Raw genomic sequence first — 115,343 nt, forward strand, 5'->3', positions numbered from 1 at the left:
TCGACGAAGGCGTCGTGGACCTTTTCGGTCACGATCAGCCTTGAGGAGGCGGTGCACTTCTGCCCGGTGCCGGAGTACGCGCCGTTAAAGGCGGCTTCCACGGCCAGATCGATATCGGCATCGTCAGCCACAATCAGAGCGTTCTTGGAGCCCATTTCGAGCTGGCACTTGACCAGATTGGCGGCGGTGGCACCGGCCACGCGGCGGCCAACGTCGAGCGAGCCGGTGAAGCTCAGCGCGTGGATCTCGGGGTTGGAGATCAGCGCGTCGCCCACCGAACTGCCGGGTCCCATGACCAGGTTAAAGGCGCCGGCGGGAAGACCCTGGCGGGCAATGATATCGGCCAGCGCCCAGGCGCTTGCCGGCACCAGGTTGGCAGGCTTGAAGACCACCGCGTTGCCAAACGCCAGCGCCGGGGCGATCTTCCACACCGCCGTTGCCAGCGGGAAGTTCCAGGGACTGATGATGCCCACCACGCCCACCGGCTCGCGGCGAATATCCACCTCGACGCCGGGGCGTACCGACTCGGCGCGCTCGTCGATCTGGCGCAGCACCTCGGCGGCGTAGTAGTGGAAGAACTGCCCCGAGCGGTGCACTTCGCCCGCGCCTTCGGCCCGCGTCTTGCCTTCCTCGCGGGCGAGCAGCTCGCCCAGCTCGGCCTTGCGTGCGATCAGCTCGTCGCCAATCGCCATCAGCACGCCGTAGCGGTGCTCAAGGCCGGTTTTGGCCCATTCCTTTTGCCCCTGCCTGGCAGCGCTAACGGCCTCGCCCATCTGGCTAACGCTTGCCTGCGCGTAAGTGCCCACCAGCTCGCTGATGTCGGACGGGTTGCGGTTCTCGATCTGGCTTTCGCCCTCGACCCACTGGCCGTTGATGTAAAGCGCATGGACCTGAGAATGAGACTGGGACTGTGCGTGTGTCATAACTACCTCCAAACCTGACGGTGATGACAGGCTAGGGGAGCGACGTGTATAAAGATAATCAATAATAAATACTGCTTGATCAGTTTTTCTTACCGCTCATGTTTCCCCACCCTTTTTACCTTAAACAGCGAGGTACGCGATGCTGCCCGAGCTCAAGATTACCCCGTTGCGCTACGTGCTGGCGGTAGTCGATCAAGGCGGTTTCCACGCCGCTGCCCGCCAGCTGCACCGCACCCAGCCGGCGCTCTCGATGGCCATTCGCGAGCTGGAAAGCCGCCTCGGTGAGGCGCTGTTCGAGCGCGGCGCTCAGGCCACGCTGACCCCTTTCGGGCGCTACTGCGTGCCGCGCTTTCGCGAGCTGATAACCCAGCACGACCGGCTGAGCCGAGAGCTGACGGCACAGGTAGAGCGGCAGGCCGGGCATCTGGATATGGCCGCGGTGCCGTCGGTGGCCAGCCGGCTGATGCCGGGGCTACTGGCGGATTTCGTGGTGCGCTATCCGGGGATCAAGGTCAGCCTGCACGACGGCAACGCCGATTTTGTTCGCGAGCAGGTGCTGGCCGGCGAGGTGGATCTGGGGCTGACCAGCCTGTGGGAAGGCAATGCGGCGCTGAGCTTTACCCCGCTGATGAGTGATGCGCTGGGGGTCGTGTGCCGCGACGATCATCGCCTGGCGGGCCGGAAGGAAGTTCACTGGCAGGAGTTGATGGAGGAAAGTCTGATCGGCAACGGCACCTCGCGCCTGCTTCAGGGCACTGACGCCGCCGCGCTGCGCGAGCACTACGCTTTCTACATCTCAAACATGATTTCACTGACGGCGATGCTGGTGGCGGGGATGGGCGTGACCACGCTGCCCCGGCTGGCATTTCCCGAAGAGTATGAGCGGCTGCGCTTTATCCCGCTGAGCGAGCCGCGGGTCGAGCGCGAAATCGGCCTGCTCCAGCTCGCCGGGCGCAGCCTCTCACCCGGCGCCCGAGCGATGGCTGATTTTGTCGCCCGGGCGCTGGAATAACGCGCACCCGCCAGCGCATCTTTCCCGCTACTGTCATCGCGAGGAGCGCAGCACCCAGAAAACGGGTGTAAACGACGTGGCGATCTCGTACCCGCGGTGGCACCGCACTGCGCTATTGGACGAAGGGTTATCCAACAATTAGCCGAAGGGTTATTCATCAATTGGACGCTACTTTATTGATCAATTAAGCGTTATGATAAGCAGCAATTAGACGCTATCAGAGACGCCAGATGACACCCTCTTATTTCCCGCGACTGATTCGTGATCGAGTCCTTGAATCACTCACCGACACCCCCGTGGTCTGTCTATTGGGGCCACGCCAAGTGGGTAAGACGACGCTCGCTCAACGCATCGACCGAGAGCGCACCTACCTGAACCTGGATGATCCGACACTACGCGAAGCCGCTTTGCTGGACCCGCTCGGTTTCATCGAAAGCCTGCCCGTACGGGTCACCCTGGATGAAGTGCAGCGGGCGCCGGAATTGCTGCTGGCCATCAAATCCGTGGTAGACCGCGATCGCCAGCCGGGGCGTTTTCTGTTGACGGGGTCTGCCAACCTGCTGTTGCTGCCTGATGCGCAGGATTCACTGGCCGGGCGCATGGAAGTTATTTACCTGCACCCGCTGGCCGAGCAGGAAAAGCGCGTTAGCCACACCACCTTGCTGGCTACGCTGATGGAGGGGCAGTTGGCAGCCGACATGGTGTCAGATCATTTGCCCCTCTCACCCACGGCAGAGGTCCTTTGTCAGGGCGGTTATCCCGAACCCAACCGTCGGCCGCCCCGTCGGGCACGCCAGTGGTATCGCCAATACCTCAATGCCATCGTTCAGCGCGACGTACGCGATATTGCCGCCATCCACGATGAAGACAGCATGCTGCGTCTGGTGGAGCTATTGGCTTACCGTACTGCCGGCCTACTCAACGTGAGCAATCTGAGCAAGGAGCTGGGGATAGAGCGGAGTACGGCCACCCATTACATGAGCATTCTGGAGCGCTTGTTTCTGGTGCACCGGCTACCTGCTTGGCATCGTAACCAGGCCAAGCGGTTGATCAAGAGTCCCAAGTTGCATTTGGTGGATACCGGGCTTGCCGCAGCGCTGGGACGTTTGGCACCGGAGCAGTGGCTGACCGAGGCCGAGCGCTTCGGCTCTTTGCTGGAAAGCCACGTGGTTGAGCAGTTGATCGCTCAGGCCTCCTGGCTTGATCCGGAACTACGCTTTTCCCACTACCGGGACAAAGATCAGGTGGAAGTTGATCTTGTCATTGAGCGTGGTCAGGAACTGTGGGGCGTCGAGGTCAAACGCTCCGCCAGCGTACAGCCGCAAAAAGATGCGGCAGGCCTGGCTCGGCTTGCGGCGCAGGCTGGCAAGAGCTTTCGTGGTGGGATGCTGATATATACCGGCCGACATTGCCTTAAACTGCCGGTACCGGGCTGCTTCGCCGTCCCTATCGGCATGCTATGGGGCGAAAAGCCCGGCCAGCCCATTTCCAGCGAAGAGGCGCGCCAGTCGCTGCTTGATCAGCGACACAAACAGGACATGGGCGGCTGACGTCACCAAGCCTCGCTGGCACCTTTCCCGCCATGGCGAGTGGTTGCTCACTTACCAATACAGAAGCTGCCGAAAATTTCGCCGAGCAGGTCGTCGGCGCTGAATTCTCCGGTGATTTCACCCAGCTGCTGCTGGGCGTCGCGCAGGTCTTCGGCGAGCAGTTCGCCGGCGCCGTAGCCGGAAAGCTGCGCGCGGCCGTTATCCAGCGACTCGGCGGCGCGGTCGAGGGCGTCGAGGTGGCGCCTGCGGGCGGAAAAGCGCCCTTCGGTGGTGGCGCTGAAGCCCATGATGTCCTTGAGATGGTCTTTCAAGTTATCCACACCCGCGCCGGTTTTGGCCGATAGCCGTACGGTAGGGTGGTCTGTGGATAAGTCTATTTCCGGCGTTTCTTCGTTGGTGTCGATTTTGTTGCGCACCAGCGTCAGCCGGCTGATATCCGGCAGACGATCGACGAACTCCGGCCAGATGGCGCGGGGGTCGGTTTCGGCGGTGGTGGCGGCGTCGACCAACAGCAGCACGCGGTCGGCGGTTTCGATTTCGGCCCAGGCGCGCGCCACGCCGATTTTTTCCACCGCGTCGGGGGTATCGCGCAGCCCCGCGGTATCGATCACGTGGAGCGGCATGCCGTCGAGGTGAATATGCTCGCGCAGCACGTCCCGGGTGGTGCCGGCAATCTCGGTAACGATGGCGGTATCCTGCTCGGTCAGCGCGTTGAGCAGGCTCGATTTGCCCGCATTGGGCCGCCCGGCAATCACTACGTTCATGCCTTCGCGCATCAGCGCGCCCTGGCCGGCGGCGGCGCGCACCTCAACCAGCTCATCCGTCACGGCGCCGAGCATGGCGGCAACCTTGCCGTCGCCGAGAAAGTCGATTTCTTCTTCGGGAAAATCGATCGCCGCTTCGACGTAAATGCGCAGCTCAATCAACCGCTCGACCAGCCGCGACACGCGCTGGGAAAACTCGCCCTGCAACGAGCGCACGGCGTTTTCTGCTGCCGAGCGCGAGGTCGCGTCGATCAGGTCGGCAATTGCCTCGGCCTGGGCCAGGTCGAGCTTGTCGTTGAGAAACGCCCGCTCGGAGAACTCGCCGGGGCGGGCCAGCCGCGCGCCCAGCGTGATGCAGCGTTCCAGCAGCAGGTCCATGATCACCGGCCCGCCGTGGCCGTGAAGCTCGAGCACGTCTTCGCCGGTGAACGAGTAGGGGCCGTTGAAAAACAGCGCGATGCCTTCGTCGATGATGTCGTTCTTGCCGTGAAAGGCGCCCCCGTAGAAAGGACCATAGTGGGCGTAGCGCGGGGCCGGGCACTGGCCGACGATGTCAGCTGCCATACGACGGCTGTCAGGGCCCGACAGGCGGATGATGCCGACGCCGCCGCGCCCGGGCGGCGTGGCCAGAGCGGCAATGGTATCGGGGGTATAAAGTGCGTTGGCCATGGCGCGCCTCGTGGTATTCATGATTTTAGCCTACCTACCAAACGCCAAACCCCCGCGTTAAGCGAGGGTTTGGGCAGTGCAGATACGGCGTGGTCAGCGGGTTTCTTTACCCTTGCCTATATTGGGATCGTTCTCAATCTGTCGCGTAATAAAGTACTGCTGCGTGATTGAAATACAGTTGTTGACCACCCAGTAGATCACCAGACCGGCCGGGAACCACAGGAAGAAGAAGGTGAAGATGATGGGTAGCATCTTCATGATCTTGGCCTGCATCGGGTCCGGCGGCGTGGGATTCAACTGCTGCTGAACGAACATCGAAATGCCCATCAGGATCGGCAGAATGAAGTACGGATCCTTGATCGACAGATCCTGAATCCAGAACATGAACGGCGAGTGACGCAGCTCCACGGACTCCATCAGCATCCAGTAGAGCGCGATAAAGACCGGCATCTGGACCACGATGGGCAGACAGCCACCCAGAGGATTGATCTTCTCCTTCTGGTAGAACTTCATCATCTCCTGGGACATTTTCTGGCGATCGTCGCCGAAGCGCTCTTTCAGCCGCTTCATTTCCGGACCGAGCTTGCGCATCCGCCCCATCGAGCGGTAGGCCTTGGCCGACAGCGGGAACAACGCGGCTTTTACCAGCACGGTGAGCAATACGATCGACCAGCCCCAGTTGCCAATCACGCTGTGGATTTTGGCGAGCAGCCAGAACAGCGGGTTGGCGATAAACCACAGCCAGCCGTAGTCCACGGTCAGGCGCAGGTTGGGGGCGACTTCTTCCAGATGATCCTGAACCTTGGGGCCCACGTAGAGCGTAGCATTCAGCGTGGACTGATCTTCGGCGCCAATATTCTGCGTGGGGCCGGCAAACGCTGCCACGTTACGACCTTTGGAATCGGTGGTGGCGTAGAACAGGTTCTTCTGGTTTTGCGGCGGTGCCCAGGCGGAAACGAAGTAGTGCTGGAGAATGGCCACCCAGCCGCCTTCCGCTTCGCGGTTGGCTACGTTGCCTTCCTGGATATCCTCGAAGTCGACCTTTTCATAGCGGCTTTCCGGCGTGGAATAGGCCGCCCCGAGGAAAGAGCGCATCCCCATGCCCGAGCCGCTGGTAGGATCAGGGCTGTCATCGCGGACCAGCTGGCCGATAAAACGCGCGCTGACCGGCGCTGCGGTGTTGTTGGCGACCAGATAGCGGACGTTAATCGCATAGTTGTCGCGCTCAAAGCTTAGTCGCTTGGTCACCTCGACACCGTTGATCTCCGCGGTCAGGTCAACGTCAAGTTTGTCCTGACCTTCGCTGAGGTGATATTCGGTGTTTTCCGGCGTGAACGCGATACGGCTGGCTTCGCCGTCAAGCTGCAAGCCGGAGCGTGCCACATAGCTGCGCACGCCATTGTCGGAGAGCATGACGTAGTTGCGGTCGGTCTCCAGGGCTTGCTTGTGCTTTGGCAGGGCGGCGTAGACGATATCGCCGCCGTGTGGATCAATACGCACGTCGAGCACATCGGTGGTCACGGCAACAAAATCGCGGCCTTGGCTATTGCCATCGCCGGCACCGTCGGCCAGACCGCTGTCGTTACCGGCATTGGCTGGAGATGTGCTGCTGGGAACGGAGAGGCTATTACCGTCCGCGTCGGCAGTTGAAGCCGCGCCGCTATCGCGCTGAGTGCTTTCAACGGCAGGGGAGGGCTCAGCCGCTTGCCCGTAATCCTGGTTCCATTGAACCACTAGCAGATACGCCAGTACTGCCAATGGAACCAGTAATATCAGTCGTTTAACGTCCATGAGGGTTCTGCCCGCTGGGTGATGAACATGCAATGGCGCAGTGTCATTTTACTCGACTCATGACACACGAAAGCCTGCCATACGGCAGGCCGGGGTCGAGCGGCGAGGTGTTGGCATCAAGCGTCACGTCGTGTATCGGCCGGGGTGGGGGCGGCTTGGCTGTGCCGTGAGGCATCGCGCTGTAGCCGTTTCCACATCCCGTGTAGCTGGCGCTGTAACGTGGCGTTATCCAGCTCGTGAACGCCGCGCCGGGCAAGTATGACCACATCAACCGTGGGCAGTTGCTCCTGGCGTAACCGAAAAGACTCACGCGCCTGACGCTTGAAGCGATTGCGCTGAACGGCCAGCTTCACGTTTTTTTTACCGACAATCAGTCCGACCCGGGCATGACCACAGGTATTGAAGCGCGCAAGCGCCAGCATACCTTTGGCGTGGATCTTGAGATCAGCCTGTTCGAAGACGTAACGGAAGTCCCCGGCGCTTAGCAGACGTAGCGGCCGGGGAAAGCCTTGATGGGACACACGCAATCTGAAATCAGGCGCTCAGACGCTTGCGGCCTTTTGCACGGCGACGCGTAATGACGGCGCGGCCGCTTTTGGTTGCCATACGAGCACGGAAGCCGTGCGAGCGCTTGCGCTTGAGAACGCTGGGTTGAAAAGTGCGTTTCATAACTCGTTATTCCCACGTGGTTTTAAGACGGAACGTCAATACTAGAAGACCCGTATCGGCAGGTCACCGAACGGGGATATCCAATTCAAGACCCGAAATTGTAGAGCCTTCCTGCGCCAGGTGCAATTTTTCCTTGCCGATATTGTTCAGCCGGCAGCTGCCGTGGCGGAAAAGCGTCCGCTGGATTCAGCCAATATTCACCCGCAATGCCGTGCAATAGTTACTATTATATAAGATAACTAATGCTGTTATTAATGGTGGGGATAATAATTGTGGATAAGCTTATTTTAACAAATTTAATCAAAGGGTTATTGGCATAAAAAATCTGTGTAAAAGCGTTGGAAAAGCAGCGCGAAAACTGTGATGAGGCGGTGAACGGTTCAGGATAAGTCGAGAAATTGCCAAGTTGTCCGCAGTTTATCACCCAGTAGTGTCACGGTTTCCAAGAGACTTGTCCACAGGCCGGAAAGGCCGCATTCGCGTGTGGATAACAGGGGCTTTGGGCGCTACAATGGCCGGCCTTTTTCAACCGATGGTGAAATGAGTGTCGCTCGCGCTTTGGCATCAGTGTCTGGACTATTTGCAAGATGAGCTTAGCTCCCAGCAGTTCAACACCTGGATACGCCCGCTGCAGGCAGAACAGGGCGAGGCCAACGAGCTTTGCCTGCTCGCGCCGAACCGCTTTGTGCGTGACTGGGTGAGCGACAAATATGCCAGGCGAATCAGCGAGCTCATGCGCGAGCTGGCACCCGCCAAACCGCCCAAGGTAAGCCTGAGCGTGGGCAGCCGTCGCACCGCCGCCGCCGCTGCCCCGCAGACGCGTAATCTGGGGCACCCGGTCTCGGCCACACCTGCCGGGCAACGCGCGCCGGCGGTGCATACCTCGCCGCGCGGATCGACCCGGGGTAATCATGGTAATGATCGTGAAATCAATCGCTTAAGCCAGCAAACGGGGCATCGTCAGGGCGAGCGTCAGGTACAGGTGGAAGGTGGTCTTAAACACGGCAGTGGACTTAACCCGAACTTCACCTTTGATACCTTTGTCGAGGGTAAGTCCAACCAGTTGGCACGGGCGGCGTCGCGTCAGGTGTCGGAAAACCCCGGCGGGGCATATAATCCGTTGTTTTTGTACGGCGGTGTGGGGCTGGGTAAAACGCACCTGATGCATGCCGTTGGCAATGCCCTGGCAGAGCGCCGGGAAAATGCGCAGGTGATATATCTGCACTCCGAGCGTTTCGTTGCCGACATGGTCAAGGCCCTGCAGCTCAATGCCATCAACGATTTCAAGCGTTTTTACCGTAGCGTTGATGCGCTGCTGATCGATGATATTCAGTTTTTTGCCGGTAAGGAGCGTTCGCAGGAAGAGTTCTTTCATACGTTCAACGCGCTGCTTGAAGGCGGCCAGCAGATGATCCTGACCTCTGATCGCTACCCCAAGGAAATCAACGGCGTTGAAGAGCGCTTGAAATCGCGTTTTGGCTGGGGGTTAACGGTGGCCATCGAGCCGCCTGAGCTTGAAACTCGGGTAGCTATCTTGATGAAAAAGGCCGATCAGGCCAAAGTAGACCTGCCCCACGACGCGGCCTTTTTCATTGGGCAAAAAATTCGCTCTAACGTGCGCGAGCTTGAGGGTGCACTGAAAAAAGTCATCGCCGACTCACATTTTATGGGTAAACCCATTACCCCGGACTTTATTCGCGAATCACTGAAGGATCTGCTCGCCCTGCAGGATAAGCAGGTGGGCGTGGATAACATCCAGCGTACGGTGGCCGAGTACTATAAAATTAAGGTGTCGGATTTGCTTTCCAAGCGGCGTTCGCGCTCGGTGGCTCGCCCGCGTCAGATGGCCATGGCGTTGGCTAAAGAGCTGACCAACCATAGTCTTCCTGAAATTGGCGATGCCTTTGGCGGGCGCGATCACACTACGGTGCTTCACGCCTGCCGTAAGATAAAATCGCTGCAGGAAGAGAGCGCCGATATCCGCGAAGACTACAAAAATCTGCTGCGCCTGTTGACCAGTTAATTCCTCTTATCGCCCAGGATAAAAACCCTCAAGTCAAAACCGGAGTGTTGATGAAATTTTCCATTTCCCGAGAAGCACTGCTGCGGCCGTTAACGCTGGTAGCCGGCGTGGTAGAGCGCCGCCAGACGCTGCCGGTGCTTGCCAACGTGCTGATTGAAGTTGACGGCGATCAGGTCGCCCTGACCGGCACCGACCTTGAGGTGGAGCTGATTGGCCGCACCGTGGCAAACGCCGTTGAGCAGCAGGGCGCGGCCACCGTGCCGGCGCGCAAGCTGATGGATATCTGCAAGTCGCTGCCCGAGCAGGCCGATATCCAGCTGGCGGTGGAAGAAAGCCGCGTGGTGCTGAAAAGTGGCCGCTCTAGCTTTACGCTGGCGTCGCTGCCGGCAGCCGAATTTCCCAGTATTGAAGACACCGACGCCGGCCAGGAATTGAGCGTACCGAGAGGCACGCTTAAGCGCCTTATCGAAAGCACCGCGTTTGCCATGGCGCAGCAGGACGTGCGCTATTACCTGAACGGCATGCTGCTAGAAATACAGCATAATCTACTGCGTACCGTGGCAACGGATGGGCACCGCCTGGCAATGTGCTCCCGGGATGTGGACATTAACGTAGCGCAGCCGCACAAGCTGATCGTGCCGCGTAAAGGCGTATTAGAGCTTGTCCGCCTGCTCGACGACAGCGACGAGCCGGTGAGCCTGAAGCTGGGCGCTACCCATGTGCGCGCCCACACCGGGGACTTCACCTTCACCTCGAAGCTGATTGACGGCAAATTTCCCGACTACGAGCGCGTGGTGCCGCGTAATGGCGATAAAGTGATGCTGGCCGAGCGCGCCGAGCTGCGTCAGGTGCTGTCGCGCACGGCGATCTTGTCCAACGAAAAGTACCGCGGCGTACGCCTGTATCTAGAGCCCGGGAACCTCAAGGTGATGGCGAATAACCTCGAGCATGAAGAAGCCGAAGCGAGCGTTGCCGTCGAGTATGACGGCCCGGCGATGGAAATGGGCTTCAACGTCGGCTACCTGATTGACGTGATGAGCATACTTGGCGAAGACCGCGTGCAGATGACCCTGGCCGACCCCAACAGCAGTGCGCTACTGGAAGAGCCGGGCGGCGGCGATGCGCTTTACGTGGTTATGCCCATGCGGCTATAAAAGCGCCTCACTGCTGATCGCTGACGGCGTCTCTTTACCGGGGGCGCCGTCTTTGTGTTTTTATCGGACATCCAAAAGCGCCCCAAAATGAGCATTGAACAGCTAAGCTTTCACGGGCTGCGTAATCTACAGCCGTTTACTCTGCACCCCGGCGCGGGTATCAATCTGATTAGCGGTGCTAACGGCAGCGGCAAGACTAGCCTGCTGGAAGGTATTCATATTTTGGGCATGGGGCGCTCTTTTCGCACCCGCCAGATAAAAAACGCGATCCAGCACGATGCCGGCGAGCTGACGCTTTTCGGGCGGCTGGCCGGCGAACACGGCGGTAGTGCCACGACGCTTGGCGTGCGCCGGCTCAGAGACGAGCGTGAGCTGGAGCTGCGCTTGAGGGGCGAGCGGCCTGCGCGCCTTTCCGACATGGTGGAAGCCTTGCCGCTTCAGCTGATTAATCCCGATGCCTTTCGGCTGCTTGAAGGCTCACCGGCAGGACGGCGAGAATTTCTCGACTGGGGAGTGTTTCACGTGAAACATGAGTTTCTTACCGGCTGGAAGCGTACTCGCCGGGCGCTGAAACATCGGAATGCCCTTCTCAGGCGTGGTAGAATAGACGCTAAACAACTGGATGCGTGGGAGCACGAGCTGGCCACCTGGGGCGAGCAGGTTGATCAGTTGCGCCGAGACTGGTTCAGCGCGTTTTTACCGGTGTTTGAGCAGACCCTTAGCGCGCTACTGCCGCTTGAAGGGTTAAGCCTGCACTACGCTCGCGGTTGGGATAAAAAGCGCTCGCTGAGCGAGGTGCTGCGTGCCGCACGCGCGAGCGATGAACACATGGGGTTTACCCAGCAGGGGCCGCAGCGTGCTGACCTGCGCATCCGGGTCAATAAAAAGCCGGCGATCGAGGTTCTTTCCAGAGGCCAGCAGAAGCTGGTAGTCAGTGCACTAAAGCTGGCTCAGGGCCGGTTTCTGGAAAGCACTTTAGAACCTGGCACCGCAGGGCGGCACTGCGTTTATCTTATCGATGACTTGCCCGCAGAGCTTGATGACTACCATCAACAGCGTTTCTGCGAGCTGCTTGAATCGATGCAGTGCCAGGCATTTATTACCAGCGTTGAACCGAACGCCTTGCACAACCGCTGGCTTCCCGACACGCCCGTCACTATGTTTCACGTGAAACATAAAGGCTCAGGGGAGCCGGGTCAGCCGGGATTAAGCCGGCTGGTGGAAGGCTAGGCGGCACGGAACGAGACAGACTTCACGACGGAGTGGTCAATGAGCGAGCAGGCTTACGATTCATCAAGCATCAAGGTGCTCAAGGGGCTGGACGCGGTGCGCAAGCGTCCAGGCATGTACATCGGTGATACCGACGACGGCACCGGGCTGCACCATATGGTTTTCGAGCTGGTGGATAACTCCATCGATGAAGCCCTGGCCGGCCACTGCAGCGAAATCCGTGTCATTATTCATCCTGACGAATCAATCACCGTTAGCGATAACGGCCGCGGTGTTCCCACCGAGATTCACGAGGAAGAGGGCGTTTCTGCCGCCGAAGTCATCATGACCGTGCTGCACGCCGGCGGTAAGTTTGACGACAATTCCTATAAGGTTTCCGGCGGCCTGCACGGCGTCGGGGTGTCGGTGGTCAACGCGCTGTCGGAAGAGCTGCGCCTGACCATCTGGCGTCAGGGCGAGCTGTTTGAGCAGATCTACAACCACGGCGTTCCCAAGGCGCCGCTTGGCGTAGTGGGTACCACCGAAAAAAGCGGTACCCAGGTACATTTTCGCCCGTCGGTGGAAACCTTTACCAGCATCGAGTTCCATTACGATATTTTGGCTAAGCGCCTTCGTGAGCTGTCTTTCCTCAACTCGGGCGTCGCCATTCGGCTGATGGACGAGCGCAGCGGTAAAGAAGAGCTGTTTCACTACGAAGGCGGTTTGAAGGCCTTTGTTGAGTACCTCAACACCAACAAGACGACGCTGAACCCGGTGTTTCACTTCACTTCTGCGCGTGAAGACGGCACCGAGGTTGAAGTGGCCATGCAGTGGTGCGACACCTTTACCGAAAGCATCTTCTGCTATACCAACAATATTCCCCAGCGCGACGGCGGCGCCCACTTGGCGGGCTTTCGCGCATCGCTGACGCGCACGCTCAACCATTACATCGAAACCCAAGGCCTGTTGAAAAAAGCCAAGGTGAGTACCGCCGGTGACGACGCCCGGGAAGGGCTGACGGCAATTGTTTCGGTGAAAGTGCCGGATCCGAAGTTTTCTTCGCAAACCAAGGAAAAGCTGGTTTCAAGCGAGGTCAAGACCGCCGTTGAGCAGGAAATGGGGCGTCTGTTCTCTGATTATTTGATCGAGAAGCCCAACGAGGCCAAGGCGATTGTCGGCAAGATGCTGGACGCGGCCCGCGCGCGGGAAGCGGCGCGTAAGGCGCGCGACATGACGCGACGCAAAGGCGCGCTGGATATCGCCGGGCTGCCCGGCAAGCTTGCCGACTGCCAGGAGAAAGACCCGAGCCTTTCCGAGCTGTACTTGGTGGAGGGTGACTCGGCCGGCGGCAGCGCCAAGCAGGGGCGTGACCGGCGCATTCAGGCCATTCTGCCGCTCAAGGGAAAAATCTTGAACGTCGAAAAAGCGCGCTTTGACAAGATGTTGTCGTCGGCCGAGGTCGGCACGCTGATTACCGCGCTGGGCTGCGGTATCGGGCGTGAAGAGTTCAATCCCGACAAGCTGCGCTATCACTCGATCATCATCATGACCGATGCCGATGTGGACGGTTCGCATATTCGTACGCTGCTGCTGACGTTTTTCTTCCGCCAGATGGTCGAGCTGATCGAGCGCGGCCACGTGTTTATTGCCCAGCCGCCGCTTTACAAGGTCAAGCGCGGCAAGCAGGAGCTGTACCTGAAAGACGAGCAGGCGATGGTGGACTACCTGACCACTACCGCGCTTGACGGCGCGCAGCTTCACGTTAACGCTGATGCGCCGGGCATTAGCGGCTCGCAGCTTGAAGCGCTGGTGACGCAATACCGTGGCGTAATGAACCGTATCGAGCGGTTGTCGCGGATCTACCCGTTTGAAGTGCTGGAGCAGACGGTGCTTACCACGGCGCTGAGCGGTGAGGCGTGCCTCAAAGACCGCGGCACCATGCAGAACTGGATTGACGAGCTACAAAAGCTCATGGATGACAAGATTGCCTACGAAGGCGGGCCGCGCTACCACTTCTATCTGCAAGAAGACGGCGAGCGCGGCCTCAACCTGCCGGCGGTGTCGCTGGTCGCCCACGGGGTGACGACGAGCTATGTGTGGGGGCTGGATTTCTTTGAAAGCGCCGACTACCGCGCCATTACCGCGCTAGGCGAGACGCTGGGTGGCCTGTTGGAAGAGGGCGCCTACATTGCCCGCGGTGAGCGTAAAAAGCCGGTGGCGACCTTTGCTCAGGTGCTTGCCTGGCTGATGCAGGAAGGCCAGCGGGGGCTTTCGGTACAGCGTTACAAGGGGCTGGGTGAGATGAACCCCGACCAGCTGTGGGAAACCACCATGGATCCGGACAGCCGGCGCATGCTGCGCGTTACCATCGAAGACGCCATGGCGGCCGACATGATGTTCAATACCCTAATGGGCGATGAGGTCGAGCCGCGGCGTAACTTTATCGAGTCCAACGCGCTGGTCGCGAACCTGGACGTATAGAGCTGACGCGCTGGGACTGGAAGAATGTTTCACGTGAAACATTAATTCCTCAGTTCGTATAAACAGCCCGCATAAACAGCTTGGGATGAGCCCCGAAGCAAAAGCGCCGCTTTCATAGCGGCGCTTTTTTTATGCCAATAACCAATCGGCAAACGCGGCAAGATCGTCAAACACGGGAGTGTCCTCAGCGTATTGGCGTTTTTCTTCGGTGCGGCTGCCTTTGCCAGTGCGCACTAGCACCGATCGACAGCCGGCGGTTTCGCTGGCCTGAAGGTCGCGTAGGCTATCACCGACCATCCAGCTGCCTGAAAGCGTGGGTAGCGCCAACGCATCCTGTATTTGGTAAAGCAGGCCCGGCAGCGGTTTGCGGCAGTCGCAGCCGTCTTCGGGGCCGTGGGGGCAGTAGGCAATGCCGCTTAGCTGCCCGCCGGCGTTCTCGACCAGTTCAGTTAAGTGTGCGTGCATTTGCTCGAGCGCCGCGTCGTTGAAGTAGCCCCGTGCGATACCCGACTGGTTGGTGGCTATCGCCACGGCGTAGCCGGCGCGCGATAGCCGCGCGATAGCGGCTATCGCGCTGGGGTAGGGGATGAACTCGGCCAGCGATTTCACGTAGGCGTCGGAGTCGTGGTTGATCACGCCGTCGCGGTCGAGAACGATAAGACGGTCGGGGCAGGCTGAAGAGTGGGGCGGTGGAGCGTCAGGATTCTGTGTCATAAAAAGGAAGCATCCAAAAGTGTTTCACGTGAAACATGATGTCGAAAAACAAAAAAGCCCGGCATAACGCCGGGCTTACTGTTGGGTGTGTCGTCAGGCTTTTGCCCGGTGGCAACGACTACTGCGGCAGTTCGGAGATATCGGCGACTTCGAGGAACAGCGCCTGAAGGTTTGCCAGCAGCGCCAGACGGTTGTGGCGTACGGCGTCATCGTCGGCCATCACCATAACCTGATCAAAGAAGTTGTCGACCGGCTCGCGCAGCGTCGCCAGCGCGTCCAGCGCTTCCATATAGTGGCCGCTGGCCAGCAGCGGGGCAACGCTTTCGCGGCGGTTACCCAGCGCCTGATACAGCGTTTTTTCGGCGTCTTCGCCGAGCAGCTCAGCGTTGACCAGAGTCGAGCCATCGTGCTCCTGCTTGGCCAGAATGTTGGACACGCGCTTGTTGGCAGCGGCCAACGCAGCGGCTTCGTCGCGCTGGGCGAATGCCTTGACGGCCTGCAGGCGGCGGGCAAAATCCAGCGGCTTGGTCACTGGGCGTTTGCGCACGGCCAGATACATCTCGGCGCTGATGCCGTCGTCCTGCCCCCAGGAGCGGAAACGGTCGAGCATGTAGGTGAGCACGTCGTCGACCAGCGTATCGGCCTTGGGCAGGTTGCTGTGCTGTTCGGTGGCCAGGGTCAACAGCTCGCGCAGGTCGAGATCCAACTCGCCCTTGACCAGCGTGTTGATCACCGCGATGGACGCACGGCGCAGGGCAAACGGATCCTTGGCGCCGGTGGGGCGCTGGCCGATGCCGAAAATGCCCGTCAGCGTATCCAGCCGGTCGGCCAGTGCCAGCGCTTTGCCGGTGGGCGTTTGCGCAATGGCATCGCTGGCAAAACGTGGCAGGTACTGCTCTTCCAGCGCCACGGCGACGCTTTCCGCCTCGCCGTCCCGGGCGGCGTAGTAGCGGCCCATGATGCCCTGCAGCTCGGCAAACTCCTGCACCATTTCGGTGACCAGGTCGCACTTGGCCAGCTGCGTGGCGCGCTTGGCGTGGGCCACGTCGCCGCCGATTTTCTCAGCGATAAACGAGGCTACCGCTGCGCTGCGGCGTGCCTTATCGGCAAGCGTGCCCAGCTTGTGCTGAAACACCATGTCGTTTAGCGCGGGCAGGCGGCTAGCCAGCGTGCGCTTGCGGTCGGTGTCGAAAAAGAATACCGCATCGGCCAGGCGCGGGCGGATGACTTTCTCGTTGCCGGCAATCACCTGATCGGGATCCTGGCTTTCGATGTTGGCCACGGTAATGAACAGCGGCTCGAGCTTGCCGTTTTCATCAAGCAGGTGGAAGTACTTCTGGTTGGCCTTCATTGAAGAAATCAGGCATTCCGCCGGCACCTCAAGAAAACGCGGATCGAAGCTGCCGGTTAGCGCTACCGGCCACTCGACCAGGCCGCTGACTTCGGTCAAAAGGGCCTCGTCGATCACCGCGGTGGCCTCATTCACTTCGGCCTCGGCCAGCACCTGCTCGCGGATGCGCTCGCGGCGGCGCTGGCGGTCGGCCAGCACGTAGGCGTTTTCAAGCGCGCGCAGATAGTCGTCAGCGTGCTCAAGCGCAATGGCATCGGGGGCGTGAAAACGGTGGCCATAGGTGGTGCGGCCGGCCGTTAGCCCCAGCGCTTGGGCGGGGACAACGTCGCGGCCGTAAAGCGCCACCAGCCAGTGGACGGGGCGAGAAAACTCGATGCGTGAGTCGCCCCAACGCATGTACTTGGGCACCGGCAGCGCGGCGATGGCTTTATCGAGAATCTCGGGCAGCAGCGCATTGATGCTCTCGCCAGTCTGCTGCTCGCGAAAGCCCAGCCAGGTGCCCTTGGCGGTGTCCAGCTCAATCAGCGCCTCGACGCTTACGCCACAGGAGCGGGCGAAGCCTTCGGCGGCTTTGGTCGGCGCGCCGTCCTTGTAAGCGGCGGCGAGGGCCGGGCCGCGGCGCTCAACCTCGCGGTCGGGCTGCTTGGCGGCAAGCTCGGTGACCTGCACTGCCAGCCGGCGCGGTGAAGCCAGCGCAATCACCTCGGCAAAGGGGATGTCGGCGGCTTCCAGGCCGCGTTTGATGCCGTCGGCAAAGGCGTCCGACAGCGCATCAAGGGCGATCGGCGGCAGCTCTTCGGTGCCCAGTTCGAGCAACAGCGTATCAACGGTCATTATACGTCTCCCTGATCGGCCAAGAGTTCGGTGCGCAGCGCCTCGGGCGCCAGCGGGAAGCCCGCGGCGCGGCGCGAGGCTAAATACGCGCTGGCCACGTTGCGGGCCAGGGTGCGCACACGCAGGATGAAGCGCTGGCGTTCGGTGACCGAGATCGCATGGCGGGCATCCAGCAGGTTGAAGGTGTGCGAGGCCTTGAGCACCTGCTCGTAGGCGGGTAGCGGCAGCTCGACCTCGAGCAGCCGGGTGCACTCGCCTTCCTGATGGTCAAAGGCTTTGAACAGGTAGTCGACGTCGGCGTGCTCGAAGTTGTAGGTGGACTGCTCGCGCTCGTTTTGCAGGTAAACGTCGCCGTAGGTCACCTTGCTGCCGTCGGGAGCCACCGCCCAGACCAGGTCGTAGACGCTATCGACGTCCTGCAGGTACATGGCGATGCGCTCAAGGCCGTAGGTCAGCTCGCCGGTCACGGGGTAGCATTCAATCCCGCCTGCCTGCTGAAAGTAGGTAAACTGGGTGACTTCCATGCCGTTGAGCCAGATTTCCCAACCCAGGCCCCAGGCCCCCAGCGTGGGCGATTCCCAGTTGTCTTCGACAAAGCGCACGTCGTGGACCAGCGGGTCGAGCCCCAGGTGCTCCAGCGAGCCCAGGTATAAATCCTGAAAATGGCTGGGTGAAGGCTTCATGACCACCTGAAACTGGTAGTAGTGCTGCAGGCGGTTGGGGTTCTCGCCGTAGCGGCCGTCGGTGGGGCGGCGCGACGGCTGGACGTAGGCGGCATTCCAGCTTTCCGGGCCGATGGAGCGCAGGAAGGTGGCGGGGTGGAAGGTCCCCGCGCCGACTTCCATATCCAGCGGCTGGAGCACGACGCAGCCCTGCTCGGCCCAATATTGCTGCAGGGCAAGGATTAAGCCTTGAAACGTCGACACGTCGGGTGTCGAGCCATTGGTTGAAACACTCATCGAAGCACACCGTTGACCATGAATTAAGAGGGCGTCAAGTATACAATTCATGGCAGAGGGGATATAGGCGCACGGCTTTAATGCCGCTACATAACGAGGAGACCGCATGATTGTCGTCACAGGCGGCGCCGGGTTTATCGGTGCCAATATTGTAAAAGCGCTCAACGCGCGCGGGCGTACCGACATCATGGTGGTGGATGACCTGCGCGACGGCACCAAGTTCGTCAACCTGGCCGACTGCACGCTGGCCGACTACCGCGACAAGGACGACTTTATAAAAAGCGTTGAGGCAGCGCTGCGCGGCGAGCCGCATGATTTGCCGAGCATCGAGGCGGTGTTTCACGAAGGCGCCTGCTCGGATACCACCGAGTGGGACGGGCGCTTCATGCTGCAAAACAACTACGCCTACTCCAAGACGCTGCTGAACTACTGCGACCACCACGGCATTGCCTTTTTGTACGCGTCGTCGGCGGCCACCTACGGCGGCAGCAGCGTGTTCAAGGAGGCCCCCGAATTTGAAAAGCCGCTCAACGTTTACGGCTACTCCAAGCTTTTGTTTGACCAGCACGTGCGCCAGCGCTGGCACGATTTGACCACCCAGGTGGTGGGCTTTCGCTACTTCAACGTCTACGGCCCGCGCGAGCAGCACAAGGACAAGATGGCAAGCGTGGCCTACCACAACCACCGGCAGGTGCGTAACGGCGAAAACCTCAAGCTGTTTGGCGCCTACGACGGCTATGAAGCGGGGATGCAAAGCCGCGATTTCGTCTACGTGGGTGACGTGGTGGACGTCAACCTGTGGTTTCTGGACCACCCCGAGCGCTCGGGCATCTTCAACCTGGGCACCGGCCGGGCCGAGCCGTTCAAGGCCATTGGCGAGGCGGTCACGGACTTTTACGGGCGCGGCCAGATCGACTACATCGACTTCCCCGACGAGCTCAAAGGCCGTTACCAGAGTTACACCCGGGCGGATATCGAACACCTGCGCGAGACGGGCTGCGACGTGGAGTTCAAGACCGTGGCCGAAGGCGTCAAGGCATACCTGGAGTGGCTGAATGGCTGATACGGCAAAGCGCCTGCTGGTGGTTGGCCCCTCCTGGGTGGGCGACATGGTGATGGCACAAAGCCTGTTCATCACGCTGAAAAAGCGTTATCCCGGCGCCACCATTGGGGTGGTGGCGCCGGCGTGGTCAGAGCCCATCCTGGCGCGCATGCCCGAAGTCGACGAAGTGCTGACGCTGGCCGTGGGCCACGGCGAGTTTGGCTGGGGGGAACGGCTCGCGCTGGCGCGGCGCATTAAGGGGCGTTTTGACCGCGCGATTGTGCTGCCGCGCTCGTGGAAGTCCGCACTGGTACCGTTTTTGGCGCGTATCCCTGAACGGGTAGGATTTCTGGGCGAGCAGCGCTACGGTCTTTTAACCGAGCGCCGGACGTTGGATAAAAGCGTGCTCGACCAAACGGTCAAGCGTTTTGTCTCGTTGGGATTGCCCGCGGATGAAGCGGCTAGCGGCGCTTTTGAGCTTCCTACGCCGCGCCTTGAGGTCGGCGGGGATGCTCAGGTCAGTCGTCTTTGCCAACGCTTGGGGCTGTCTGCGCGCCCGGCCATCGGCATGATGCCCGGTGCGGAGTTTGGGCCGGCCAAGCAGTGGCCGCTGAGCTACTTTCACGAGCTGGCCGCGCGGCTGATCGAAGACGGCTTTGAGGTGCGCATCTTCGGCGGGCCCAAGGATCACCCGGCGGGCGAAGAGATTGTTGCAACGCTTACGCACGCGCATAACCTGTGCGGGGCAACCTCGCTTGCCGACGCGGTAGACCTGCTGGCCGACTGCGGCCAGGTGGTGACCAACGACTCCGGCCTGATGCACGTGGCGGCCGCCGTGGGCACCCGGGTGCAGGCGATTTACGGCTCCTCAACGCCGGCCTACACGCCGCCGCTAACCGATAACGCGCACATTCACTATCTGGCGCTTTGGTGCTCGCCGTGCTTCCAGCGCGTCTGCCCGCTGGGGCATACCAACTGCCTGAAGCACTTAAGCGCCGAGCGGGTTTACCGAGCGGTGATCGAGGACGCCGCCAACGAGGCGGTGATAACACCGATAGGCGGTACTGCCGAGTAACGGCTAGTCGCGCAGTGGGGCTTGATTCTCGCGGCGCTGGGGTGCCAGGCCTTCCCACAGCCGGTGCTGCAGCGCGTTGTCTTCAAGCAGCCGGGCGTTGATTTTTTCTTTGCCGTAGCGCTCGAGCAGCGTACTCGTGGAGTTTTCCAGCAGCGACACGCCCAGCCCCGCTTTATGCTGGCGGGGCGGGTAGCCCATGGCGTCAAGAATCGTGGGAAACAGATCAACGATGGACGCGCGACGCGAAATGCGCCGAGGTTCAAGGCCGTTGCCCAGCAGCATCAGGGTGTTTTCCCGGGGCAGGCTGGTAAGCTCATCCCATACCGACACGCGCATGGCAAGATGGTCGCTTGCCACAACGACCAGGGTGTTATCCAACAGCCCGTCGTCCTCCAGCCGTTCGACCAGGTTGCGGGCCAGCCAGGCCGAACATTTCACCGAGTAGAGGATGTCTTTGCCGTCCCATTCGCCCTGGCGCTCGCGGCAGCTCTGGGCAGGAAAACCGGTCGGGGCGTGACCGGCAAGGCTGATGTTGACCACGCCCCAGGGGCCGTCACCTGCGGCCTCCAGGCGCTTGATTTCGTCGGCGGTAAAATCGTAAAGAGCGTCGTCGTAAAGGCCCCAATCGTTAACGTAGTCGGGGTTATCAAGGCGCGGTTTTAGCTTATTCAGACCCAGCACGTTGTCAAAGCCGTGGCCCTCGTAGAAGCGCCCCTTGCCGGCAAACGCCGTGCTGGCGCCGCCCAGGTAGCTTAGCCGGTAACCCTGCTCGGCGAGCAGGTCGCCCAAGCAGTCAACGCCCGGCACTACCTCGGCAAGCGGCTCAAATTGGCGGTCGTGGACCAGCCCGGCCGGCATTAACGGCGTGCCGCACTGGCTGCCGATCATGCCGGCCATGGTCCAGCCGGTGTTGTTGATCTGCTCGACGCCTTCAAACACCACGCCTTTTTTGCCCAGCGCGCGCAAATCGTCGTAGGCATCGCCGAACGTCGGCTCGCCGTAGGTACGCTCCAGACTTTCCAAATACAACACCAGCAGATTCGGCGGATTTTTCTGAGGCTGAATGACGGGCTTTTGGTAGTGGCGGTCAAGCCAGCCGCCGTCATCGGTAACCACGGCGGCGCTGCGCTGGCCAATGCCAAAAATCAACGGGTTGCTGATCAGCAGGGCAACGGCAATTAGCGGCTCAATACGGCGCAGACGGTAGTCGCGGCGCACCAGCCAGGTAAAGGCGTACAATAGCCCCAGCATGGAAAGCGTATAAAGCCCCGCCGCGACGATGCGCTCGCTACCGCCGTGATCTTTAATGCCCGCCTGCAGATGGAAAAACACCGCGCCCAGGTCGACGTTGCCGAAGCTGTCGGCAAGATACACGTAAAGCCCCCAAAGGCAGAGCGGCACCAGCGACCACGGCCACGCCTTGCGGTAGCCGCCAAGTGCCATGCCGCTATGCCTGCGCGCGCCTAGCACCCCGGCTAAGGCGGCAACGCAAAAAAGCGACCACCAGGGCAGGCGCGTCAGGGTTATTAGCGTGTAGCCAAGGCCCAGCCCCAACACCGTTGCGGGTAGCCAGGTGGCCGGCTGTAAGCGGGCAAACATGGATGCAGGTTTCCTGAGGAGTAAGGCGCGGCCGACCGCTAAGCGGTTGCCACGTTAGCCAGATTATTGCGCCCCACGCCGATATAGCGCAAGCCGGCCTGAGCGGCGCTTTCCAAATCATACAGGTTGCGCCCGTCGACGATCAGCTTATCGCTAAGCTCGCCGGCCAGCCACGCCAGATCAACGCTGCGAAAGGCCTTCCACTCGGTACAGATGACCAGCGCGTCGGCGCCTTTCACCGCCTGAACGCGGTCAAAGGTTAGCACCAGGTCGTCGCGCTCGCCGTAGATACGCCGGCATTCGCCCATGGCTTCAGGGTCAAAGGCCTGTACGCGCGCGCCGGCCTGCCACAGGGCTTCCATCAGCTCGCGGCTGGGCGCTTCGCGCATGTCGTCGGTGTCGGGCTTGAACGAAAGCCCCCATACGGCAATGGTTTTGCCGCGAACATCACCCAGTGCGGCGCTAAGTTTGGCAAACAGCGTACGCTTCTGGGCGTAGTTGACCTGTTCTACCGCGCTTAACAGCGCCGCCTGGTAGCCGTGTTCGCGGGCGGTGCGCTCCAGCGCCTGAACATCCTTGGGAAAGCACGACCCGCCGTAGCCGCAGCCGGGGTAGATAAAGTGATAGCCGATGCGCGGGTCGCTGCCGATGCCGCGGCGGACTTCTTCAACATCCACGTCAAGCCGTTCGGCCAGGCCGGCGATTTCATTCATAAAGCTGATCTTGGTAGCCAGCATGGCGTTGGCGGCGTACTTGGTCAGCTCGGCGGCGCGCACGCTCATGAATATCATCTTGTCGTGGTTACGGTTATACGGCGCGTAGCAGGCGCGCATGCGTTCTTCCACGTGGTCGCTGTCGGTACCCACGATAACCCGCGCGCCGCGGGTGAAATCCTCAATCGCCGCACCTTCTTTCAAAAACTCGGGGTTGGAGCAGACGTCAAAGGCAAGGGTCCGGGAGGCAGTGTCGCTGCGCTCGGCGAGTACGCCCGCTATGGTGGCCTTGACCTTATCGGCGGTGCCCACCGGCACGGTCGATTTATCCACGATGAGCTTGTAGTCGTTCATGTGCTCGCCGATGCTTTTGGCCACCGTCAAGACGTGGCGCAAATCGGCGCTGCCGTCTTCGTCCGGCGGCGTGCCCACGGCGATAAACAGCACTTCGCTTTGGGTTACCGCGAAGGCGGTATCGGTGGTGAAGCGCAGCCGGCCGGCGGCCACGTTCTGGCTCACCAGCTCGCTCAGCCCCGGCTCGTAAATGGGAATCTCACCCGCCTTGAGGCGCTCAATCCGCGCGGCATCAACGTCTATGCAAATAACCTGATGGCCCACGTCGGCCAGGCAGGCGCCGGCGACCAGCCCGACGTAGCCGCTACCAAAAACGCTAATGTCCATGTCACAACCTTGTATCATTAAGCAAAGGGCAAAAGCTTACCACGAGCCGCAAAAACGGCACGAACAAAGCGTGCCGGAGTGCCGGTGGTTAGCGGAAAAAGTGGGAAGCCTAGCGCTTGGAAGCGTGGTTGGCCGCCAGCACGTCGGCCTTGATAACGTTTTGCTCGGCGATCAGCTCGGTGACCACGGCGCGGCTTGCCTTGTAGTGCTCGGTGGTCTTGTGCTCGGCAAGCGCCTCCTTGCTGGCGTAGATTTCGTAAAGGTGGAACAGGTCTGGGTTGTCCTGGTCCTCCAGCACGTCGAACACGTAGCAGCCCGGCTCTTCGCGCACCGAGGCTTCAGCGTTGGGCAGCATAGCGCGCAAAAAGGCCTCGCGCTTGCCGGGCTTGAGCTGGGTTTGGACAATAATGCAGTACATGACGGATCCTTGGGTTGACGGTTATACTCGTGGGCAATAGCTTTGTGGAAATATTTTCCACCCGCTCTGACAGCGTCAATTTTCCATCACAACCCGTGTTTGTTTCAACTCACTGTATCAGGAGTTTTTTATGCAACGCCCACCCGCCTTTAACGGCATGCGCCATATCGCCCTGCAGGTTCAGGATCTGGAAGCCAGCGAGCGCTTCTACACCGAGATTCTAGGCATGTCGCTTTTGCGCCGCGCCCACGAGAACCTCGTCTACCTGACGCTGGGCAACGACAACTTCTCGCTGGCCCGCGCCAAAGAAGATACCGGCGGCGACCCGCAGCGTCTGGACCACTTCGGCTTTATTGTCGATAACAAGGAAGACGTCGACGTCTGGTACGACTACCTCGTCGCCCAGGGCATCAAGGTATCCCGTGAGCCCCACGACCACGGCGACGGCGGCCGCAGCTTCTACTGCCTCGACCCCGACGGCAACAGCGTCCAGCCGCTGTACCACCCCAGCGTCTCCGGCCAAACGTTCAGCTAAGACCAAGCACGACACAGGCCACTACGCTCCACGCAGCGCCCACCCGGGCGCTGCGTTTTTTATCGCGAGCGAAGCACCACCGGCAGGCCAAGGCCTGCATCGCCCGGTGAACCGGCCTCCTACGAAAACCTGTGTTGTGCACTCCTTGCCCTTGTAGGAGGGCGGCTTGGCCGCGCGACCGGTTTGGCCACGGAGCCTGAATCGTGTCATAGCGAGCACCCAAAGGGCGGGTGTAAACGAAGCGCGGCCATCTCAGGGTTTGCCTACAGTGCCACCGCGGGTTAGGAGATCGCCACGTCGTTACATTCCTCGCGATGACACCGTGGCGGGCGAGGTGCACAAAACCGGCAGGCCAAGGCCTGCATCGCCCGGTGAACCGGCCTCCTACGAAAACCTGTGTTGTGCACTCCGCCCTTGTAGGAGGGCGGCTTCACCCACAAAACGGGTGCAAGTGCCGCGCGACCGGTTTGGCCACGGAGCCTGAATCGTGTCATAGCGAGCACCCAAAGGGCGGGTGTAAACGAAGCGCAGCTATCTCAGTTTTTCCCTACAGCGCCACCGCAGGCATGAGATCGTCATGCCTTTCGCCCGTTCCTGGAGTCGTGTTAAACGCTTAATGGGAGGCCAGTTCCTTAAAAAGCGCCGGATTATCTCGCAGGGTAGCGAGCACCTTCGCCGCCAGTCCGGTGGGGTTGCGACGCCTGGTTTCCCAGCTTTTGATAGTATCACCGCTGGTTCCCATGGCATGCGCAAATTCGGCTTGTGAGACATGCAGCGTTGCCCGGATTGCCTTCACATCCGCAACCTCGTGGCGAGTGATGCGGGCCGCCGGGCATTGCCTTGTCTGATCTCGACGGCTTCTTGCAGCGATGTCTGGAGTTCGTCAAAAAGGCTCATCGGGAAACCTCCCCCTTTAACCGGTGGGTTAACGTTTTCAGCAAAATCCGCGTGAACCCTCGCCCACCGCGAGCTAGGAGATCGCCACGTCACTACGTTCCTCGCGATGACAGGTAGCAGGAAGCGTGCACCACACCCACTACGTCATAGCGAGCACCCAAAGGGCGGGTGTAAACGAAGCGCGGCCATCTCGGTTTTGCCGGTGTGGGTGCCAATGCAGCTAGTAGACACTCTGCTCCTCGGCTTGCCGCAGCGCTGCCCAACACACCACGCACAGGCCAAGGTAGCCGCTTAGGCCACGCACGTCGCGCAGCATCGACTGGGTCAGGCCGAAGTCGATGAAGGCGATGGGTACCATCATACCGGCCGTCGCCAGCACGCTTACCGTCGGGTCGGCGCCTGAGCCCGCCTGCCGCCGCCAGAACAGCCACAGCGGCACGCCGTAGAGCAGTAGCAGCACGGTCAAGCCCACCAGTCCGCGTCGCGCCGCCGTGTCGATCATGTCACTGTGCAGCTGGTCGTAGCGGCTGATGCCCGGGTGGAGAATCCCCTGCTCGACCAGCGCATCGCGCGCCGCCTCTAGGCGGCCTTCTCCCCAGCCGGTCAGCGGCCGCTCGATAAACAAAATGCCACCGGCTCGCCACATCTCGAGCCTCAGGCCCACCGAGGTCCCGCGCGACTCACCCTGCGAATACTGCTGAAGGCTGTTGGCCGCCTGATTAACCCGCTCCATCACCCCGCTCTGCGGCAACAGAATCATGGCCAGCAGTAGCGCCATGACCCCAGCGGCAATGCCGCGCCGCATGCCAGTGGGTACCAGGCGGCGCGCCGCCCGATACACCAGCAGCAACAACAGCGGCGCTGCGATCCAGCCGCCCCGTGTTCCCGAAAGCAACGACCCCAGCAGACCGGCCAAGGCCCCCAGCGATGCGCAGGCCAATAGGCCGCGATGGCGCGATCTGCTCTGGCTCTGGCTCCACAGCGCCGCCAATAGCGAGAGCGCCCCCAACAGTAGTGCAAGATCACCGAAGGGAATGGCATTCATGCCGTTGCTGGCACGCGCTTGCCCCAGCACCAGCCGCTCGTAAAGCGCAATGCTGCCTGCACCAAGCGCACCGCAGCTTACCGCCCACCACAGCACCCGCGGGCTTGGCGAGTGAAGGCGTAACCCGACCAACAGCGCCGCCGCCAGCAAGGGCCACAGCGGTAGCAGTACGCCCTGGTTGCCTTCGCCCACCGGCCAGTGCCCCGTGCGCCACACATCCAGCAGCCACAGCCCGCCATAGGCCAGCAGCACAAGGCACAGCAGCCCATCGTCGCGGTCGAGCCGCCGCCAGTCTGCCCTACACAATGTCAGGGCCAGGCCCACCAGCAGCGTTGCCGCCGCCAGCAACGGCACCACGGCATAGCTTAAAGGCACCACAATCAGCAGCGCCACAAAGGCGAACACCCAGACGCTGTTTAAACGCGTCAACATGCTTCTGGACCGCATGGCACTACCTCAACAGCGTTGCTAATAAGGAACGTCCTCCTGGAACGTTTTTCACTTTTTGAAGGGTTTGGGATCATATATCGACCATTGATGGCACCCCTTCGTTCAGGGGGGCCATACGCACTATGTCATGGCGAACACCCACTACGTCATGGCGAGCACCCAAAGGGCGGGTGTAAACGAAGCACCGTGTAGCTGGTGTAAACGCGGCCATCTCGGTTTTCTTTACGGCGCCACCGCAAGTACGAGATCGCCACGTCGTTTACACCCGTTTTCTGGGTGTTCCACTCGCAATGACACCGTGGCGGGCGAGGTGCACAAAACCGGCAGGCCAAGGCCTGCATCGCCCGGTGAACCGGCCTCCTACGAAAACCTGTGTTGTGCACTCCGTCCTTGTAGGAGGGCGGCTTGGCCGCGCGACCGGTTTGGCCACGGAGCCTGAATCGTGTGATCACGAGCACCCAAAGGACGGGTGTAAACCTGCGAAGTGATCTCGGGTTTCTCTACGACGCCACCGCAAGTACGAGATCGCCACGTCGTTTACACCCGTTTTCTGGGTGTTCCACTCGCAATGACACCGTGGCGGGCGAGGTGCACAAAACCGGCAGGCCAAGGCCTGCATCGCCCGGTGAACCGGCCTCCTACAACACCCGGCCGGTGCCATCGCCCCCCTAGATGACGCCACGTCTGTACCTGCCTTACCTTTGACGTTAACCGCTTACCAGAGCCAATGGCTCGTTCACCACCAAGCCCGCCTCACGGCCGCCCTGACCGGCACCGTGGGGCAGGGCACCGGCCGGGTCGGTGCTTCTTTTTTTTGGTTTTGATTCCGAACGTAGCAGGGCTATTTCGAAGCTTGGGCGGTTTGGTGATCGTGATCAGAGCGATATTCAAGCGTTGCTGCGGTTGCCTGGCGTCGAGGTCGAGGAGTTTGAGCGCCTGGCACGGGAAGCGATTGACTACTACGTTGGCAACCACCTGCCTATTTGGGGCAACGTGAAAGTGGTGCTGGACTATTACCACAACGGAGGTTAGATATGGCAGCTGTTTCTTCCAATAGTTGGCTGTACCGTGCAGGAAAGCAGCCTTTTGATCGGTCAGTGAGTGATGTGAAGCAGTTGGCGGAAGCCGTATGGTACCGTGGCTATTGCCCCACATCGGAAGACTTGGAAGACCTGTGGCGCACGGTAGATCGCCAGCAGTTTCAACGCATGCTTTGCGTTTTGGAGCTTCTGAGCCAGTATCCCGTGTGTCAGCGCAAGACGGCACGCCATCTACAAATGCTAACCGGACAGTTTCACGAAAGACTATTTGGGCATGTTGAAAAGCCCACACAGGGGCGCTACTCACCGAGCAAGCGGTGGGGCTTGAGTGAAAAAACAGGCGCATTGCGCAAGGCGTTGTTACCGCTTCAGACCCGGACATACGCTGATGCGACAGGGCGTGATCATGGGTTGAGTGCTTAGTTATTTTCTTTCTGGTCGGGTGGTGGCTCCGTTGAATCTTGCGTGAATCAGTAAAGCGCTTTACTGATTCACGTAATGGGGTTGCTACGTAACAAAAAAAGAAACGCATCGCTTGACGTGAGCCCTGCCCCACGGTGCCGCCCAAGCGGTAGTCGAGCAGGCCGACGGCCGGGTAGAGCAGCGCGACGGTGCGCCGCTTTGTTATGCCACACCCGAACAGACGCTCAACCCGCACTTTGTGGTAGGGGGGCGTTAACGCGGCCATCTCGGTTTTCTTTACGGCGCCTCCTACGTCATAGCGAGCGCCCCTTGTGTCATAGCGAACGCAGTGAAGCTATCTCGGGGTTGTCTGTACGGTGCCACCGCAGGCCAGGAGATCGCCACGTCGTTTACACCCGTTTTCTGGGTGTTCCACTCGCAATGACACCGTGGCGGGCGAGGTGCACAAAACCGGCAGGCCAAGGCCTGCATCGCCCGGTGAACCGGCCTCCTACGAAAACCTGTGTTGTGCACTCCGTCCTTGTAGGAGGGCGGCTTCACCCACAAAACGGGTGCAAGTGCCGCGCGACCGGTTTGGCCACGGAGCCTGAATCGTGTGATCACGAGCACCCAAAGGGCGGGTGTAAACGAAGCGCGGCCATCTCGGGGTTTGCTGATGCGGCCACGAGATCGCTGCGTCGTTTACGCGATGATAGTAGCGAGAAGCGTGGGCACGGGACGAAAACCCTGACCCAGAAACAGCGTAACCCGGCATTTTGCCGGGTTACTTTGTTATTGCCGTTGATATGGCATGCCATCACTGGCGCTGGCGTGTCCAGTCGCGCTGAAAGGTGGCGATCTGGATGGCAGCGATGAGCAGCACAATGAACCCCACGGCGCCGGGGTAGTAAAGCGGCATGGCGAGCAGGCAGAACACCAGCACCGTAACGCCGCAGCTGAGGATGCCGAGCCCCCATATGGCGTGCCAATGGCGGTGCAGGCTTGCCCAGACCAGCGCCTTCAGGGGGACCACTACCACCGCAGCGAAACCGAGCAGCCCAATAAGCCCAAGCCCGGTCGCCACGCTGGCCAGCAGCGAGGCGTAATCGCGATACCCGGTCAGTGCGCCGGCCTCGGCGGGCGGCACAAGCTGGCCGCTACCCAGCAGCCAATGTGCCTGGAAGGCCTCCCACGCCTGGTCCCACAGCGTTACCCGCTCGACGATGCCGGGATGCAGCGCCTGGGCCTGGTCGAATTGGCCGTTCAACACCAGCCCAATGGCCTGCAAGGGCTCCACCAGGCGCTGCACCAGCGGCGATGCATTGGGCAGCAGCCAATCGTGGCTGACCACCCCCAGCAGCAACACCGCCAGCAGCGCCCCCACGCCAAGCCGGCCCAGGCGATACCCCTGGGGGCGCCCCAGCACCGTGGACGCCACCACATAGACCGCACCACCCGCCGCTGCGGCCAGCCAGGCCGTGGTATAGCCCGTCCCCATCAGCACGATCATGATGGGCATCGTGAGCATTGCCGCCAGCACTACCTGCGCGGCCGGCCGCCACCCGGCACCCAGCCGCTGCAGGCCCGCCAACAGCACCGCCAGCATCACCACCAGGCCAACGCTGGACATAAAACCGATGTGTGCCGCTTCTCCCCACGCGCCGGGAATACTGAAGCGACCGCGTTCCAACAGACTCCAGTCGGCATCCAGCATGAAGGTGAAGCCGCCGCCCAGCATTGCCGTCAGCACCAGCCAGTTCCAGTGCAGCCGGCACTGTGCCAGCCACCAGGCTAGCGGCAGGCTGGCGAGTCCGCTAATGGCCAGCAGCCCCCACCACAGCGGCGCGTTGTCCAGCGGCTCGAAGTTTCCGCTTGTCACGCCGCGCAGCAGCAGGTAAAGACTCAGCCCCAGGCTCAGCCAGAACAGCTTGAGCCGCAGCACATCGCGCCAAAACAGCGGATAGGCCAGCACGGCGGCGGCCACCACCAACGCACCGCCCGCCAGGGCAAGCCGCGTATTCAGCCCGACACTAAAGGCCATCAGGTAGAGCCCGATCAGCGCCGCCTGGCGGCGGCCACCGCCTACCAGCGGGCGGCTTCGCAGGCGTACGATCTGCGACGAGGCACGCACTGCGCCACCGTCCAGCGTTGCCTTGTGCAGCCGACGCAGCGCCTTGCTGGTGTGCCAGGCGCGCGTCACAAACAGCCCGTGCATCAGGAACACCACCAGCAGGCTCGCCAGCAGCAGTACGTCTGGCACCCCGACTAGCGAGAGCACCACCCCGATGCCGCCCAGCGCCGCCACCAGCAGCATCAGAATCATGCTGGTCTGCCCGGCGGTGAAGCCGGCGCGCAGGAAGATATGGTGCAGGTGGTTGCGGTCGGCCGAGAACGGGCTGCGCCCCTTAAGGATGCGGCGCACCATCAGGCTCAGGGTATCCATCACCGGCAGCGCCACCACCCACAGGTAGGCGACGGGGCTGAGCACCGCCCGCGGGCTCTGCGACAATTCCACCACGAACCAGGCGATGGCAAAGCCCAGCGCCATGCTGCCGGAGTCGCCCATGAACACGCTCGCCTTGCGCCGCCACGGATGGCGCAGATTGAACAGCAAAAAGCCCACCAATGCCGCAGCCAGGGTCACGATCACCGCCAGTAGCATCAGCTGGCTCTGCAGCGCCGCGACGAAGGCCAGCCAGCCCAGCACGCTCAGCGCGCTACCGCCGGCCAGGCCGTCCACCCCATCCATCATGTTGATGGCATTGATCAGCCCCGCCACGGCGACGATCGTCACCGGTACTGCCAGCCAGCCCAGGTGCACGGCGCCGAGCAGCGGAAAGCTTCCCAGGTATTCCAGCGTGCGCTGGCCCCACAGCACCATCAGCGCCGCCACCGCCAGCTGCACGCCGAGCTTCAGCGTGCTGCGCATGTCGCGGGCGTCGTCGAGCACTCCGCAGACCACCAGCGCCAGCACCCCCACGTACAGCGGCAGCAGCTCGCCCACCCCCGCCGGCTGCAGCGGCTGCACCAGCAGAAAGCCGATAAACACCCCCAGGCCACCGGTCAGAGGAACGGTGCCCTGGTGCTGCTTGCGTCCGCCGGGCGCATCGGCCAGCCCCCAGCCGATGGCGGGCTGGCGCAACAGCAGAATGGAGACTGCCGAAAGGCAGAGGGCAAGCAAGGGCAAGAAAGGCGTCACAGTCATTGCGTCAATTTCCAGAAATAGAGGTTGTCTCACCCTTTTTCCTCTCACAGCCTGAGGTCTACCGCCTCCTTGGGCAGCAGGTATTTCAGATCAAAGAGGACATGCTCGGGCTTGCCCCAGGCGCGGATGCCTTCAACGCCCAGCTCGCTGAACTCGCGGTGCGCTACGGCAAGGATGGTGGCATCGTAGGTACCCGCTTCGGGCTGCGCTACCGGACGAACGCCATATTCGGCCTCGGCTTCCCGCGGGTTGACCTGAGGGTCGAATACATCCACCGCCACGTTGTAGTCGGCAAGCTCACTGATGATATCCACCACCCGGGTATTACGCAGGTCCGGGCAGTTTTCCTTAAAGGTCAGCCCCATCACCAGCACCCGGGCCCCCTCGACGTGGATACGCCGCTTGATCATCTGCTTGACCAGCTGACTGACCACATAAGCGCCCATGCCGTCGTTGATACGCCGGCCGGAGAGGATCATCTCGGGGTGGTAGCCCACCTGCTGGGCCTTGTGAGTCAGGTAGTAGGGGTCCACGCCGATGCAGTGACCGCCCACCAGCCCCGGGCGAAACGGCAGGAAGTTCCATTTGGTGCCTGCCGCTTCCAGCACCTCCTCGGTGTCGATCCCCAGGCGGTTGAAGATCACCGCCAGCTCGTTGATCAGCGCAATGTTCACGTCGCGCTGGGTGTTCTCTATCACCTTGGCCGCCTCGGCCACCGCGATGGAGCTGGCTATATGAGTGCCAGCGGTGATCACCCGGCGGTAGAGAGAGTCGACGAACTCGGCCACCTCAGGCGTTGAGCCCGAAGTGACTTTTTTGATGTTGGTGACTCGATGCTGCTTGTCGCCCGGGTTGATGCGCTCCGGGCTGTAGCCGGCAAAAAAATCCTGATTGTAGACCAGCTGCGATACCCGCTCGATCACGGGGATGCAGTCCTCTTCGGTAGCACCGGGATAGACGGTGGATTCATAGATCACTACATCGCCTTTGCTCACCACCTGGCCTAACGTTTCGCTGGCGCGGATCAATGGAGTTAAATCCGGGCGGCGGCTGGCGTCGATGGGCGTGGGCACGGTCACGATATACACGTTGCAGTCGTGCAACGCCTCGACGTCGCTGGTAAAGCTCAGCTGCTGGGCCTCGGCCAGCAGCTCAGGCTCCACTTCCAGGGTATTATCCACGCCGTCGCGCAGTTCACCGATGCGCTTGTCGTTGATATCAAAACCCAGCGTGGGCAACACCTTGCCAAATTCCACCGCCAGCGGCAGGCCCACATAGCCCAGGCCGATTACCCCCAGGCGCACGTCATCCATCTTCATCATTGTTTCGTCCCGTTTATTGCGCATTATTCAAAATTCAAAGCCAGCTTACCCATCGCCTCATACACCGCCCGCTCGGTCTTGCGCAGGTGGCGGGCAGAAGGCACCCAGTCGGACAAGACACCCGGCGAGTCAGCGGCGACAAGATAGTGGGTGGGCGCCGCCACCGGGGCAAGGCCCACCGCCCGAAAATGCGCCATGGCCCGCGGCATATGCGAGGCCGACGTGACCAGCACCAGCGCTGCGTCCTCGCCCAGCGCCTCGCGCACTGCACTGGCCTCCAGGCCGGTATCCGTCGGGGTATCCAGCACCACCAGCCGCTCACCCGGCACTCCCAAGGCAACCGCGGCCTGAGCATAGCCCTGGGCCACGGGGGGCCTCTCCGCCTGGCGGCTGGCCCCCGTCACCACCAGCGGCAGTTCGGGCCGCTGGCGCCACAGCCGCACGCCCTCCATCAGGCGGATAGCGGAGCTATCACTCAGTTTTCCGGTGATCGACCTTGGCGCATCCGGCTGCCAGCCCCCACCCAGCACAACCACCGCCTCAATATCCGCCTCTTTGGTGAGCTGGGGCATTGCGGCATACTCGGCCTCCAGCGGCGCCAGCAGGCGGTCCGCCACTGGCGCAGTGCTGGCCAGCAACAGCAGCACCAGTGCCAGCACGGCAGTGCCAAGGCCGCTGCGCCGCCGCCCCGCCCCAATCAGCAGCAGGCCCACACACAGCAGGCCCAGCAGGAGGGGCAGCGGCATCAGCAGCTGGGCCGCCAGCGTCTTCAATAGGTCATACATATAAGGCACCCGATCAGCGGGTTTTGAGACAGCCCAGCGCGGCGTCTATCACAATCCGCTCGTCAAACTCGGCCTCGATGCGCACCCGCGCCGCGGTGCCCGCCGCCTGTAGCTGCTCGGCCGGCATAGTGATGCAGTCGTCCATGCGCGCCGCCAGCGAATCAACGCTTTTTACCTCGCAGAGCCAGCCGGTCTTGCCGGCCGCCACCGCATGACGGCACCCGGGCACGTCGGAAACGATGGCCGGCCGGCCCATAGCGGCGGCCTCCAGCACGGTGCGCGGCATGCCCTCGCGATAGGAGGGCAGCACCAGCACGTGCGCCTGCTCGATCAACGGCCGCACGTCGCCCTGCTCGCCCAGGTAGTCGATCACTCCAGCCTGCTGCCACTGCGTCACCTCGCGTTCGGTAATGGCGGTGCGGTTGCTGGCCCCGTGCGGGCCAATCAGCAGGAAATGGGTATTAGGGTGCACGGCGCGCACCTGCTCGGCGGCCTGCACGTATTCGCGCACGCCCTTATCGCCCAGCAACCGCGCGATCATCACGAAGGTGAACGGCGCTGGCGGCGGCAGCGTAGAGTAGGTAAAACGCTCAGTATTCATGCCCGAGCCCGGCAGCACCGTGGTCGGGGTGTCGCGCAGCAGGCCGTGGTGCTGGAACAGATCGTGGTCCTCCTGGTTCTGGAAGAACACCCGCTGCGCCCCGCGGTTAGCCAAGCCATATAGCCCGCGCACCCGGCGAAACAGCCAGCTGTCGTGCAGGAAGGCAGTGCCCAGCCCCGACACGTTGTTGGCATAAGGAATGCTCAGCACCCGGCAGGCCAGGCCCGAATAGATATTAGCCTTCACCGTGAAGTTGAACACAAACCCCGGCTTCAGTCGGCGCAGCGTGGCGGCCAGCGCCAGCAGGCTTTTACCCTCGCCCAGCAGCCGGGTACTCTTGCCCTCCATGGGCAGCGGCATATGCTCGATGCCCAGCTCCTCTACCAGCCGCGCGGAGTAGTCATCCTGCGGCGCCAGCGCCACCACCCGGTAGCCGGCCTCGCGCAGCGCTGCGATGGTGCCGCGGCGGAAGTTGTAGAGGTACCAGGAGGTGTTGGAGACCAGTACGACGGGGATGTTTTTTTCTTGCATAAGCGACTCCGAGAACGCTACACCAACCACACCAGCTGATACGGCAGCCAGGCGAAGGAGTGGGCGGCGAAAAACAGCCACACCGCCAGCACGGCGGTGTAATAGACCAGCACCCCCAGCACGATATAGGCGCGCCACAGGGAATCCTGCACCAAGGTGTGCAGCCGCGCGAAGACGAAGATTTGAATGGGGATCAGGTAGAGCGCCACGCGGTCCGTGGCCGTGGAAGAAATCACCACCAGCGGAATACAGACGATGGCCAGCAGCGACATCCACCACCACAACCGGCGCTCGCCCTCCTTCAGCGCCAGATACTTGTGCAGCCCCAGGTAGAGCGCCGCCGGGATGGCATTCATCAGCACCCGGATTAGCCCGCCCTGCGACTGGTAGTCGGCTTCCACATAGTTGGCCCAGAGGGAATCGACCGAATCGAACAGGAACAGGTAGCCGCCGATCAGCGAGGCCGCACCGATCCATGCCAGGGAGAGTAAGCGATTGTGGCTGGCCGCCAGGCCGGCCACCGGCAATATCAGCACCGCCGACTTGTGGAAGGCCGCACCGATCATCACCCAGACCACAAACACACGCAGTCGGCTGTCGCCCAGCGCCACCAGCCCCAGCAGCACGAAGCCCAACGCCACCGCCTGGCGCGAATAGCCCATGCCCACCACGATAATCAGGTAGGGCACCGCCACCAGCAGCGCCAGCCAGGGCAAGGGCTGGCGACGAGCGAAGGCAACTACCCCCGTCATCAGGATGGCGCCACAGGCCAGGTTAACCCAGTAGATGTTGCCGCCGAGCTGGGCCACGACCCAGTTGAGCAGGTAGTAGCCGGGATCGCCGTGCAGCAGCACTTCAATGAGAGACATCCCTGCAGCACGATACAGATAGCCGAGATAGGCGAACCAGTCCCCCCCGACCTCGAAGCGCAGGCCGATGGCCAGGGCAAAGAGCCCGCCCACCAACCACCAGACGGCGGTTTGCGCAGAGGGCGCGAGGCGACGCTGGGCGAGTACCCCTAAAGCGGGAATCAGGAAGAGCATCCAATAAGGCAACATAAGGCACGCTAAAATGAGAAGCGCCGCATGCGCGGCGCTTCAGTCTAAAGAAAGGTCACGGCAGCCCCGGCTTCCAGCGCCGCTGCCAGGCGAGCAGCTGCAGCACCGCCCAGAGCTGCTGGGCGTGGTGGCCCTGGCCCTTGAGGTGGGCCTGCCAGAGCCGGCGTACCTGTCGGGCGTCCAGCATCGGCAGCTCGGCAAGGCTCGCGGAGGATAGCAGATCCTCCGCCCATTCCCTAAGCGGGCCGCGCAGCCAATCGTCAAGCGGTATGGCAAAGCCCATCTTGGGGCGCTCGATCAGCTCGCGGGGCACATGGCGATAGAGCAGCTGGCGCAGCACCCACTTGCCCTGGCCGTCACGCAGTTTGATGCCGGCAGGGATGCGCCAGGCGGTGTGGAACACCTCGGGGTCAAGGAACGGCACGCGTACCTCCAGGCTGCTGGCCATGCTGGCGCGGTCGACCTTGACCAGCACGTCGTCCACCATGAAGTGCAGCGTATCCATCAGCAGCATCCACTCCACGCTATTGAACTGCGCCAGCGCCGGGAACAGTGCCTCCGGCGCCGCGCCTGGCCTTGAGCCTTTCAGCAGCGCGGTTGGCTGGCGATTCATCGAGGCAACCCCGGCGAACAGCGCTCGCTCACTCGAGCTTTCCAGCACCGCGGCTAACTTATGCAGCTTTTCGCCGAAGGTGCGCATCCGCAGGCGGCTAGGCAATACCTTGCCACACAGCTGCATCATGCGATCGAGCGCATGAGGGGGAATCGCCTTGAGCGATAGCGCCAGCGCACGCCGCGCCGGCAGCGGCAGGCGCTTGAGCTTGTGCCAGATACGCGGCACCCAGAGGTGGCGGTTGTAGCCGCCGAACAGCTCGTCGCCGGCATCACCGGAGAGCGCCACGCTGACGTGTTCGCGGGTCAGCTTTGATACCAGCGCGGTGGGCAGCTGGGAGGAATCGGCAAAGGGCTCGTCATATAATTCGGGCAACTGCGGTACCAGGTCGAGCGCCATGGCTGAGGTAGCCTGCAGCGTCATATGTTCGGTGCCCAGATGAGCTGCCACCGCTGCGGCATGCTGCGATTCATCGTAGCGGGCATCGTCGAAGCCCACCGAGAAGGTGCGCACCGGCCGCTCGGCCTGCTGCTGCATCAGCGCTACGATCAGCGAGCTATCGATTCCGCCGGAAAGGAAGGCGCCCAATGGCACATCGGCCAGCATCTGTTCCTTTACCGAATGCGACAGCGCACGTTCCACTTCGCTGACCGCCGCCAGGGGGTCGGAGAGCGGTTCATCAGCCATGGCGGCACGCGCGGCGGCTTCTGCCGACCACCATTGCACCGGCGCCGGCAGCCGGCCAGCCTGCACATCGGCTACAGAAAGCGTCAGCATAGAACCCGGCGGCAGCTTGGCGACGCCCTGGAAGATACTCGCCTCGCCCCCCACACAGCCGAAGCGCAGGTAACCTTCCAACGCTTCCGTAGCCAAGGTGCCCTGCCATTCGGGGTGGGCCATTAGCGCCTTGAGCTCGGAGCCGAACAGCAGCGGCCCACGCCCCATTACCGGTTCACGTTCATCACCGCGCTGACCTTGAGCGATACCACAGCCTTGAGCAAAGCCAACGTAAAGCGGCTTCTCGCCGAAGCGATCCCGCGCCAGCGTCAGGGTGCGGGCTTTGCGATTCCACAGCGCGATGGCAAACATCCCCACTGCGGCCTGCAGGGAGGCCTCGACTCCCCAAGCCGCGAACGCCGCCAGCAGCGTTTCGGTATCCGAATGCCCACGCCAAGCCGGGGCCTGGCCTGCGCGTTCCAAGCGGGTGCGCAGTTCGAGGTGGTTGTAGATCTCGCCATTGAAGGCAATCACATAGCACCCGCAGGCCGAATGCATGGGTTGGTGGCCTGCCGGGGAGAGATCCAGGATCGACAAGCGACGGTGCGCCAGCGCAAGCCCGGCCTGCTCCTCACACCATACGCCCTCATCATCCGGGCCGCGGTGCAAAATCTGTGCAGCCATCTTACTGGCAGTGGCAGCACTGGGAGTTTCTTGCCCCCAGAAGCCGGTAATGCCGCACATCAGCTGTATCCTTGCGGGTTGGCCTGCTGCCAGCGCCAGACGTCCGCCATCATGGCGTCGAGATCTCGCTGGGTCTGCCAGCCGAGTTCCTCGCGGGCCTTGGTTGGGTCTGCCCAGCAACGGGCCACATCCCCTCCACGGCGCGGTGCAAAATGATAAGGCACCTGGCGTCCACTTGCCTGCTCGAAGGCACGCACCATCTCCAGCACCGAGAAGCCCCGCCCGGTGCCCAGGTTCCACACGTTCATCCCCGCGCGTTTTTTCAATGCTTCCATGGCCGCCAGGTGGCCGCCCACCAGATCCACCACGTGCAGATAGTCACGCACTCCGGTGCCGTCCGGTGTGGGGTAATCGTTGCCGAACACTGTCAGCGATTCTCGCCGTCCGCTCGCCACCTGGGCAAGGTAGGGCACCAGGTTATTGGGCGTACCCAGCGGCGATTCACCGATGCGCCCGCTCTCATGGGCCCCCACCGGATTAAAATAGCGCAGCACGCCGATATGCCAGCGCGGATTAGATGTCGCCAGGTCCGCCAGCACCTGCTCGACCATCAGTTTGGAACGCCCATAGGGATTGCTCGGCGTTCCCGTCGGCAGCGCTTCATGCCACGGCAGTGGATGGCCCTCGCCGTACACCGTGGCCGAAGAGCTGAAGACCAGCCGGTACACTCCCGCCGCCGCCATCGCCTGGCACAGGGTGTTGGTCCCGCCCACGTTGTTCTCGAAATACGCCAGCGGCTGCTCGACGCTTTCGCCCACCGCCTTCAGGCCAGCGAAGTGCATCACCGCATCACAGGCGTGCTCGGCAAACAGCTCATCCAACAACACCCGGTCACGCACATCGCCTTCGATAAACGGCACGTTGCCTCCGCCGAGCGCCGCCGCTCGAGTCACCGCCTCGGGTGAGCCGTTGGCCAGGTTGTCCAGCACCACCACCTCGTGCCCTGCCTCCAGCAGCGCCACGATGGCGTGCGAGCCGATATATCCGGCCCCTCCGGTTACCAGTATCTTCATTTAGTTCCTTGCAACTGTTGTTGATCGCTCAGGTCATCATCCCGGTACACGGCCAGGTAACGATCCGCCATGACATCCAACGAAAAGCGCGCCAATACCCGCTCGCGTGCGGCCACTCCGAGGCGTTCGTGTTCGTCATCAGACAGACGCAGGGCGCGCCCCATCGCCTTTGCCAGCGCCTCGGCATTCCGCGGCGGCACCAGGAAGCCCGCATCTCCGACCACCTCCCGCACGCCCCCGCAGTCGGTAGCCACCACCACACGACCGCAGGCCATGGCCTCGGCCACCACTAGGCCGAAGCCTTCCCAGGCGGAGGCGAGCACGAAAACATCACTGGCGGCCATCAGCGCCGGCACGTCATGCCGCACGCCGAGAAAATGCACCCGGTCGGCCACCCCCAGCGACCCGGCCATGGCCTCCAGTTCCCCGCGCAAGGGCCCGTCACCGACGATTGCCAGCTGGGGCGGCACCGGGCCACCTTCCAGCCCGGCAAAGGCGCGCAGCAGATTGGGGTAATCCTTCGGCTCCCACAGCCGCCCCACCGCCAGCAGCAGGGGAGCGGCCTCATCCAGGTTCAGCTCTGTCCGCACCCGCTCCCGGGCGGCAGGGTCAAAGGTGAAGGCCGCAGTATCGATGCCATTGTGGATGGCCACCATACGCCCCGGCCGTAGCGCGCCCTGTTGCTCGAAGGCCCCCACCGCCTCGGCAGAGACATTGGTCGAGATATTCGCCAACCGATCCGTCAGCCGATAGGCCCGCATGCGCCCACGTCCTTCTTCGTTGGTGTTGTGCGCACTGGAGATCAGCCGGGGCATGGGCGTGACCAGGCGCAGCAGCCGGGTGAGGATATTGGCGTGCACCAGGTGGCTATTCACCACGTCCGGTCGGAAGGAGCGCACCAGCCGGCGGAAACGCACCATTGCCGCCAGCACGCCTAGCAGGCTGCGTCGCATCTGCAGATTCTCCAGGCGCACGCGCACATCGGTCGGGCTCAACTCAGCGTCGCCGTGAAAGCGGACCAGCACCACTTCGTGACCTGCCGCAGCGAAATGATCTGCCAGGCCCGTGACCAGGCGCTCGGCACCGCCGACGCCCAGGCTGGTAATCGTCAGTAGGACCTTCATTTACAAAGGCACATAAAAATTGATTTCCTTACGTGGTATTCTTCTTAATAAGAAGACGCATTAACTTCCCAACATAACGATGATACTTGGTCTCACGATCAACCGCTTTATTCACATGAGGAAACACGCTATCGGGTATATCATGCTCAAGAAACTCACATAATTCTTCCCATCCGTCATCATTTGACAAATCCATCTCGAGAAGATCATTCGGCCGATTGGAGAAATACTTTCTTACCGAATCATAGTGTTGTCTGTAAATTTCTAAGTAAGTCTCTTCATTCCCCAGAGGGCACCCAACTCCGTAAATCCATCTACGCATGGGGGTCTCGTTCGCACCGAAATGGGTGAGCTGACTGCGCATCCAGCTCTGCTCATCTCTCAGCGTGAGAATAAATTTGCTGCCGGGGAACATTTCATCCATCTCTCGATAAAAAAGAGGCCATGGGTTATCTTGGAATGCATCATAATCATTCACCAATTGCTTACACATTGACAAAGCATTAAATGCTATATCAGGATCGCGGATACCGTTTGGCCCAGTAACCTTATAGCCGAGTTGTTCCAAAGCTAGCGCTATACTAGTTGTCCCTGTTTTATGAAACCCAATACAAAATATTTTATTATCCATAGAATCGCTAACCACAGTAGATGATGTTTTATTTTTAAATGCTAATCATTAGCTCGTTCAGGATTGCTTCCCATTCTCGCCGTATGCCTTCAGGGCGATACCGCTCGGCGTTCTCCTGCGCTGCCCGTGCCATCTCTGTCCGCTCGTCGGGGTTCATCATCAGTGCCGCCAGCCCTTCGGCCAATGCCTGCGGATCTTCCGGATGCACCAGCCGACCGCTACCCCCGGAAAGCACCTCGCGGGGGCCAGTGGGGCAGTCCGTCGACACACTGGGCAGACCGAAGTGCTGCGCCTCCAGCAGCGTCATGGGCAGCCCCTCCCAGCGCGAGCTCATCACATACAGTGAGGCGGCGCGATACTCGCTGGCCATGTCGCGGACCTGGCCGACGAAGACCACCGATTCGTCGATGCCCAGCTCAGTGGCCAGCGCCTTCAGCGCCGACTTCTCTTCACCGCCCCCAACGATACGTAGCACCCAGCCATTCTGTGCGTCACCCAGGTGCTGCCACGCCCGCAGCAGTACATCAAAGCCCTTCTCTGTCGTCAGGCGGCCAACGGCCAGTGCGATCTTAGGCCCACCCTCCTGTTGCAACCCGATTGTCTCGGCCTCAGGAAAGCGAGGAATCGGATTCCAGATGGCCTGCACCCGGTTGCTGATACGGTATTTCTTCCGCCAAGCTATCGCATCCCGTTCGGTGAGTACCACCACCCGCGCACTCAGTCGGGAGGCCGCCAGACGCGCCAGATCACGCATGCGCGTACCGTGGCTGGTGGTCAGGTTGAAGTGCTCCCAGCAGACGGTCTTTATCGGGGACTTCCACACCCAGGGAACACAGAAGGCGAACAGGATAGAGTCTACCAGCACCATCGCCTGCGCACCGGACTCGCGGGATTCGTTTTTCAGGCAACGCGAGATGGCCGCCGCTCGGCGCAGGCTGCCGCCGGCCGGCTCCAACCCGGCGGACTTCACCCGCACCGCCTCCGGCATGTCGAACCAGGGCTCCGCCGGCCCGAACAGACTCAAGATGGAGACCTCGTGGCCCGCCTCGTCCAGCGTAGCGGCGATTTCCGTTGTTACCCGTTCGGTGCCGCCGGAGGCGGAGATGTCACCAATGACGAAAAGCAGCTTCACGATTCCTCCTCGCCGAGCAGGTGGCCGAATGCGTGGATGTCCGCCCGATAGTGATGGTTGATCTCCTCCACTAGGGCTGGGTTGAGAAGGGAGGCCTTGTCGGGTGTCTGGCCCGTTTCGCGGTAGAGCTCATGCAGTTCCTCGGCGCTCATGCTCCACGCCTTCGGTATTTCCACCGCACCCGAGGTCGAATTCGTACGGCCGGGTAACAACTGCACCAGGCCGACTTCGTTCATCACCTGGTCGAACTGATCCACCCGGGCCACCACGTCGTAGTCCACGGGCAGCAGTTGCTGTTGCTGGGTGTAGATGTGGCGATCACGATGCCGGTTCACCTTACCCCCCCCCGAAGCATAGGCGCAGATAATCGTGGACAAAACGCTCGAACGTCGCCTGTGCCGGGTCCGCCCCCGTAACCTGCTTGAAGTCGGCAAATATCGTCCGATTGCCCTTGCGCTGAATGAACTTGTTCTGAAAGCAGGAAACCACCCGATCCAGCGGGGGGCGCACGAAGACCATGACGTGACGGGCCCGGTCGACCTCTTTTCGACTGCGCACCAGATGGTTCAGGAACAGGAAGCGGAAGATCGACTCGTCAGCTCCGCGTCCCCTTGATGATCCCGCCTCGACGAGTGCGCGGATGGAACTTGATGCGTTCTTGTGAATGGCGCAGAACACGAACCACTCGCCGTTGACCTGCACCTGGAAATGCGGGGCCTCCGTGGGGAGATATAGCGAGCGACCGGCCAGTCGCTTGACACCTCGGAGTCCGGCGGCCAAGCGATTATCGGTCTTTAGAACACTCATTTCGCTTCCCTTTCACTCAGACCCATGGCACCAAGGTACTGGCGCGCCACCGAGGCCGATTCGAACTGTTTCAGGTGATGCGCCAATTCCGTCGGGGTCGGCTCCCGTTCATACGCCCGCGTGATTCCCTTGGCCAGCACCTCGCTGTCTCCTACCGGGACCAATTCACCGAATCGGCCGTCATCGAGAACCTCTCTGGGCCCGCTCGGACAATCCGCGGACACGACCTTGGCACCGCCCGCCAGCGCCTCAATCAGGACGGTCGGCAAACCCTCCCAACGAGAGGAAAGGGCAAAGACGTCCGAGGCGGCGATATAGCGGTACGGGTTGGCGTCGAAACCGGCAAACTTCACCATCGCTCCGATGCCAAGCTCATCGGCAAGCGCTTGCAGTTCCTCCAGCCGTTCGCCCTGGCCCAGTACCATCAGCCGTACCGGGCGTTGGTTGTTCACGTAAGCAATGGCACGCAGGAGGGTATCGTGATCCTTCTGTTCGGTCAGACGACCAGCGGTCACCACCGTCAGCCAGCCCCGGTGCGGCGCGAACCACGGATGATCCACTGGCTCCGCCGCCTTCCGATAGAAATCCTTTGTGAGAATCGGGTTATAGATGGTGTGTACACGTTCCAGCCTCACGCCGGCGACCTGCCGGATGTCCTCGCTGACCCCGCGCGACACGCCGATCACGCCTGCCGCGCGCGGCAGGTACCAACGCGCCGCCAGCGGCATCAGCCAGCGCTCCTTCCAGCGCGGAGCGTGCCGGCAGTGCCGGGAGAAATGGATATGCGAGACGACGTACACTGGGACAGCACCCTTGGCCGCCTGGATAGAGAGCACGCCGGCCCCTTCCATCATCGCCAGCAGTACATCCGGCGATTGCTCTTGAACGTAATCGCGAATGGCGGCTCGCCAGCCGCGGGCACCAACCGTCTGGGCCACCTGCATCTCGGCCGCGGTAGGCACCTCGGCTATCAGTTCGCCCTCGCCGTGCGCCAGCACGAAGTCCACCGCGTGGCCCGCGGCGACGAACTCGTGGGCCAGGTTCACGGAGACCCGCTCCGCTCCTGCACCCGCCAGGGAATAGATTACGATGCCGATACGGGCCATCAATGCCTCCAATGTTCGATACGCCGTCCGAGCAGGCGCTCGGCGGTTTCCACGTCCGGCCGAAAATGCTCACGCAGCTCCGCCTCGAAGATTTCACTGATCTCCGGCTTGCCCCCCGGCTTGCGATTGAAGCGTGTGAGTATGTCCGACGGATGAATCCTCAGCCGCGAGAGTACGGCCTTCAGTCCGCGATACATCGGGCCGTTGCCATCAACCAGCTTCCGATGCGTCTCCACGAGCCAGCGAAACCGGTGACGGCGCGCGCTATTCGTCGCCCCGAACTCGGCGCGGCCATCGTCTTCCAGTCCCAGGAAGCCCAGCACCTGCCGGTAACCCGATCTCGGATCGGCAAAAAACTCCTCGAACACCAGCACCAGGCGCTGATCTGCCGGCACCTTGTCAAAGAACGCCGGCAACTGGTCTCGGTAGCGAAAGATCTGCTCGTACTGCAGAAACCGCGGCTCCCGGCAGGTAGCGGGGATCCGCCTACCTTCTGCCCGGTCCGACTGCAACCGCCAGGCGCGCTCGAAGACCTCTTCGTCCTCGTTGAGGTTGTGCAGCAACTCGCCATGAAAGGATCGAACCGCCGCCACCGGCTCACGCACCAGCACGATGAACTTCGCATCTGGATAACCCGATAAGATGCGGTCCAGTGCCACCTCCGAGTGGATCACCGAGGCCGACGCATCGCCCCGAAGCTGGCCCGGCTCTGCATCCCGATACAGCGCCAGATAATCATCCTCGGTCGTTACCTCCCGCGCACCGGGATAATCCTCGGTGAAGTAGTGCGGCTCCTTAAGCGCAGGCAGGAATACGCCCGGATGACTGTTGAGGTAGCCATACAAAGATGTCGTGCCGGCCTTCGGGTAACCTGTAATAAAGAAATTCATGACCGCTGCAACTCGAAGAAGAAATTTAAAACGTCCAACAGCCTCAAGGGGTCTCGACGCTGGTCTTCCTCGTCGTGTCAGCACCGAAGCCAAGCGCATCCAGATACTCATCGGCAATCCGATCAACGTGAAAATCCATGGCCCGCGTCTTCAAGGTTTCGCTATCCAGCGGGTTATCCAACGTGCGCGCCATTGCAGCAGCCAGCGCTTCGGGATCGCGCATCGGCACCAGCTCACCGTGGCGACCATCTTCGAGGATTTCGCGCGGGCCAGTCGGGCAGTCCGTAGATACAACCGGGCAACAGCAGGCCAGAGCTTCAATCAGGACGGTCGGTAAACCTTCGAAATAAGAAGCCAACACGAATAACTGCGCACGCGCCATCCAAGCGTAAGGATTATCCACTGCACCGGGGAGCCATACATCATCCTCCAGGCCCAGATCGCGCACGCAGGCCTCCAACTCCGGACGCTGCGGCCCTTCACCAAGGATCACCAGGCGAGCGTTACGCTGGGCGCGGAGCGTGGCAAATGCCTCGATCAGATCTAGAAATCCTTTTCCTTTATACAAGCGTCCTACTCCAAGAACGATTGGTGCACCAACTTCTTCAAACATCGATCCAGGCGATAGGCGCGCCTTAATAAATAACCGATCGCTGACTACTGGGTTATGAATCACCCGAATCGAGGCGCGCGGTAGACGAGATACCTTAGCCAAGTTATCTCCCATGACTTTAGAAATCGCAACAATGGCATCGGCGCGGGGATAAACCCAATGACCCAAAAGGGACACCCAACGTCCTTTACGCCATAAACCCGCCTTATTCACCGGGCTGAGACAGAAAAGAAGATGGCGAGCAGTTTCTCTTGTAGAATCAATATGTTCCTAACCGAACTTGACTCAAGAGGACCACTCGCCATGGGTGAAAGCCTATCCCCCTGGACCCCGTCATGCAACGGGTCCATCCGCGTCGAGCTCAGCGGCCATCGCACCACCAGCGACAGCGGTGCTTTGCTGTTGCGTGAAGCCCTCGACAACAGCGGCATGATCGATGCGCTGGACGACCATCTGGTCGATCATCGCGACCCGGATCGCGTCCGCCACTCGTTAGCCAGCCAGCTGCGTACCCTGGTGCTGCAGCGTTCGATGGGCTGGATCGACCTCAGCGATACCGATACGCTTCGCCGTGACCCGCTCTGGCAGCTAGCCTGCAGTGATGCCCGCGGGACAACGCCGTTGGCTCAGGACCGGCCATCTCAAGCGACGCTGTCGCGGCTGCTGACGTGCCTGGGCCGCGACGACAATATCGATACCGTGCATGAGGGCCTGCTGCGGCTGGCGGTCTGGCGACTGACCTCGCTGAACGGCGGCGAACGCCCCGAGCATCTGACGCTGGACATCGACGGCTTGCCGATCGACGTTCACGGCCACCAGGGCGGTTCGGCGTTTCATGGACTTTACGGGGCCAGAATCTACTCGCCTTTGGTGGCCTCGCTGGCAGAGACCGGCGACATGGTGGGCGGCCTGCTGCGTGAAGGTAACGCCGGCCCAGCCGAGAATGCCGATACCTGGATCCCACATCTGGTGCGGCGACTCAACGAGAGCACCGGGGCCAAGGTCAAGGTGCGCATCGACGCCGGCTTCACCGACAACGACACGCTTGAGGCGCTGGAAGATCGCGACATCGAGTATCTGGGCCGGTTGCGCAGTCATACGGGCCTGCAGACACTGGCAGCGCCACATCTGAAGCGGCCACGCGGCCGGCCCCCCGAGCAACCTCGGGAATGGTGCCATGACCTGGCGTACCAAGCCGGTACCTGGCCGGCGCCGCGGCGCGTGGTGCTGGTGGTACAAGAGCGGCCCGATGATCTGCTGCTGCATGCCTTCTTTTTGGTCACCAATCTCGGCAAGTTCGACTGGCCGCCGGAAAAGGTCCTGGCGCTTTATCGCAAGCGCGGCAGCGCCGAAGCCCACATGGGCGAGGTGAAGTCGTCGCTCGATATGCATCTCTCCTCGACTGATCGCGGTGTCTCCACCGTCCAGGACGTCATGGCCCGCAACGAGGTAAACCTGCTGCTGACTCTCTGCGCTTATCAGGTGCTACACGGGCTGCGTTGCCTGTTGGAACGACAGACCCGGCAGGGCTGGAGCCTGAAGCGGATGCGCGAGCAGGTGCTCAAGGTGGCCGCCACGCTGACAGTGCACGCCCGGCGTATCACCGTGCACCTCGGCGATGCCGCCGACAAATGGTGGCCATCCTTACTGAAGGGGTTGCCGCGGCTGACGGCATTGACCTGACACGTCGCATTACTCAGCCTTTTCCAGCAGACAAAACGGCCACTATGGAGGCCGACGACCACGGCTGCGCCGTCACTCGAAACCAATGAACTTCAGTTATAAATATCACGGCATTGATACGATAAAGCTATGTGCTAATCGGCTACTCAGCGACCGTATGACATAAAAGCCGGTCGGTCCCGGTCACCACGGGACGTAAAACGCTCGTTCGGCGTCCTGATGAATAAGGCGGGATAAAGGCTTTGACGCTTCAAGCGTGGGCGGCACATGGAAGCTAATGGAGATTGCTGCTTTAATACGAGATATGCGTAATGCAGTAACCGCGACAAGATTAAGATGCTCTTCTGCCGCAATTACCGCTTCCGGCCGTTCTTTACGAAAATACTCAACCAGTGCTGGCAAAGCGGCAACAACACGCTGCTTATGGAGCTCGACGACCCGCACGTTTAATGGTAAAGCGTCACGCTCATTGGCAGGAAGGGCGCCAGAGAAAAGTACAAAATCTACCGAATAGCCACGCCTTGCGATGCCATGAGCCAGGTTCAACCGGTTACGCGGCACACCAGACACGGAATAGCTCGCCAGCAGGATACTGATCCGCCGGGGGGTATCTGTCATTTCAACGCTCCCACTTTTTCATTTTCAAATCCCGCACATCAACCATCTCTCGGGGCTGATTAGCGAGTCGAATCTGACTTCTCTGCACGCAAAGAGGCTCAAACTCGCAAATAAAAACTGCAATTTTTTTATTTTCGAAATTGGCTCTTCGACGCTTCATGTGAATTGGGCCTGATCCAGCAATGAATCGAACAGTGCTTCGTACTCCCGCGCCGCCCGCTGATCTGTAAACCGCCCCGCGTATTCGAGCAATTTGCCCTGAGGTTTCGGGTGATCGGCAGCTTCCCGGATGGCGCTGGCAAGCTTCTCGGGATCACCACCTTCATAGAGAAAGCCATAGTCGCCATGCCCCAGTACCTCTGGAGGGGCCCATGCCGAGCCGTTCGCCACCACCTGGCAACCGCAAGCCATGCTCTCGATCAGCACATTACCGAAGCCTTCCCACATGGAGGGCAGAATAAAGATCTCAGCCTGGCGGTAATAGGCAAACGGATCATCCACATATCCCATGAACTCGACCCGGTCATTCAAGTCTAGCTCTGTGACCAGAGCTTCGAGACGGGCACGTTCGGGACCATCGCCCAGCACAATCAGATGAAAGTGGTCATCAAGAAGCTGGAGCGCCCGGATCACCTCGTCCACCCTCTTATATCCTGTGAGCCGAGACGACGTTACGATCAGGCCTTGTTCCTTGCACTCGAAGCTGGGGTCGGGAAGTTTAGCCTGGCTGAGAACCGGGTTGTGGATGACGGAACTCCTCTCGAGACGCGGCACGTGCGTGTGCAGGTCTTGCCGTACCGCCTCCGAGACGCAAACCACATGATCCGCGTACGGATAGGTAAGCCTTATGGCGCGGAGAATAATATGCCCTTCTCGGCGACTCCACATATACTGGAGCCTCGGCGTTAGGACATTGTGAGAAGTCAACAACAACTTGCAGGGACGCCGGGCAACCAGACGCGCCACTACTGCCAGCGCGTTCGGATGCTCCATGGCCGAGACCACGACATCCGGCCGGATCTGGCGGATGACCCTGACCAACGGGAAGAAGGCTTTCTTGAGCCCGACTCGACCAAGCTCGATCACCTCCACCGCATCCGACAGATCATCGACCGGCTCCTCAAGGGTGCCGGTTATCACGAGGTAAGGCTCGTACCGTTCTTTATCCAGACCATTGAGCACGTGACGGAAGACTTCCGCGACGCCGTAGCGGAACCGGCCGGTTCCCGAGAAGAAAAAGAGCAGTCGAATTTTCTCATTATCCAGTTTGGTCAACTCGCTCATCCTTTCAGCCAGTATTGCTTAAGCGAGCGCCCCAGGATTCCTTCCAGCCGTTCAACATCCGGGCGGAACTCAATCATCAATTCTTCCCTGAATTCTTCAGATAGCCGAGGGCGAGGCTTGTGCGTAATATTGCCCTTTCTGACGTACTGGTCGATGGTCCGCCCTGGGCGAAGGCCAAATGTATTCGCGATCTTCTTCGCCATACGCATGGCACCGGGGTACCGCCGTGGGATATCTCTGGAGGCCTTCAGGAGCCACAGGCTCTTGACCCGCTTGCTTTCGTTCACCTTTGGGTAGGTGTCGAGCGTGATATTCCTGACACCGAGGAAATCGAGCACCTCCCGGTATCCCCGGTCCGGATCCTCGAAGAATTCTTCCATGATGATGATCTTCACACTCCCACTAGGTGCCACGTCGAGCAAACGATCGATCTGGGGGCTCCATGAGCAGACATCCTTGTAGAGAAGATGCTTGGGCTCCCTGGCGTTCAGTGGAATGTACTCGCCTTGACGACGGGCCGCCTGGAGCCGCCAGGCCTTCTCAAAATCGGGCTCATCCTCCCTGAGGTCGAGAAGCAGTTCACCATGGGTGGCCTGCGCGGTCTTCACAGGATCACGTAACATGGCGATGAACCTTGCTTCAGGGTTGACGGCCAGAATCTCGCGAACCGCCGCTTCCGAGTACAGATACCAGACCGATGCCTCGCCAATTGTCTGCCCTTCCTGAACACCGTCAAAGACTTGCTGATAATCCGAAAACGATTCGAAATTCACGTTGCCGGGGAAATCGGTGCAGAAGTAATGTGCCTCTTTACGGCACATGAAGACGTCCGGGTGCTTGCGCAGGTACGCGTCGAGTGCTGTTGTCCCAGCCTTGGGCGCGCCAACGATAAAAAAATCAGGCACGATATCTTTATTAATTAAATCCATATGTGCCCCGATTTTCAGAAAGAGTAATTGAATGCTTCAATATCATCGGCAAAACTCTCAGCCACTATTTGTCTAGAGCTGGCATCGTAATAATCGCGGTAGTCACGTCTTTTCGTGCTCTTCAGGTGCGGTAACGATGCAGTCAATCCGGTTCGCTTCATCGCCTCATCAAACGAGCCCTCCAGATCCTCGAAATAACCAACGTAATCCACCAGAAAGCCACCTTCAGTCGACCGAACCCACTCAACTTGCGGCATGAACATCTTTTCTTTGTCCCTGAAAGCCGGGTCCTTATACCAATAAGCACGCTCGACCCAGTCACTAAAGCTCATGCTAGAAGCCGAAAGTCCAGTCTGATTTGTCTTAACCCCGCCTTATTCATCAGGACGCCGAACGAGCGTTTTACGTCCCGTGGTGACCGGGACCGACCGGCTTTTATGTCATACGGTCGCTGAGTAGCCGATTAGCACATAGCTTTATCGTATCAATGCCGTGATATTTATAACTGAAGTTCATTGGTTTCGAGTGACGGCGCAGCCGTGGTCGTCGGCCTCCATAGTGGCCGTTTTGTCTGCTGGAAAAGGCTGAGTAATGCGACGTGTCAGGTCAATGCCGTCAGCCGCGGCAACCCCTTCAGTAAGGATGGCCACCATTTGTCGGCGGCATCGCCGAGGTGCACGGTGATACGCCGGGCGTGCACTGTCAGCGTGGCGGCCACCTTGAGCACCTGCTCGCGCATCCGCTTCAGGCTCCAGCCCTGCCGGGTCTGTCGTTCCAACAGGCAACGCAGCCCGTGTAGCACCTGATAAGCGCAGAGAGTCAGCAGCAGGTTTACCTCGTTGCGGGCCATGACGTCCTGGACGGTGGAGACACCGCGATCAGTCGAGGAGAGATGCATATCGAGCGACGACTTCACCTCGCCCATGTGGGCTTCGGCGCTGCCGCGCTTGCGATAAAGCGCCAGGACCTTTTCCGGCGGCCAGTCGAACTTGCCGAGATTGGTGACCAAAAAGAAGGCATGCAGCAGCAGATCATCGGGCCGCTCTTGTACCACCAGCACCACGCGCCGCGGCGCCGGCCAGGTACCGGCTTGGTACGCCAGGTCATGGCACCATTCCCGAGGTTGCTCGGGGGGCCGGCCGCGTGGCCGCTTCAGATGTGGCGCTGCCAGTGTCTGCAGGCCCGTATGACTGCGCAACCGGCCCAGATACTCGATGTCGCGATCTTCCAGCGCCTCAAGCGTGTCGTTGTCGGTGAAGCCGGCGTCGATGCGCACCTTGACCTTGGCCCCGGTGCTCTCGTTGAGTCGCCGCACCAGATGTGGGATCCAGGTATCGGCATTCTCGGCTGGGCCGGCGTTACCTTCACGCAGCAGGCCGCCCACCATGTCGCCGGTCTCTGCCAGCGAGGCCACCAAAGGCGAGTATATTCTGGCCCCGTAAAGTCCATGAAACGCCGAACCGCCCTGGTGGCCGTGAACGTCGATCGGCAAGCCGTCGATGTCCAGCGTCAGATGCTCGGGGCGTTCGCCGCCGTTCAGCGAGGTCAGTCGCCAGACCGCCAGCCGCAGCAGGCCCTCATGCACGGTATCGATATTGTCGTCGCGGCCCAGGCACGTCAGCAGCCGCGACAGCGTCGCTTGAGATGGCCGGTCCTGAGCCAACGGCGTTGTCCCGCGGGCATCACTGCAGGCTAGCTGCCAGAGCGGGTCACGGCGAAGCGTATCGGTATCGCTGAGGTCGATCCAGCCCATCGAACGCTGCAGCACCAGGGTACGCAGCTGGCTGGCTAACGAGTGGCGGACGCGATCCGGGTCGCGGTGATCGACCAGATGGTCGTCCAGCGCATCGATCATGCCGCTGTTGTCGAGGGCTTCACGCAACAGCAAAGCACCGCTGTCGCTGGTGGTGCGATGGCCGCTGAGCTCGACGCGGATGGACCCGTTGCATGACGGGGTCCAGGGGGATAAGCTTTCACCCATGGCGAGTGGTCCTCTTGAATTGTGTTCGTTCAGGAACATCTTGATTCTACAAGAGAAACTGCTCGCCATCTTCTTTTCTGTCTCAGCCCGGTGAATTAGGCGGGTTAACCCGATAACAGTAATGGGAAACAACTTTATCCCATGGATTTCGGACGATCGCAAAAGTGAACCTTCGCCTCCACTTATCTAGGCCCACCTCTGCAATTTTTTCCCGGGCCGTCTTGTGCTCAAATGGGATCTTAAGCGCATTCTCAATGCTGCTGCCGCCCGTCTTGTTGATATGGATAAAATAAAAATTGTCCAGATTCCGATGCCTAAACTTGTTCTTGTAGAACCCTATCTTATCTTTGATAACACTCACAATTTCACCCTTGAGACAAGCCAAACCTAAATCAGGAATGTTCGGCCATGCGTTTGAAGATGGCGTTGCGCTCGGAGAGCTCGCCATAACTGCCGTGATCTACCAAGCGGCTATCAGCCAACAGGTAAATACTGTCGCACTGTTTTACCGTACCCAGGCGGTGGGCGATCATGATGATGGTCTTCTTGCCGGAGAAGTCGTGGATCGCATCCATGATCAGCTTCTCGGTGATGCCGTCCAGTGCGCTGGTGGCTTCGTCGAGAATCAGCACGTCGGCGTCGTGGTAGAGCGCCCGGGCAATGCCGATGCGCTGACGCTGACCGCCGGAGAGCTGCACGCCGCGCTCACCCACCCGCGTTTCCAGGCCATCGGGCAGCTCATTGAGCAGTTCGTCCAGGTGGGCCATGCTGGCGGCCCGGCGCACCTTGCCTTCATCGATGGCCTCAGGCGGCAAGCCGAAGGCGATGTTCTCGCGTATGGAGCTGTCGGCCAGGAAGATGGCCTGGGGCACGAAGCCCAGGCTGTTCTGCCAGGCGCGGCGGTTCTCGTCGGTCAGCGGCTGGCCGTCGATCAGCAGCTGGCCTTGCTGGGGATCAATCAGGCCCAGCAGCAGGTCGATGGCAGTGGACTTGCCGGAGCCTGAGGCCCCCACCAGGCCGATCACCTGATTAGCGGGGATCTCCAGGTTCAGCCCTTTCAGCGCCGGTTCCTGCTTGCCGGGGTAGCTAAAGGTGACATTGGCCAGCTGGATGTTGTGTTTAGGGGCCAGATGCTGTTCCGTTCGCTCCTTCTCGGTGAGCGGTTGTTGGATATGCTCCCGGCTACTGGCATAGAGATCGTCGCGCAGGGCATCGAAGGCCGCCAGGTTGCCGCGGATCTGGGAGAGGCTGGTGTAGACCTGCTGGAAGGCGGGCAGCAGCTTGAAGCCGGCCAGCGCATAGACGGAGAGTACCGGCAGAATCGTTCCCAGGTTGCCCTGGTGGGCAGTCAGCAGATAAAGCACCAGGAAGATCACGCTGCCAAACGCCACCAGCTCCATGGCATAGCGCGGCGCCTGGCCCATGGCCGCGTTCGTGCCCTGCGCCTCGGCGAAGCGGTCGCTCGCGTCATCGAAGCGATCGGTAAATACTTGTTGGCGGCCCAGCAGCAGGGCGTCCTTGATGCCGCCGAAGCCTTCACTCATCAGCTTGAAACGCAGCTTCTGCGCCTCGGAGATGCTCTTGCCATTGCGGACCAACCGCCGACGTACGGTGCGGAAGAGCAGCACGTAAGCCACGGTGAAAATTGCCAGCCCCGCCAGCGCTACCACTGGGTTATAGAGGAAGATCGCGATGGTCATGAATAGCGCCATCACCAGCTTGGCGTTCATCTGCATCAGCGGGTTGATGATGCTTCCCGTGATGCGCTGGCATTCCTGGGCGATCTGGTTGGTCAGCTGGCTGCTGCTGCCGCTGGCGTGAAACAGCCACGGCTGGTGCATATAGTGCTTATAGAGCCGGCTGGCAAGCTGTGCCCCCACCCGCGCGCCATACATGGAAAGCCGCCAGATGGTGAACATCGAGACCAGTGCCGCGCCGGTGAGCACCACCAGCACGCCGATGCCCAGCCAGAACAGGAAGGTGCGCGGCTCGGCAAAGCCGCTGGCACGGTAAAGCTCCGCCATCATGCCCTCGCCCTGCAGCTGACTCATGTCGCCGACCAGCGCCATGAAGGGGCCGATGGAGGCCACCCCGGCGATCTCGGCAAACGACATCAGCACTACCAGAACCTGCAGGCGCAGGAGCTTCTGGCGCTGCTCGGCGGTGAGCAAGGAATAGAGTTCTTTGAGCTGTGCAAACATGTGGGGTGTCAGTTGTCAGGTTCAAGGGGCAAGGGGCAAGGGGCAAGGGGCAAGGGGCAAGGAAAAGCGCCTAGCGCCTAGCGCCTAGCGCCCGGCGGGCAACTGGAGCTGTCCTTGACCTTGTGGGAGGGAGCTTCAGCTCGCGATGCAGCGCGACGCGCTGCCGGTATCAGGCGCCTGGCGGCGCCATCGCCCGGCGGAGCCGGCCTCCCACGAAAACCTGTTCAGTAGTGGCTACCTCCTTCGCTGGAGACGCCGCCCGCCAAGAGATCCGCGGCAGCATCGGCCCGGTTGGAGCCGCCGCCCGCTCTTGGGTCAGACCCCTGGGCCAGTGGCTCGGCGCGGTATCAGTCGGCCGTTTGCGTTGTGCTCTCGGCCGGGGTCTGACCCGCGAGTTCCATTCCTTCTTGCCATCGCTTCGTGATGTATCGCGCGGCAAAGCCGCCCTCCTACAAGGTCAAGGGCAGCGAGCCTTATACCTTGTAGTAGTCGCGGTACCAGGCGACGAAGTTGGCCACGCCTTGCTTCACCGGGGTGGCGGGCTTGTAACCCACGGCGCGCTCGAGCTCGGTGGAGTCGGCGTAGGTGTCGGGTACGTCGCCGGGCTGCAGCGGCAGCAGATCCTTGATTGCTTTTTTACCCAGCGCTTCTTCAACGGCTTCGATGTAGGTGCTGAGCTTGACGGGGTCGTTGTTGCCGATGTTGTAGAGCCTGAACGGGGCGTTGCTGGTCGCCGGGTCCGGGGCATCGCTGCTCCACTCGGGGTCGGGCGTGGCCGGCTGGTCGCTCACGCGGATCACGCCCTCGACGATGTCGTCAATGTAGGTGAAGTCGCGGGTGTGGTTACCGTGGTTGAACACCTTGATGGGTTCGCCGGCAAGCGTGGCCTTGGTGAACAAGAACAGCGCCATGTCCGGGCGGCCCCAGGGGCCGTAAACGGTGAAGAAGCGCAGCCCGGTAGTCGGCAGCCGGTAAAGGTGGCTGTAGCTGTGGGCCATTAGCTCGTTGGCGCGCTTGGTGGCAGCGTAAAACTGTAGCGGGTGATCGACGCCTTCGTGCTCGGAGAACGGCATCTTAGTGTTAGCACCGTAGACGCTGCTGGTGCTGGCGTAGGTTAGATGTTCGACCTTGTGATGCCGGCACGCTTCAAGCAGGTAGGTGAAGGCAATCACGTTGCTTTCTACGTAGGCGTGGGGGTTTTCCAGCGAGTAGCGCACCCCGGCCTGGGCGGCCAGGTTGATAACCCGCTCGATGCGCTGCTCGGTAAAGCAGCGCTTTACGGCCTTGGGGTCGGCCAGGTTTTCGCGGTAGAAAACGTAGCGGCTGCCGGTGCGCTGGGCGGTCTCTTCGAGGATCTCGAGGCGGGCCTGCTTGATGGCCGGGTCGTAGTAGTCGTTGACTATGTCAAACCCCACTACGTTGTCGCCGCGCTCGAGCAGTGTCTTGGCGACGTGAAAACCGATGAAGCCGGCGTTGCCGGTGACCAGAGTTGTCATAACGTTCCTATTTAAATCTGTGCCATCGCTGCGCGATGGATCGCCCAATAAATTGGCCTCTTACAAAAACCTGGCCTGCGGCGGCGCTTAGGCAAACCCTGAGATTGCTTCGCTTCGCTCGCAATGACACAGGGGCGCTCGCAATGACACAGGGGCGCTCGCCATGACGTGTGCTGTCTTATTTATACGAGTAGTTGTAGTAGCCGTAGCTGTAGCTGGCGGCGGCTTTGCGTTCCATGGCGTTGAGGATAGCGCCTTTGATCTCAACGCCCGCCGTTTCCATGCGCCGGTTGGCAATCATTAGCTCTTTCACCGGGTTCATCTGGAAGCGTGCCACCATCAGGCTGGTACCGCACTGCTTGCCGACTATGGCGGCGTCGGTGACGGCGAGTATCGGCGGCGTATCGATGATCACCAGATCAAAGCGCTGGCTGACCTGCTCGAGGAAGGCGCTGAAGTTTGCGTGCATCAGCAGCTCCGAGGGGTTGGGCGGGGCGCTGCCGCGGGCGACGTAGTCTAGCCCGTCGAGCGATGAGTTGCGCAGCACTTCGCTGAGATCTGCCTTGCCGGTGAGCCGCTCTGAAAGCCCGTTTCCGCTTTTGCCGCCAAAGGCGTCATGGACATGGCCTTTGCGCATGTCGGCATCTACCACCAGCACTTTCTGCCCCGTTTGGGCGCATACGGCGGCGAGGTTGATGGAAACGAAGCTCTTGCCGACGCCAGGGCTGGGGCCGGTGATCATCAGGCGGTTGCTGGTCGCTTCCATCATCGCGAAATGCAGGCTGGTGCGCAGGCCGCGCAGCGCCTCGATGGCGGTGTCGGTGGGTTCACGCAGCGCCAGAATGCCGGTCATCACGTTGTGGCCTTGGCGCTCGCGGCGATGCTTCACGCGTTTGATAAGCGTGTTCTGTTCATCGGAGAGCGGCACGCTGGCGTAGACGGGGATGCCGACGTCTTCGATCTGCTCGGGTGATTCCACGCCGCGGTTGAACAGGCCGCGCACCAGCACCAGGCCGACCGCGAGCAGGCCGCCCAGCAGGGTGGCCAGCACCACGATTAGCGGCTTTTTGGGCTCGATGGGCCCCGAGCCGACCAGCGCTTCATCGATAATCCGCACGTTACCCACCGTGCCCGCCCGGGCAAGCTTGAGCTCTTGGGCCTTGTTGAGCACGTTGACGTAGATGGCCTGAGTCACCTCTACGTCGCGGGTCAGCCGCACCACCTCTTGCTGCTCGGCGGGAAGCTGGTTAACCCGCTCATTCAGTTCGGCACGTTCCTGCTGAAGCTGACGCTTCTTGCGCTGCAGCGTTTTGTAGTTAGGGTGGCGGGGGGTGAAGCGCTGAGCCATCTCGGCTTCCTGGAACTCCAGCTCGTTGAGCTGCTGCTCCAGGGCGATGAACTGCTGGATAGTGGCTTGAGACTCGCTGGACAGGTCAACACTGTCCATTGCCACGCGATACTGATTAAGCCGCTCTTCGGCGTCTGCAAGCTGGGCGCGCAATTCGGGGGACTGTTCTTGCAGAAACTCCAGGCTTTGCTGGGCCTCGGCGGACTGGCGTTCCACGTTTTGGGTCAGGAAGGTCTCGGCCACGGCATCCAGAACGCCGCGAATCTCCTCACCCCGCCTTATTCATCAGGACGCCGAACGAGCGTTTTACGTCCCGTGGTGACCGGGACCGACCGGCTTTTATGTCATACGGTCGCTGAGTAGCCGATTAGCACATAGCTTTATCGTATCAATGCCGTGATATTTATAACTGAAGTTTATTGGTTTCGAGTGACGGCGCAGCCGTGGTCGTCGGCCTCCATAGTGGCCGTTTTGTCTGCTGGAAAAGGCTGAGTAATGCGACGTGTCAGGTCAATGCCGTCAGCCGCGGCAACCCCTTCAGTAAGGATGGCCACCATTTGTCGGCGGCATCGCCGAGGTGCACGGTGATACGCCGGGCGTGCACTGTCAGCGTGGCGGCCACCTTGAGCACCTGCTCGCGCATCCGCTTCAGGCTCCAGCCCTGCCGGGTCTGTCGTTCCAACAGGCAACGCAGCCCGTGTAGCACCTGATAAGCGCAGAGAGTCAGCAGCAGGTTTACCTCGTTGCGGGCCATGACGTCCTGGACGGTGGAGACACCGCGATCAGTCGAGGAGAGATGCATATCGAGCGACGACTTCACCTCGCCCATGTGGGCTTCGGCGCTGCCGCGCTTGCGATAAAGCGCCAGGACCTTTTCCGGCGGCCAGTCGAACTTGCCGAGATTGGTGACCAAAAAGAAGGCATGCAGCAGCAGATCATCGGGCCGCTCTTGTACCACCAGCACCACGCGCCGCGGCGCCGGCCAGGTACCGGCTTGGTACGCCAGGTCATGGCACCATTCCCGAGGTTGCTCGGGGGGCCGGCCGCGTGGCCGCTTCAGATGTGGCGCTGCCAGTGTCTGCAGGCCCGTATGACTGCGCAACCGGCCCAGATACTCGATGTCGCGATCTTCCAGCGCCTCAAGCGTGTCGTTGTCGGTGAAGCCGGCGTCGATGCGCACCTTGACCTTGGCCCCGGTGCTCTCGTTGAGTCGCCGCACCAGATGTGGGATCCAGGTATCGGCATTCTCGGCTGGGCCGGCGTTACCTTCACGCAGCAGGCCGCCCACCATGTCGCCGGTCTCTGCCAGCGAGGCCACCAAAGGCGAGTAGATTCTGGCCCCGTAAAGTCCATGAAACGCCGAACCGCCCTGGTGGCCGTGAACGTCGATCGGCAAGCCGTCGATGTCCAGCGTCAGATGCTCGGGGCGTTCGCCGCCGTTCAGCGAGGTCAGTCGCCAGACCGCCAGCCGCAGCAGGCCCTCATGCACGGTATCGATATTGTCGTCGCGGCCCAGGCACGTCAGCAGCCGCGACAGTGTCGCTTGAGATGGCCGGTCCTGAGCCAACGGCGTTGTCCCGCGGGCATCACTGCAGGCTAGCTGCCAGAGCGGGTCACGGCGAAGCGTATCGGTATCGCTGAGGTCGATCCAGCCCATCGAACGCTGCAGCACCAGGGTACGCAGCTGGCTGGCTAACGAGTGGCGGACGCGATCCGGGTCGCGGTGATCGACCAGATGGTCGTCCAGCGCATCGATCATGCCGCTGTTGTCGAGGGCTTCACGCAACAGCAAAGCACCGCTGTCGCTGGTGGTGCGATGGCCGCTGAGCTCGACGCGGATGGACCCGTTGCATGACGGGGTCCAGGGGGATAAGCTTTCACCCATGGCGAGTGGTCCTCTTGAATTGTGTTCGTTCAGGAACATCTTGATTCTACAAGAGAAACTGCTCGCCATCTTCTTTTCTGTCTCAGCCCGGTGAATTAGGCGGGCTCACGGTTCTGCCCGGTCATCTCGAGCTGCAGCATCCCGGTGCTGGCATTACGCCCGCCGCCGATCTCGTTCACGCTTAGGCGCGACTGCAGCGACTTGACCGTGCTCGCCTGTGGGCGCTGGACCAAGGTGAACTCTGCCCCGGGAGCGGCCTTCAGCTCGGCGATCCGCAGCTGAATGTCACCGCCCTCCAGGGTGGCGAGCTTACCGACCTCGCCCTCTCCCAGGCGCTCGCCGTCAAGCCGCAGCGCATAGCGCGCGTTGCCCAAGCTTTCTAACGTTAACGGCTGCCCGCGCAGGTGGTCGGCCACCTTCAGGCGCCCCAACGTCATAGATTCGCCGGCCCATACCTCTGGCTTGCCCTCGCGGAACCCGGGACGCTCTACGCCGCGCCGACGCAGTGCATCGCCGAGGAGTGGCAGGTCACGAGGTGTCACCTGGGCATCCAGCCCTTCTCGATTAACCACCAGGCCCAGCACCATGCGCGAGGTAAGAATCTGCACCTCGGCCGCCGTGCTTGACTCGGATTCCTCCCCAAAGACATCCCCTAGATCCCCTAGCGGGCTCACGCTGGAGCGCCGCTCTACCTGCACCAGGGCGTCACCTCGATAGATCGGTGTGGCCAAGGTGGCGTAGACGATACCGCCCAGGGTGAACAGCAGGGTAATGCCGATGATCCACCATTTGTGGTCAATCAAAAGGCCAAACAGGCGGCCGAGATCGATCTCGTCATCGCCCGCCGGCTGCGAACTTGTTTTAGCGTTATAAGGGTCTGACATGTTGAGTGGATTCTCTGGACGGGGGAGGAGGCAATGGGGGCAAGGGCGCGCGATTACAGCCGCGCTGCCCAAGCGCCGGTGGCGTCCTTCAGCAGCTGGTGTACGTGTTCAAAGGCTTCGGGGCTTTTGCGGTAGGGGTCGGGGATGTCGCGGCCGCCGTCGAGCCAGCGCCCTAAACGCATGGTCTTGCCCATGGCTTCGGGGGCGAGCTCGCCCACGGCGCGGCGCTGGCCTTCGCTCATGACCAGGATCAAGTCGGCGGTGTGCAGCATCTCAACGCTGAGCTGACGCGCCTGGTGGCTGGCCAGGTTGAGCCCTTCGGCCTCACCGAGGGCGCGCGCGCTGGGCTCGACGCCGTGGTCAACCAGCGCGCCCAGCCCGGCGGATTCGATTTGTCGATCCGGCAGAGCGTTGGCCAGCAGGGCAGCCGCTACCGGGCTGCGGCAGATGTTACCGGTGCAAACGACCAGGATGCGTTGAAACATATCAGTTGTTGGCGTCGCTGACGTTATCGACGGTATCGGCGGTGGTGCCCGGCAGGCTGATCGACGGCAGCAACAGGCTGATTACGCGGTTCCAGCGGGCCAGCGGCGCGGTGGTCACATAGATCACGTCCTGAGGCTCCAGGGGAAAGCGACTGCCCATCGAGAAGGCTATGGCGTTGCTCACATCGAGCTGGTAGACGGTCGCCAGCCGATCGCTCTGTTCGCCCTGGGGGCGAATGACAAAGATGCCGGAAGGCTCGGCGCTGCGCTCGTCGATACCCCCGCTGCGCGAGATGGCGTCGGTCAGCGTCAGGCGCTCGTTGCCCACCGGGATGTTGCCGGGGCTAGCCACTTGCCCCATCACGGCCACGGCCTGGTTCTCGGCGGTGGGCACATGCAGCACATCACCGTCGCGCAACAGGCGTTCTTGTCGCCTGTCCCCCTCACGCAGCAGGGCGTAGAGCGAGAGCTGTTCCTCTTTGCCATTGCGGGTCAGGAACACCTTGTGCCAGTTGGCGTCGGCGTCTGCCCCGCCCGCCTGGGAGATGGCCTCGGTGACGGTGAGCGGCACGCTGGTGATCGGCAGGGCGCCCGGCTCGCTCACCGCGCCGCTGATATAGACCTTCTTGGCGCGATAGGCGGCGACCCCTACATCGATCTGGGGCTGCTGGATGTAGTTCGCCAGGCGGCGGGTCAAGAGGCGACGCATTTCCTCCAGCGTCAGCCCAACGACCTCTAACCGCCCTACATACGGATAAAAGATGCTGCCGTCGTTGCGCACCTGGTTACCGGCCTCGGCGGCGCTGCGCTCAGCGCCTGCGGGAATGGTCAGCTCGGGGTGGTCATAGACGGTGATGCTGAGCACATCGCCCTCGCCAATACGGTATTCGTATTCTTCCAGCGCCTGGCTCAACGCCGCAGGCGCTGCGGTAGCCCGGCCTTCTTGCCGGGTCTGGCGATAGGTGGCCAATAGCCCCGGGGTGATGGGCTCGATATCGACGAGATCGTCGATCGGGGCGGCTTCCGAGCGGTGGTCGATGTGCCCTCCGGGTGCCAGGGCGCAGCCGCTCAGCCAGAGAACGCCACCCAGGGTGGCGAGGAATTTGATGGGCGTTGAATGGCGCATGTTGAGGTGCCTGCAGGGTGAAGCGACAAGTGTTTGGGCACGCTACCGCCCCGAGGTGTCATGGCGCATCCCCGAGGCCTGTCGTCGTTTGGTAGCGGGCAAGTTGTTTTGACAGCGGTGAAAAAGTCGGGCTGACCGCTGGTAAAGCGAAGGCATATTACATGACGACGGTATGGTAATACCAGTTGGGACGGCTCCAGCCCTTGTGGCCAGTCACCATACCCTTATGCTGATGATAAAGTCGCTGTGCCGCGTAGCGTCGGGACGGCGTCGTGCAATGCGGAACACAGCGCGAGACACCCGCGGGCTAAGCGTCTATCACCCAGTACTATCACCCACTACTATTACCCAGTACTATACTAAGCACTATACTGTGGCGGGCTTGACGGTGGTGTTGCCCATCGCAGAAGATGCCATAACAACGTTAACCAAGGAGGTTTTCAGGATGAAGAAAGGTATTGCACTGCTGGCCACGGCCGGGATGTTAACCGCGCCGCTGGCTATTGCTCAGAACGATGTGTCCACGGCTCCGAGCGACGACAAGCCGGCCAGTGCCGTTCAGGCAACCACGCCCCAGAGTGGCGGCGCCTCTGGCTTCGCCGAGTCGCTGGGCATCAGCAACACCACCCTGGCCGTGGGCATTGCCGCCGCTCTGGCCGTGGCGGTTGGCGTTGCCGTCAGCTCCGGCGGCTCGTCTTCCGGCACTGGTACCAACTAAGCGGGACACCAGAATGCCGCGAGTCTCGATAAACGGTCAGCAACTCGAAGCCGCCCCAGGGCGGCTCTTTCGTGTGCCTAGACGACGCTCGCGGCTGCCGGCTCTGGCCGTTGGCCTGCTGATGCTCTGGCTGCTGACGGGCTGCGCCAACGGCGGTAATTCGCCCTTGGTCGGACTGTTCAGCGACACCCTAGTGCCGTCAGGCGATCAGGCCGAGCGCGCTGCCGAGATCCCTTTTGCGAGCCTCTCCATCGACACCGGCGAGCGCAGCGGCCTGGTGGTGCTGGGGGCGAGCAGCGAACCCGACACCTTCTGGCCGATGGGCCACCACGGGCTGGTCTCGCTACGCCACGATGGCCTACAGGCCACGGCGGGGCTGGATGAGGACCTGCTCGATACCCGCTACCGGCACGGCGGGCAAGACGCGCTGCCGCCCTGGCAGCAGCAGACCCCCGGTTCTTTTGACCTCACCCGCACCTGGCAAGACACCGAGGGGCTAATGCACAGCCTGCGCGCGGAGGGCCAGCTTTCCTGCGGCCCCGCGGAGCAGCGCGAGCTGCCGCTGGCGACCCTGGCACTGGAGCCCTGCGCGCTGACCCTCGACTGGCAGGACGGCAGTACGACCCAGGGCACCCTGTGGCGCGACCCGGACAGCTTTCACCTCTGGGCGGGCGAAGAACAAGCCTGGCCCGAGGGCCCGACGATTCGCTGGGAGGTCGCGCGGCAATGGTGGTAAACAAGTGGATGGGCGCGCTGGCCATGGCAGCCTGCTTGATGGCGGCGCCGCTGGCCGCGCTGGGTCAGGCGGACTCCGCTAAGCTGTCGGACGGCTGGCTCGACAGCCTGTCGTCCGCCCCGGCGGTGGCCTGGAGCCATGCCTTCGCGCTGCGCCAAGACACCGCGGCGACGCTGGAGGGCAAGCGGCGCCGGCTGGTGGCCGAGCTGGATACGCTGATTATGCGGGCGCGGCTCGGCGGCAACGGCGCGGGACGGGTGTCGGGCCTAACCGCCTGGCGCCAGCGGCTGGCGGAAGGGGAAAGCCTGCCGGCCAGAACGCCGGGGCGCTTTGATCTGCCCTGGCTTGGCGCCCACCTGCGCCAGGATCCGCCGCTGGCCGAAATAGCGCTGTGGGGCAGCTGCGAACCGCCGGCCTGGGTCGAGGTTTGGCACCTGGGCGGAGTCACCCGGCTGCTCTGGCAAGAAGGCCTGGCGCTTGACGGGGCGCTCGAACGCCTCGCCCGAGACGCCGACGGTGAGGTCAGCGCGAGCGTCGATTATGCCTGGCTGATCACGCCGACGGGCGAGCGCCACCGCCGCGGCATTGCCGCCTGGAACACCCAGGCAACGCCGTTGGCCCCCGGTAGCCGGGTGATGCTGGAGCTGCCCGGCCCCCAGGGACTCTCTAGCGCTCTGCCCCTATCCGCCCCTCAGGCGGCGGGCAGACTGATCAATCAACGGCTGCCCGACTATCTCGCCACGCGACTCCCCGGTGACGACTGCACGACATGGAGCAAAGATACGTGACACGCGATACCCCGCAGGCAATAGCCGCAAAAGGACGAGGCGCGAGGCTGCTGGCGGCCTGCGTGCCGCTGTGCATGGCGAGTGCCAACGCACTGGCGGATAGCACGGACAGCAACCTGGGCAGCGGGCAGGGCGACTTCGGCGGCATCGGCCTGATGCAGACCCCTACCGCGCGCATGGCGCCGGTGGGCAGTATGCTGGTGGGCTGGAGCCGCATCGCGCCTTATCGCCGCTACAACGTGTTCTTCCAGCCCACCGAATGGTTGGAAGGGGGCTTTCGCTACTCAGAGATCGAAGACCGGCTCTACGGCGAGGCCATTGCCGGCGACCGCAACCTGCTCGATAAGGGCTTCGATATGAAGCTGCGCCTGCTCGAGGAATCGCGCTACTTGCCGGAGCTGGCGCTGGGCATGCGCGACATGGGCGGCACCACCCTGTTCGGCGCCGAGTATTTGGTCGCCAGCAAGCGCTGGCATGACGTGGATGTCTCCCTGGGGCTGGGCTGGGGCTACCTGGGCCATGCCGCCGACGCCGGCTCCCCGCTGGGCTGGCTTGATAACCGCTTTGACGCGCGCCCCGATGACAGCGGCGGCGACCAGGGCGGCGAGTTCGCCGTGGATGCGCTATTCCGCGGCTCGGTCGCGGTGTTCGGCGGGGTGGAATATCAGACCCCCTGGGACCCGCTGGTGATGCAGCTGGAGTACGAGGGCAACGACTACAGCAATGAACCCGCGGGGGGCGAGCTGGAGCAGGACAGCCGCGTCAACCTGGGGGCGCGACTGTCGCTGACTGAGGGCCTGTCGCTGCGCGGCGGCTGGCAGCGCGGCAATACGGCGATGATGGGGCTCGACTACCGGATCGACCTGGCCGGCCTGAGCCAGGTCAAGCGCGACTCGCCGCCGGTGGCGATCGATGCCGAACCGCGTAGGGATTGGCAGGCGGTCAGCAACGCGCTGGCAAACAATGCCGGTATCGCCGTGAGCCGCATCAGCCGCGACGGCCGCGACCTGACCGTTAGCGGCGAGCCGACCACCTACCCGTCGCTGCTGCAGAGCGAGGAGCGCGCCGGGCGCATTCTGCACGCCCAGGCGGGCGCTGACGTGGAGCGCTTTCGCTTCCGCTGGGAGAGCCGCGGTCTGGCGCTGCGCGAGGATGTGCATAACCGCTCAGCCCTGGCGGCGGCGGCGGGCTCCAGCGAGGACGAGGGTGATCACCGCTACGGCATTTACGCCCACGCCGATCTCGGCGATGCTGAGAGCAAGAATACGCGCGGCGAGACGCTCTACCAGACTCAATTACAAGGTTTTAGTTGGAACCTGGCGCCGCGGCTCGACCAAAACCTCGGCGGCCCGGACGGCTACCTGTTCCGCCTGATGGCCGTGCTGAACGCCGAGTACCGCACCGACCCCAACGGCTGGTTCTCGGGTGCGCTGGCCGGAACCGTCTGGGATAACCTGGACGACTACGATTATATCGCCGACTCCGAGCTGCCGCGGGTGCGCACCTATATCGGCGATTATTTGTCCGAGACCAGCTTGGGCATCGAGAACCTGCAGTACACCCGCACCGGCCAGCCGGGCGATAACTGGTACGCCATGGGCTACGGCGGGCTGCTGGAGATGATGTATGCCGGCGTCGGCGGCGAGCTGCTCTACCGCCCCTTCAACAGCGGCTGGGCGGTGGGCGCTGACCTCAACTGGGTGCGCCAGCGCGAGTTCGATCAGCGCTTCGGCCTGCGCGACTACGACACCTGGACCGGCCATTTCAGCGCCTACGTCGATACCGGGGTCGAGGATGTCCGCGCCAAGGTCAGCGTGGGGCGCTATCTGGCCGGCGATGTGGGCTCTACGCTGGACCTCTCGCGGGAATTCGACTCGGGCGTGCGCATCGGCGCCTGGGGTACCTGGACGGACGCCGGCGACGACTACGGCGAGGGCGGCTTCGATAAGGGGCTCTACCTGTCGATTCCCTTCGATGCCCTGTTTACCCGCTCCACCCGCTCGAGGGCCAATATTGCCTGGCAGCCGCTCACCCGCGACGGTGGCGCCAAGCTCGGCCGCCGCTACGAGCTCTATGACCTTACTGAGGAGCGTGACCTGGGGTCTTATTGGGACGACTATGAGGGCAGCTGGAACTAGCGGTTCGCTGGCATGGTTTGGTGATATTACATAGACTAGCGATTAATGCATGCATTAACCGGCGTCGCCGGAGAACCGAACACTCATCAGGAGAAATCTGACTATGCGCTCTAACAAGCTTATCGCCACCGCCGCTCTGACTGCTGCTGGCCTTGCCCTGACCAGCCAGGCCGCGCTGGCCTACCAGGCCGGTGACATCTATGTGCGCGCCGGCATCGAGAAAGCCGACATCAGTGCCGACGAACTCTCCCGCGAGAACAACTTCAACCTGGCCGGCGGCTACCTGCTGCACGACAAGCTGGGTCTCGAGGTTGGCATCGGCGAGGCGGTCGATCATGACTTCGCCCTGGATAGCGGGGCGCAGGGAAGTCTGGATCGCATGCCGGTTACCCTGCTGATGAACTACTACCCGCTGGGCGGCATTGAGGCTTCGCGCATTCAGCCTTTCCTCGGCGTGGGCGTGAACTACACGCGCTTCTCCAGCGTGGACACGGACGGCGCCGATAGCCTGGACATCGACGACGACTACGGCGTAGTCGGCCAGGTCGGCATGGACATGCTCATCACCGAGCGCATCCACGCCACCGGCTACGCGCGCTACTCCGAGATCGACGCCGACTTCGAACGCAACGGCAGCACCGTCGACGAGGTCCGCCTCGACCCGCTAACCGTCGGCGCCGGTATCACCTACCGCTTCTAAGCCTCTCCGCCCGAATGGCAGGAAACCGCGGTTGGTCAGGATGTAACCTCGCGCAGCGCCCAGTGGGCGCTGCGTTTTTTATTGCGCCCGGCTGACCTGGATCGTGGCGCGTTCTTCGATGCCTGAATTCAGGAGGCTAAGTGCGACGTAGGGCATAGGGCAACACCTTATCGGAATGTTCAGGTGTTGCACTCAGTTTCTGCGGCAAGGACACTTATACTGTTATGTTAAGTGTTTGTAATCAGAAAAATATATATTGTTTCTTTAATACGTTTAACTGATGGATTTTTTTGATGAAAATTATCGTTATTTCTAGGGTTTCAGACGTCAGGCGTCGAGATAATGTTTGCGCCATGCTAAAGGATAGTCCTTATGAATGGCAGTTTTTAGATGCGTATGAAGTTAACACTATACCGGAATGGTTTAATGCGATATATGATGAAGAAAAATCAAAGAAATACCGCTCATATTCCTTAGTAGGAGGGGAGAAAGGATGCTTCTCTTCCCATGTAGGTGCATGGCTTAGGTGTATTCAGCTTAATGAGCCAGTCATCGTTTTAGAGGATGACTGTACGTTACTTCCCACTTTTTTTGAAAAAATAAAAACTATAAGAATTTCAAGTTTTGAGTATGTTAAATTGGAAAGAAGGAGTGATGGATATGAGGTAGATGATATTTTCATGATTAACAAAAAAAACCGTTCAGGTGCTGTTGGTTATTATCTGTCTCCGGTAGGTGCCTTTAAATTTTTATCCACATTAAATGACATATATATGCCAATTGACCATTATATTGGTATGTCATGGAAGCATAAAGTTGCACCGATCGGATTGATTAACCAAATAATTACTCACGAAGGACAGTTTGGCACCGATATTCAGCATGATAGACAGAAGATAGAAAAAGAAAACAGCAAAAATAAATGGCTTAGGTTTTTAAGAAAATATAAGCGTTATATCGATGATAGTAAATATCAGAAATTTATAGATAAATGTCGAAGTTATTATATAAAGTAGACAGTTAAAGCTGTTGCATTGCGAACGCCCCTACGTCATAGCGAGCCCCTCCACTGTCATTGCGAGCACCCAAAGGGCGGGTGTAAACGCAGCGAAGCAATCTCGGGGTTTGCCTACAGCGCCACCGCGGGCTAGGAGATCGCCACGTCATTTACGCCAGATTGTCGGTGCTACGTTCCTCGCGATGACGAGTAGCGGGAAAGACGACACCGCGGCAGCCGCACGCGAGCGCAGCACCGTGCCCACTACGTCATAGCGTATGCCCACTACGTCATTGCGAGCCCAGCGAAGCAATCTCAGGGTTGGCCTACAGAACCACCGCAGGCTAGAGATCGCCACGTCGTTCCACTCCTCGCGATGACAGGTAGCAGGAAGCGTGCACGCGCCTCCTCTGTCATTGCACACACCCACTACGTCATAGCGAGCACCCAAAGGGCGGGTGTAAACGAAGCGTGGCCATCTCGGGGGTTTGCCTACAGCGCCACCGCGGGCATGTGATCGCCACGTCGTTTACACTCCTCGCGATGACAGTAGTGGGAAAAGTGCCACCGTGTCCAAGAGACTCCCACTGTCTGGCTCAGCTTGCGTATCCCTCCGGGTTGGCGCGCTGCCAGCGCCAGGTATCCGCCAGCATTTCCTCGAGCCCGCGCTTGGCCTGCCAGCCCAACTCGCGCTGGGCAAGCGTTGGGTCCGCCCAGCATTCGGCCACATCACCCTCGCGGCGCTCCGCTACGCGATACGCTACCGGGCAGCCCGACACGCGTTCGAAGGCCTGCACCATCTCAAGCACCGAATAGCCGCGCCCGGTGCCCAGGTTCCAGGTATTAACGCCCTGGCGTGACGCCAACACCTGCATCGCCGCCAGATGGCCGTCGACCAAATCCATCACGTGGATGTAATCGCGCACCCCGGTGCCGTCCGGCGTGGGGTAGTCGTTGCCGAATACCGCCAACGCCTCGCGGCGACCGACGGCCACCTGGGCGATAAACGGCACCAGGTTATTGGGAGTGCCGTTGGGGTCTTCGCCGATGCGTCCGCTTGCGTGCGCGCCCACCGGATTGAAATAGCGCAGCAGCGCGATCGACCAGCGCTCATCGGCGCGGGCCAGGTCTTGCAGCACGTTTTCTACCATTAGCTTGGAGGTGCCATACGGGTTGGTCGGCCGCCCCGTCGGCAGCTGCTCGTGGATCGGCATCGGGTGGCCGTCGCCGTATACCGTGGCCGATGAGCTGAACACCAGCCGAAACACCCCCGCGGCCGCCATGGACTGGCACAGGGTCAAGGTGCCGGCGACGTTATTCTCGTAGTAGCGCAGCGGCTCGGCCACGCTTTCGCCCACCGCCTTGAGTCCGGCAAAGTGCAGCACATCGCTGATGGCGTGCTCGGCAAACAGCGCATCGAGGCAGCGCCGGTCGCGGATATCGCCTTCGATGAATACCGGCGCTTTGCCGGCCAACTCGGTGACGCGGCGCAGCGATTCCTCGCTGGCATTGGCCAGGTTGTCGAGCACCACGACATCGTGCCCCGCCTGCAACAGCACTAACGTCATGTGCGAGCCGATGTAGCCCGCGCCGCCGGTGACTAATACTTGCATACTGATAGGCTCCGCCTAGTCGTTGAATTTCCAGTGACGCCCTTCGCGGGTAATGACGCCGGCCGCCTGCAATGCTTCCAGGTAGCGCACGGCGCTCGCGTGCTCACCGTCGAGCAGGTAGCGGTAGACCATCTTGGCCAGGTAGGTGACCGCGCGCGCCGTCTTCGAGTAGCGAATATTGGGTGGATCGATGCTGCAGTCGAACTGCATCACCGGCGTGCGCCAGTCGCCGTAGTTTTCGCTCAGGTAGCGATCCGCATCGGCGGCGCCCATGACCGCCTCGCGCCCCAGGTGATACTCGGCCAGCGTGAACGGCGAGTTATCCCAGCGGTGGATCGCCGAACCGTGCCAGACCACGCCCTCTTCCTCGACGTGTACGAACAGATCGGCCACCAGCCCGGTGCGGTGCACCAGCTTGATCAGAATCGGCTTGTCCATTTGGTAATAATGGACGCCGCCATTGGCCACTGCCTCGCGGAATGTGCAGTAGCTGCTGGCCTTGATGAACCAGCTACCGTTCGACTTCTCGACCGCTGCGTGAAGCCGTTCGGGTTCGAAGTCGTCATAGTCGACGCCAACGTCGATGTCGTAGTCGTGGCCCAGGAAGTCGCCTTCGCGCACCGCGCCGAGCAGCGTTCCGCTGACTATATCCCGCCTTATTCACCGGGCTGAGACAGAAAAGAAGATGGCGAGCAGTTTCTCTTGTAGAATCAATATGTTCCTAACCGAACTTGACTCAAGAGGACCACTCGCCATGGGTGAAAGCCTATCCCCCTGGACCCCGTCATGCAACGGGTCCATCCGCGTCGAGCTCAGCGGCCATCGCACCACCAGCGACAGCGGTGCTTTGCTGTTGCGTGAAGCCCTCGACAACAGCGGCATGATCGATGCGCTGGACGACCATCTGGTCGATCATCGCGACCCGGATCGCGTCCGCCACTCGTTAGCCAGCCAGCTGCGTACCCTGGTGCTGCAGCGTTCGATGGGCTGGATCGACCTCAGCGATACCGACACGCTCCGCCGTGACCCGCTCTGGCAGCTAGCCTGCAGTGATGCCCGCGGGACAACGCCGTTGGCTCAGGACCGGCCATCTCAAGCGACGCTGTCGCGGCTGCTGACGTGCCTGGGCCGCGACGACAATATCGATACCGTGCATGAGGGCCTGCTGCGGCTGGCGGTCTGGCGACTGACCTCGCTGGACGGCGGCGAACGCCCCGAGCATCTGACGCTGGACATCGACGGCTTGCCGATCGACGTCCACGGCCACCAGGGCGGTTCGGCGTTTCATGGACTTTACGGGGCCAGAATCTACTCGCCTTTGGTGGCCTCGCTGGCAGAGACCGGCGACATGGTGGGCGGTCTGCTGCGTGAAGGTAACGCCGGCCCAGCCGAGAATGCCGATACCTGGATCCCACATCTGGTGCGGCGACTCAACGAGAGCACCGGGGCCAAGGTCAAGGTACGCATCGACGCGGGTTTCACCGACAACGACACGCTTGAGGCGCTGGAAGATCGCGACATCGAGTATCTGGGCCGGTTGCGCAGTCATACGGGCCTGCAGACACTGGCAGCGCCACATCTGAAGCGGCCACGCGGCCGGCCCCCCGAGCAACCTCGGGAATGGTGCCATGACCTGGCGTACCAAGCCGGTACCTGGCCGGCGCCGCGGCGCGTGGTGCTGGTGGTACAAGAGCGGCCCGATGATCTGCTGCTGCATGCCTTCTTTTTGGTCACCAACCTCGGCAAGTTCAACTGGCCGCCGGAAAAGGTCCTGGCGCTTTATCGCAAGCGCGGCAGCGCCGAAGCCCACATGGGCGAGGTGAAGTCGGCGCTCGACCTGCATCTCTCCTCGACTGATCGCGGTGTCTCCACCGTCCAGGACGTCATGGCCCGCAACGAGGTAAACCTGCTGCTGACTCTCTGCGCTTATCAGGTGCTACACGGGCTGCGTTGCCTGTTGGAACGACAGACCCGGCAGGGCTGGAGCCTGAAGCGGATGCGCGAGCAGGTGCTTAAGGTGGCCGCCACGCTGACAGTGCACGCCCGGCGCATCACCGTGCACCTCGGCGATGCCGCCGATAAATGGTGGCCATCTTTACTGAAAGGGTTGCCGCGGCTGACGGCATTGACCTGACACGTCGCATTACTCAGCCTTTTCCAGCAGACAAAACGGCCACTATGGAGGCCGACGACCACGGCTGCGCCGTCACTCGAAACCAATGAACTTCAGTTATAAATATCACGGCATTGATACGATAAAGCTATGTGCTAATCGGCTACTCAGCGACCGTATGACATAAAAGCCGGTCGGTCCCGGTCACCACGGGACGTAAAACGCTCGTTCGGCGTCCTGATGAATAAGGCGGGTTGACGCCATGATCCACTTCAGGTTCGTGGCCACGTCGTTGCCCTCGATGCTGAAGATGAACTTGTAGTCCAGCTGCCGTTCGATTGACATGAACGGCTTACGAAACGCCGCCGTGCTCGCCTTGTTGTCCGTGGCGCCTATATCGCAGTGGCGAGAGCTCTGGCAGCGCTGCAAAAAGCGCATTCGATGCGGCTGATGAGCCGCACCCCGCCACACCAGCGCGTCCTGTTTATCGGCGTAGCGTCGCGCGTCTTTCACCCGGTAGAAATGCCGTACGCTGTTGAGCTTGAGCAGTACCGAATGGCGGTTATCGCCGGCGATGGGACGACTTTTGACGAAGGTGGGCTCGTCGGGCACGAAGCTTTTATCCCCGAAGCGGTAATGGTACGCCGCGCTGGCGGGAAAATATTTTGCCACATTATAAAAATCAATATGATACGTCGACTTTCGCGACCTTATGGCAAAATTCCGGTTGCTGACCGCCGCGTCGGAAAGCGTCACGGGGGCGTCAAGCCGGTTGTAGTAGTCCACCCGTGCCATAAGCGTTTCCTGCTTGTCCCGGGGCAATTCGTCAAAGGCGTCAAGCAGTGGTTTCAGTCGCCGCCTGCACAGCTGACGTACGGGTAACGCGGCGATCAGGCCGGTGGCGTAAAACGCTAGTTTATGCGCTCTGTAGGCGTTTTTTCCGCTTATCATGGGCAACAAAACCTAGGCAGTACGATGTGGATCAAGGGGTGAGTAAAGCGCCAGATAGGCGCTGGCCATGGCATCCGCAGAATAATCGGCCAGCCGCCGTGACGCCTGCTCCGCCAGCCGCTCGCGCAGGGCCTGTGCACGCAGCTCAATCAGGCCCCGGGCCAGCGCGTCGGCATCGCCGGGGGGAAACAAGAGCCCGGTCTCACGCTGGTGAACGATATCGGGGATGCCGCCGGTGTGGCTGGCAATGACCGGAACGCCGGCGCGCATGGCGTCCAGCAGTACCGAACCCAGCCCCTCGTTGCGCGAAGGGAAAGCAAATACATCCAGCGCCGGCAGGTAGTTGCCAATATCCGGCTTGAAGCCGGCCCAGACGACGTTCTCCAGCGTAGCGCTTTCCTGTTTCAACGCGATGTCATCTTCCCCGCGGCCGAAAAATACGAAGAGCATATCGGGGTGCGAGTGCTGCAGTTGGCGGGCGGCGTCGAGCAGCACGCGCTGCCCCTTGTGGCGGTCTACCAGCGCCCCGGCGTGGCCGACCAGAAAGCGCCCGGGGTAGTGCGCCCGAAACGCGTCGGCAACGCTGGGGTCCGGTGTTAGCGGGGTGAAAGCGCTGGGGATCTGCACCACCGGCTGGGGGCTCAACGGCTGTACTTCCCGAGCGATGACCCCTGACAGCGCCACGCAGCGGTACGCGCTCTTATAAAAGGCCAGATTGCTGCGTTTGCGCTTTATCGGCGTATCGACCCGTCGGGTAATCAGGTACGGCGTTTTGAATAGCTGGCGCTGCAGCCAGGCCCAGTGGACCGCTTTGGCGTCGTGGGCGTGCACCAGGGTGGCGTGACCGGCACGGCGGTGGCCGGCCAGCTGATGGCGGGCCGCCACAAAGGTGACGTTGGGCGTATCGCCCAGTTCAGCGCGTAAGGGCGAGTCGGGCCGGCATACCAGCGTCTGGCGTGCGATGTCGGCCCGTTTGGCCAGCGCCTGAATCAGCAGCGTCGTTTGCCGCTCGCCGCCGCGAAACCCTTTGGCCAGGTTGGCATGGATGATGTGCAAGGCCGCCTCGCTGAACGTTTGTCGCTGAAAGATTGTGAGCGTATTTGTGAGAGTAACGGCGGCTATAGTATCATCCGTTTTCACTCCTGACAGGACGGCTTGAGATGCTGGCTGAGCTAAGCGCCGTGATCATTACGCGTAACGCGGCGGCGACCCTCGCGCGTACCCTTGACGCGCTCGAGGACGTCGATGAGGTGGTTGTTTATGATAACGGCTCCACCGACGGCACGCTTGAGCTTGCCGCGCGTTATCCCAACGTTGCGCTGCACCAGGGCGAGTTTCACGGCTTTGGCCCGACCAAACGCCATGCGGTATCGCTCGCCCGGCACGACTGGATCGTGTCGCTGGATGCCGATGAAGCGCCCGATGCCCGCTGGCTTGAGTCGTTGGCCGGCTGGTTGCCCACGGCCGATTCCCGGCAGGTGGTCGAGGTGCACCGCGAAAACTGGATGCTCGGCAAGCCCGTGCGCCATGCCGGATGGGGCAATGACTGGCTGGTGCGGGTATTTCATCGCCGCGAGCATAATTTCAGCGAGGCCATGGTGCACGAGTCGGTAACGCTCGGGCAGGCGACGCAAATCGCGCGGCTGGACGGCTGCCTAACGCATTTGGCGGTGACCGAGCTGGCTCAGTTTCTCGACAAGATCAACCGCTACTCCGAGATTCGTGCGCGCTCGGATAAGCTGCGGGTTTACCCCGTAGCGCTGATTGTACTGAAAGCTGCGTTTGCTTTTTTCCGCACCTACCTGCTGCAGCGCGGTTTTCTGGACGGCTGGCGCGGACTGGTTATCGCAGTGTCCAACGCCAACGGCGTGTTCTGGAAGTACATGAAACGTCGCGTTCGGGATTTATGACCGCGCCCTGATACCCCACGCCTATGGCCCGCACACCTATGACCCACGTTGCTTTACCGCTGTCTGATTCCGCCGCTGACCAGCGCCGCCGCTGGCTGACCAGCGCCGCCGTGTTTGTGTTTGCCGCGCTGACGCTCGTTGTGCCCTCGGGCTACTCGTTAGGCCCTGCCATTCTGCTGCTGGCCGGCTGTTCGCTGGCGGTGCGTCGCCCGCGGCTGGCACTTGATACCGCTGATTGGCGGCTGATGCTGGCACTTGTTACCTACACCGCCGTAGTGGTGGCCGGCGCGCTATGGCACGGGCAGGGCATGAGTACGCTGGATCGCCCGCTGCGCTTGTGGCTGGCGCTGCCCGCGCTGCTCTGGGTGATGGCTTACCCGCCCCGGCTAGGCGGGGTGTGGGCGGGGCTGGCGCTGGGCGCCATGGGCGCCGGCGGGTTTGCGTTGTGGCAAAGAGGGCAGGGGGTGGCCCGTGCGGATGGCTACATGCACGCCATTCAGTTTGGCAATATCAGCCTGCTGCTCGGCGTGTTCTGCCTGGCCGGGGCCGGCTGGGCGTGGCAGCAGCCCCACCGCCGCGCCTGGCTGTGGCTGCTCGGGCTGGGCGCCGCTGGCGGTCTGCTGGCCTCGTTGCTCTCCGGCAGCCGAGGCGGCTGGGTTGGGTTGCCTCTGGTGCTATGGGTGCTGTATCGCGCCTATGGCAAGGGCTTTTCGCCAAAAGCCAGGCTGCTGGCGCTGATGATGGTAGCGGCGCTGGCGCTGGCGGCCTATAGCCTGCCGCAAACCGGGGTCAAGCATCGTGTCGCCCAGGCCGTGGACGATATTGCGCTGTACGTCAGCGGCGAAAAAGTCACCACTTCGGTAGGTTCGCGCTTTGAAATGTGGCAGGGCGCCACCCATCTGGCGCTGGAGAAACCGCTGATGGGCTGGGGCGAGCGCGACTATAGTGCCGGCATGGCCGATATGGTTGAGCGGGGCATTGTGCACCCCAGTATCAAGCAGTTCGATCACGCCCATAACCAGTTTCTGGATACGCTCGCCAAGCAGGGCATCCCTGGCCTGGCCGCGCTGCTGCTGCTGTTTGGCCTGCCGCTGCGCCTGTTTAGCCGCCACCTGAAAGACCCCGATCTAACCGTGCGCTCGCTGGCCGCCGCCGGCGCGCTGCTGTGCGTGGCGCACATCGATTTCGGCCTGACCCAGGCCGGTTTCAATCACAACAGCGGCGTGATGATCTACGCTTTCTGGCTGGTAATCTGGTGGGGCATTCTCTATCGCTATCGCCGTGCGCAGCGCTGTGCCGCTACCGCTGCGTCACCGGCCAGGAGCCCACGCCCGTGAAGATTGCCCTGATCCACATGCGTCACGCCAACTCCGGCGGCACCGAGCGCTTTCTCAACGCGCTCTCGCGCTATCTGGCCGAGCGCGGTGAAGACGTCACCATTATCTGCCGCTCCCACGTGGCGCCGTCGCACCCGGCCATCGGCTTTGTGCGGCTGCGCCCGTTCAGCGTGGGCAAGGCGCACCGCATCTGGCGCTTTGCCCAGGCGGTGGAGCGCCACGTCAACGCCGCCGACTACGATCTGGTTTATGCGCTGGGGAAAACCTGGACTCACGATATGCTGCGCATTGGCGGGGGCACAACGCACCATCATCTGGCCTCGATGCCGCGCCGGCGCTTGCGTTTCAAAGACAAGGTGGCCATGCGCATTGAAGCCAGGGCGATGGCGCCCGGGGCGTATTACCATGTGGTCTCGAACTCGTGGCAAAGCGACAGCGAAATTGCCGAGGCGTATCGCGTGCCCGCCGCCCGGCGCTCGGTGATCCACAACTTCGTCGATACCCGCCGCTTTGACCGCCAGCGGCTGGGTAACGAGGTCGCCGCGCTTGGCCAGCAGCTGGGGCTTGATGGCAATACGCCGGTGCTGCTGTTTCTGGGTACCGGCTACCGGCGCAAGGGGCTTGAACCCACGCTTGAGGCCTTCGCCCGGCTCGACGTTGAGGCTACCTTGCTGGTGGTTGGCCGTGATTCCCAACAGGCGGAATACGAGGCCCACGCCCAGCGTCTGGGCATCGCCGACAAGTGTCGGTTTCTGGGCGAGCAGGCCTCTCCCGAGCGCTATTTTGCGCTGGCCGACTGCTATGTTTTGCCGGCGCGTTACGAGCCGTTCGGCTTTACCGTGCTCGAAGCGCTGGCCTGTGGCACGCCGGTCATCACCACGCAAAGCTGCGGCGCCAAAGAGGTGGTCACGCCCGAGGTGGCAACGGTGATCGACGCGGCCGACAACGTAGCGGCACTGGCGCAGGCGATGGCGCACTGGGTTGGGCAAAAAGACGCTGCAGCGCTTGGCATGCGCTGTCGCGAGCTGGCGCTGACGCTGGATGTGGAAGAAATTATGGCGCAGAACTACCGGCGGATTTTGGCCGTTCATCAGCAAAAGCAGGCGGCCCGATGATTGACGTTACCGGGTGGCGGGTCGTGGGTCGGGGCGATGAGCGCATCTGCTATCAGCATCCCGACGATCCGGCCCGCTGCGTCAAACTCAGCCGGCGAGAAAAAGCCAAGCAAACCCGGCGCGAGCTGCGCTATTTTCGCCTGCTGCGCCGCCGTGGCGTGCCGTTCACGCTTATCCCTGCGTTTTTCGGCGTGGTGAAGGGCGAGGGGGTAATCGGTCTCGAACAGCAGCTGGTGCTGGATGATCAGGGCGCGCTGCCGCCCAACGTGTCGGAGTACCTCGCTACGCCGCTGACGCCGCAGCAGGCCAGCCGTTTCTGGGCGGGGCTGGGGGCGCTAAAGGCGTATCTGTTGGCCTATAGCGTGGTGCCCTGCGATCTGGTGATGAGCAATCTGTTGGTGATCGAGCGGCCGGACGCCACCACCGTGATGCTGATCGACGGCTTGGGCGCCTCGGAGTTTATTCCGCTGCCCGATTACGTGGCGTTTCTCGGGCGTCGCAAAATCCGGCGCAAGTGGGCCAAATTCATGGCTAAAACGGTCAGGCCGCGCTTTGCTCAAACTCAGGCTCAGCCCGCAGATCAGGCCTGATAGCCGGCGGCAATGCGCTCGCCCGCGCGTGCCGCCGCGTCGGGGTTGGCAAATTTCGCCAGCGAGCGTTCCAGCCGCGCCACATTGGCCTTTTGCCACCTGCCCGGCGCGCGCAGCCGGCAGCGGTCAAGGTCGATCAGCCAGGGGGTATCGTCGGCGTCGACCAGAATATTGCGCGCGTTGAGATCCACGTGGTCGAGCCCCGCGTCGTGAAAGCGGCGGATCGTGCGCCCCACGCGCTCAAGCAGCAGCGGCGTGGCCGTGTCGTTTTGCAGCCGCTCGGCCAGCGCGCCGGCGCCGGCAATACGCCGGGTTATCAGCGCGGCCTCGTAGCTAAGCCCATGGCGGGTCACGCACACGGCCACCGGGCGGGGCACCGGCAGCCCCAGGCTAAATAGCCGGGCGGTCAGGCGTATTTCGCGAAAGGCACGGGTACGCTCGGCGCCCGTCCACAGGTAGCGCGCCTTGCTCAGCCGGGCGATAAGCCCACCGCGCCGGTAGGGGCGCAGCACCCACTGCTCTGCCGCACCTGCGTACGGCGTGATGAACAGGCTGCTGCCCCGCCCGGGGGCCTCGCCGGTTACCCGCCCGCGCGCACGCCAGTAGCCCGGGGAGAACGTGTCCGGGGAAAGGTCGCCCGGGCAAAACAGCGCGGGCCGGTTTTTGTGTGATTCCGGCGCGTCACATAGAATGTCCGCATCGTGTAACATTAGACTTTTGTTCTGCCGGAGTGCCGCTAAGCGCATGAAGCCCTCTCTGCCTGCCAATCCTCACCATATTGCCATTTTACGCCTGTCCGCGCTGGGCGATGCGTGCAATCTCGTGCCCACGATACGCGCGCTGCAGCGCCGCTGGCCGCAGGCGCGTATTACCTGGATTATCGGCAAGGGGGAGCACAGTTTACTGGCGGGGCTTTCCGGCGTCGAGTTCGTGGTTTACGACAAGTCTACCGGTATTGCCGGTATGCGCGCGCTGTGGCGTGAATTGGGCGATACCCGCTTTGATGTTTTGCTGCACATGCAGCTGGCGCTGCGCGCCAGCGTGCTCTCGCTGGGGCTCAAGGCCGACGTGCGGCTGGGTTTTGATAAAGCCCGCGCCAAGGACGCCCAGCACTGGTTTACCCAGCACCAGCTGCCCGCTCACCCCAACGCCCACGTGCTTGAGTCGTTCATGGATTTCGCCCGTGCGCTGGGGGTGGAGGATGACCGGCTGGAATGGAACCTGACGATCCCGCCGGAGGCCTACCACGAGGCGCGCCTGATCAGTGGCGAGGCGCCTTACCTGGTGATCAACCCCTGCAGCAACGTGCGGCTGCGCAATTTTCGTAACTGGACGGTGGAAGGCTACGCCAGCGTGATCGAACACGCCTGGGTACAGCACGGGCTGACCAGCGTGCTTACCGGCGGCCCCAGCCCGCTGGAACGCGACACCGGCGTGCAAATACAGGCGCTGTGCCAGCCGGGCAGCGTGATCAATGCCGTTGGCGACACCTCGCTCAAGGGCATGCTGGCACTGATTGACCGTGCCCGCGCGGCCATCGCCCCCGATACCGGCCCGGTTCACATGGCCAACGCCGTGGCCACGCCGGCGCTGGGGCTTTTTGCCACGTCCAACCCGCACCGTTCCGCGCCCTACCAGTGGCGCGAGTTCGTGGTTGATGCCTACCCCCGCGCAGTGCGTACCTACCTGGATAAGTCGGTAGACGACCTGGCCTGGGGGCAGCGCGTGCGCCACCCCGACGCCATGCTGCTGATCAAGGCCGATGAGGTCATTGCCCGGCTGGAAGCACTGCTTGCACATACCGCCGCCGAAGGAACGTCCGATGAACGTTGATCTGACCGCTCTGGAACACGCCCGCGTGCTTATCGCCGGCGACGTGATGCTCGACCGCTACTGGCACGGCGGTACCTCGCGTATCTCGCCCGAAGCGCCGGTGCCCGTGGTGCGCGTGGAAGACGCCGATGACCGCCCCGGTGGCGCGGCCAACGTCGCGCTCAACGTGGCCGCGCTGGGCGCCCGTGCCGCGCTGGCCGGGGTGGTAGGTCAGGATGACAACGCCAAGCGGCTTGCCGAGCAGCTGGCCGCGTCCGAAGTCAGTACCCACTTTCAATACAGCCCCGATGTTCCCACGATTACCAAACTGCGGGTGATGAGCCGCAACCAGCAGCTGCTGCGGTTGGATTTTGAAGAGCGCCTCGACGGTGTCGACACCCGCGAAATGGTAGCTCACGCCGAACGCGCATTGGCCGATCACGACGTGCTGATTCTCTCCGACTACGGCAAGGGCACGCTTAACCGCGTTGAAACGCTGATTCAGGTGGCCAGAGCGGCGGGTAAGCGCGTGCTGGTCGATCCCAAGGGTACCGACTTCAGCAAGTACCGCGGCGCCAGCCTGATGACGCCCAATCTGGGCGAGTTCGAGGCGATTGTGGGTCACTGCGCCACCGATGCCGAGCTTGCCAAGCGAGGTGAAGTGCTGCGCGCCGAACTGGAGCTGGAAGCACTGCTGATCACCCGCAGCGAAAAGGGCATGACGCTGATTCGCGAAGGCCTGCCGCCGCTGCATCTGCCCACCCGCGCCCGGGAAGTGTTCGACGTCACCGGCGCCGGCGACACCGTCATCGGCATGATGGGGCTGGCGCTGGCGGCCGGGCACGGCTTTCCCGAGGCGATGATGCTCGCCAACCTGGCCGCCGGGCTGGTGGTGGCCAAGCCCGGTACCGCTACGCTGTCGCTGGGTGAGCTGTATACCGCGCTGCACGGCGACACGCTCGCCGAGTTTGGCGTGATCGCTCAGGCACCGCTGATTGACGCCGTGCGCGCCGCCCAAACGCGCGGTGAGCGTGTGGTGATGACCAACGGCTGCTTCGATATTCTCCACGCCGGCCACGTGGCCTACCTTGAGCAGGCGCGCAAGCTGGGCGACCGACTGATTGTCGCGGTCAACGACGACGCCTCGATTGCGCGGCTGAAGGGCGCCGACCGCCCGATCAACCCGCTGGCGCGGCGCATGCAGGTGCTGGCCGGGCTGGGCGCGGTGGACTGGGTGACGCCCTTTGCCAACGACACGCCGCAGGCGCTGATTGAAGCCGTGCTGCCCGACGTGCTGGTCAAGGGCGGCGACTATCGGCCCGAAGATATCGCTGGCGGTGAGGCCGTGCGCGCCAACGGCGGCGAGGTCAGGGTGCTGAACTTTGAAGACGGCGTCTCGACCTCGGCGATGATCGCCACCATTCTCGACCGCGGGCGCTAAGGTGGCACGCTGGCCTCGCTGTGCCTACAGCGCGGCGCTCTATGCGCTCTCGCCCTGGGTGATACGCCGCGTATGGCGTGAGCAAGTACCCACTTACTCGCGTGGCCAGCGGCTGGGGCTGGGCCCGGAATTGGGCGATAGCGCCGGCGCGGCAACGCTGTGGCTGCACTGTGCCTCAGTGGGTGAGGTGCGCGCCGCGCGCCCGCTGATCGGCGCGCTGCTCGAACGTTACGCTGACCATCGCCTGTTGATCACCACCATGACAGCCACGGGGGCGGAGCAAGTGCGAGTACTCACTAACGACTTGCTGCCGGCGCTTGCTTCGCGACTTGATCACCGCTTTATCCCGCTTGACTGGCCGGGCAGCGCGCGGCGCTTTGTGGCGCGGGTGCACCCGGTGCTGGCGATCATGTTTGAAACCGAGCTGTGGCCCAACCTGCTGCATGCCTGCCGGCGCCGCGGCGTGCCGGTGGCGGTGGTCAACGGGCGGCTATCGCCCCGCGCTTTCGAGCGCTACCAGCGGATCAAACCGCTGATGCGCCAAGCGCTGGCTAACGTTAGCTGGCTGGCGGCGAAATCCCCCGCCGACGCCGAGCGCTTTATCGCGTTGGGCATGCCGGCCGAACGTACCGCCATCGTCGGATCGCTAAAGTTCGAGAGTCGCCCGGATGCTGCGGCGCTTGAGGTAGGTAAGCGCTTACGTGCGGACGTTGAAACAAGCGCTGAAACAGGCTCTGAGGCAGCGCCCGGCGGGCGGCCGGTGTGGGTAGCAGGCTCGACCCGCGACGGCGAAGAAGCCGCGCTGCTCGAAGCCCACGCCACGCTCAGGCAGCGCTACCCCGAGGCGCTGCTGGTACTGGTGCCCCGCCATCCCCAGCGCTTTGACGCCGTGGCCGCTGAAAGCCGGAAGGCCGGCTTTGTGACCGTCCGGCGCAGCCAGAAAGAACCGGTGACGGCGGCAACGGCGGTGTATCTGGGCGATACGTTGGGCGAACTCGGCGCGCTTTATGCTGCCGGTGACGTGGCCTTTGTCGGCGGCAGCCTGGTGCCTCTGGGCGGGCAAAACGTGGTCGAGCCGGCAAGCCTCGGGCGGCTGGTGCTTACTGGCCCATCGCTTGAGAACTTTGACGATGTGGCCGAGCCGCTCAAAGCCGCCGAGGCGCTTGAACAAGTGGCTGATGCCAGGGCCCTGGCGGAGGCGCTGATTCATGCCTTCGATAACCCTATTGAGGCACGCCGGCGGGGCAGCGCCGGCCAGGCAGTAGTCGCCGAACAGCGCGGCGCGCTCGAGCGCACGCTGGCGGGACTTGGCCGACTGCTGACGTTTAGCTAACGGCCTTAGCGCAGCGCGGTGCGTTCTACGCCGTCGCCCTTGCCCAGTAGCAGGACGTCAGCGCCGCGGGCGGCGAACAGGCCGTTGGTGACCACGCCGGCAATGGCGTTGAGCCGCGCTTCCAACTCTAGCGGATCCTTGATGTTGAAATCGTAGCAGTCGATAATCTGGTTGCCGTTATCGGTAAGCACGCCTTGGCGGTAGACCGGCTCGGCGCCGAGCTTGACCAGCTCGCGGCCGACGTAGGAGCGCGCCATGGGAATCACTTCGATGGGCAGCGGGAACTCGCCCAGCCGGGCGACGTACTTGGAGTCGTCGGCGATGCAGATGAAACGCTGGGCGCAGGCGGCGACGATTTTTTCCCGGGTCAGCGCCGCACCGCCGCCCTTGATCATCTGTAAGTCAGCGTTAACTTCGTCTGCGCCATCGATGTAAAAGGGCAGCGTGCCGACGCTGTTCAATTCCAGCACGTCGATTCCCAGGGCCTTCAAACGCTCGGCGCTCGCCTGCGAGCTTGCCACCGCGCCTTTGAAGCTATCGCGCAGTAGCTTCAGCCGGTCGATAAACAGGTTGGCGGTAGAGCCGGTACCAATGCCGAGCACCGTGCCCTTGTCCAGCCAGGGTTCGATTTCCTTGATGGCGGCGTCGGCCACGGCGGCCTTGAGTTCGTCCTGGGTCATAAAAAGCCTCTAGCGGTCGGGAAAAAGCATTGCGCAGGCGTATAGTATACCGACCCAGCGCCGCGCTGCCGATGCCGGCGCTAGACGTCGTCGGTAGCGATCTGCTAACAATGGAGGGCTGCCATAAAGACGCTGCAAGACCGACCTCTCCGTCAGCGCCCCCTATCAGAGCTTTTCGTTCGACCTTTCCGTGCGCCGCCCGGCGCGATATTTTTTGTGGGATACCAGCATGCTCGAAGCTACCGTGAAGAAAATACTCCAGGCCCGTGTTTATGAGGCTGCCTGCGAGACCCCGATTTCCCCTGCCCCGTTTCTTTCGCGTCGCTTCAACAACACGATTCTGATCAAGCGTGAAGATTTGCAGCCGGTGTATTCCTTCAAGATTCGCGGCGCCTACAACAAGATGGCGCAGCTTAGCGATGAGCAGAAGGCCAAAGGCGTGATTACGGCTTCGGCCGGCAACCACGCCCAGGGGCTGGCCATGGCGGCCACGCAAATGGGGGTCAAGGCGACCATTGTCATGCCGCGCATTACGCCGGAGATCAAGGTGTCTGCGGTGCGCGCACGGGGCGCCAAAGTGGTACTCAAGGGCGACGCCTTCAGCGCCGCCGCCGAGCACGCCAAGGCGCTGGTCGAAGAGCATGGCTATGTGTATATCCCGCCGTTTGACGATATCGACGTGATTGCCGGGCAGGGCACAGTGGCGGTGGAAATGCTGCGCCAGCACAGTGGCCGGCTGGACGCCATTTTCGTGCCCGTGGGCGGCGGCGGGCTGATTGCCGGCGTGGCGGCCTACGTGAAGTACCTGCGCCCGGACATCAAGGTGATCGGGGTGGAATCCGAAGACAGCGCCAGCCTCAAGGCCGCGCTGGAGGCCGGCGAACGCGTGGTGCTGGATCAGGTCGGGGTATTTGCCGAAGGCGTGGCCGTCGCACAGGTGGGTGAAGTGCCGTTTGCGGTGATGCAGCACCTGGTCGACGGCGTGATTACCGTCACCGCCGATGAAATGTGCGCCGCGGTGAAAGACATCTTTGAGGATACCCGCGCGGTATCCGAAACCTCCGGCGCGCTGTCGCTGGCCGGGCTCAAGAAATATATTCAGCAAACCGGCGCCGAAGGCGAAACGCTGATGTGCATCAACTCGGGCGCCAATACCAACTTTGATCGCCTGCAGCATATTGCCGAGCGCACCTCGCTTGGCGAGCAGCGCGAGGCGATTCTGGCCGTGACCATCGCCGAAAAGCCCGGCAGCTTCAAAAAATTCTGCCGTACCCTGGGCAAGCGCATGGTGACCGAGTTTAGCTACCGCTATGCCGACGATCGCGCCGCGCATATCTTTGTCGGCGTGCAGATCAAACCCGGCGGCGATGACCGTCAGGCGGTGATCGAACGGCTGCGAGAAGCGGACTATCAGGTGGAAGACCTGACCGATAACGAACTGGCCAAGCTGCATATCCGCCATCTGAGCGGCGGGCGCCCTAGCGCCAACGTGGCCGAGGAGCTTTACCGCTTCGAGTTTCCCGAGCGCCCCGGCGCGCTGATGAACTTTCTCACCCAGCTGCCCCATGACTGGAACATCTCGTTATTCCACTACCGTAACCACGGCGCCGCCTACGGCCGCGTGCTGGTGGGCATGCAGGTGCCCAACGGCGATAGCGCCCACATCGAAGAACACCTGGATACGATTGGCTACCGCTACTGGCGGGAAAGTGACAATCCGGCGTATCGATTGTTCATGGCGTGAGCGGCTTTTCACTATCCGCGAGAAAAGCGCCGCTAAAAGGCGCCTTTTCCCGTTTTCAGCGGCTGGCCTGGCGCCTTATAGTCATCAGATCAATAATGAGAAACGTCACTAAAAACGCTGAGGCAGCGTTTTTAGGTGTTGGCGCGGTATCGCCCGGGACGGAGATCTCCGGGCTTGTCATCTGGGAGAAGCAGTATGCGTCGCAAGAAGCCGGATATGATCATGACACTTACCCTGGTGTTTGCACTGGGGGTCCTCGCTACGGGGTATGCGCAGGCATTATCAGGCAGCTAGGTGCGTGCGCCCGCAGGGTAATTAAGTGGGGTGAATCAAAAACGGGCTGTGCCGTCATGGCACAGCCCGTTTTTGTTGCCCCGCGTTCAGCGCTTTTGCGGGCGCACGGTGGCGGCATCGGTGGCAATCGCGGTTAGCGGAATGTCCCACGGCTCCACGGGCAGGTGCGCTACCTGCTGGCAGGCGTGCGCCACGCCGATCAGCGCCGGCGCGGGGCGCCGGTAGCGCATGAATGCCAGCGTGCGGTCGTAAAAGCCGCCGCCCATGCCCATGCGGTTGGCGTTGGCATCAAAGCCCACCAGCGGCACGATCAAGGCGTCCAGCGCCCATGCGGGCAGGCGGTTCTGGCGGCGAGCGCTAAACGCGGCGGCAGGCTCTGGAATGCCAAACCGATTTTTGACCATTGGCGTGCCCGGCCGGTAGGCCACAAACCATAGTGAATTGGCCGAAAAAGGGCGTAATACGGGTAAGTAAACGCTTACACCGCGGCGGTAAAGCCAGTGCAGCAGCGGCTGCGGGTCGATTTCACCGCCCATGGGCAAATACAGGCTGACGCGGCGAGCGCGGAGCAGTTCGGGCAGGGTTCTCAGCCGGCGGCATAGCTGCGCGGTGGCGGCGCGTTGTTCACGCGGTGAGAGGGCGCGGCGGCGGCGTTTAAGCTCGCGGCGAAGGGCAGTTTTAGCCTGTGAAGGCGAGGAATGCGGGATGCTAGAGGAAGATTCAGCGGTTGATATGATCTCGGTGGTTGGCATGACCCCGGTGGTTAACATGAAAGAGTTCTCCAAAGTGCCGCTGTCGTTCTGGCCCTGAACCTAAAGGTTCAGGTCGGGTGGCCGCAGCCAGACCGTCAGGCTTTCCGTCGCGCGGACATGCACACGGGTCTGGCTAGCAATGGCCGCCCTAGGTACTGCGCATAGGCTCGAGGGACTATAACGACTGGCGCACACCCCAGAGAACACTGCCATCTTACCAGAACCTGAGCGCAGGCCAAAGCCCGGAGCGCCTGCGGGTGGTTTTTACTTTGAGCGGTTTTTCAGCGCGCCGTCCAGGCGCTCGCCAAGACGGGTGAGTTCAGCTTCATAGCCGCGCTGCTCGTCCAGCGCTTCAAGGAGCTCATGGGTGATGTTAAGCGCGGCCATTACCGTTACGCGGTCGTTGCTGAGCGTGGTACTTTTCGACTGAATGCCGTGCATTGCACGGTCCAGGTAGCGCGCGGCGCGCACTAGGTTGTCTTTGGCACCCGGGTCGCAGGCAATGGTGTAATGCCTGCCCAGCAGGGCGATTTCTGTTGTCGGACGCTCGGCGTCACTCATCAGTTGCTCCAGCGCAGGCCATCAAAGGATCTATGCGTTAACATTCTCGCACAGGAACGTCTTGCACAGGCAAGTATAAAACGGCTTGGCTCAGGTCGCCTGGCTAAGCGGCGCTGAGCGTTACCCGCCGCTTAACTATAAGAGAGCCGCTGTGTCAGGGTCAACGCGCAGCGCCGGACGTGCCGGTGAGCCGGACCAACGATTTTTTATCACCCGCTAAATGGATCACTTTTTTTATGTCCTTGATTGATGAACGCCAGGATTTCTCCGACATTGCCGATGTGTTTTTGCTGCACGGCAGCATGCAGTCGCCGACCTTTCTCGATGGCAGGCTGTGCGCGCTTTTGGCGCTTAAGGATGTCAGCGCGGACACCTGGCTTGAGGAAGTGTGTCTAAGCCTGGGCGTTGAGCAGCCGCGGAACCCGGAGAGCGCCGAGCGGCTGTTAGGCTGGCGCCGGCAAACCGTGGCGGCACTTAGCGCCAGTGAGCTGAACTACGAGCCGCTGTTGCCCGACGAGCTGTTCTCTTTGGCCGAACAGGCGCAGGGCCTCAGAGAATGGGCGCTGGGCTTTTTGGAAGTGCTTGAAGAGGTGGTGGATGACGACCAGCGCGCGCAGTGGTCAAAAACGCTTTGCGAGGCCATGGATGACCTGCCGGCGCTGGCCCGTATTGACGCCGACATCGACAACAGCACAGAGAACGAAAACGACCTCTCTGCGTTGACCGAGCACGCGCGGATGACCGCCATGATGCTCTACACCGAGCAGCACCCCGGCCAGCCCCAAGTCGAGCAAAGTGACGCGCCGGTGCACTGACTTTTGCGCCACCGTGTCACACAATTTTTCTGCACTCAGGAGCCACAATGCTACCCGACCTGATGCCGCGCCCGGCGGCGATCACCCCCGATGCCTACGCCAAGCGCCGCGCTGCTCTGATGGCAACATTGCCTGCCAGTGCCGCGGTGTTGATTCCCGGCGCCTCGCTTGCGACCCGCTCGCGGGATAGCGAATACCCGTTTCGCCAGAACAGCGATTTTTACTACCTGACCGGCATCGTTGAGCCCGACGCGCTGCTGGTGCTGCTGCCCGGCCGCGAGGCTGGCGCGGCGGTGGTGTTTTGCCAGGACCGCAATCCACTGTGGGAGGCATGGACCGGCCGGCGCCTGGGTGCGGCGGGCGTGGTCGCCGAACACGGCGTAGACGAGGCCTTTGAAAACGCCGAGCGTGACGTTCAGCTGAGCGCGCTGCTGGAAGGCCGCGAGCAGCTTTTTGTGCCGTTTGACGACGGTGAAGCGTTGGCGCTGGCCGAGCAGGTTTACGCCGAGTCTCAGGCCGGCCGCCGCCGGGGCATTGCGCCCGTTAGCGGCTTTCACGACGTCAGCCCGCTGATTCACGCCATGCGTCTGGTCAAGGCGGACGATGAAATTGCTCTGATGCGCCACGCCGCCGAGATTTCCGCCCGTGCTCACTGCCGCGCGATGCGTGCCAGTGCGGCGGGGCTTAGCGAATACCACCTGCAGGCCGAGCTGGAGCACGAATTTGTCTGGCAAGGCGGCAGCGGGCCGGCGTACAGCACGATTGTGGGCGGCGGGGACAACGCCTGCGTACTGCACTATGTGGAAAATAGCGCGCCGCTTAATGATGGCGACCTGGTGTTGATCGATGCCGGCGCCGAGTTTGATCTTTACGCCGGTGACATTACCCGCACCTTCCCCGTATCCGGCACTTTCAGCGAAGCCCAGCGCGAGGTGTACGAAACGGTGCTCGCCGCGCAGGAAAGCGCCGTGGCGGTCATCAAGCCCGGTGCTACGCTAAACGAGATTCACCAGGGCGTGGTGCGTGACCTGACGGCGGGGCTGATTGAGCTGGGGCTGCTCTCGGGCGAGGTGGATGAGCGCATTGCCGACGACAGCTACCGGCGCTTTTATCTGCATTCCACGTCGCACTGGCTGGGGCTGGACGTGCACGACGTGGGTGACTACCGCCTTGACGCCGACACGCCGCGCCCGCTGGAAGCCGGCATGGTGCTCACCGTGGAGCCGGGGCTGTACATTCCCGACGCCGAGGATATTCCCGCCGCTTATCGTGGCATGGGCATCCGCATTGAAGACGACGTGGTGGTCACCGCCACCGGTCACGAGGTGTTGACCGCGTATGTGCCCAAGCGGGTGGCTGATATTGAGGCACTGATGGCCAGCAAGTGATCGGTTTTTTTCAGCGTTTGATATTTATTACGTAATATACGTTACGATTGTATTTTGCGTATTTTTATTAAAGATACATAAAAACAGTCGGTTAGGGAGTCAACCATGGATACACCCGCGCATACGGCGACCCACGACATTGTGATTGTGGGCGGTGGTCTGGTCGGTGCCAGCCTTGGCTGCGCGCTCGCCCCGCTGATTGAACGCTACGCGCTGAAGGTGGCCATTATCGAAGCCGCGCCGCTGCCGGCGCCCTCGCCGCAGGCCGAATGGCAACCCAGCTTTGATGCCCGCGCCAGCGCCATTGCTGCAGGCTCGGCGGAGCGCTTCCGCCGGCTGGGGGTATGGCAGGCCATGCGCCGCGAAGCATCGCCGATCAAACGTATCCACATCAGCGAGCGGGGGCGCTTTGGCGCCACGCGGCTGAGTGCGGATGAAGTCAACGTCGAGGCGCTGGGCCATGTGATTCCCAATGCCTGGATGGGACAAGTGCTGCACCAGCGCCTGGCGGCGCTTGACCTTGAGTGGCACTGCCCGGCCAAGGTCGAGCGCATTGCGCCGCAGCCCGGCGGGCACCGGCTTGAGCTGTCGGACGGCAGCACGCTGAGCGCGGCGCTTACGGTGCTGGCAGACGGCGGACGCTCGGGCTTGAAAGAGCAGCTGGGCATCGACAGCCACCAAGCGGCCTACGCGCAAACCGCGCTGATCGCTAACGTAGGCGTCAGCGAGCCGCATCGCGGCGTGGCCTACGAGCGCTTTACCGCTGAAGGCCCGATGGCGCTGCTGCCGCTCCCGGGCAACGCCATGGAGCTGGTGTGGACGCACCCGGCCGGTGAGGAAAAAGCGCGTATGGCGATGGGCGACGGCGATTTTTTGACCGCGCTGCAGCAAGCCTTCGGCGACCGCGCGGGGCGTTTTACCCGGGTGGGCAAACGCTATGCGTACCCGCTGTCGCTGGTGACCGCGCAAGAGGCGGTGCGCCCGGGGCTTGCGGTGCTGGGCAATGCCGCCCACGCGCTGCATCCGGTGGCTGGGCAGGGGTTTAACCTTGCGCTGCGCGGAGTGACGGATCTGGTCGAAACGCTGGAAGACAGCCTGGCCGCGGGGGGCGCGATGGGCGACATGGCAACGCTGGGCGCGTTTGACCAGCGCCGCGCTCGTGACCGGCGCGGGGTGGTGCGTTTCAGCGATGGGCTGATCCGTCTGTTTGGCACCACGCTGCCGCTGCTGCCCCAGGCCCGCGCGGCGGGGTTGGTCGGGCTGAATCTGGCCGGCCCGCTGCGCCGGGATGTTATCCGCCGGGCGATGGGGCTCGAGCGTTAATTTCCACCCGCGCCCGCAGGCGGGCGCTTTGATGACGAGGCAACGCTAGTGACGACGACGAAAACCACCACCGCGAGCGGACAGCCGCCGGCTGACTTTGATGCGCTGATTGTGGGCGGCGGCATGGTCGGTGCGGCGCTTTGTGCGCTGCTGGCCGACGCCGGCATGCGCGTGGCGCTGATTGAAGCGCAGGCTCGACCGCTCAGCCTTGAAGCATGGGATGGTACGCGGGTCGCCCCGCGGGTCAGCGCGCTGTCGCCGGTCTCCACCCGGTTGCTCACCCGGCTGCACGCCTGGCCGGCCATGGAAAAAAGGCGCGTGACGCCGTACCGCTTTATGCGCGTGTGGGACGCCGAAGGCAGCGGCGATATCGCCTTCAGCGCCGACGAAGCCGGCGTGGCTAATCTGGGGCATATTGTTGAGAACAACGTGACGCTGGCCGCCTTGAATGCCCGGATTCTGGAGCATCCGAACGTGACGCCGCTGTACGGCGCGCGCGTTGAAGCGCTGCAAACGTCGCCTACCGGCCGCTGGCTGACGCTCGACGATGGGCGCCAGCTCGGTGCGCCGCTGGTGGTGGCCGCCGACGGTGCGCGCTCGGCGCTGCGCGAGATGGCGGAAATTGACGTGGTGGAAGACGATATGCACCAGCACGCGGTGGTCACCACGGTACGCTGCGAACGCCCCCACGGCGCGACCGCGCGTCAGGCGTTTGTTGACGGCCAACCGCTGGCGTTCTTGCCGCTGACGGTTAACGGCGACGAGCGCTACTGCTCGATTGTCTGGTCAGTGACGCCGGCGCGAGCGAAAACCCTTGAAGCAATGTCTGCCGAGGCGCTGGGTGAAGCGTTGGGCGAGGCGCTGGACTACCGCCTGGGCGCGGTGGAAGTGCGCGACAAAGCGTATGCGTTTCCGCTGGTGCAGCGCCACGCGCAGCGCTATGTGGCGCCGCACTTTGCGTTGATAGGCGACGCCGCGCACAGCGTTCATCCGTTGGCCGGGCAGGGCGTCAATCTGGGGCTGATGGACGCCGCGGTACTGGCCGAAGAGGTGGTGACGGCCTTTAAGCGCGGCGCCGGCTGGGGCGATGTGCGGCTGCTGCGCCGCTATGAGCGCCGCCGCCGTGCGGATAACGCCACGATGCTGGCGCTGATGAAGGGCTTCAAGACGCTGTTTGGCAGCGCTCATCCGGGCGTGTTGCTGGCGCGTAACGTCGGCATGAGCGGCCTGCACCGGCTGGTGCCGATCAAGCGCGTGATCATGCGGCAGGCGACCGGAGAACGCGGCCGCCTGCCGCAAAGCTGCCGTTAGCGGTTGCGGCGGTCAACCACGTTGAGCGCCTTGAGCAGATTCAGCGCCTCGCCCAGCTGGTAGTCGTCGCGCAGGCGCCCTGAGGTGGCGGCATCGCTGCCTGCGGCCTGACCCGACGAGCTCAGGTGCCCCTCCAGATCGGCTTCGCGCAGCTCAAAGCGGCTGTCGGCGATTTCAAGGCGCCCGCGTACGACCGTGACGTCGGGCTTGATGCCCTGCGCCTGAATCGAGCGGCCGTTGGGGGTGTAGTACAGCGCGGTGGTCAGCTTGAGGCCTTCGTTTTCACCCAGCGGCATCACCTGCTGTACCGAGCCTTTGCCAAAGCTCTCGGTGCCCATGATCACCCCGCGGCGCTGATCCTGCAGGGCGCCGGCGACAATTTCGGCCGCCGAGGCGCTGCCGCCGTTGACCAGTACGACCAGCGAGACATCGCCGGCGGGCGTTGACGGCGTGGCCGAAAACGACATCTGGCTGTCGTTGAGACGGCCTTCGGTATACACCACGCGGCCGTGGTCCAGAAACAGGTCGGCGATATCCACCGCGGACTGCAGGATGCCGCCGGGATTATTGCGCAGATCCAGCACCAGTCCGTCGAGCATGCCGCCCTCGGCGTTGTCCAGCATCTCTTCGATAGCGCTTTGCGCCTGGTCGGCAGTGCGCGTTTGAAACTGGCTGATGCGCAGGTAGCCGTAGCCCGGCGCCAGCAGCTCGTGTTTGACGCTTTCGCTGCGGATGATTTCGCGGCTCAGGGTCAGTTCGCGGGGGCTGTCTTCGCCGGCACGTAGAATCGCTATCTCAATGTCGGAACCGGGTTCGCCGCGCATCAGGTTGACGGCCTCGTGCAGCGAAATGCCCTCGGTTGAGGTGTCGCCGATGCGGATGATGATGTCGCGCGCCATCAGCCCTGCCCGGGAGGCAGGAGTGTCGTCAATGGGGGTAATCACCGTCAGCTGGTTGTTTTCCATGCCGACTTCGATGCCGATGCCGCCAAATTCCCCCTCGGTGGACTCGCGCAGGCTCTGATATTGCTCTTCGTCAAGATAGGCCGAGTGCGGGTCGAGTTCGTTGAGCATCCCGCGCATGGCGTTGCGCAGCAGCGTGCGGTCGTCGACTTCTTCCACATAGGCGCGCTTGATGTGTTCAAACACCTCGGCAAAGGTCTGGATGTCTTCCAGAGGCAGCTCGTTGGCACCGGGCTCCGTCGTGCTCGGCGCGGCCATGGCCGGCGCCGCCAGCGCGAGCGCGGCAGCCGGGAGCAGGGTGGCCAGAAAGCGCCGGGTGGTTGGCAATAGCGGGGTAACAGATGGCGTCATTATGGCTCCGCAGGGCGAGAGGCGACGGGCCCGCCGCCGAAAAAACGTGAATGGCGCAAGCTTAGCCCGTCAGCGGCGCGCAATCCAACGCTTGGGGTTGATCGGCTCGCCGTTACGGCGGACCTCGAAATACAGCGCCGCGCGCGGCTGGCCGCCGCTGTTGCCCACGTAGCCAATCACGTCACCGCTGGCGACTTTCTCACCGGGGCCGTGGGTAAAGCGTTGTAGGTGAGCATACAGCGTCATGATGTGGTCGCCGTGATCGATGATCAACAGATTGCCAAAGCCGCGTATCCAGTCGGCAAATACCACCCGGCCTTCATGCACGGCCTTGACCGGCGTGCCGGCATTGGCGCCGATAGTAATGCCGTTTTGGTGCACGCCTTTTTGGCGCTGGAAGCCGGCGCGCAGGGTGCCTTGCACCGGCCAGGGCAGGTCGCCGCGGGTCTGGGCCATTTGCGTGCTGGGCGTGGGGCTTGCTAGTCGTGCCATCTGTTCACGAATCTGACGCAGCCGTTGCTCGGCCTGTTTGTGGTCTACCTGAAGTTCGGCCAGATGGTGGCCCTGGCTTTGTTCACGCTGGCCAAGAGTGGCGAGTATGTCACGGCGCTTGGCAGTGCGCTGGGCCAGCGTTGCGCTTTCTTCTTTCAGCGCCTGGTTGGCGTCGTCAAGGCGCTGGCGGCGGTCGGCCAGCCGGGCGGCGTTTTGCGTCAGCGCGTCGTCCAGCCGGGCGATATCGGCCAGGCGCTGGTTGCGTGCCCGGCTCAGGCGATTGAGGTACGCCTGCATGCGGTCAAGCTCGGCCGGGTTGCCCTGATTGAGCAACAGCTTGAGCTGGGGCGAGTCGCCCAGCCGGTAAAGGGCGGCCAGCTGGGTGCCCAGCGCGTCGAGCTGGGCCTGACGCGTTGTTTCAAGGCGTGTCCGGCGCTGTTTCAGCGCTTCACTTTCTTCCGTTAGCTTGCGCCGCTGGGCTTGAACGTCATCCAGCCGCGCATGCATATCGGCCAGCGCGACTTCGACGTCGCGCAGCTTGCGCTCGGCATCGCTGCGGGCCTCGGCGGTGGAATCAAGGCGCTCTGATGCCGCCTGTATTTCCTCTCCCAGCGAATCGAGTTGTTGCCGGGCGGACGCCTCGTCGGAGCGTCCTTGTGCCGGCAGGGCGGTAAGCGCGAGAACCACCAGCGCGCCGGTGGCGTAGCGCCGCACGGTCGGCCGCAGGCTCAAATCAGCCTAACCGGATCAGCGGGTTGCCGCTCATGGCGGCAGGAATGTCCTGATCCATCAGGGTCAACAGCGTCGGCGCCAGGTCGCACAGCCGGCCTTCGTCAAGCGTTGCCTCGCGCGTGCCAACGTAGACCAGCGGTACGGGAAAGACCGTGTGCGCGGTTTGCGGCGCGCCGGTTTCCGGATGCACCATTTGCTCGGCGTTGCCGTGGTCAGCGGTAATCAGGCAGGCACCGCCGGCCCGTTCGATGGCCTCGACCACGCGACCGACGCAGCGATCGACGGTTTCGATGGCCTTGACCGCGGCGTTGTAGTCGCCGGTGTGGCCGACCATATCGCCGTTGGCGTAGTTGCAGATGATCAGGTCAAAGGTGCCGCCGTCGATGGCGTCGACCAGACTGTCGGTGAGCTCAACGGCGCTCATTTCGGGCTTTTCGTCGTAGGTGCGCACGTCCTGCGGCGAGGGCAGCAGAATGCGCGTTTCGCCGTCGAACTCGTCTTCGCGCCCGCCGGAGAAGAAAAACGTCACGTGCGGGTACTTTTCCGTTTCGGCAATGCGCAGCTGTTTCAGCCCCCGCTGAGCGACGACTTCGCCCAGGGTGTCGGTCAGGTTGGTCGGCGGAAAGGCAACCGATGCGCGGATGTCGGCGGCGTACTGGGTCATCGTCACCAGCCCTTCGCCGGCCAGCACCGGGCGTGAGGTGCGCTTAAAGCCGTTGAAGTCCGGCTGGGTGAAGGCGCGGGAAAGCTCGCGGGCGCGGTCGGCGCGAAAGTTGGCAAAGATCGCCGCGTCGCCGTCTTCAATCACCACCGGGCTGCCATGGATGTGCATGCTGGTGGCGGCGACAAATTCGTCTGTTTCGCCGCGTTCGTAGGCGTCGCGCAGCGCTTGTTCGGCGCTGATGGCTGCAAAGTCGGCCTTGCCTTCGGTGAGCAGCTCATAGGCTTGGGCCACGCGCTCCCAGCGGTTGTCGCGGTCCAGTGCGTAAAAACGCCCGATCACCGAGGCAATAAAGCCGTTATCGGCGCCCACCAGCTCGGCCAGCCGGGCGTTGACGCGCTCAAGCGAGTGCATGGCGCTCTTGGGCGCCATGTCGCGGCCGTCGAGAAAGGCGTGAACGTAGATGCGCTGGGCGCCGCGGCGGGCGGCCAGCTCGGCCAGCGCAATAAAGTGATCTTCGTGGCTGTGCACCCCGCCGGGGGAAAGCAGCCCGAACAGGTGCACGGCGCGGCCGTGATCCACGGCATCATCGATGGGGACGGTGAACGCCGGATTGAGATCGAGATCGCCGTTTTCTACCGCCTGGGTAATCCGCGTGAAGTCCTGAAACACGATGCGCCCGGCGCCCAGATTCATGTGGCCCACCTCGGAGTTGCCCATTTGCCCGTCGGGCAGCCCGACGTGGTGGCCGTCGGTGTGCACGAACGCACGCGGTCGCTCGGCCCAGAGCTGGTCCATCACCGGCGTATGCGCGCCGGCAATGGCGTTGTGCTGGCTGTCGGGGTTGTGGCCGTAGCCGTCGAGGATGATCAGCGCCACCGGGCGCGGCGTGGTTGCAGTGTCCATGAAAACCTCTCGTCATTAGGCCGAGCGCAGGCGTGGCGCAACGTCGCGGCGCATGCAAGTTGTTCGCATCATAACGCAGGCGGCCCCTTGTCGTCATGGCGGGGTATGCTCGCAGCGGGTTGCGGTGTGTATACTGGTGCGCTTAACGGCGGTACGGCCGCCGCGGGTAGTGGCTTACTTGGTATATCTTATTAGTATATTGACAAAGAGATTGAGCGCGCGATGATCGATCAGTTATTGGAATTTGCACAGAACCACATGTTGCTGGTGGGGGCTTTTGCAGTGGCGCTGCTGGCCTGGCTTTTCTACGAAACGCGCAGTGCGGAAAAACACAGCGTTAGCTCCGGCGAGGCCACGCACCTGATTAACCGTGAAGATGCGGTGGTGCTGGATATTCGTGAAGACAAGGAGTTCAAGACCGGGCATATTGCCGGTGCTCGTCACATTCCCCAGAGCAAGCTTGATGACCGGATGAACGAGCTGGACAAGGTCAAAGACAAGCCGGTTATTATCGTCTGCAAACACGGCCAGAGCTCGGGCGTGGCCCAGGCGAAGCTGGACAAGGCCGGCTTTGAGCGTGCGCTGAAGCTCAAGGGCGGCATGGGGCAGTGGCAGGCCGACAGCCTTCCGGTGGTGAAAAAATAAGCGCTCCGGCGCTGGCCGGTGCGGGCATTCCCGCGCCGGCCGTGATTATGACCGCGGTGCTGTATGACGCGGCTTTTTATCCTCGCAGATTGAATTTTTCAGGAGTTCCCCATGGCGGAAGAAGACAACAACACCCAGCAGGCCGGCGCGGCTGACGAAAAGCCCAAGCTGACGTTCTCGCTACAGCGCATCTATGTCAAAGACATCTCCTTTGAAGCGCCCAATTCGCCCGGCGTTTTCAAGCAGCCGTTCAAGCCCAAGGTCAATCTGGACCTGAACACCACCAGCACGCAGACCGCCGATGATCAGTACGAGGTGGTGATCAAGGTGACCGCTCAGGTCAACGATAGCGAAACCGGCACCACGTCGTTTCTGGTGGAGGTTGAGCAGGCCGGGCTGTTCCGCATTGGCGGCATCGAAGGCGAGCAGCTGGAGCAAACGCTGGGTGCGTTCTGCCCCAACCTGCTGTTTCCCTACGCCCGCGAATGCGTCGACAGCCTCGTCAACCGTGGCGGTTTTCCGCCGCTGATGCTGGCGCCGGTCAACTTTGATGCCATGTACGCCCAGCGCAAGCAGCGCGAAGCGCAGGCCGCCGAAAGCGCCGAGTAAGCCATGCAGGCCGTCGATTGGTACGCCGCTAACGGCAAAATGCCGCGTTTTTATGTGCCCACTGCGCTAAACGAGGGGCACAGCGTGACGCTGCCCGAGGGCGTGGCGCGCCACGTCACCCGGGTGCTGCGCCTTGGCGCTGGCGCGCCGCTGGTGGTGTTTGACGGCCACGGCAGTGAAGCCGGCGTGCGGCTGGCGGAAGTATCGCGCAAGCAGGCAACGGTCAGCGTGGAGGCCGTCTGGGCGGGGCGCTTCGAGTCGCCGCTTCAAGTGCATCTTGGCCAGGCAATCTCCAAGGGCGACCGGATGGACTACGCCATCCAGAAAGCCGTGGAGCTCGGCGTTGCGGCCATCACGCCGCTGTATACCCGCCGCGGCGACGTGCGTCTGAAAGGCGAGCGCGAGGCCAAAAAGCTGGCGCACTGGCAGGCGGTAGCCGCCAGCGCCTGTGAACAGAGCGGGCGGGCAACGCTGCCGCCCGTGCATCCGCCGCTCAGCCTCGATGAGTGGCTTTTACAACGCGACGAGCCGCTGCGGCTGATGCTTCATCCGGCCACGGAGAGCGGGCTTCAGGCGGAGCGCTCGCCGGCAGCGGCAGCGCTGTTGATTGGCCCCGAGGGCGGCCTCGCGCCGGACGATATTGAAGCGGCCCGTGCGGCGCAGTTCACCCCGCTCACGCTTGGCCCCCGGGTGTTGCGCACCGAAACGGCGCCGGTGGTGGCGCTGACCCTGCTGCAGCACCTCTGGGGTGATATATAACACCCACACTCTCGTTAAGGACGGCTCTGACATGACCCGCGACACTCATAACACGCACCTGGCCGCAACGGATGCCGTGGCACATATCGGCGAGGTCGCGTATCTGTCGGTTACGGCGGTCAATAACACCGGCGCGTTTCTGCGCTGGGGACTGCCGAAAGACGTGCTGTTGCCGTACAGCGAGCAGCTGTTCCGCCCCGACCCCGGCAAGCGTGTGCTGGTCAAGCTGTATGAAGACGATCAGGGGCGACCGGTGGCCTCGATGCGCCTTGAACACTTCTTGAGCGACGACGCCTGGGCGCTGGAAAACGGTGAAGCAGTGACGCTGGTGGTCGCTGAGCGCACCGATCTGGGGATGAAAGTCGTGGTCAACCACCGCTACTGGGGGCTGATCTACGCCGATAACATGACCCAGCCGCTACGCCGCGGGCAGACGTTGCCGGGTTTCGTCAAACAGCGGCGTGACGATGGCCGGCTGGATATCTCACTGCTGCCGCCCGGTAGCGCCCGGCTGGACGTGGTCGGCGAAAAAGTGCTCAAGGCCCTGCGCGAAAGCGGCGGCTACCTGCCATTGGGCGATAAAAGCGCAGCCGACGATATCAAGGCGCGGCTGGGCGTGAGCAAGAGTGCTTATAAGCAAGCGATTGGCCGGCTGTTCAAACGCCAGCTGATCACGCTTGAACCCGAGGCCGTGCGTCTGGTGCCGGGGGCGCTGGAGTCGCTGGACTGATTTTACGGCCTGTTATTCATCCCCGGGCGTGCCACCCTGGCGCGTTCGTTCCTGAACGGTTATTGCAATGAGCCAGTCAAACCTGCATCTGGGCGTGGTGATGGATCCCATTACCGCGGTTGCCTACAAGAAAGATTCCACCATGGCGATGCTCTGGGCCGCCCAGGATCGTGGCTATACGCTGCACTATATGGAGCAGGAAGACCTGTTCCTCAATGCGGGGCAGGCCTACGCGCGGATGCGCCCGCTAACGGTTCACCGCGATCCCGAGCACTGGTTTGATCTGGGTGAAGCCGACGCCCGGCCGCTGGCCGAGCTTGATGTCATTTTGATGCGCAAGGACCCGCCGGTCGATGACAACTTCACCAACGCCGTGCATTTACTCGGCTTTGCCGAGCGTGAAGGGGTGCTTATCGTCAACCCCACCGAGGCGCTGCTGACGTGCAATGAGAAACTCTTTGCCCAGCAGTTCCCCCAGTGCTGCGCGCCGACGATGGTGTCGGGGCGGGCTGACGTGCTGCGAGCGTTCCATGCGGAACACGGTGACGTGATTTTCAAGCCGCTTGACGGCATGGGCGGTAAGGGCATTTTTCACATCGCCCCGGATGGCCGTAACCTCGGCGCGGTGATCGAACAGCTGACGCTTGATGGCACGCGGCAAGTCATGGCGCAGCGCTATCTGCCGGCCATCAAGGAAGGCGATACGCGCATTTTGCTGATTGATGGCGAGCCGGTGCCTTACGGGCTGGCGCGCATTCCCTCGGCAGGCGAAACTCGCGGCAATCTCGCCGCCGGCGGTCGCGGGGTGAGCCGTGAGCTGACCGCCCGCGACCGCTGGCTGGTTGAGCAGGTACAGCCGACGCTGCGCAAGAAAGGGCTGTTATTTGTGGGACTCGACGTCATCGGCGACTACATCACCGAAATCAACGTCACCAGCCCGACCTGCATCCGCGAAATAGACGACCAGCGCGGCACCCGCATTGCCGATCAGCTGCTTGACGCGGTGGCGCGTCGCCTGAGCACGATGCGCTGACGGCGTATGGTGCAGGCAACGTTAATCGACCGTGGTCATCGATAATCAGCCGCCGGCGCATGACCGACGGCGCTAGGAGACGCATGCAAAGTTTGAAGAATCATTTCTTGTTGGCAATGCCGCACATGGACGAGGCGAACTTCGCTGGAAGCCTGGTCTATCTGTGCGACCACGACGACAACGGCAGCATGGGAGTGATCGCCAACCGGCCGTTGGACATTACGCTTGATGCCCTGTTCGAACAGCTGGAGCTGGGCGGCAGCCAGAGCCTGCACCGCAACGCGCCGGTGTACTACGGCGGCCCCATGCACAAGGATCGCGGCTTTATTCTTCACCGAGGCAATAGCGATGACTGGGACTCAAGCGTTCAGGTCACCGACGAGCTGACGTTGACGACCTCGATGGACATGCTCCAGGCGCTGGCGTCCAATGAAGGCCCCGAGCGCTTTATCGTCTGTCTGGGCTGCGCCGGCTGGGATGTGGGCCAGCTGGAAGACGAAATCAAGGATAACGCCTGGCTGACCATCGAAGGCGAATCGAGCGTGCTGTTTGAAACGCCGCCCGCAGAGCGGATGACGGCGGCGGCGGGCATTCTGGGTATCGACCTTAACCTGATGACCCCCGATGCAGGGCATGCCTGATGGCAGCCGAGGGGCAGCGGCTGGTGCTGGCCTTTGATTTCGGCGCCAAGCGCATCGGTGTCGCGGTGGGTAATGAGCTGCTGCAAAGCGCGCGCGAACTGACCCCGCTCACCGCACGTGACGGCATTCCCGACTGGAATGTCGTGACGCAGCTATTGGCCGAGTGGCAGCCGGATTTACTGGTGGTGGGGCTGCCGTTGCACATGGACGGCAGTGAATCCGAGATGAGCGTACGCGCGCGTAAATTCGGTAACCGCCTGCACGGGCGCTATCGCAAGCCGTGCTATATGGTCGATGAACGCGGCTCGACCCGCGAAGCCAAGCAGATCGCTCACCAGGCCGGCCATAAAGGCGATTATCGCGCCGACAGCGTTGACGGCATTGCCGCCGTGCTTATTCTGGAAGGCTGGTTTGCCCACCGGGAAGGGCTGCCCGGCGGGCGCACGACTGGCTAGGCATCCAGCGTGCCGAATCGGCCGGGCACAAACCAGCGTACCGGACGCATCTCCTTTTCAATCAGCTCATCGACCTGCAGCAGCGTGGCAAAAATGGCCATGCGCACCGGAATGCCGTTGTCTGTCTGGCGGAAAATCGCCAGCCGCGGATCGCCGTTCAGGCCCACGTCCAGATCGTTGGCGCCGGGGCGGCTGTCGCGCGGTAGCGGGTGCATCACAATCGTCTCGGGCGTACAGCGCTGATCCATAAACCGCTTGTTGACGATAAAGTCGTCGGACACGCCGGCAAAGGTTTCACTCATCTCACTGGTAAAGCGTTCTTTCTGAATACGCGTGGTGTAGACCACGTCGAGGTCGCTGAAATCACTGGCCAGGCTGTCGCGTAGCTCAATGCGGTGCCCACGCGATGCCACCAGCTCCACCAGCGCCGCGGGCATTTCCAGACCGGGCGGGGCAACGAGGGTGATGCGCATGGGTTCATACAGCGACAGCAGCTTGATCAGCGAGTGCACCGTACGGCCGTGGAGCAGGTCGCCGGTGAGCAGAATATGTGCCCCGGCCAGCGTTTTACCCAGCCGCGTAAACTCCTTGTGGATGGTATAAAGGTCCAGCAGTGCTTGGCTGGGGTGCTCGCCCGCCCCGTCGCCGCCGTTGATCACCGGCACGTTGGTGGCGTTGGCAAACTCGGCCACCGAGCCCTGCTCGGGGTGGCGCATCACGATCGCGTCGCAGTAGCCGCTCATGACCCGGCTGGTGTCATACAGCGACTCGCCTTTGGCCATCGACGAAAACGTAAAGCCGGTGGTGTCGCATACGCTGCCGCCCAGGCGACAAAACGCGGCGTGAAAGCTGACCCGGGTGCGCGTGCTCGCTTCAAAAAACAGATTGCCAAGTACAGCGCCCTCCAGCACGCGGGTTGTCTGGCGTCGGCTGGCAATGGGTTCCATGCGTGCGGCAACGCGCAAGAGGTGGTCGACGCGGCCTCGATCAAGTGAATCAACGGAGAGCAGGTGCGGGTTCATTAAAGGCCTCTCTATAAGGACGTGGGACAGTACTTATGACAGTACGCGAGCCGAACAGCAGCGTGCGTACAGCAATATGGCGATGAAGCAAGATAACAATAGTGTACCCGCCCGCCAGCGCACCGCCGAAGCGCTTTTTCTCTACTGCATGCCGAAATGATAATTTATTTTCACACGCCCCTTGCCAACATCCAGCTTGAGCCGTAGAGTACGCACTCGCTGCCGACGACGTCTCACGTCACCGGCGGTGTTAGAGCTTTAAAAGCTCTTGTTTGTCAGGCAGTTAGCGCGTCGGTTTACGTTTTGTTTTTCGATAACCGGTTTTAAAAGCGCCCTTGACAAACACCACGGAATGCGTAGAATACGCCTTCTTCGCAGCAACGTTAGTCGCTGAGTCACTAGCGACAACGACACGTTGTTCAGGGTAAGTTTTTATGACTCACCCCGCGACACGCTCTTTAACAAGTTGATCAGGTAATTCATGTGGGCGCTTGCCTGAGTGGGTGACAAATCACCTATTATCAAGGCAAGCGACTCGTCAAAGATGAAACGGCTTCGGTCGTTGAGTTTTTTTGAGAACGTTTGAAACCTTGAGCCAAGTTTGATTCGCTTTTTCCCAATGCCTACGGGTGGCGGGAGAGTAAGAATCACAATGATTGTAAACTGAAGAGTTTGATCATGGCTCAGATTGAACGCTGGCGGCAGGCTTAACACATGCAAGTCGAGCGGAAACGATCCTAGCTTGCTAGGAGGCGTCGAGCGGCGGACGGGTGAGTAATGCATAGGAATCTACCCAGTCGTGGGGGATAACGTGGGGAAACTCACGCTAATACCGCATACGCCCTACGGGGGAAAGAAGGGGCCTTCGGGCCTTTCGCGATTGGATGAGCCTATGTCGGATTAGCTGGTTGGTGAGGTAATGGCTCACCAAGGCAACGATCCGTAGCTGGTTTGAGAGGATGATCAGCCACATCGGGACTGAGACACGGCCCGAACTCCTACGGGAGGCAGCAGTGGGGAATATTGGACAATGGGCGCAAGCCTGATCCAGCCATGCCGCGTGTGTGAAGAAGGCCTTCGGGTTGTAAAGCACTTTCAGTGAGGAAGAACGCCGTCGGGTTAATACCCCGGCGGAAAGACATCACTCACAGAAGAAGCACCGGCTAACTCCGTGCCAGCAGCCGCGGTAATACGGAGGGTGCGAGCGTTAATCGGAATTACTGGGCGTAAAGCGCGCGTAGGCGGCTTGATCAGCCGGTTGTGAAAGCCCCGGGCTCAACCTGGGAACAGCATCCGGAACTGTCAGGCTAGAGTGCAGGAGAGGAAGGTAGAATTCCCGGTGTAGCGGTGAAATGCGTAGAGATCGGGAGGAATACCAGTGGCGAAGGCGGCCTTCTGGACTGACACTGACGCTGAGGTGCGAAAGCGTGGGTAGCAAACAGGATTAGATACCCTGGTAGTCCACGCCGTAAACGATGTCGACCAGCCGTTGGGATCCTTGAGATCCTTGTGGCGAAGTTAACGCGATAAGTCGACCGCCTGGGGAGTACGGCCGCAAGGTTAAAACTCAAATGAATTGACGGGGGCCCGCACAAGCGGTGGAGCATGTGGTTTAATTCGATGCAACGCGAAGAACCTTACCTACCCTTGACATCCTGCGAACTTGGTAGAGATACCTTGGTGCCTTCGGGAACGCAGAGACAGGTGCTGCATGGCTGTCGTCAGCTCGTGTTGTGAAATGTTGGGTTAAGTCCCGTAACGAGCGCAACCCTTGTCCTTATTTGCCAGCGCGTAATGGCGGGAACTCTAAGGAGACTGCCGGTGACAAACCGGAGGAAGGTGGGGACGACGTCAAGTCATCATGGCCCTTACGGGTAGGGCTACACACGTGCTACAATGGCCGGCACAAAGGGCTGCGAACTCGCGAGAGTAAGCGAATCCCATAAAGCCGGTCTCAGTCCGGATCGGAGTCTGCAACTCGACTCCGTGAAGTCGGAATCGCTAGTAATCGTGAATCAGAATGTCACGGTGAATACGTTCCCGGGCCTTGTACACACCGCCCGTCACACCATGGAAGTGGACTGCACCAGAAGTGGTTAGCCTAACTTCGGAAGGCGATCACCACGGTGTGGTTCATGACTGGGGTGAAGTCGTAACAAGGTAGCCGTAGGGGAACCTGCGGCTGGATCACCTCCTTAAACGATGCGTCATCCGCCCGGCAAGCGCTCACAATGAATTACCTGATCGATATTGTGTATGGGCAGCGGTAAGTCGACAGACTTACCACTGCGTTTACGCAGTTGCTCTTTAACAATGTATATCATGCTGATAAAAACCGATGGTTTCGTTAAGAATTCTGTTTTAATGTTTTTAAAACAAGAGCTTGATGAAAGCATCATGTGATACGTCTCAAGCGTATCCGGCAATAATCGTTGTCATTGCGACCCCGACTCCTTCGGGTTATAGGGTCAAGCAATGAAGCGCACACGGTGGATGCCTAGGCAGCCAGAGGCGATGAAAGACGTTGTAGCCTGCGATAAGCGTCGGTGAGGTGGCAAACAACCTGCGACCCGGCGATCTCTGAATGGGGAAACCCACTCACCATAAGGTGAGTATCGCATCCTGAATACATAGGGATGCGAGGCGAACCGGGGGAACTGAAACATCTCAGTACCCCGAGGAAAAGAAATCAACCGAGATTCCCCCAGTAGCGGCGAGCGACCGGGGACCAGCCCTTAAGCGTGTGACTGATTAGACAAAGGCATTGGGAAATGCCGCCATAGTGGGTGATAGCCCCGTAGTCGAAAATCTGATCGCGTGAAATCGAGTAGGTCGGGGCACGAGAAACCTTGACTGAAGACGGGGGGACCATCCTCCAAGGCTAAATACTCCTGGCTGACCGATAGTGAACCAGTACCGTGAGGGAAAGGCGAAAAGAACCCCAGTGAGGGGAGTGAAATAGATCCTGAAACCGTGTGCGTACAAGCAGTAGGAGCAGACTTGTTCTGTGACTGCGTACCTTTTGTATAATGGGTCAGCGACTTATTTTCAGTAGCGAGCTTAACCGATTAGGGGAGGCGTAGGGAAACCGAGTCTTAACAGGGCGAACAGTTGCTGGGAATAGACCCGAAACCGGGCGATCTACCCATGGCCAGAGTGAAGGTTGAGTAACATCAACTGGAGGCTCGCACCCAAGTATGTTGAAAAATGCTGGGATGAGCTGTGGGTCGGAGTGAAAGGCTAATCAAGCCCGGAGATAGCTGGTTCTCCTCGAAAGCTATTTAGGTAGCGCCTCACGTATCACCGCCGGGGGTAGAGCACTGTTTCGGCTAGGGGGTCATCCCGACTTACCAACCCGAGGCAAACTCCGAATACCGGTGAGTGCGAGCGTGGGAGACACACAGCGGGTGCTAACGTCCGTTGTGAAAAGGGAAACAACCCAGACCGTCAGCTAAGGTCCCGAAATCCTGGTTAAGTGGGAAACGATGTGGGAAGGCTCAGACAGCTAGGAGGTTGGCTTAGAAGCAGCCATCCTTTAAAGAAAGCGTAATAGCTCACTAGTCGAGTCGGCCTGCGCGGAAGATGTAACGGGGCTAAACCAGGTACCGAAGCTACGGGTTCATCCTATGGATGAGCGGTAGAGGAGCGTCGTGTAAGCCGATGAAGGTGGATTGAGAAGTCTGCTGGAGGTATCACGAGTGCGAATGCTGACATGAGTAACGATAAAGGGCGTGAAAAACGCCCTCGCCGGAAGACCAAGGGTTTCTGTTCGACGCTAATCGAAGCAGAGTGAGTCGGCTCCTAAGGCGAGGCCGAAAGGCGTAGTCGATGGAAAACGGGTCAATATTCCCGTACCTCACAGTATTGCGAAGGGGGGACGAAGAAGGCTAGGTGAGCCAGGCGTTGGTTGTCCTGGTGAAAGTCCGTAGGCTGGGAGTCCAGGTAAATCCGGATTCCTAAGGCCGAGAGACGAGACGAAGACACCACGGTGTTGAAGTCATTGATGCCACGCTTCCAGGAAAAGCCTCTAAGCCTCAGATACTGCGAGACCGTACCCCAAACCAACACAGGTGGTCAGGGTGAGAATCCTAAGGCGCTTGAGAGAACTCGGGTGAAGGAACTAGGCAAAATGGTGCCGTAACTTCGGGAGAAGGCACGCCGGCGTAGGGTGAAGAGACTTGCTCTCTCAGCCCGAACCGGTCGAAGATACCAGGTGGCTGCAACTGTTTACTAAAAACACAGCACTCTGCTAACGCGCAAGCGGACGTATAGGGTGTGACGCCTGCCCGGTGCCGGAAGGTTAAATGATGGTGTTAGCTTCGGCGAAGCACTTGATTGAAGCCCCGGTAAACGGCGGCCGTAACTATAACGGTCCTAAGGTAGCGAAATTCCTTGTCGGGTAAGTTCCGACCTGCACGAATGGCGTAATGATGGCCACGCTGTCTCCACCCGAGACTCAGTGAAATTGAAATCGCCGTGAAGATGCGGTGTACCCGCGGCTAGACGGAAAGACCCCGTGAACCTTTACTATAGCTTCACACTGAACGCTGATGTTGCCTGTGTAGGATAGCTGGGAGGCTTTGAACTCCGGTCGCCAGATCGGAGGGAGCCACCCTTGAAATACCAGCCTGGCATCATTGGCGTTCTCACTCGGGTCCGTAATCCGGATCGAGGACCGTGTGTGGTGGGTAGTTTGACTGGGGCGGTCTCCTCCTAAAGCGTAACGGAGGAGCACGAAGGTACCCTCAGCACGGTCGGACATCGTGCAATGAGTGCAAGAGCATAAGGGTGCTTGACTGCGAGACTGACACGTCGAGCAGGTGCGAAAGCAGGTTCTAGTGATCCGGTGGTTCTGTATGGAAGGGCCATCGCTCAACGGATAAAAGGTACTCCGGGGATAACAGGCTGATACCGCCCAAGAGTTCACATCGACGGCGGTGTTTGGCACCTCGATGTCGGCTCATCACATCCTGGGGCTGAAGTCGGTCCCAAGGGTATGGCTGTTCGCCATTTAAAGTGGTACGCGAGCTGGGTTTAGAACGTCGTGAGACAGTTCGGTCCCTATCTGCCGTGGGCGTAGGATGTTTGAGAAGGGCTGCTCCTAGTACGAGAGGACCGGAGTGGACGCATCTCTGGTGTTCCGGTTGTCACGCCAGTGGCATTGCCGGGTAGCTAAATGCGGACGGGATAACCGCTGAAAGCATCTAAGCGGGAAGCCCCCTTCAAGATGAGACATCCCCGAGGCCAAGAGCCTCCTGAAGGGCCCAGCAAGACGAGCTGGTTGATAGGCACGGTGTGGAAGCGCTGCAAGGCGTTGAGCTAACGTGTACTAATGGCCCGTGAGGCTTGACCCTATAACACCCAAGGGGTTGGCGTCGCAGGACAACGATGAAAGACAGACCGGATACGCGAGACGATCACAGACGGTTTTTAGTCAACAGTCAGCATGATATATACCCGTTTCGCCTGACGACCATAGCGTGCGTGAACCACCTGATCCCTTGCCGAACTCAGTCGTGAAACCGCTCAGCGCCGATGGTAGTGTGGGGTCTCCCCATGCGAGAGTAGGTCATCGTCAGGCACTTATACTGCAATCAACCCAGCCACTAGGCTGGGTTTTTTGTGTGCGTGGAAGAAAAGTGGCAAGAGAAAGCAGGCTATTTACCAATCAACCGGCTTGTCGTCCCAGTCCCAGAAGCTGCCTGTGTCGTTGGGGGTGCGCTTGGCCATGACGTTAACCAGGCTTTGCGCTACAAACGCCGGTGAAAAAAGTTTGCCTTCAGGCACCCGTGCCTGAAAAGGCTGAGACAAAAGCGTATCGGTTGTACCCGGATGTAGGCATAGAACAATGGACGCTTTGTTGAGGCGGGCGAGTTCAATGGATACTGTCTTCATCAGCATATTATGGGCCGCTTTACTGGCCCGATAGCTATACCAGCCGCCAAAGGCGTTGTCGTTAATAGAGCCGACGCGGGCCGACAGGCTGGCTATAATTGCCGGATGGTTGCCCTGAAGAGAAGGCTTGAGGGCGGCTATCAACAGAGCGGGCGTTGACGCATTGACGTGCATCAGATGAGAGAGCGCGTCAGCGCTTAGCTGCTCAAGGCGCTTTTCTGGTTGTATGCCGAGGTGGTCATCGTGCAACGTGCCCATCGCGTTGAACAGCAGGTGTACCGGCTGCCCGTCCAGGTGCTGCTTTAGCGCACTACGCCCGTCTTCCTGAGTGAGATCAAGAGACAGCGTAGTAACGCGGGGGTCGTCGGTGTACGCCGCTTCAACGCGGGTGATAGCGATGAGCCTGCCAAGTTGGGAGGATTCAAGCAGCGTTTCAACCATGGCGCGTCCAATGCCGCCGTTGGCACCGGTTATCACGGCCGTATAGGCTTCGGGAAGGTGGTTGAACATATCGACCTCAATAAAAATGCTACGTAGTAGCTCTCATTGAAGCGAGTTGTCTAGTTTTTGTCTAGCCTTTGTTCAATAATAGTCCACTCGCTCAGGCCGATGCGTTGATACGTCCAGGTTGGGCACTGTTGCGGCCGTCGGGCTTATACAGGGTTTTTTCGGCAATTTGGCGAATATAATCGAGCATTTTCTGATTATGCTGCATACGCAGCGAGAGCATTTGACCCGTTAGGTCATTCATTCGCGCGACGCGTTCGCTTTTTTCCAGCAGCGCTTGCCAGTCGACATGACAGCCGGCATCTCTCGCCGCCTGGCGGGCGCCTTCGGGGCTGTCTGCATAGCCTAGTCTTTGCTGTACGCTGTGGCGTAGCGACTCCATATCATCAAGCTCTGACAGCAGCGCTTGCTTGTCTTCGGCCAGCTGGACCAGACGGTTGCCGTCGATGTTGCCTTGGGTCAGCAGAGATTGCTCGTGTTCCATCAGCGCAATCAGCTTGCTTAAGCGCGTTTTCTGGTCGGTAAGCAGGCGGGCAAGGCTCATGGAAGCGTCTCCTGTGGTAATGCGTCAAACGCGCTGTTATTGCTTGCCGAGGTTGGCGATAAGCCCTTCGGCGATGCGGTCAGCGTGTATTTCCAGCTGGCCATCGCGGATCGCCGAGCGTATTTCTTCGACCTTCAACGTGTCAATATCCTGGCCGGCATCGACATTTTGCTGACGAATGTGAGACACGTCTGACTGCGCCGGCTGCGCCCCCGCTGCTTTATCGGCCTGAGCCTTTTGGGGTTCGCTGCGCGGGTGAGCCTGATTAGGGCCAACCAGCGAATTGAGATGATTGATTTTCACGCTGTGTGCCTCCGTTAACATTCTGGCGTCCAGCGCCACTTACCTTAGTCTATCGGCTATGCCTACGGAAACTTTAGCACCGGCGTTAAAAATCGATGCCCAAAAGACCGTCGCTGATCACGCGGGCGTCAAGAATTTCACGTCGGCCAAAACGTACCCTGATCTGCTCGCCCTGGCTGCCGTTTTCCATGGCTTTGCCTTCCCGCGAAACGCGAAAGCCTGAGCCTTTGGCAACGACGCTGACAGCATCCCCGCGCTTGACCATCAACGGGGCGCGAACATCCTGTGTCTGGAATGTGCTGCCGCTGCGAATAGAGCGGCGGGTAATGTTGCCAACAACGTCATCCTCTAAGACAAGCGTGCGTGACGAGAGTTCGCCCAGATTGCCCGACTGCTGGCGAAGCAGGTCCGGGGTAATGCGCGTATCTCGTGGCAGGTCTTCGGCGGCCACAACATACTGACCAATAACATCCACCTGCGCCTGCATATAGCGCACCTTGCGATGTTGCTTTCCGCAGCGCACGCCAACGGTCACGCGCCCAAGCGGGGAGGCGTCCGGGTTGGGCAAGAAAGGCTCGGGCTGCACACAAGCAGGTAAATGCGGTGACGGCGGGCGCAGGTCGATCATGACCTCTTCGCCAAGCGCCTGAGTGCGGCCATGCAGAAACTGTTGAACGTTTTGCATTAGCGCGGCGTCATTGGCCACGGCCGGAGATGACAACGCAAGCAGAGCGACGACGGCAAAGCCGGTGAATGCCCGAAAACATGCCGCCTGAATATGACGATATGACGTTGGATTGGGCAAAGAGGCAAGCGAAATAGGCATAGTGGGGTGGCGCGCCGGTAACGGGTAGAAGAAGGTTGCGGCCCAGACGGGTTGGGCAGAAATCCCATCACGCCAGTATAAGGAAACCACTCATCAGGTATCGAACGAAATGCTGGCTGAAAAAATGCTTGTTTCGTGCTTTAGCATGACACGGTAGCGCGTATTGTTGATAATCAGAAAATTCCGTTCGACCTCTTGAAGAGAACCGGCATGATTGATCAGCTTGAGTCTGCCTTTACGTTCCAGCAGCAGGCGCTGTCATTGCGACAGGCGCGCCATGAAGTGCTGGCGGCAAACATTGCCAACGCCGATACGCCGAACTACAAAGCGCGCGATATCGACTTCGCCAGCGAGTTGAAAAAGGCCTCCGCGTCCGCTGAGCAAGCGGGTCAGCAGGGCGGCCTGTCGCTTGAGCGCACCTCAACACGCCACCTGTCCGGCCAGGGGCCGGCGTGGGGCAGTGCACAGCAGGCCGACCTGCTGTATCGCATCCCCGATCAACCCAGCCTTGACGGCAATACGGTGGAGATGGACCGCGAACGCTCGGCGTTTGCTGATAACGCCGTGCGCTATCGGGTAGGGCTATCCATGATCAACAGCCGCATTCAGGGGCTCAAAAGCGCCATGCAGCCAGAATAACAAGGAGACTGTAACCTCGATGTTTTCCGTATTTGATATTGCCGGCTCGGCCATGAGCGCCCAGTCGCAGCGTATGAACGCCACCGCCAGCAACATGGCCAACGCTGATAGCGTGGCCGGCCCCGACGGTGAAACCTACCGCGCCAAACAGGTCATGTTTCAGACCCAGGCACAGGATACACGCTACGGCGTAGGTGGCGTGCGTGTCTCCGAGGTGGTGGAAGACACCTCGCCGCTGCGCATGGAGTACATGCCCAATCATCCGGCAGCGGATGCCGACGGCTACGTGGCCAAGCCCAACGTTCAGCCGGCGCACGAGATGGTCAACATGATTTCCGCCTCGCGCTCCTACCAGGCCAACGTGGAAGTCTTCAACACCAGCAAACAGATGCTGATGCAAACGCTACGGCTCGGTCAGGGGTAAGCCATGAATATTGATACCAGCGTGCTCAACAACGTCAATGCGCAAAGCGGCAATGCGCAGATGAACAATAGCCAGTCGGACGAGCTGCGTGAAAGTTTTTTGACCATGCTGATTACCCAGCTGCAAAATCAGGATCCCATGGATCCGATGAAAAACAAGGATATGACCGCGCAGCTGGCCCAGATCAACACCGTCAGCGGCATCGAGCAACTCAACGACACGCTTAACGGGATTACCCAGCAGGTGGACGCCTCGCAGATGATCGAGGCCTCCGGCCTGATCGGCAACGCCGTGCTGGTGCCGGGCAGCAACGTCAAGGTAAGTACCGGTGAGAACGAAGAAGGTGACGCCCAGACAACCACCACGCCGTTTGGCATTGAACTGGAAAATCCGGCGAGCCGGGTTGAGGTCACTTTGACCAACCAGAGCGGTGAAGTTGTCGCCACCCGAGAGATCGAGAACGTCAAGGCCGGCGTTGAGTCCTTTAGCTGGGATGGCCAGGCTAAAGGCGGTGAAGCCGTACCCGACGGTGCCTACAACGTCTCGCTGAAAGCGTTTAACGCCGACGGCGAAGAAATGCCCTCTACGGCGTTGAACTACGCGCTGGTGCAGGGGGTAACGCCGGCTACTGCAAACGAGGATGTGCGCCTTGATCTGGGCGGCGTCTATGGCCAGGTCGCCATGAACGACATCAAACAAATTCTTTAAACGCCTTAGAGTCCGGCTTTTGCCGGTCGGGTTTGGATTGAGCAACTTTCAGGGGAGAAAGGCATGAGCTTTTCGCAGGCACTTAGCGGTATTAACGCGCAACGGGAAAAACTCGGCGCCATTGGCAACAACATCGCCAACTCGCAAACCGTCGGCTTTAAAAGCTCGGATGTGCAGTTTGCCGATGTGTTCGCCCAGTCGCGCATTGGCTTGGGTACAAAGGTTTCCACTACGCTGCAAAACTTCAACCAGGGCAATATCGAGTCTTCCGGCCGCAATATGGACCTTGCGATTGCCGGCGAAGGCTTTTTTCGCTTCCAACAGCCCGGCGGCGAGATCGGCTATTCGCGCAACGGCCAGCTGACCCTGACCGCTGATGGCAACCTGGTTAACGCCCAGGGTGCGCAAATCATGGGTTACGGCGCCGATGCCAATGGCGAAGTACAGCCCGGCGGCGAGGTTGAGCCGTTAACTGTTGATGCCGGTAATCTTGAAGCCAGCGCCACCCAAAATCTGGATGTTTCGCTTAACTTGGATGCGGGGGAAGAAGAAAAGGTTGCACCGCCCGCAGCTGACCTTGCCGGTGGACTGGATCCAAGCCAATATTCTTATTCAACTAATGCAACAGTATATGATTCGCAGGGTAATGCGCGAAATTTGACGACGTATTTGACCAAGACGAGTGCGGCTGAGAACAAGTGGGATGTGAGCTTGCGCCTTACCGGTGGGCCAGAGGGCGCTAATACATATACCAGTTCTTCTGCTACCGAGCTAGATTTTGATGAAAATGGTGTCTTGGCGGGCGGCGGTACTTTTAACTTTACAGAAAATGGTGGTGAGTTTGACGGGACACAACTGGCAAACTTGGCTGTCGCGATTGATTTTGCCGGCTCTACCCAGTTCGCCAAGGACTCCACCGTTAACGATATCAATCAGGACGGCTACACCTCTGGCTCTTTGGTGGGCACGACCATTCAGGAAGACGGCACCGTGATGCGTAACTACTCCAACGAGCAGTCGCGCGCGGCGGGGCAGGTGTCGCTGGTGAGCTTCCGTAATCCGGAGGGGCTGAAGCCTGAAGGCGATAACCTCTGGTCAACCACCGGGGCCTCCGGCCAGGAACTGGTCGGCGTGCCGGGCACGGGCCAGCGCGGGCTGATCGAGCCGGGCGCGGTGGAAACCTCTAACGTGGATATGGCTTCCGAGCTGGTGGACATGATCGTTTCCCAGCGTGCGTATCAGGCCAACTCGCAGACCATCAGTACCCAGGATGAGCTGCTGCAGACCATCATCAACCTGTAACGGCTTCCCAGCCAAGGAGTAAGCCGTGGATCGGATGCTTTATACCGCCATGAGCGGTGCCAAACACAGCATGGATCAGCAGTCGGTGGTGAGTAACAATCTGGCCAACGTCTCGACCACCGGGTTTCGTGCCCAGATGGAAGCGGCGCGTTCCGTTCCGGTGATGGGCGAGGCGCGCCTGGCGACGCGCACCTCGGCGGTGACGACGACGCCCGGCACCGACTACTCCCAGGGGGCGCTTGAACGCACCGGCCGCGCGCTGGATGTGGCCATGAAGGGCGATGCCTGGATGGCGGTACAGGCCGACGACGGCAGCGAAACCTACACGCGCGGCGGCGATTTGCAGCTGGATGCCGACGGCATTCTGCTCAACGTCGGGCGGCCGGTCATCGGCGATGCCGGCCCCATCAACGTGCCGCAGGGGGCGCAGGTGTTCATCGGTGCCGACGGCACCCTCAGCGCGATTCCCGAGGGTGAAGGCCCTGAAGCGCTGGTCGACGTGGGGCGCATCAAGCTGGTATCGCCCGAGCTGGATGAGCTGAATCGCGGTGCCGATGGCCTGTTCCGCGCGCCGGATAATGACGAAGGCATGCCCGGGGTGCTCGCCGCGAATGAAGAGGCCACGCTGATCAGCGGCGCGCTTGAAGGCAGTAACGTCAGTGCCGTTGATGCCATGGTCTCGATGATTGATGTTGCGCGGCGCTACGATATGCAGATGAAGATGATCAGCACCGCCGACGAGAATGCGCAGCGCGCCAATGGCATCCTCTCGATGCAGGGTTAATACGGCCTAACGCCAAGGGAACACACATGATTACATCACTCTCGACCGCCAAGACGGGGCTTGAAGCACAGCAAACCAAGCTCGACGTTATTTCCAACAACCTGGCCAACGTCAGCACCAACGGTTTCAAACGCTCGCGGCCGGTGTTTGAAGATCTGCTGTACCAGAACATGCGCCAGCCGGGTGCGCAGAACAATATGCAGGATCGTCTGCCCTCGGGTATGCAGGTGGGTACCGGCGTGCGCCCGGTTGCTACCGAGCGGCTACATACCCAGGGCGGGCTTGAGCAAACCGAAAACTCCCGCGATATGGCGATTGAAGGCAAGGGCTTTTTCCAGGTACTCATGCCTGATGGCTCAACGGCCTATACCCGCGACGGCAGCTTTCAGCTGAATGAAAATGGCCAGATGGTCAATGCCAACGGCTACCCGCTGGAGCCGGCGATTTTTATTCCGGATAACGCGCTGTCCGTGTCTATCGGGGAAGGCGGTTCCGTCAGCGTACGCGAGCCGGGCAACCCGCTGGATAACGAAGTGGGTCAGATCAACCTGACGTCGTTTATCAACCCGACCGGGCTGGAAAGCATCGGCGGCAACCTGTATCTCGAAACCGGTTCCTCGGGCGCGCCCAACCAGAATCCGCCGGGCATGAATGGCACGGGCACGCTAATGCAGGGCTACGTGGAAACCTCGAACGTCAGCGTGGTGGAAGAAATGGTCAGCATGATTCAGACCCAACGCGCCTACGAGATCAACAGTAAAGCGATTACCACAAGCGACGAGATGCTGGCGCGCTTAAGCCAGCTGTAAGGCGATATTTGATGGGGTACTCCATGCGGCATTTGTTTTTTCGTGGGCGGCACCTCGCGCTTTGCCTGTTGGGCCTTGCGTTGCTCACCCTTGCCGGCTGCGCGCAGATACCCCACGCCTCGGTAGTGGGTGAGCAGGAGCGTATCGAGGTGGTGGACCGTCCGCCACCGGTGCCCAACGGCTCGATCTATCAGGTGCGCCAGGGCTATCAGCCGCTGTTTGAGGATCGCCGCCCGCGCGCGGTGGGCGATATCCTGACCATCGTGCTGGATGAAGAAGTCAGCGCGAGCAAGAACTCCCAGTCCAACGCGGATCGCACCGGCAGTTCCAGCCTGGAGCTTGACCAGCTGCCCGACGTGCTGGATACGCTGGCTGAATACGGCTTTGATATTTCCGGTGACAGTGATTTTTCCGGCGGCGGCGGCTCGCGGGCCAATAACACCTTTACCGGCACGATTACGGTGTCGGTGCTTGAGCTGATGAATAACGGCAACCTGCGCGTGCGTGGTGAAAAACAGATCGCGATCAATCAGGGCACCGAGTTCATCCGTTTTTCCGGCGTGGTTGATCCGCGCACCGTTACCGCGCAGAACACGGTGCCCTCCACCAAGATTGCCGATGCGCGCATTGAATACGTGGGCGACGGCTATATCAACGAGGCGCAGCACATGGGCTGGCTGCAGCGCTTTTTCCTGAACGTGTCGCCTTTCTAACCCATTGGTGCAAGCGGCAGACGAACAAACGGGCAAGCAATGCGACCTTACGCAACACGACTGAAAAACGCCTGGCGCTGGCAACTGAGCCTGCTGTTGGTGCTATCTACGCTGACGCTGCCGGCACATGCCGAGCGCATTCGCGAGCTGGCCGGTTTTGCCGGCGTGCGTGATAACCAGCTGAGCGGCTATGGCCTGGTAGTAGGGCTGGATGGCAGCGGTGACCAGACCACCCAGGCACCGTTTACCAGCCAGAGCCTGACCAACATGCTCTCGCAGCTGGGCGTGAGCGTGCCGGCCGGCACCAACCTGCAGCTGCGCAATGTGGCAGCGGTGATGATCACTGCCGACCTGCCGCCGTTCGCCCGCCCGGGGCAGCGGCTGGATATCGTCGTGTCGTCGATTGCCAACGCGCGCAGTCTGCGCGGCGGCACGCTGTTGATGTCGCCGCTGAAAGGTGCAAACGGCGATACCTATGCGCTGGCCCAGGGCAATATGCTGGTCGGCGGCGCGGGTGCACAAGCCGGCGGCAGCAGCGTACAGATCAACCAGCAGGCGGCGGGCCGCATTCCCGGCGGTGCGCTGGTAGAAAGAGAAGTCCCGCTTAACCTGGGTGCCAACGGCGGCACGCTGGAGCTGCAGCTGAACGAAGCAGACTTCGGCACCGCGCAGCGCATGGTCACCGCGATCAATAACGAATTCGGCCGCGGCGTGGCCTATGCGCGCAACGGCGGCGTTATAGCGCTGGACGGCCCGGCCAACGATAACGCGCGGGTCAATTTCATGGCGCGGGTAGAGCGCGTCAACGTGACGCCGACGCAAGCGCCCGCACGCGTCGTGATCAACGCCCGCACCGGTTCGGTGGTGATGAACAGCGCCGTTACGCTGCGCAAGGCGGCGGTGGCGCACGGTAATTTGTCCATCATGATCGATACCCAGTTCGGCGTCAGCCAGCCCAATGCGTTCGGCGAAGGCGAAACCACCGTGGTGCCCGATGCCAATATCAATATCGAGCAGCAGGAAGCGTTTTTGCAGATCGTGGAAGGTGCGCAGCTTAACGAGGTGGTTAACGCGTTAAACGCGCTGGGTGCCACGCCCCAGGATTTGATGTCGATCCTTGAAGCGCTCAAGGCAGCCGGGTCGCTGCGCGCCGAGCTGGAGATTATCTGATGAGCGTCAATCAAGACATGACGGGCCAGTTCGCGCTGGATATGCAAGGCTTTCAGCGCATGCAGCACACGGCGCGGACCAACCCTGAAGAAGGGGTGAAAGGCGCGGCCCAGCAGTTTGAAGCGCTTTTCGTGCAGATGATGGTCAAAAGCATGCGCGAAGCCATTCCCGAGTCGGGGTTGATGAATAGCCAGGCGACCCAATCCTACCAGTCGATGATGGATCAGCAGTGGTCGCAGGTCATCGCTTCCCGCGGGGTGGGGCTTGCCGACGCGCTGGTGGCACAGCTTGAACGCCAGGGTGCCGTGCCGTCGGGAAGTTCAGGTGGGCCGTCCGATACGGCCGCGCTGATTGCCGGTATTCCCCGCGGGACACCTCGCGTACTGGAGAACCCGCTGCCGGTGGGTAAAATGAACGAAACGCCGCGCTCAACGCCTGCCGGCGATGGCTTTTTCAGCGAGCTGGAGGCCATTCGGCATACGCCTGAGCGCGTTGATTCAATACCGCCCTCCGGCGGCAATAACGCCCCTGAACCCGGCAACCACGTACAGCAATTCATGCAGGCGTTAGGCACACCGGCACAGGCGGCCAGCGAGACAACCGGCGTGCCGGCGAAGTTGATTCTTGCCCAGGCGGCGCTGGAAACCGGCTGGGGCCGCCATGAAATCCCCACTGAAAACGGGCGCAACAGCCACAACCTGTTCGGCATCAAGGCCGGCAGCAGCTGGCAGGGCGATACCACCGATATC

General features: G+C 61.4%; 103 protein-coding genes, 3 rRNA genes and 1 other RNA gene (2 of these 107 running past the window's edge). 50 read left to right on the forward strand and 57 right to left on the reverse strand.

Going from position 1 to position 115,343, the window contains the following annotated elements; genetic code table 11:
- A protein-coding gene (locus tag B5495_RS09630) for an aldehyde dehydrogenase family protein (RefSeq protein WP_079553292.1) crosses the window boundary here: on the reverse strand, positions 1 to 923 show its 5' portion. Its footprint begins 544 nt before the window's first position; the window shows 923 of its 1,467 coding nt (coding positions 1-923); the start codon lies at positions 921 to 923; the stop codon falls past the left edge of the window.
- Between the two features lie 139 nt (positions 924 to 1,062).
- Between B5495_RS09630 and B5495_RS09635 the strand changes: the two genes are divergently transcribed.
- Positions 1,063 to 1,935 carry a LysR substrate-binding domain-containing protein gene (locus B5495_RS09635; RefSeq protein WP_079553294.1) on the forward strand — a complete coding sequence of 291 codons (873 nt, stop codon included), beginning with the start codon at positions 1,063 to 1,065 and terminating at the stop codon, positions 1,933 to 1,935.
- A 230-nt stretch (positions 1,936 to 2,165) separates the two neighbouring features.
- Entirely contained in the window at positions 2,166 to 3,485 is a 1,320-nt protein-coding gene (locus tag B5495_RS09640) for an ATP-binding protein (protein ID WP_079553295.1), read from the forward strand.
- 47 nt (positions 3,486 to 3,532) lie between these two features.
- Here B5495_RS09640 and mnmE read toward each other — a convergent pair whose 3' ends face one another.
- From mnmE to rpmH, 4 genes are all read right to left on the reverse strand, one after another.
- Positions 3,533 to 4,918 carry a tRNA uridine-5-carboxymethylaminomethyl(34) synthesis GTPase MnmE gene (mnmE, locus tag B5495_RS09645; protein ID WP_079553297.1) on the reverse strand — a complete coding sequence of 462 codons (1,386 nt, stop codon included), beginning with the start codon at positions 4,916 to 4,918 and terminating at the stop codon, positions 3,533 to 3,535.
- A gap of 93 nt (positions 4,919 to 5,011) precedes the next feature.
- Positions 5,012 to 6,709 (reverse strand): membrane protein insertase YidC, encoded by a 1,698-nt coding sequence (gene yidC, locus B5495_RS09650; RefSeq protein ID WP_079553299.1) that lies wholly within the window; start codon positions 6,707 to 6,709, stop codon positions 5,012 to 5,014.
- 116 nt (positions 6,710 to 6,825) lie between these two features.
- Entirely contained in the window at positions 6,826 to 7,230 is a 405-nt protein-coding gene (gene rnpA, locus B5495_RS09655; RefSeq protein WP_079555026.1) for a ribonuclease P protein component, read from the reverse strand.
- A 13-nt stretch (positions 7,231 to 7,243) separates the two neighbouring features.
- Complete coding sequence (gene rpmH / locus B5495_RS09660) at positions 7,244 to 7,378, reverse strand: 50S ribosomal protein L34 (protein ID WP_079553301.1); 135 nt, start codon at positions 7,376 to 7,378, stop codon at positions 7,244 to 7,246.
- A gap of 544 nt (positions 7,379 to 7,922) precedes the next feature.
- Here rpmH and dnaA point away from each other — a divergent pair.
- The 4 genes from dnaA to gyrB all read left to right on the forward strand — a co-directional run bounded on the left by dnaA (position 7,923) and on the right by gyrB (position 14,245).
- Entirely contained in the window at positions 7,923 to 9,401 is a 1,479-nt protein-coding gene (dnaA, locus tag B5495_RS09665) for a chromosomal replication initiator protein DnaA (RefSeq protein ID WP_079553303.1), read from the forward strand.
- 50 nt (positions 9,402 to 9,451) lie between these two features.
- Positions 9,452 to 10,555 (forward strand): DNA polymerase III subunit beta, encoded by a 1,104-nt coding sequence (gene dnaN, locus B5495_RS09670; RefSeq protein WP_079553305.1) that lies wholly within the window; start codon positions 9,452 to 9,454, stop codon positions 10,553 to 10,555.
- An 87-nt stretch (positions 10,556 to 10,642) separates the two neighbouring features.
- Entirely contained in the window at positions 10,643 to 11,785 is a 1,143-nt protein-coding gene (gene recF / locus B5495_RS09675; protein WP_079553306.1) for a DNA replication/repair protein RecF, read from the forward strand.
- Positions 11,786 to 11,824: 39 nt separating this feature from the next.
- Positions 11,825 to 14,245: a DNA topoisomerase (ATP-hydrolyzing) subunit B gene (gyrB, locus tag B5495_RS09680; protein WP_079553308.1), complete on the forward strand. Its 2,421-nt coding sequence runs from the start codon at positions 11,825 to 11,827 to the stop codon at positions 14,243 to 14,245.
- A 129-nt stretch (positions 14,246 to 14,374) separates the two neighbouring features.
- On the opposite strand, the gene gmhB is transcribed toward gyrB, so the two are convergent.
- The 3 genes from gmhB to glyQ form a co-directional block, all read right to left on the reverse strand.
- Entirely contained in the window at positions 14,375 to 14,959 is a 585-nt protein-coding gene (gmhB, locus tag B5495_RS09685) for a D-glycero-beta-D-manno-heptose 1,7-bisphosphate 7-phosphatase (protein ID WP_079553310.1), read from the reverse strand.
- Positions 14,960 to 15,077: 118 nt separating this feature from the next.
- Positions 15,078 to 17,144: a glycine--tRNA ligase subunit beta gene (glyS, locus tag B5495_RS09690; RefSeq protein ID WP_079553312.1), complete on the reverse strand. Its 2,067-nt coding sequence runs from the start codon at positions 17,142 to 17,144 to the stop codon at positions 15,078 to 15,080.
- Positions 17,144 to 18,103 (reverse strand): glycine--tRNA ligase subunit alpha, encoded by a 960-nt coding sequence (glyQ, locus tag B5495_RS09695; RefSeq protein WP_079553314.1) that lies wholly within the window; start codon positions 18,101 to 18,103, stop codon positions 17,144 to 17,146. Before glyQ ends, glyS begins: the two co-directional genes overlap by 1 nt.
- A 106-nt stretch (positions 18,104 to 18,209) precedes the next feature.
- On the opposite strand from glyQ, the gene rfaD reads away from it, so the two are divergent.
- The gene (rfaD, locus tag B5495_RS09700; RefSeq protein ID WP_079553316.1) at positions 18,210 to 19,166 is read left to right on the forward strand and encodes an ADP-glyceromanno-heptose 6-epimerase; all 957 of its coding nucleotides are present in this window, start codon (positions 18,210 to 18,212) and stop codon (positions 19,164 to 19,166) included.
- Positions 19,159 to 20,220 carry a lipopolysaccharide heptosyltransferase II gene (gene waaF, locus B5495_RS09705; RefSeq protein WP_079553318.1) on the forward strand — a complete coding sequence of 354 codons (1,062 nt, stop codon included), beginning with the start codon at positions 19,159 to 19,161 and terminating at the stop codon, positions 20,218 to 20,220. The genes rfaD and waaF overlap by 8 nt, the downstream gene beginning before the upstream one ends.
- Positions 20,221 to 20,223: 3 nt before the next feature.
- Here the strand turns inward: waaF and B5495_RS09710 are convergent, their stop codons facing one another.
- The 3 genes from B5495_RS09710 to B5495_RS09720 all read right to left on the reverse strand — a co-directional run bounded on the left by B5495_RS09710 (position 20,224) and on the right by B5495_RS09720 (position 23,631).
- The gene (locus B5495_RS09710) at positions 20,224 to 21,819 is read right to left on the reverse strand and encodes a sulfatase-like hydrolase/transferase (RefSeq protein WP_079553320.1); all 1,596 of its coding nucleotides are present in this window, start codon (positions 21,817 to 21,819) and stop codon (positions 20,224 to 20,226) included.
- Between the two features lie 38 nt (positions 21,820 to 21,857).
- The gene (locus B5495_RS09715) at positions 21,858 to 23,213 is read right to left on the reverse strand and encodes a UDP-glucose dehydrogenase family protein (protein ID WP_079553322.1); all 1,356 of its coding nucleotides are present in this window, start codon (positions 23,211 to 23,213) and stop codon (positions 21,858 to 21,860) included.
- 109 nt (positions 23,214 to 23,322) lie between these two features.
- Positions 23,323 to 23,631 carry a putative quinol monooxygenase gene (locus B5495_RS09720; RefSeq protein ID WP_079553324.1) on the reverse strand — a complete coding sequence of 103 codons (309 nt, stop codon included), beginning with the start codon at positions 23,629 to 23,631 and terminating at the stop codon, positions 23,323 to 23,325.
- Between the two features lie 130 nt (positions 23,632 to 23,761).
- Here B5495_RS09720 and B5495_RS09725 point away from each other — a divergent pair, with 130 nt between their 5' ends.
- Positions 23,762 to 24,166: a VOC family protein gene (locus tag B5495_RS09725; protein ID WP_079553325.1), complete on the forward strand. Its 405-nt coding sequence runs from the start codon at positions 23,762 to 23,764 to the stop codon at positions 24,164 to 24,166.
- Positions 24,167 to 24,779: 613 nt separating this feature from the next.
- Here B5495_RS09725 and nadS read toward each other — a convergent pair.
- Both nadS and B5495_RS09735 read right to left on the reverse strand, forming a co-directional pair.
- On the reverse strand, positions 24,780 to 24,962 hold the full coding sequence (gene nadS / locus B5495_RS15040) for a NadS family protein (RefSeq protein ID WP_269457129.1): 183 nt from the start codon (positions 24,960 to 24,962) through the stop codon (positions 24,780 to 24,782).
- Positions 24,963 to 25,283: 321 nt separating this feature from the next.
- Positions 25,284 to 26,540 (reverse strand): O-antigen ligase family protein, encoded by a 1,257-nt coding sequence (locus B5495_RS09735; RefSeq protein ID WP_231897155.1) that lies wholly within the window; start codon positions 26,538 to 26,540, stop codon positions 25,284 to 25,286.
- A gap of 819 nt (positions 26,541 to 27,359) precedes the next feature.
- On the opposite strand from B5495_RS09735, the gene B5495_RS09740 reads away from it, so the two are divergent.
- Positions 27,360 to 27,590 carry a hypothetical protein gene (locus B5495_RS09740; RefSeq protein WP_197685616.1) on the forward strand — a complete coding sequence of 77 codons (231 nt, stop codon included), beginning with the start codon at positions 27,360 to 27,362 and terminating at the stop codon, positions 27,588 to 27,590.
- A 2-nt stretch (positions 27,591 to 27,592) separates the two neighbouring features.
- Positions 27,593 to 28,021, forward strand: coding sequence for a hypothetical protein (locus B5495_RS09745; RefSeq protein ID WP_079553329.1), 429 nt, complete (start codon positions 27,593 to 27,595; stop codon positions 28,019 to 28,021).
- Positions 28,022 to 28,817: 796 nt separating this feature from the next.
- On the opposite strand, the gene B5495_RS09750 is transcribed toward B5495_RS09745, so the two are convergent.
- Genes B5495_RS09750 through B5495_RS09820 form a run of 15 tightly spaced genes read right to left on the reverse strand, consistent with a single transcriptional unit; the run spans position 28,818 to position 45,105 of the window.
- The gene (locus tag B5495_RS09750; RefSeq protein ID WP_154045258.1) at positions 28,818 to 31,238 is read right to left on the reverse strand and encodes an MraY family glycosyltransferase; all 2,421 of its coding nucleotides are present in this window, start codon (positions 31,236 to 31,238) and stop codon (positions 28,818 to 28,820) included.
- An 11-nt stretch (positions 31,239 to 31,249) separates the two neighbouring features.
- The gene (gene tviB, locus B5495_RS09755; RefSeq protein WP_172824551.1) at positions 31,250 to 32,527 is read right to left on the reverse strand and encodes a Vi polysaccharide biosynthesis UDP-N-acetylglucosamine C-6 dehydrogenase TviB; all 1,278 of its coding nucleotides are present in this window, start codon (positions 32,525 to 32,527) and stop codon (positions 31,250 to 31,252) included.
- A gap of 23 nt (positions 32,528 to 32,550) precedes the next feature.
- The gene (locus B5495_RS09760; protein ID WP_079553332.1) at positions 32,551 to 33,312 is read right to left on the reverse strand and encodes an ElyC/SanA/YdcF family protein; all 762 of its coding nucleotides are present in this window, start codon (positions 33,310 to 33,312) and stop codon (positions 32,551 to 32,553) included.
- Between the two features lie 13 nt (positions 33,313 to 33,325).
- The gene (locus tag B5495_RS09765) at positions 33,326 to 34,444 is read right to left on the reverse strand and encodes a glycosyltransferase family 4 protein (protein ID WP_079553334.1); all 1,119 of its coding nucleotides are present in this window, start codon (positions 34,442 to 34,444) and stop codon (positions 33,326 to 33,328) included.
- A gap of 17 nt (positions 34,445 to 34,461) precedes the next feature.
- Positions 34,462 to 35,502: an EpsG family protein gene (locus B5495_RS09770; RefSeq protein ID WP_079553336.1), complete on the reverse strand. Its 1,041-nt coding sequence runs from the start codon at positions 35,500 to 35,502 to the stop codon at positions 34,462 to 34,464.
- Between the two features lie 55 nt (positions 35,503 to 35,557).
- The gene (locus tag B5495_RS09775; protein ID WP_079553337.1) at positions 35,558 to 37,576 is read right to left on the reverse strand and encodes an asparagine synthetase B family protein; all 2,019 of its coding nucleotides are present in this window, start codon (positions 37,574 to 37,576) and stop codon (positions 35,558 to 35,560) included.
- Positions 37,576 to 38,589, reverse strand: coding sequence for a UDP-glucose 4-epimerase GalE (gene galE / locus B5495_RS09780; protein WP_172824552.1), 1,014 nt, complete (start codon positions 38,587 to 38,589; stop codon positions 37,576 to 37,578). Before galE (B5495_RS09780) ends, B5495_RS09775 begins: the two co-directional genes overlap by 1 nt.
- Positions 38,586 to 39,713 (reverse strand): glycosyltransferase, encoded by a 1,128-nt coding sequence (locus B5495_RS09785; RefSeq protein WP_079553339.1) that lies wholly within the window; start codon positions 39,711 to 39,713, stop codon positions 38,586 to 38,588. The genes galE (B5495_RS09780) and B5495_RS09785 overlap by 4 nt, the downstream gene beginning before the upstream one ends.
- A 28-nt stretch (positions 39,714 to 39,741) precedes the next feature.
- A complete protein-coding gene (locus B5495_RS09790; protein WP_172824553.1) occupies positions 39,742 to 40,344 on the reverse strand; it encodes a sulfotransferase family protein in 603 nt (200 codons plus the stop codon).
- Positions 40,345 to 40,378: 34 nt separating this feature from the next.
- The gene (locus tag B5495_RS09795; protein WP_079553341.1) at positions 40,379 to 41,476 is read right to left on the reverse strand and encodes a glycosyltransferase family 4 protein; all 1,098 of its coding nucleotides are present in this window, start codon (positions 41,474 to 41,476) and stop codon (positions 40,379 to 40,381) included.
- Positions 41,473 to 41,811, reverse strand: coding sequence for a hypothetical protein (locus B5495_RS09800; protein ID WP_079553342.1), 339 nt, complete (start codon positions 41,809 to 41,811; stop codon positions 41,473 to 41,475). The genes B5495_RS09795 and B5495_RS09800 overlap by 4 nt, the downstream gene beginning before the upstream one ends.
- 1 nt (position 41,812) lies before the next feature.
- Complete coding sequence (locus B5495_RS09805; RefSeq protein ID WP_079553344.1) at positions 41,813 to 42,283, reverse strand: sulfotransferase family 2 domain-containing protein; 471 nt, start codon at positions 42,281 to 42,283, stop codon at positions 41,813 to 41,815.
- The gene (locus B5495_RS09810) at positions 42,280 to 43,389 is read right to left on the reverse strand and encodes a glycosyltransferase (protein ID WP_079553346.1); all 1,110 of its coding nucleotides are present in this window, start codon (positions 43,387 to 43,389) and stop codon (positions 42,280 to 42,282) included. Before B5495_RS09810 ends, B5495_RS09805 begins: the two co-directional genes overlap by 4 nt.
- Positions 43,389 to 44,279, reverse strand: a complete 891-nt coding sequence (locus B5495_RS09815) for a sulfotransferase family protein (protein ID WP_172824554.1) — start codon at positions 44,277 to 44,279, stop codon at positions 43,389 to 43,391. The genes B5495_RS09810 and B5495_RS09815 overlap by 1 nt, the downstream gene beginning before the upstream one ends.
- A 43-nt stretch (positions 44,280 to 44,322) precedes the next feature.
- Positions 44,323 to 45,105: a glycosyltransferase gene (locus B5495_RS09820; protein ID WP_079553349.1), complete on the reverse strand. Its 783-nt coding sequence runs from the start codon at positions 45,103 to 45,105 to the stop codon at positions 44,323 to 44,325.
- 51 nt (positions 45,106 to 45,156) lie between these two features.
- On the opposite strand from B5495_RS09820, the gene B5495_RS09825 reads away from it, so the two are divergent.
- Entirely contained in the window at positions 45,157 to 46,575 is a 1,419-nt protein-coding gene (locus tag B5495_RS09825) for an IS1380 family transposase (protein ID WP_079550466.1), read from the forward strand.
- Positions 46,576 to 46,758: 183 nt separating this feature from the next.
- Here the strand turns inward: B5495_RS09825 and B5495_RS14705 are convergent, their stop codons facing one another.
- The 12 genes from B5495_RS14705 to B5495_RS09885 all read right to left on the reverse strand — a co-directional run bounded on the left by B5495_RS14705 (position 46,759) and on the right by B5495_RS09885 (position 60,812).
- Positions 46,759 to 47,193, reverse strand: coding sequence for a glycosyltransferase (locus tag B5495_RS14705; protein WP_154045261.1), 435 nt, complete (start codon positions 47,191 to 47,193; stop codon positions 46,759 to 46,761).
- A gap of 156 nt (positions 47,194 to 47,349) precedes the next feature.
- The gene (locus B5495_RS09830) at positions 47,350 to 48,468 is read right to left on the reverse strand and encodes a glycosyltransferase (protein WP_172824555.1); all 1,119 of its coding nucleotides are present in this window, start codon (positions 48,466 to 48,468) and stop codon (positions 47,350 to 47,352) included.
- Positions 48,469 to 48,473: 5 nt separating this feature from the next.
- On the reverse strand, positions 48,474 to 49,406 hold the full coding sequence (locus B5495_RS09835) for a sulfotransferase family protein (protein WP_079553353.1): 933 nt from the start codon (positions 49,404 to 49,406) through the stop codon (positions 48,474 to 48,476).
- 14 nt (positions 49,407 to 49,420) lie between these two features.
- Positions 49,421 to 49,738 carry a hypothetical protein gene (locus B5495_RS09840; RefSeq protein WP_079553355.1) on the reverse strand — a complete coding sequence of 106 codons (318 nt, stop codon included), beginning with the start codon at positions 49,736 to 49,738 and terminating at the stop codon, positions 49,421 to 49,423.
- A gap of 269 nt (positions 49,739 to 50,007) precedes the next feature.
- Complete coding sequence (locus B5495_RS09845; protein ID WP_079550256.1) at positions 50,008 to 51,426, reverse strand: IS1380 family transposase; 1,419 nt, start codon at positions 51,424 to 51,426, stop codon at positions 50,008 to 50,010.
- A gap of 353 nt (positions 51,427 to 51,779) precedes the next feature.
- Complete coding sequence (locus B5495_RS09855; protein WP_079553356.1) at positions 51,780 to 53,588, reverse strand: ABC transporter ATP-binding protein; 1,809 nt, start codon at positions 53,586 to 53,588, stop codon at positions 51,780 to 51,782.
- 473 nt (positions 53,589 to 54,061) lie between these two features.
- Entirely contained in the window at positions 54,062 to 55,084 is a 1,023-nt protein-coding gene (locus tag B5495_RS09860; protein WP_079553358.1) for an NAD-dependent epimerase, read from the reverse strand.
- 178 nt (positions 55,085 to 55,262) lie between these two features.
- Positions 55,263 to 56,675, reverse strand: a complete 1,413-nt coding sequence (locus B5495_RS09865; RefSeq protein WP_231897159.1) for a polysaccharide biosynthesis tyrosine autokinase — start codon at positions 56,673 to 56,675, stop codon at positions 55,263 to 55,265.
- Positions 56,676 to 56,937: 262 nt separating this feature from the next.
- Positions 56,938 to 58,356 carry an IS1380 family transposase gene (locus B5495_RS09870; protein ID WP_079550256.1) on the reverse strand — a complete coding sequence of 473 codons (1,419 nt, stop codon included), beginning with the start codon at positions 58,354 to 58,356 and terminating at the stop codon, positions 56,938 to 56,940.
- Positions 58,357 to 58,412: 56 nt separating this feature from the next.
- Positions 58,413 to 59,201, reverse strand: coding sequence for a Wzz/FepE/Etk N-terminal domain-containing protein (locus tag B5495_RS09875; protein ID WP_079553362.1), 789 nt, complete (start codon positions 59,199 to 59,201; stop codon positions 58,413 to 58,415).
- A 53-nt stretch (positions 59,202 to 59,254) separates the two neighbouring features.
- Positions 59,255 to 59,686, reverse strand: coding sequence for a low molecular weight protein-tyrosine-phosphatase (locus tag B5495_RS09880; protein ID WP_079553363.1), 432 nt, complete (start codon positions 59,684 to 59,686; stop codon positions 59,255 to 59,257).
- Position 59,687: 1 nt separating this feature from the next.
- A complete protein-coding gene (locus B5495_RS09885; RefSeq protein ID WP_079553365.1) occupies positions 59,688 to 60,812 on the reverse strand; it encodes a polysaccharide export protein in 1,125 nt (374 codons plus the stop codon).
- Between the two features lie 445 nt (positions 60,813 to 61,257).
- Between B5495_RS09885 and B5495_RS14755 the strand changes: the two genes are divergently transcribed.
- From B5495_RS14755 to B5495_RS09910, 6 genes are all read left to right on the forward strand, one after another.
- Entirely contained in the window at positions 61,258 to 61,530 is a 273-nt protein-coding gene (locus B5495_RS14755; RefSeq protein ID WP_172824556.1) for a hypothetical protein, read from the forward strand.
- A gap of 73 nt (positions 61,531 to 61,603) precedes the next feature.
- The gene (locus B5495_RS09890; RefSeq protein WP_172824557.1) at positions 61,604 to 62,266 is read left to right on the forward strand and encodes a YjbF family lipoprotein; all 663 of its coding nucleotides are present in this window, start codon (positions 61,604 to 61,606) and stop codon (positions 62,264 to 62,266) included.
- Complete coding sequence (locus tag B5495_RS09895) at positions 62,257 to 63,054, forward strand: capsule biosynthesis GfcC family protein (protein ID WP_079553369.1); 798 nt, start codon at positions 62,257 to 62,259, stop codon at positions 63,052 to 63,054. The genes B5495_RS09890 and B5495_RS09895 overlap by 10 nt, the downstream gene beginning before the upstream one ends.
- A complete protein-coding gene (locus tag B5495_RS09900) occupies positions 63,051 to 65,192 on the forward strand; it encodes a YjbH domain-containing protein (RefSeq protein WP_231897161.1) in 2,142 nt (713 codons plus the stop codon). Before B5495_RS09895 ends, B5495_RS09900 begins: the two co-directional genes overlap by 4 nt.
- A gap of 103 nt (positions 65,193 to 65,295) precedes the next feature.
- Positions 65,296 to 65,892: an OmpW/AlkL family protein gene (locus B5495_RS09905; protein ID WP_079553372.1), complete on the forward strand. Its 597-nt coding sequence runs from the start codon at positions 65,296 to 65,298 to the stop codon at positions 65,890 to 65,892.
- A 293-nt stretch (positions 65,893 to 66,185) separates the two neighbouring features.
- Positions 66,186 to 66,908, forward strand: a complete 723-nt coding sequence (locus tag B5495_RS09910; protein WP_079553373.1) for a glycosyltransferase family 25 protein — start codon at positions 66,186 to 66,188, stop codon at positions 66,906 to 66,908.
- A gap of 577 nt (positions 66,909 to 67,485) precedes the next feature.
- Here the strand turns inward: B5495_RS09910 and galE (B5495_RS09915) are convergent.
- Positions 67,486 to 68,502: a UDP-glucose 4-epimerase GalE gene (gene galE, locus B5495_RS09915; RefSeq protein WP_079553375.1), complete on the reverse strand. Its 1,017-nt coding sequence runs from the start codon at positions 68,500 to 68,502 to the stop codon at positions 67,486 to 67,488.
- Positions 68,503 to 68,517: 15 nt separating this feature from the next.
- Positions 68,518 to 69,123 (reverse strand): hypothetical protein, encoded by a 606-nt coding sequence (locus B5495_RS09920; protein WP_079553376.1) that lies wholly within the window; start codon positions 69,121 to 69,123, stop codon positions 68,518 to 68,520.
- Positions 69,124 to 69,217: 94 nt separating this feature from the next.
- On the opposite strand from B5495_RS09920, the gene B5495_RS09925 reads away from it, so the two are divergent.
- Complete coding sequence (locus B5495_RS09925; protein WP_079550240.1) at positions 69,218 to 70,636, forward strand: IS1380 family transposase; 1,419 nt, start codon at positions 69,218 to 69,220, stop codon at positions 70,634 to 70,636.
- Between the two features lie 183 nt (positions 70,637 to 70,819).
- Here B5495_RS09925 and B5495_RS09930 read toward each other — a convergent pair whose 3' ends face one another.
- Both B5495_RS09930 and B5495_RS09935 read right to left on the reverse strand, forming a co-directional pair.
- Positions 70,820 to 71,566 carry a hypothetical protein gene (locus B5495_RS09930; protein ID WP_079553378.1) on the reverse strand — a complete coding sequence of 249 codons (747 nt, stop codon included), beginning with the start codon at positions 71,564 to 71,566 and terminating at the stop codon, positions 70,820 to 70,822.
- Positions 71,567 to 71,578: 12 nt separating this feature from the next.
- Complete coding sequence (locus tag B5495_RS09935; RefSeq protein ID WP_079553380.1) at positions 71,579 to 72,622, reverse strand: glycosyltransferase family 4 protein; 1,044 nt, start codon at positions 72,620 to 72,622, stop codon at positions 71,579 to 71,581.
- 104 nt (positions 72,623 to 72,726) lie between these two features.
- Between B5495_RS09935 and B5495_RS09940 the strand changes: the two genes are divergently transcribed.
- From B5495_RS09940 to B5495_RS09955, 4 genes are read left to right on the forward strand one after another with little or no spacing between them, the layout of a single operon-like run.
- Entirely contained in the window at positions 72,727 to 73,476 is a 750-nt protein-coding gene (locus B5495_RS09940) for a glycosyltransferase family 2 protein (protein ID WP_079553381.1), read from the forward strand.
- A gap of 23 nt (positions 73,477 to 73,499) precedes the next feature.
- Positions 73,500 to 74,813 (forward strand): O-antigen ligase family protein, encoded by a 1,314-nt coding sequence (locus B5495_RS09945; protein ID WP_231897162.1) that lies wholly within the window; start codon positions 73,500 to 73,502, stop codon positions 74,811 to 74,813.
- A complete protein-coding gene (locus B5495_RS09950) occupies positions 74,810 to 75,928 on the forward strand; it encodes a glycosyltransferase family 4 protein (RefSeq protein ID WP_079553385.1) in 1,119 nt (372 codons plus the stop codon). Before B5495_RS09945 ends, B5495_RS09950 begins: the two co-directional genes overlap by 4 nt.
- Complete coding sequence (locus B5495_RS09955; protein WP_079553387.1) at positions 75,925 to 76,518, forward strand: YrbL family protein; 594 nt, start codon at positions 75,925 to 75,927, stop codon at positions 76,516 to 76,518. Before B5495_RS09950 ends, B5495_RS09955 begins: the two co-directional genes overlap by 4 nt.
- On the opposite strand, the gene B5495_RS09960 is transcribed toward B5495_RS09955, so the two are convergent.
- Positions 76,509 to 77,264, reverse strand: a complete 756-nt coding sequence (locus B5495_RS09960; protein WP_079553388.1) for a 3-deoxy-D-manno-octulosonic acid kinase — start codon at positions 77,262 to 77,264, stop codon at positions 76,509 to 76,511. The genes B5495_RS09955 and B5495_RS09960 overlap by 10 nt on opposite strands.
- Between B5495_RS09960 and B5495_RS09965 the strand changes: the two genes are divergently transcribed.
- Genes B5495_RS09965 through B5495_RS09975 form a run of 3 tightly spaced genes read left to right on the forward strand, consistent with a single transcriptional unit; the run spans position 77,263 to position 81,104 of the window.
- Positions 77,263 to 78,351, forward strand: a complete 1,089-nt coding sequence (locus tag B5495_RS09965; protein WP_079553389.1) for a glycosyltransferase family 9 protein — start codon at positions 77,263 to 77,265, stop codon at positions 78,349 to 78,351. The genes B5495_RS09960 and B5495_RS09965 overlap by 2 nt on opposite strands.
- Positions 78,341 to 79,771 (forward strand): bifunctional D-glycero-beta-D-manno-heptose-7-phosphate kinase/D-glycero-beta-D-manno-heptose 1-phosphate adenylyltransferase HldE, encoded by a 1,431-nt coding sequence (hldE, locus tag B5495_RS09970; RefSeq protein WP_079553391.1) that lies wholly within the window; start codon positions 78,341 to 78,343, stop codon positions 79,769 to 79,771. The genes B5495_RS09965 and hldE overlap by 11 nt, the downstream gene beginning before the upstream one ends.
- A 1-nt stretch (position 79,772) precedes the next feature.
- The gene (locus B5495_RS09975; protein ID WP_079553393.1) at positions 79,773 to 81,104 is read left to right on the forward strand and encodes a 3-deoxy-D-manno-octulosonic acid transferase; all 1,332 of its coding nucleotides are present in this window, start codon (positions 79,773 to 79,775) and stop codon (positions 81,102 to 81,104) included.
- 5 nt (positions 81,105 to 81,109) lie between these two features.
- Here B5495_RS09975 and rpiA read toward each other — a convergent pair whose 3' ends face one another.
- Positions 81,110 to 81,784 (reverse strand): ribose-5-phosphate isomerase RpiA, encoded by a 675-nt coding sequence (rpiA, locus tag B5495_RS09980; protein WP_079553394.1) that lies wholly within the window; start codon positions 81,782 to 81,784, stop codon positions 81,110 to 81,112.
- Positions 81,785 to 82,013: 229 nt separating this feature from the next.
- Between rpiA and ilvA the strand changes: the two genes are divergently transcribed.
- Positions 82,014 to 83,528 (forward strand): threonine ammonia-lyase, biosynthetic, encoded by a 1,515-nt coding sequence (gene ilvA / locus B5495_RS09985; protein ID WP_079553396.1) that lies wholly within the window; start codon positions 82,014 to 82,016, stop codon positions 83,526 to 83,528.
- Positions 83,529 to 83,908: 380 nt separating this feature from the next.
- On the opposite strand, the gene B5495_RS09990 is transcribed toward ilvA, so the two are convergent.
- The 3 genes from B5495_RS09990 to B5495_RS10000 all read right to left on the reverse strand — a co-directional run bounded on the left by B5495_RS09990 (position 83,909) and on the right by B5495_RS10000 (position 85,135).
- Positions 83,909 to 84,592: a 5-formyltetrahydrofolate cyclo-ligase gene (locus B5495_RS09990; RefSeq protein ID WP_231897163.1), complete on the reverse strand. Its 684-nt coding sequence runs from the start codon at positions 84,590 to 84,592 to the stop codon at positions 83,909 to 83,911.
- A gap of 4 nt (positions 84,593 to 84,596) precedes the next feature.
- Positions 84,597 to 84,780, reverse strand: a non-coding RNA gene (gene ssrS, locus B5495_RS09995) — 6S RNA.
- Between the two features lie 58 nt (positions 84,781 to 84,838).
- Positions 84,839 to 85,135 carry a cell division protein ZapA gene (locus B5495_RS10000; RefSeq protein WP_079553398.1) on the reverse strand — a complete coding sequence of 99 codons (297 nt, stop codon included), beginning with the start codon at positions 85,133 to 85,135 and terminating at the stop codon, positions 84,839 to 84,841.
- A gap of 236 nt (positions 85,136 to 85,371) precedes the next feature.
- On the opposite strand from B5495_RS10000, the gene B5495_RS10005 reads away from it, so the two are divergent.
- From B5495_RS10005 to B5495_RS10020, 4 genes are all read left to right on the forward strand, one after another.
- A complete protein-coding gene (locus B5495_RS10005; protein WP_079555034.1) occupies positions 85,372 to 85,950 on the forward strand; it encodes a UPF0149 family protein in 579 nt (192 codons plus the stop codon).
- Between the two features lie 47 nt (positions 85,951 to 85,997).
- Positions 85,998 to 87,338, forward strand: coding sequence for a Xaa-Pro aminopeptidase (pepP, locus tag B5495_RS10010; RefSeq protein ID WP_079553400.1), 1,341 nt, complete (start codon positions 85,998 to 86,000; stop codon positions 87,336 to 87,338).
- 105 nt (positions 87,339 to 87,443) lie between these two features.
- Positions 87,444 to 88,661 (forward strand): 2-octaprenyl-6-methoxyphenyl hydroxylase, encoded by a 1,218-nt coding sequence (gene ubiH, locus B5495_RS10015; protein ID WP_079553401.1) that lies wholly within the window; start codon positions 87,444 to 87,446, stop codon positions 88,659 to 88,661.
- Positions 88,662 to 88,784: 123 nt separating this feature from the next.
- Positions 88,785 to 89,972 (forward strand): UbiH/UbiF/VisC/COQ6 family ubiquinone biosynthesis hydroxylase, encoded by a 1,188-nt coding sequence (locus tag B5495_RS10020; RefSeq protein ID WP_079555036.1) that lies wholly within the window; start codon positions 88,785 to 88,787, stop codon positions 89,970 to 89,972.
- Here the strand turns inward: B5495_RS10020 and B5495_RS10025 are convergent.
- From B5495_RS10025 to gpmI, 3 genes are all read right to left on the reverse strand, one after another.
- Positions 89,969 to 91,285 carry a S41 family peptidase gene (locus B5495_RS10025; RefSeq protein ID WP_079553403.1) on the reverse strand — a complete coding sequence of 439 codons (1,317 nt, stop codon included), beginning with the start codon at positions 91,283 to 91,285 and terminating at the stop codon, positions 89,969 to 89,971. The genes B5495_RS10020 and B5495_RS10025 overlap by 4 nt on opposite strands.
- Before the next feature lie 69 nt (positions 91,286 to 91,354).
- The gene (locus tag B5495_RS10030) at positions 91,355 to 92,509 is read right to left on the reverse strand and encodes a murein hydrolase activator EnvC family protein (protein WP_231897164.1); all 1,155 of its coding nucleotides are present in this window, start codon (positions 92,507 to 92,509) and stop codon (positions 91,355 to 91,357) included.
- 1 nt (position 92,510) lies between these two features.
- Positions 92,511 to 94,076: a 2,3-bisphosphoglycerate-independent phosphoglycerate mutase gene (gene gpmI / locus B5495_RS10035; RefSeq protein ID WP_079553405.1), complete on the reverse strand. Its 1,566-nt coding sequence runs from the start codon at positions 94,074 to 94,076 to the stop codon at positions 92,511 to 92,513.
- A 222-nt stretch (positions 94,077 to 94,298) separates the two neighbouring features.
- Between gpmI and B5495_RS10040 the strand changes: the two genes are divergently transcribed.
- The 7 genes from B5495_RS10040 (at position 94,299) to ruvX (ending at position 98,948) form a co-directional block, all read left to right on the forward strand.
- Positions 94,299 to 94,721, forward strand: coding sequence for a rhodanese-like domain-containing protein (locus B5495_RS10040; protein ID WP_079553407.1), 423 nt, complete (start codon positions 94,299 to 94,301; stop codon positions 94,719 to 94,721).
- A gap of 111 nt (positions 94,722 to 94,832) precedes the next feature.
- A complete protein-coding gene (gene secB, locus B5495_RS10045; protein WP_079553408.1) occupies positions 94,833 to 95,330 on the forward strand; it encodes a protein-export chaperone SecB in 498 nt (165 codons plus the stop codon).
- 3 nt (positions 95,331 to 95,333) lie between these two features.
- Positions 95,334 to 96,089, forward strand: a complete 756-nt coding sequence (locus tag B5495_RS10050) for a 16S rRNA (uracil(1498)-N(3))-methyltransferase (RefSeq protein WP_079553410.1) — start codon at positions 95,334 to 95,336, stop codon at positions 96,087 to 96,089.
- A gap of 31 nt (positions 96,090 to 96,120) precedes the next feature.
- On the forward strand, positions 96,121 to 96,819 hold the full coding sequence (locus B5495_RS10055) for a CvfB family protein (protein WP_079553412.1): 699 nt from the start codon (positions 96,121 to 96,123) through the stop codon (positions 96,817 to 96,819).
- Positions 96,820 to 96,886: 67 nt separating this feature from the next.
- On the forward strand, positions 96,887 to 97,852 hold the full coding sequence (gene gshB, locus B5495_RS10060) for a glutathione synthase (RefSeq protein ID WP_079553413.1): 966 nt from the start codon (positions 96,887 to 96,889) through the stop codon (positions 97,850 to 97,852).
- 83 nt (positions 97,853 to 97,935) lie between these two features.
- Complete coding sequence (locus tag B5495_RS10065) at positions 97,936 to 98,493, forward strand: YqgE/AlgH family protein (RefSeq protein ID WP_079553415.1); 558 nt, start codon at positions 97,936 to 97,938, stop codon at positions 98,491 to 98,493.
- Positions 98,493 to 98,948: a Holliday junction resolvase RuvX gene (gene ruvX, locus B5495_RS10070; RefSeq protein WP_079553416.1), complete on the forward strand. Its 456-nt coding sequence runs from the start codon at positions 98,493 to 98,495 to the stop codon at positions 98,946 to 98,948. The genes B5495_RS10065 and ruvX overlap by 1 nt, the downstream gene beginning before the upstream one ends.
- Here the strand turns inward: ruvX and pyrB are convergent.
- A complete protein-coding gene (pyrB, locus tag B5495_RS10075; protein ID WP_079553418.1) occupies positions 98,945 to 99,970 on the reverse strand; it encodes an aspartate carbamoyltransferase in 1,026 nt (341 codons plus the stop codon). The genes ruvX and pyrB overlap by 4 nt on opposite strands.
- Before the next feature lie 660 nt (positions 99,971 to 100,630).
- Here pyrB and B5495_RS10080 point away from each other — a divergent pair.
- The 3 genes from B5495_RS10080 to rrf all read left to right on the forward strand — a co-directional run bounded on the left by B5495_RS10080 (position 100,631) and on the right by rrf (position 105,551).
- A 16S ribosomal RNA gene (locus tag B5495_RS10080) occupies positions 100,631 to 102,168 on the forward strand.
- A gap of 268 nt (positions 102,169 to 102,436) precedes the next feature.
- A 23S ribosomal RNA gene (locus B5495_RS10085) occupies positions 102,437 to 105,324 on the forward strand.
- Positions 105,325 to 105,435: 111 nt separating this feature from the next.
- Positions 105,436 to 105,551 (forward strand): 5S ribosomal RNA (gene rrf, locus B5495_RS10090).
- The 16S, 23S and 5S rRNA genes sit together here, the layout of an rRNA operon.
- Positions 105,552 to 105,631: 80 nt before the next feature.
- On the opposite strand, the gene B5495_RS10095 is transcribed toward rrf, so the two are convergent.
- The 4 genes from B5495_RS10095 to flgA form a co-directional block, all read right to left on the reverse strand.
- On the reverse strand, positions 105,632 to 106,375 hold the full coding sequence (locus tag B5495_RS10095) for an SDR family NAD(P)-dependent oxidoreductase (protein WP_079553419.1): 744 nt from the start codon (positions 106,373 to 106,375) through the stop codon (positions 105,632 to 105,634).
- Between the two features lie 91 nt (positions 106,376 to 106,466).
- Entirely contained in the window at positions 106,467 to 106,916 is a 450-nt protein-coding gene (locus tag B5495_RS10100) for a flagella synthesis protein FlgN (protein WP_079553421.1), read from the reverse strand.
- Positions 106,917 to 106,952: 36 nt separating this feature from the next.
- Positions 106,953 to 107,219, reverse strand: coding sequence for a flagellar biosynthesis anti-sigma factor FlgM (gene flgM / locus B5495_RS10105; protein ID WP_079555039.1), 267 nt, complete (start codon positions 107,217 to 107,219; stop codon positions 106,953 to 106,955).
- Positions 107,220 to 107,304: 85 nt separating this feature from the next.
- A complete protein-coding gene (gene flgA / locus B5495_RS10110; RefSeq protein ID WP_231897165.1) occupies positions 107,305 to 107,904 on the reverse strand; it encodes a flagellar basal body P-ring formation chaperone FlgA in 600 nt (199 codons plus the stop codon).
- Between the two features lie 351 nt (positions 107,905 to 108,255).
- Between flgA and flgB the strand changes: the two genes are divergently transcribed.
- From flgB to flgJ, 9 genes are all read left to right on the forward strand, one after another.
- Positions 108,256 to 108,684, forward strand: coding sequence for a flagellar basal body rod protein FlgB (flgB, locus tag B5495_RS10115; protein ID WP_079553425.1), 429 nt, complete (start codon positions 108,256 to 108,258; stop codon positions 108,682 to 108,684).
- 19 nt (positions 108,685 to 108,703) lie between these two features.
- A complete protein-coding gene (gene flgC / locus B5495_RS10120) occupies positions 108,704 to 109,108 on the forward strand; it encodes a flagellar basal body rod protein FlgC (RefSeq protein ID WP_079553426.1) in 405 nt (134 codons plus the stop codon).
- Positions 109,109 to 109,111: 3 nt separating this feature from the next.
- Positions 109,112 to 109,816, forward strand: coding sequence for a flagellar hook assembly protein FlgD (locus tag B5495_RS10125; RefSeq protein WP_079553428.1), 705 nt, complete (start codon positions 109,112 to 109,114; stop codon positions 109,814 to 109,816).
- 63 nt (positions 109,817 to 109,879) lie between these two features.
- Positions 109,880 to 111,118: a flagellar hook protein FlgE gene (gene flgE, locus B5495_RS10130; protein WP_079553430.1), complete on the forward strand. Its 1,239-nt coding sequence runs from the start codon at positions 109,880 to 109,882 to the stop codon at positions 111,116 to 111,118.
- Between the two features lie 25 nt (positions 111,119 to 111,143).
- On the forward strand, positions 111,144 to 111,902 hold the full coding sequence (locus tag B5495_RS10135) for a flagellar basal body rod protein FlgF (protein WP_079553432.1): 759 nt from the start codon (positions 111,144 to 111,146) through the stop codon (positions 111,900 to 111,902).
- Positions 111,903 to 111,928: 26 nt separating this feature from the next.
- Positions 111,929 to 112,711 (forward strand): flagellar basal-body rod protein FlgG, encoded by a 783-nt coding sequence (gene flgG, locus B5495_RS10140; RefSeq protein WP_079553433.1) that lies wholly within the window; start codon positions 111,929 to 111,931, stop codon positions 112,709 to 112,711.
- Between the two features lie 23 nt (positions 112,712 to 112,734).
- Entirely contained in the window at positions 112,735 to 113,424 is a 690-nt protein-coding gene (locus B5495_RS10145; RefSeq protein ID WP_079555041.1) for a flagellar basal body L-ring protein FlgH, read from the forward strand.
- A 39-nt stretch (positions 113,425 to 113,463) separates the two neighbouring features.
- Positions 113,464 to 114,594, forward strand: coding sequence for a flagellar basal body P-ring protein FlgI (locus B5495_RS10150; RefSeq protein WP_079553435.1), 1,131 nt, complete (start codon positions 113,464 to 113,466; stop codon positions 114,592 to 114,594).
- On the forward strand, positions 114,594 to 115,343 hold the 5' portion of the coding sequence (gene flgJ, locus B5495_RS10155; protein WP_079553437.1) for a flagellar assembly peptidoglycan hydrolase FlgJ. 276 nt of this gene lie beyond the right edge of the window; only the first 750 of its 1,026 coding nucleotides appear in the window; the start codon lies at positions 114,594 to 114,596; its stop codon lies beyond the right edge, outside the window. Before B5495_RS10150 ends, flgJ begins: the two co-directional genes overlap by 1 nt.

This window comes from Vreelandella subglaciescola, assembly GCF_900142895.1.
Taxonomy (GTDB): Bacteria; Pseudomonadota; Gammaproteobacteria; order Pseudomonadales; family Halomonadaceae; genus Vreelandella; species Vreelandella subglaciescola.

Coding starts and splice junctions, on each gene's coding strand:
- B5495_RS09635 (WP_079553294.1), top strand. CDS start 1,063: ATGCTGCCCGAGCTCAAGATTACCCCGTTGCGCTACGTGCTGGCGGTA.
- B5495_RS09640 (WP_079553295.1), top strand. CDS start 2,166: ATGACACCCTCTTATTTCCCGCGACTGATTCGTGATCGAGTCCTTGAA.
- mnmE (WP_079553297.1), bottom strand. CDS start 4,918: ATGGCCAACGCACTTTATACCCCCGATACCATTGCCGCTCTGGCCACG.
- yidC (WP_079553299.1), bottom strand. CDS start 6,709: ATGGACGTTAAACGACTGATATTACTGGTTCCATTGGCAGTACTGGCG.
- rpmH (WP_079553301.1), bottom strand. CDS start 7,378: ATGAAACGCACTTTTCAACCCAGCGTTCTCAAGCGCAAGCGCTCGCAC.
- dnaN (WP_079553305.1), top strand. CDS start 9,452: ATGAAATTTTCCATTTCCCGAGAAGCACTGCTGCGGCCGTTAACGCTG.
- recF (WP_079553306.1), top strand. CDS start 10,643: ATGAGCATTGAACAGCTAAGCTTTCACGGGCTGCGTAATCTACAGCCG.
- gyrB (WP_079553308.1), top strand. CDS start 11,825: ATGAGCGAGCAGGCTTACGATTCATCAAGCATCAAGGTGCTCAAGGGG.
- gmhB (WP_079553310.1), bottom strand. CDS start 14,959: ATGACACAGAATCCTGACGCTCCACCGCCCCACTCTTCAGCCTGCCCC.
- glyS (WP_079553312.1), bottom strand. CDS start 17,144: ATGACCGTTGATACGCTGTTGCTCGAACTGGGCACCGAAGAGCTGCCG.
- glyQ (WP_079553314.1), bottom strand. CDS start 18,103: ATGAGTGTTTCAACCAATGGCTCGACACCCGACGTGTCGACGTTTCAA.
- rfaD (WP_079553316.1), top strand. CDS start 18,210: ATGATTGTCGTCACAGGCGGCGCCGGGTTTATCGGTGCCAATATTGTA.
- waaF (WP_079553318.1), top strand. CDS start 19,159: ATGGCTGATACGGCAAAGCGCCTGCTGGTGGTTGGCCCCTCCTGGGTG.
- B5495_RS09710 (WP_079553320.1), bottom strand. CDS start 21,819: ATGTTTGCCCGCTTACAGCCGGCCACCTGGCTACCCGCAACGGTGTTG.
- B5495_RS09715 (WP_079553322.1), bottom strand. CDS start 23,213: ATGGACATTAGCGTTTTTGGTAGCGGCTACGTCGGGCTGGTCGCCGGC.
- B5495_RS09720 (WP_079553324.1), bottom strand. CDS start 23,631: ATGTACTGCATTATTGTCCAAACCCAGCTCAAGCCCGGCAAGCGCGAG.
- B5495_RS09725 (WP_079553325.1), top strand. CDS start 23,762: ATGCAACGCCCACCCGCCTTTAACGGCATGCGCCATATCGCCCTGCAG.
- B5495_RS09735 (WP_231897155.1), bottom strand. CDS start 26,540: ATGTTGACGCGTTTAAACAGCGTCTGGGTGTTCGCCTTTGTGGCGCTG.
- B5495_RS09745 (WP_079553329.1), top strand. CDS start 27,593: ATGGCAGCTGTTTCTTCCAATAGTTGGCTGTACCGTGCAGGAAAGCAG.
- tviB (WP_172824551.1), bottom strand. CDS start 32,527: ATGATGAAGATGGATGACGTGCGCCTGGGGGTAATCGGCCTGGGCTAT.
- B5495_RS09760 (WP_079553332.1), bottom strand. CDS start 33,312: ATGTATGACCTATTGAAGACGCTGGCGGCCCAGCTGCTGATGCCGCTG.
- B5495_RS09765 (WP_079553334.1), bottom strand. CDS start 34,444: ATGCAAGAAAAAAACATCCCCGTCGTACTGGTCTCCAACACCTCCTGG.
- B5495_RS09770 (WP_079553336.1), bottom strand. CDS start 35,502: ATGTTGCCTTATTGGATGCTCTTCCTGATTCCCGCTTTAGGGGTACTC.
- B5495_RS09775 (WP_079553337.1), bottom strand. CDS start 37,576: ATGTGCGGCATTACCGGCTTCTGGGGGCAAGAAACTCCCAGTGCTGCC.
- galE (WP_172824552.1), bottom strand. CDS start 38,589: ATGAAGATACTGGTAACCGGAGGGGCCGGATATATCGGCTCGCACGCC.
- B5495_RS09785 (WP_079553339.1), bottom strand. CDS start 39,713: ATGAAGGTCCTACTGACGATTACCAGCCTGGGCGTCGGCGGTGCCGAG.
- B5495_RS09790 (WP_172824553.1), bottom strand. CDS start 40,344: ATGGATAATAAAATATTTTGTATTGGGTTTCATAAAACAGGGACAACT.
- B5495_RS09805 (WP_079553344.1), bottom strand. CDS start 42,283: ATGAGTGTTCTAAAGACCGATAATCGCTTGGCCGCCGGACTCCGAGGT.
- B5495_RS09810 (WP_079553346.1), bottom strand. CDS start 43,389: ATGGCCCGTATCGGCATCGTAATCTATTCCCTGGCGGGTGCAGGAGCG.
- B5495_RS09815 (WP_172824554.1), bottom strand. CDS start 44,279: ATGAATTTCTTTATTACAGGTTACCCGAAGGCCGGCACGACATCTTTG.
- B5495_RS09825 (WP_079550466.1), top strand. CDS start 45,157: ATGTTCCTAACCGAACTTGACTCAAGAGGACCACTCGCCATGGGTGAA.
- B5495_RS14705 (WP_154045261.1), bottom strand. CDS start 47,193: ATGACAGATACCCCCCGGCGGATCAGTATCCTGCTGGCGAGCTATTCC.
- B5495_RS09835 (WP_079553353.1), bottom strand. CDS start 49,406: ATGGATTTAATTAATAAAGATATCGTGCCTGATTTTTTTATCGTTGGC.
- B5495_RS09840 (WP_079553355.1), bottom strand. CDS start 49,738: ATGAGCTTTAGTGACTGGGTCGAGCGTGCTTATTGGTATAAGGACCCG.
- B5495_RS09845 (WP_079550256.1), bottom strand. CDS start 51,426: ATGTTCCTGAACGAACACAATTCAAGAGGACCACTCGCCATGGGTGAA.
- B5495_RS09855 (WP_079553356.1), bottom strand. CDS start 53,588: ATGTTTGCACAGCTCAAAGAACTCTATTCCTTGCTCACCGCCGAGCAG.
- B5495_RS09860 (WP_079553358.1), bottom strand. CDS start 55,084: ATGACAACTCTGGTCACCGGCAACGCCGGCTTCATCGGTTTTCACGTC.
- B5495_RS09870 (WP_079550256.1), bottom strand. CDS start 58,356: ATGTTCCTGAACGAACACAATTCAAGAGGACCACTCGCCATGGGTGAA.
- B5495_RS09875 (WP_079553362.1), bottom strand. CDS start 59,201: ATGTCAGACCCTTATAACGCTAAAACAAGTTCGCAGCCGGCGGGCGAT.
- B5495_RS09880 (WP_079553363.1), bottom strand. CDS start 59,686: ATGTTTCAACGCATCCTGGTCGTTTGCACCGGTAACATCTGCCGCAGC.
- B5495_RS09885 (WP_079553365.1), bottom strand. CDS start 60,812: ATGCGCCATTCAACGCCCATCAAATTCCTCGCCACCCTGGGTGGCGTT.
- B5495_RS14755 (WP_172824556.1), top strand. CDS start 61,258: ATGAAGAAAGGTATTGCACTGCTGGCCACGGCCGGGATGTTAACCGCG.
- B5495_RS09895 (WP_079553369.1), top strand. CDS start 62,257: ATGGTGGTAAACAAGTGGATGGGCGCGCTGGCCATGGCAGCCTGCTTG.
- B5495_RS09905 (WP_079553372.1), top strand. CDS start 65,296: ATGCGCTCTAACAAGCTTATCGCCACCGCCGCTCTGACTGCTGCTGGC.
- B5495_RS09910 (WP_079553373.1), top strand. CDS start 66,186: ATGAAAATTATCGTTATTTCTAGGGTTTCAGACGTCAGGCGTCGAGAT.
- galE (WP_079553375.1), bottom strand. CDS start 68,502: ATGCAAGTATTAGTCACCGGCGGCGCGGGCTACATCGGCTCGCACATG.
- B5495_RS09925 (WP_079550240.1), top strand. CDS start 69,218: ATGTTCCTAACCGAACTTGACTCAAGAGGACCACTCGCCATGGGTGAA.
- B5495_RS09930 (WP_079553378.1), bottom strand. CDS start 71,566: ATGATAAGCGGAAAAAACGCCTACAGAGCGCATAAACTAGCGTTTTAC.
- B5495_RS09940 (WP_079553381.1), top strand. CDS start 72,727: ATGCTGGCTGAGCTAAGCGCCGTGATCATTACGCGTAACGCGGCGGCG.
- B5495_RS09945 (WP_231897162.1), top strand. CDS start 73,500: ATGGCCCGCACACCTATGACCCACGTTGCTTTACCGCTGTCTGATTCC.
- B5495_RS09955 (WP_079553387.1), top strand. CDS start 75,925: ATGATTGACGTTACCGGGTGGCGGGTCGTGGGTCGGGGCGATGAGCGC.
- B5495_RS09965 (WP_079553389.1), top strand. CDS start 77,263: ATGAAGCCCTCTCTGCCTGCCAATCCTCACCATATTGCCATTTTACGC.
- B5495_RS09960 (WP_079553388.1), bottom strand. CDS start 77,264: ATGCGCTTAGCGGCACTCCGGCAGAACAAAAGTCTAATGTTACACGAT.
- hldE (WP_079553391.1), top strand. CDS start 78,341: ATGAACGTTGATCTGACCGCTCTGGAACACGCCCGCGTGCTTATCGCC.
- rpiA (WP_079553394.1), bottom strand. CDS start 81,784: ATGACCCAGGACGAACTCAAGGCCGCCGTGGCCGACGCCGCCATCAAG.
- ilvA (WP_079553396.1), top strand. CDS start 82,014: ATGCTCGAAGCTACCGTGAAGAAAATACTCCAGGCCCGTGTTTATGAG.
- B5495_RS09990 (WP_231897163.1), bottom strand. CDS start 84,592: ATGTTAACCACCGGGGTCATGCCAACCACCGAGATCATATCAACCGCT.
- B5495_RS10000 (WP_079553398.1), bottom strand. CDS start 85,135: ATGAGTGACGCCGAGCGTCCGACAACAGAAATCGCCCTGCTGGGCAGG.
- B5495_RS10005 (WP_079555034.1), top strand. CDS start 85,372: ATGTCCTTGATTGATGAACGCCAGGATTTCTCCGACATTGCCGATGTG.
- pepP (WP_079553400.1), top strand. CDS start 85,998: ATGCTACCCGACCTGATGCCGCGCCCGGCGGCGATCACCCCCGATGCC.
- ubiH (WP_079553401.1), top strand. CDS start 87,444: ATGGATACACCCGCGCATACGGCGACCCACGACATTGTGATTGTGGGC.
- B5495_RS10020 (WP_079555036.1), top strand. CDS start 88,785: ATGGTCGGTGCGGCGCTTTGTGCGCTGCTGGCCGACGCCGGCATGCGC.
- B5495_RS10025 (WP_079553403.1), bottom strand. CDS start 91,285: ATGACGCCATCTGTTACCCCGCTATTGCCAACCACCCGGCGCTTTCTG.
- gpmI (WP_079553405.1), bottom strand. CDS start 94,076: ATGGACACTGCAACCACGCCGCGCCCGGTGGCGCTGATCATCCTCGAC.
- B5495_RS10040 (WP_079553407.1), top strand. CDS start 94,299: ATGATCGATCAGTTATTGGAATTTGCACAGAACCACATGTTGCTGGTG.
- secB (WP_079553408.1), top strand. CDS start 94,833: ATGGCGGAAGAAGACAACAACACCCAGCAGGCCGGCGCGGCTGACGAA.
- B5495_RS10050 (WP_079553410.1), top strand. CDS start 95,334: ATGCAGGCCGTCGATTGGTACGCCGCTAACGGCAAAATGCCGCGTTTT.
- B5495_RS10055 (WP_079553412.1), top strand. CDS start 96,121: ATGACCCGCGACACTCATAACACGCACCTGGCCGCAACGGATGCCGTG.
- gshB (WP_079553413.1), top strand. CDS start 96,887: ATGAGCCAGTCAAACCTGCATCTGGGCGTGGTGATGGATCCCATTACC.
- B5495_RS10065 (WP_079553415.1), top strand. CDS start 97,936: ATGCAAAGTTTGAAGAATCATTTCTTGTTGGCAATGCCGCACATGGAC.
- ruvX (WP_079553416.1), top strand. CDS start 98,493: ATGGCAGCCGAGGGGCAGCGGCTGGTGCTGGCCTTTGATTTCGGCGCC.
- pyrB (WP_079553418.1), bottom strand. CDS start 99,970: ATGAACCCGCACCTGCTCTCCGTTGATTCACTTGATCGAGGCCGCGTC.
- B5495_RS10095 (WP_079553419.1), bottom strand. CDS start 106,375: ATGTTCAACCACCTTCCCGAAGCCTATACGGCCGTGATAACCGGTGCC.
- B5495_RS10100 (WP_079553421.1), bottom strand. CDS start 106,916: ATGAGCCTTGCCCGCCTGCTTACCGACCAGAAAACGCGCTTAAGCAAG.
- flgA (WP_231897165.1), bottom strand. CDS start 107,904: ATGCAAAACGTTCAACAGTTTCTGCATGGCCGCACTCAGGCGCTTGGC.
- flgB (WP_079553425.1), top strand. CDS start 108,256: ATGATTGATCAGCTTGAGTCTGCCTTTACGTTCCAGCAGCAGGCGCTG.
- flgC (WP_079553426.1), top strand. CDS start 108,704: ATGTTTTCCGTATTTGATATTGCCGGCTCGGCCATGAGCGCCCAGTCG.
- B5495_RS10125 (WP_079553428.1), top strand. CDS start 109,112: ATGAATATTGATACCAGCGTGCTCAACAACGTCAATGCGCAAAGCGGC.
- flgE (WP_079553430.1), top strand. CDS start 109,880: ATGAGCTTTTCGCAGGCACTTAGCGGTATTAACGCGCAACGGGAAAAA.
- flgG (WP_079553433.1), top strand. CDS start 111,929: ATGATTACATCACTCTCGACCGCCAAGACGGGGCTTGAAGCACAGCAA.
- B5495_RS10145 (WP_079555041.1), top strand. CDS start 112,735: ATGCGGCATTTGTTTTTTCGTGGGCGGCACCTCGCGCTTTGCCTGTTG.
- B5495_RS10150 (WP_079553435.1), top strand. CDS start 113,464: ATGCGACCTTACGCAACACGACTGAAAAACGCCTGGCGCTGGCAACTG.